The 85,564-nt window shown below is 42.4% G+C and carries 74 protein-coding genes, 1 tRNA gene and 3 pseudogenes; 48 read left to right on the forward strand and 30 right to left on the reverse strand.

Annotated elements, in window-relative coordinates; all coding sequences use genetic code 11:
* Nucleotides 1-251: pseudogene (locus ACO1R6_RS00670) on the forward strand (hypothetical protein); the annotation flags it as partial.
* Between the two features lie 253 nt (nt 252-504).
* Nucleotides 505-1,908 (forward strand): RtcB family protein, encoded by a 1,404-nt coding sequence (locus ACO1R6_RS00675; RefSeq protein ID WP_486261451.1) that lies wholly within the window; start codon nt 505-507, stop codon nt 1,906-1,908.
* A 9-nt stretch (nt 1,909-1,917) separates the two neighbouring features.
* Here the strand turns inward: ACO1R6_RS00675 and ACO1R6_RS00680 are convergent, their stop codons facing one another.
* The 7 genes from ACO1R6_RS00680 to ACO1R6_RS00710 form a co-directional block, all read right to left on the reverse strand.
* Complete coding sequence (locus tag ACO1R6_RS00680; RefSeq protein WP_486261453.1) at nt 1,918-5,748, reverse strand: PIN domain-containing protein; 3,831 nt, start codon at nt 5,746-5,748, stop codon at nt 1,918-1,920.
* Nucleotides 5,749-6,111: 363 nt separating this feature from the next.
* Nucleotides 6,112-7,398, reverse strand: coding sequence for an Nramp family divalent metal transporter (locus ACO1R6_RS00685; protein WP_486261455.1), 1,287 nt, complete (start codon nt 7,396-7,398; stop codon nt 6,112-6,114).
* Between the two features lie 18 nt (nt 7,399-7,416).
* A complete protein-coding gene (locus ACO1R6_RS00690; protein WP_486261457.1) occupies nt 7,417-8,604 on the reverse strand; it encodes an amidohydrolase family protein in 1,188 nt (395 codons plus the stop codon).
* 780 nt (nt 8,605-9,384) lie between these two features.
* On the reverse strand, nt 9,385-10,839 hold the full coding sequence (locus tag ACO1R6_RS00695) for a Gfo/Idh/MocA family protein (protein WP_486261459.1): 1,455 nt from the start codon (nt 10,837-10,839) through the stop codon (nt 9,385-9,387).
* Nucleotides 10,836-12,941 (reverse strand): alpha/beta hydrolase family protein, encoded by a 2,106-nt coding sequence (locus tag ACO1R6_RS00700; protein ID WP_486261461.1) that lies wholly within the window; start codon nt 12,939-12,941, stop codon nt 10,836-10,838. Before ACO1R6_RS00700 ends, ACO1R6_RS00695 begins: the two co-directional genes overlap by 4 nt.
* A gap of 61 nt (nt 12,942-13,002) precedes the next feature.
* Nucleotides 13,003-14,670, reverse strand: coding sequence for a RagB/SusD family nutrient uptake outer membrane protein (locus ACO1R6_RS00705; protein ID WP_486261463.1), 1,668 nt, complete (start codon nt 14,668-14,670; stop codon nt 13,003-13,005).
* Nucleotides 14,671-14,680: 10 nt separating this feature from the next.
* Nucleotides 14,681-17,743 (reverse strand): SusC/RagA family TonB-linked outer membrane protein, encoded by a 3,063-nt coding sequence (locus ACO1R6_RS00710; RefSeq protein ID WP_486261465.1) that lies wholly within the window; start codon nt 17,741-17,743, stop codon nt 14,681-14,683.
* 1,443 nt (nt 17,744-19,186) lie between these two features.
* Here ACO1R6_RS00710 and ACO1R6_RS00715 point away from each other — a divergent pair.
* From ACO1R6_RS00715 to ACO1R6_RS00750, 8 genes are all read left to right on the forward strand, one after another.
* A complete protein-coding gene (locus ACO1R6_RS00715) occupies nt 19,187-19,666 on the forward strand; it encodes a DUF6992 family protein (protein ID WP_486261467.1) in 480 nt (159 codons plus the stop codon).
* 414 nt (nt 19,667-20,080) lie between these two features.
* Nucleotides 20,081-20,929, forward strand: a complete 849-nt coding sequence (locus tag ACO1R6_RS00720; protein WP_486261469.1) for a universal stress protein — start codon at nt 20,081-20,083, stop codon at nt 20,927-20,929.
* Nucleotides 20,930-21,060: 131 nt separating this feature from the next.
* Nucleotides 21,061-23,514 carry a phosphoenolpyruvate synthase gene (ppsA, locus tag ACO1R6_RS00725; protein ID WP_486261471.1) on the forward strand — a complete coding sequence of 818 codons (2,454 nt, stop codon included), beginning with the start codon at nt 21,061-21,063 and terminating at the stop codon, nt 23,512-23,514.
* A gap of 54 nt (nt 23,515-23,568) precedes the next feature.
* Complete coding sequence (locus ACO1R6_RS00730) at nt 23,569-23,754, forward strand: universal stress protein (protein ID WP_486261473.1); 186 nt, start codon at nt 23,569-23,571, stop codon at nt 23,752-23,754.
* A gap of 348 nt (nt 23,755-24,102) precedes the next feature.
* Nucleotides 24,103-24,504: a spore germination protein GerW family protein gene (locus ACO1R6_RS00735; RefSeq protein WP_486261475.1), complete on the forward strand. Its 402-nt coding sequence runs from the start codon at nt 24,103-24,105 to the stop codon at nt 24,502-24,504.
* Nucleotides 24,505-24,575: 71 nt separating this feature from the next.
* A complete protein-coding gene (locus tag ACO1R6_RS00740; protein WP_486261477.1) occupies nt 24,576-24,911 on the forward strand; it encodes a hypothetical protein in 336 nt (111 codons plus the stop codon).
* Between the two features lie 198 nt (nt 24,912-25,109).
* Nucleotides 25,110-25,487 (forward strand): hypothetical protein, encoded by a 378-nt coding sequence (locus tag ACO1R6_RS00745; RefSeq protein WP_486261479.1) that lies wholly within the window; start codon nt 25,110-25,112, stop codon nt 25,485-25,487.
* Entirely contained in the window at nt 25,466-25,681 is a 216-nt protein-coding gene (locus tag ACO1R6_RS00750; RefSeq protein WP_486261481.1) for a hypothetical protein, read from the forward strand. Before ACO1R6_RS00745 ends, ACO1R6_RS00750 begins: the two co-directional genes overlap by 22 nt.
* 399 nt (nt 25,682-26,080) lie before the next feature.
* Here the strand turns inward: ACO1R6_RS00750 and ACO1R6_RS00755 are convergent, their stop codons facing one another.
* Nucleotides 26,081-26,608, reverse strand: coding sequence for a hypothetical protein (locus ACO1R6_RS00755; RefSeq protein WP_486261483.1), 528 nt, complete (start codon nt 26,606-26,608; stop codon nt 26,081-26,083).
* A 540-nt stretch (nt 26,609-27,148) separates the two neighbouring features.
* Here ACO1R6_RS00755 and ACO1R6_RS00760 point away from each other — a divergent pair.
* The 20 genes and pseudogenes from ACO1R6_RS00760 (at nt 27,149) to ACO1R6_RS00855 (ending at nt 46,160) form a co-directional block, all read left to right on the forward strand.
* A complete protein-coding gene (locus ACO1R6_RS00760; RefSeq protein ID WP_486261485.1) occupies nt 27,149-27,601 on the forward strand; it encodes a hypothetical protein in 453 nt (150 codons plus the stop codon).
* A gap of 7 nt (nt 27,602-27,608) precedes the next feature.
* Complete coding sequence (locus ACO1R6_RS00765; protein ID WP_486261487.1) at nt 27,609-28,448, forward strand: hypothetical protein; 840 nt, start codon at nt 27,609-27,611, stop codon at nt 28,446-28,448.
* A 12-nt stretch (nt 28,449-28,460) separates the two neighbouring features.
* A complete protein-coding gene (locus tag ACO1R6_RS00770) occupies nt 28,461-28,883 on the forward strand; it encodes a hypothetical protein (RefSeq protein WP_486261489.1) in 423 nt (140 codons plus the stop codon).
* Between the two features lie 133 nt (nt 28,884-29,016).
* Nucleotides 29,017-30,165 (forward strand): DUF6544 family protein, encoded by a 1,149-nt coding sequence (locus ACO1R6_RS00775; RefSeq protein WP_486261491.1) that lies wholly within the window; start codon nt 29,017-29,019, stop codon nt 30,163-30,165.
* A complete protein-coding gene (locus tag ACO1R6_RS00780) occupies nt 30,149-30,847 on the forward strand; it encodes a hypothetical protein (RefSeq protein ID WP_486261493.1) in 699 nt (232 codons plus the stop codon). Before ACO1R6_RS00775 ends, ACO1R6_RS00780 begins: the two co-directional genes overlap by 17 nt.
* A 24-nt stretch (nt 30,848-30,871) precedes the next feature.
* Nucleotides 30,872-31,657 (forward strand): VIT1/CCC1 transporter family protein, encoded by a 786-nt coding sequence (locus ACO1R6_RS00785; RefSeq protein ID WP_486261495.1) that lies wholly within the window; start codon nt 30,872-30,874, stop codon nt 31,655-31,657.
* 139 nt (nt 31,658-31,796) lie between these two features.
* Complete coding sequence (locus ACO1R6_RS00790; protein WP_486261497.1) at nt 31,797-33,896, forward strand: T9SS type A sorting domain-containing protein; 2,100 nt, start codon at nt 31,797-31,799, stop codon at nt 33,894-33,896.
* Between the two features lie 255 nt (nt 33,897-34,151).
* A complete protein-coding gene (locus tag ACO1R6_RS00795) occupies nt 34,152-36,326 on the forward strand; it encodes an RCC1 domain-containing protein (RefSeq protein ID WP_486261499.1) in 2,175 nt (724 codons plus the stop codon).
* A gap of 795 nt (nt 36,327-37,121) precedes the next feature.
* Nucleotides 37,122-38,081, forward strand: a complete 960-nt coding sequence (locus tag ACO1R6_RS00800; RefSeq protein WP_486261501.1) for a glycosyltransferase family 4 protein — start codon at nt 37,122-37,124, stop codon at nt 38,079-38,081.
* Nucleotides 38,082-38,319: 238 nt separating this feature from the next.
* On the forward strand, nt 38,320-38,817 hold the full coding sequence (locus ACO1R6_RS00805; RefSeq protein WP_486261503.1) for a hypothetical protein: 498 nt from the start codon (nt 38,320-38,322) through the stop codon (nt 38,815-38,817).
* Nucleotides 38,818-39,058: 241 nt separating this feature from the next.
* Nucleotides 39,059-39,721, forward strand: a complete 663-nt coding sequence (locus ACO1R6_RS00810) for a flavodoxin family protein (protein ID WP_486261505.1) — start codon at nt 39,059-39,061, stop codon at nt 39,719-39,721.
* Between the two features lie 302 nt (nt 39,722-40,023).
* A pseudogene (locus ACO1R6_RS00815) lies at nt 40,024-40,658 on the forward strand (efflux RND transporter permease subunit); the annotation flags it as partial.
* A gap of 272 nt (nt 40,659-40,930) precedes the next feature.
* Nucleotides 40,931-41,101 carry a hypothetical protein gene (locus ACO1R6_RS00820; RefSeq protein ID WP_486261507.1) on the forward strand — a complete coding sequence of 57 codons (171 nt, stop codon included), beginning with the start codon at nt 40,931-40,933 and terminating at the stop codon, nt 41,099-41,101.
* 55 nt (nt 41,102-41,156) lie between these two features.
* On the forward strand, nt 41,157-42,281 hold the full coding sequence (locus ACO1R6_RS00825; protein ID WP_486261509.1) for a VIT1/CCC1 transporter family protein: 1,125 nt from the start codon (nt 41,157-41,159) through the stop codon (nt 42,279-42,281).
* A 116-nt stretch (nt 42,282-42,397) separates the two neighbouring features.
* A complete protein-coding gene (locus tag ACO1R6_RS00830) occupies nt 42,398-42,862 on the forward strand; it encodes a heme-binding domain-containing protein (RefSeq protein WP_486261511.1) in 465 nt (154 codons plus the stop codon).
* Between the two features lie 94 nt (nt 42,863-42,956).
* Nucleotides 42,957-43,388 carry a thioredoxin family protein gene (locus tag ACO1R6_RS00835; RefSeq protein WP_486261513.1) on the forward strand — a complete coding sequence of 144 codons (432 nt, stop codon included), beginning with the start codon at nt 42,957-42,959 and terminating at the stop codon, nt 43,386-43,388.
* Nucleotides 43,385-44,344, forward strand: coding sequence for an FAD:protein FMN transferase (locus ACO1R6_RS00840; protein ID WP_486261515.1), 960 nt, complete (start codon nt 43,385-43,387; stop codon nt 44,342-44,344). Before ACO1R6_RS00835 ends, ACO1R6_RS00840 begins: the two co-directional genes overlap by 4 nt.
* On the forward strand, nt 44,341-44,565 hold the full coding sequence (locus tag ACO1R6_RS00845) for a DUF4266 domain-containing protein (protein WP_486261517.1): 225 nt from the start codon (nt 44,341-44,343) through the stop codon (nt 44,563-44,565). Before ACO1R6_RS00840 ends, ACO1R6_RS00845 begins: the two co-directional genes overlap by 4 nt.
* Before the next feature lie 16 nt (nt 44,566-44,581).
* Nucleotides 44,582-45,793 carry a DUF3570 domain-containing protein gene (locus ACO1R6_RS00850; RefSeq protein WP_486261519.1) on the forward strand — a complete coding sequence of 404 codons (1,212 nt, stop codon included), beginning with the start codon at nt 44,582-44,584 and terminating at the stop codon, nt 45,791-45,793.
* A 94-nt stretch (nt 45,794-45,887) separates the two neighbouring features.
* Nucleotides 45,888-46,160, forward strand: a complete 273-nt coding sequence (locus ACO1R6_RS00855) for a hypothetical protein (RefSeq protein ID WP_486261521.1) — start codon at nt 45,888-45,890, stop codon at nt 46,158-46,160.
* A gap of 320 nt (nt 46,161-46,480) precedes the next feature.
* On the opposite strand, the gene ACO1R6_RS00860 is transcribed toward ACO1R6_RS00855, so the two are convergent.
* The 8 genes and pseudogenes from ACO1R6_RS00860 to ACO1R6_RS00895 all read right to left on the reverse strand — a co-directional run bounded on the left by ACO1R6_RS00860 (nt 46,481) and on the right by ACO1R6_RS00895 (nt 52,128).
* Nucleotides 46,481-46,612 (reverse strand): hypothetical protein, encoded by a 132-nt coding sequence (locus tag ACO1R6_RS00860; protein WP_486261523.1) that lies wholly within the window; start codon nt 46,610-46,612, stop codon nt 46,481-46,483.
* Between the two features lie 40 nt (nt 46,613-46,652).
* Nucleotides 46,653-46,901, reverse strand: a pseudogene (locus tag ACO1R6_RS00865) (Arm DNA-binding domain-containing protein); the annotation flags it as partial.
* A 317-nt stretch (nt 46,902-47,218) separates the two neighbouring features.
* Nucleotides 47,219-47,306, reverse strand: a tRNA-Ser gene (locus tag ACO1R6_RS00870).
* Nucleotides 47,307-47,389: 83 nt separating this feature from the next.
* Entirely contained in the window at nt 47,390-48,433 is a 1,044-nt protein-coding gene (locus ACO1R6_RS00875) for an asparaginase (RefSeq protein WP_486261525.1), read from the reverse strand.
* Nucleotides 48,434-48,440: 7 nt separating this feature from the next.
* Complete coding sequence (locus ACO1R6_RS00880; RefSeq protein WP_486261527.1) at nt 48,441-49,244, reverse strand: TatD family hydrolase; 804 nt, start codon at nt 49,242-49,244, stop codon at nt 48,441-48,443.
* A gap of 25 nt (nt 49,245-49,269) precedes the next feature.
* Complete coding sequence (locus tag ACO1R6_RS00885) at nt 49,270-50,316, reverse strand: glycosyltransferase (protein WP_486261529.1); 1,047 nt, start codon at nt 50,314-50,316, stop codon at nt 49,270-49,272.
* A gap of 44 nt (nt 50,317-50,360) precedes the next feature.
* On the reverse strand, nt 50,361-50,996 hold the full coding sequence (locus ACO1R6_RS00890) for a polysaccharide deacetylase family protein (protein ID WP_486261531.1): 636 nt from the start codon (nt 50,994-50,996) through the stop codon (nt 50,361-50,363).
* Nucleotides 50,977-52,128 carry a glycosyltransferase gene (locus ACO1R6_RS00895; protein WP_486261533.1) on the reverse strand — a complete coding sequence of 384 codons (1,152 nt, stop codon included), beginning with the start codon at nt 52,126-52,128 and terminating at the stop codon, nt 50,977-50,979. The genes ACO1R6_RS00890 and ACO1R6_RS00895 overlap by 20 nt, the downstream gene beginning before the upstream one ends.
* Before the next feature lie 451 nt (nt 52,129-52,579).
* Here ACO1R6_RS00895 and ACO1R6_RS00900 point away from each other — a divergent pair, with 451 nt between their 5' ends.
* The 12 genes from ACO1R6_RS00900 to ACO1R6_RS00955 all read left to right on the forward strand — a co-directional run bounded on the left by ACO1R6_RS00900 (nt 52,580) and on the right by ACO1R6_RS00955 (nt 64,354).
* Nucleotides 52,580-53,233, forward strand: coding sequence for a hypothetical protein (locus ACO1R6_RS00900; protein WP_486261535.1), 654 nt, complete (start codon nt 52,580-52,582; stop codon nt 53,231-53,233).
* 705 nt (nt 53,234-53,938) lie between these two features.
* Nucleotides 53,939-56,029: a phosphate acetyltransferase gene (gene pta / locus ACO1R6_RS00905; protein ID WP_486261537.1), complete on the forward strand. Its 2,091-nt coding sequence runs from the start codon at nt 53,939-53,941 to the stop codon at nt 56,027-56,029.
* 193 nt (nt 56,030-56,222) lie between these two features.
* Entirely contained in the window at nt 56,223-57,425 is a 1,203-nt protein-coding gene (locus ACO1R6_RS00910; protein ID WP_486261539.1) for an acetate/propionate family kinase, read from the forward strand.
* A gap of 414 nt (nt 57,426-57,839) precedes the next feature.
* Nucleotides 57,840-58,307 (forward strand): hypothetical protein, encoded by a 468-nt coding sequence (locus ACO1R6_RS00915; protein WP_486261541.1) that lies wholly within the window; start codon nt 57,840-57,842, stop codon nt 58,305-58,307.
* A gap of 476 nt (nt 58,308-58,783) precedes the next feature.
* On the forward strand, nt 58,784-59,146 hold the full coding sequence (locus ACO1R6_RS00920) for a hypothetical protein (RefSeq protein WP_486261543.1): 363 nt from the start codon (nt 58,784-58,786) through the stop codon (nt 59,144-59,146).
* A 111-nt stretch (nt 59,147-59,257) separates the two neighbouring features.
* Nucleotides 59,258-60,016 (forward strand): toxin-antitoxin system YwqK family antitoxin, encoded by a 759-nt coding sequence (locus ACO1R6_RS00925; RefSeq protein ID WP_486261545.1) that lies wholly within the window; start codon nt 59,258-59,260, stop codon nt 60,014-60,016.
* A 69-nt stretch (nt 60,017-60,085) separates the two neighbouring features.
* Complete coding sequence (locus ACO1R6_RS00930) at nt 60,086-60,676, forward strand: hypothetical protein (RefSeq protein WP_486261547.1); 591 nt, start codon at nt 60,086-60,088, stop codon at nt 60,674-60,676.
* Between the two features lie 38 nt (nt 60,677-60,714).
* The gene (locus ACO1R6_RS00935; RefSeq protein WP_486261549.1) at nt 60,715-60,978 is read left to right on the forward strand and encodes a hypothetical protein; all 264 of its coding nucleotides are present in this window, start codon (nt 60,715-60,717) and stop codon (nt 60,976-60,978) included.
* Between the two features lie 86 nt (nt 60,979-61,064).
* Nucleotides 61,065-61,712: a hypothetical protein gene (locus ACO1R6_RS00940; RefSeq protein ID WP_486261551.1), complete on the forward strand. Its 648-nt coding sequence runs from the start codon at nt 61,065-61,067 to the stop codon at nt 61,710-61,712.
* Between the two features lie 68 nt (nt 61,713-61,780).
* Nucleotides 61,781-62,236, forward strand: coding sequence for a DUF4304 domain-containing protein (locus tag ACO1R6_RS00945; RefSeq protein WP_486261553.1), 456 nt, complete (start codon nt 61,781-61,783; stop codon nt 62,234-62,236).
* Nucleotides 62,237-63,065: 829 nt separating this feature from the next.
* Nucleotides 63,066-63,554, forward strand: a complete 489-nt coding sequence (locus tag ACO1R6_RS00950; protein ID WP_486261555.1) for a hypothetical protein — start codon at nt 63,066-63,068, stop codon at nt 63,552-63,554.
* Nucleotides 63,555-63,814: 260 nt separating this feature from the next.
* Nucleotides 63,815-64,354: a hypothetical protein gene (locus ACO1R6_RS00955; protein WP_486261557.1), complete on the forward strand. Its 540-nt coding sequence runs from the start codon at nt 63,815-63,817 to the stop codon at nt 64,352-64,354.
* A 67-nt stretch (nt 64,355-64,421) separates the two neighbouring features.
* On the opposite strand, the gene ACO1R6_RS00960 is transcribed toward ACO1R6_RS00955, so the two are convergent.
* A complete protein-coding gene (locus ACO1R6_RS00960) occupies nt 64,422-65,408 on the reverse strand; it encodes a GlxA family transcriptional regulator (protein ID WP_486261559.1) in 987 nt (328 codons plus the stop codon).
* 125 nt (nt 65,409-65,533) lie between these two features.
* Here ACO1R6_RS00960 and ACO1R6_RS00965 point away from each other — a divergent pair, with 125 nt between their 5' ends.
* Together ACO1R6_RS00965 and ACO1R6_RS00970 are read left to right on the forward strand one after the other, a co-directional pair.
* Entirely contained in the window at nt 65,534-65,962 is a 429-nt protein-coding gene (locus ACO1R6_RS00965; protein WP_486261561.1) for an SRPBCC family protein, read from the forward strand.
* An 89-nt stretch (nt 65,963-66,051) separates the two neighbouring features.
* Nucleotides 66,052-66,546 (forward strand): SRPBCC domain-containing protein, encoded by a 495-nt coding sequence (locus ACO1R6_RS00970; protein ID WP_486261564.1) that lies wholly within the window; start codon nt 66,052-66,054, stop codon nt 66,544-66,546.
* 116 nt (nt 66,547-66,662) lie between these two features.
* Here the strand turns inward: ACO1R6_RS00970 and ACO1R6_RS00975 are convergent, their stop codons facing one another.
* Together ACO1R6_RS00975 and ACO1R6_RS00980 are read right to left on the reverse strand one after the other, a co-directional pair.
* Entirely contained in the window at nt 66,663-68,828 is a 2,166-nt protein-coding gene (locus ACO1R6_RS00975; protein WP_486261566.1) for a xanthine dehydrogenase family protein molybdopterin-binding subunit, read from the reverse strand.
* A 13-nt stretch (nt 68,829-68,841) separates the two neighbouring features.
* Entirely contained in the window at nt 68,842-69,294 is a 453-nt protein-coding gene (locus ACO1R6_RS00980; RefSeq protein ID WP_486261568.1) for a (2Fe-2S)-binding protein, read from the reverse strand.
* Between the two features lie 828 nt (nt 69,295-70,122).
* Between ACO1R6_RS00980 and ACO1R6_RS00985 the strand changes: the two genes are divergently transcribed.
* On the forward strand, nt 70,123-70,650 hold the full coding sequence (locus ACO1R6_RS00985) for a DinB family protein (protein WP_486261570.1): 528 nt from the start codon (nt 70,123-70,125) through the stop codon (nt 70,648-70,650).
* 26 nt (nt 70,651-70,676) lie between these two features.
* Here the strand turns inward: ACO1R6_RS00985 and ACO1R6_RS00990 are convergent, their stop codons facing one another.
* The 6 genes from ACO1R6_RS00990 to ACO1R6_RS01015 form a co-directional block, all read right to left on the reverse strand.
* Nucleotides 70,677-72,314, reverse strand: coding sequence for an FAD-binding protein (locus tag ACO1R6_RS00990; protein WP_486261572.1), 1,638 nt, complete (start codon nt 72,312-72,314; stop codon nt 70,677-70,679).
* A gap of 11 nt (nt 72,315-72,325) precedes the next feature.
* Entirely contained in the window at nt 72,326-72,652 is a 327-nt protein-coding gene (locus ACO1R6_RS00995) for a hypothetical protein (RefSeq protein WP_486261574.1), read from the reverse strand.
* Between the two features lie 10 nt (nt 72,653-72,662).
* Complete coding sequence (locus ACO1R6_RS01000; protein WP_486261576.1) at nt 72,663-74,204, reverse strand: membrane dipeptidase; 1,542 nt, start codon at nt 74,202-74,204, stop codon at nt 72,663-72,665.
* A 2-nt stretch (nt 74,205-74,206) separates the two neighbouring features.
* Complete coding sequence (locus ACO1R6_RS01005; RefSeq protein ID WP_486261578.1) at nt 74,207-75,259, reverse strand: hypothetical protein; 1,053 nt, start codon at nt 75,257-75,259, stop codon at nt 74,207-74,209.
* Nucleotides 75,260-75,269: 10 nt separating this feature from the next.
* Nucleotides 75,270-76,649, reverse strand: a complete 1,380-nt coding sequence (locus tag ACO1R6_RS01010) for a hypothetical protein (RefSeq protein WP_486261580.1) — start codon at nt 76,647-76,649, stop codon at nt 75,270-75,272.
* A 335-nt stretch (nt 76,650-76,984) separates the two neighbouring features.
* Nucleotides 76,985-77,569, reverse strand: coding sequence for an acyl carrier protein phosphodiesterase (locus ACO1R6_RS01015; protein ID WP_486261582.1), 585 nt, complete (start codon nt 77,567-77,569; stop codon nt 76,985-76,987).
* A 137-nt stretch (nt 77,570-77,706) separates the two neighbouring features.
* On the opposite strand from ACO1R6_RS01015, the gene ACO1R6_RS01020 reads away from it, so the two are divergent.
* The 3 genes from ACO1R6_RS01020 (at nt 77,707) to ACO1R6_RS01030 (ending at nt 79,907) form a co-directional block, all read left to right on the forward strand.
* The gene (locus ACO1R6_RS01020) at nt 77,707-78,201 is read left to right on the forward strand and encodes a pyridoxamine 5'-phosphate oxidase family protein (protein WP_486261584.1); all 495 of its coding nucleotides are present in this window, start codon (nt 77,707-77,709) and stop codon (nt 78,199-78,201) included.
* 79 nt (nt 78,202-78,280) lie between these two features.
* Nucleotides 78,281-78,994: a spheroidene monooxygenase gene (locus tag ACO1R6_RS01025; RefSeq protein WP_486261586.1), complete on the forward strand. Its 714-nt coding sequence runs from the start codon at nt 78,281-78,283 to the stop codon at nt 78,992-78,994.
* Between the two features lie 322 nt (nt 78,995-79,316).
* A complete protein-coding gene (locus tag ACO1R6_RS01030) occupies nt 79,317-79,907 on the forward strand; it encodes an HD domain-containing protein (protein ID WP_486261588.1) in 591 nt (196 codons plus the stop codon).
* Here ACO1R6_RS01030 and ACO1R6_RS01035 read toward each other — a convergent pair.
* The 5 genes from ACO1R6_RS01035 to ACO1R6_RS01055 form a co-directional block, all read right to left on the reverse strand.
* Nucleotides 79,888-80,337 (reverse strand): cyclic nucleotide-binding domain-containing protein, encoded by a 450-nt coding sequence (locus ACO1R6_RS01035; protein WP_486261590.1) that lies wholly within the window; start codon nt 80,335-80,337, stop codon nt 79,888-79,890. The two genes, ACO1R6_RS01030 and ACO1R6_RS01035, sit on opposite strands and share 20 nt — an antisense overlap.
* Before the next feature lie 9 nt (nt 80,338-80,346).
* Entirely contained in the window at nt 80,347-83,094 is a 2,748-nt protein-coding gene (locus ACO1R6_RS01040) for an NTP/NDP exchange transporter (RefSeq protein WP_486261592.1), read from the reverse strand.
* Between the two features lie 213 nt (nt 83,095-83,307).
* Nucleotides 83,308-84,354 (reverse strand): adenylate/guanylate cyclase domain-containing protein, encoded by a 1,047-nt coding sequence (locus ACO1R6_RS01045; protein WP_486261598.1) that lies wholly within the window; start codon nt 84,352-84,354, stop codon nt 83,308-83,310.
* Nucleotides 84,351-84,728 (reverse strand): response regulator, encoded by a 378-nt coding sequence (locus ACO1R6_RS01050; RefSeq protein ID WP_486261594.1) that lies wholly within the window; start codon nt 84,726-84,728, stop codon nt 84,351-84,353. The genes ACO1R6_RS01045 and ACO1R6_RS01050 overlap by 4 nt, the downstream gene beginning before the upstream one ends.
* Nucleotides 84,729-84,744: 16 nt before the next feature.
* Nucleotides 84,745-85,515, reverse strand: coding sequence for a sensor histidine kinase (locus ACO1R6_RS01055; RefSeq protein ID WP_486261596.1), 771 nt, complete (start codon nt 85,513-85,515; stop codon nt 84,745-84,747).
* Between the last annotated feature and the right edge of the window lie 49 nt (nt 85,516-85,564).

Below are 85,564 nucleotides of genomic sequence, written 5' to 3' on the forward strand. Positions count from 1 at the left end.
ACCCGGTAGCCTTGGCAGTAGATGGCCAGGGGAATGTTTATGTAGCGGATTATAGCAATCACAGTATCCGAATGATAACGCCAGTTGGGGTGGTTAGTACTATCGCTGGCAATGGCAAACTTGGGTATAAAGATGGCACAGGCCAAACAGCACAATTTCATAATCCTTCGGGAATTGCCGTGGATGCCCAAGGGAATATTTACGTAGTTGATTCTTCCAACGTACGCATTCGTAAAATCATTTTGGAATAATATTTCACATTTGTTTATTCCAGGGGTAAAAAGGCAGTTTGGTGCGACTTTATTTTCCAAAATAGAAATGTAGTGGAGGTCAGGCAAGTAAAAAGCTAATGGTAAAGCATCCATAAAAATATTCAAAATTAATTTTTACCACGCAGAAAGACTGCGCACTACCGTTTTTCCTTTGCTTCAGAAAACCACCTCAACCTTTCGCTGAATTCTACGGAGTATGAATTTAAGAAAAGGTGCTTAACAGAAAAAAGCAATGGAAAAAACTACTTTAACCGGCACCGATGTATTAGCGCTGGGCTACCCCGAAGGCAAAGCCATTGGCATAGCGCTTTACCTGCTCAACACCCATTACCAAGACCGCCCTATTTCGGAGCAAACCCAACTGCTTAGTAATGTGCTGACGGCACCCGACCAATACCAGGAACACGTTATCCTGGGCCCATTGGCGCAAAAACTCCTTGAACCGAAACCCCAGCCTTACCTGCCCCTGCCCAACGAGTATTTACCATTTACGGTGTACGACGGGGCTGGCATTGAAGAAGGCGCGTTAAAGCAAATGAAAACTGCCATGCGCCTGCCGGTGGCGGTAGCCGGCGCGCTTATGCCCGATGCCCACCAGGGCTATGGCTTGCCCATTGGCGGCGTATTGGCTACTAAAAATGCGGTAATTCCTTATGGTGTGGGGGTAGATATTGGCTGCCGCATGTGTTTAACCATTTACCCGGTTCCGGCTAACTTTATCGAGCAAAACCGCGACCGTTTAAAAACTATTTTACTCGACAATACCCGCTTTGGCCGGGCCACTTTCCGCCAGCCTATGGGCCATGCCGTGATAGACCGGCCGGAGTTCCGGGATATTCCGCTGCTGCGTACCCTAAAAGACCGCGCGTATAGCCAGTTAGGTTCTTCGGGTGGTGGTAACCATTTTGTGGAATTTGGAACGTTAGATATTCAGGATGCGACGAATGAATTTAATTTAATACCTGGTTCTTACCTGGCTATACTTTCGCACTCTGGTTCGCGCGGCATGGGTGCTACCATTGCCGGCCATTACACCAAAGTGGCTATGGCCGCTTGCCCGTTACCGCCCGAAGCAAAACATTTGGCCTGGCTCGACCTGAACACGGAGGCCGGACAAGAATATTGGCTGGCCATGAACCTGGCCGGCGATTACGCCTCGGCGTGCCACCACCAGATACACCAACGCCTGGCGGCTGCCCTGGCCCTGGAGCCCCTGGCTCAAATAGAAAACCACCACAACTTTGCCTGGAAAGAGACCAGTGCCACCAACGACGAAGTAATTGTACACCGCAAAGGCGCTACTCCGGCCGGAAAAGGCGTACTGGGTATTATTCCGGGTTCGATGGCTACGCCCGGCTTTATTGTGCGGGGCAAAGGACAAGCCGCTTCGGTAAATTCCGCTTCGCATGGGGCCGGCCGCACTATGTCGCGCACCAGGGCCAAAGCCACGCTTAACTTACCGCAGGTGCAGCAATATTTGCAGGCAGCCGGCGTAGAAGTAATTGGCTCCGGCCTCGACGAAGCACCGATGGCTTACAAAGATATTCACCAGGTAATGGCCGCCCAGCAGGATTTAGTAGAAGTAGTTGGTACCTTTTACCCGAAAATTGTTAGAATGTGTGGGGATGAACAGTAATAGTCAAAATTAAAGCTTTGTTTTGTGATGAAATTTTAAATAGAAAAATCTATCTTGTCTAATCTGGAATATATCTTTCCACTTCTCCTTTTGATTATAAATTTGCTCTACAATCCAATTATTATTTTTATCTTGGTCTTTTCTATAATTCATTAGGAGAATATAATCTAAGGCATCTAATATATCTAATATCTTTCTATTTGTACAAAGAACTGTTATTGTTTGTAACGTTAAATATTCTTTATTTGGATAAGGAATTATATCTTCTAGCCATAAGCGATAAAGAAAAGCATAAGCTACAATCAATGATGAACTATCTGAACTAATACCACCAATTAGAATATTCATACAACTAGAAAAGGGCTTAATAAATTTGAAAGCGCATTGTTTAGCTGCCGCTAATAAAGTATTCTCGTCAATTGCAGTATGTAAATAATTTAACTCAGCAAGCTTAATAACTTTTTCTTGATAGTCTTGATTACAAATTATATTATTTCTTAAAAAGTATCTTAGAATTGCATGGATCCAAACACCATTTAAAGAATGTTCATGCTTTGCGATACTTCTAGTTAGTAAATCTTCACATAAAAGAATACTACCAGTTTCTTTCGCTAATAAAAAAGTATCAATATAAGGGACACCCAACATATTATCTAAACGCTCCTTCTCCTTGCTATTCATAGTGATAGCTGTTGTAGGCACCCTTATTACAGTACTTGATTTAACAAATTCAGAAAATAAATCAAGCTTGCTTTTTTCTAAAGCGTTAGTATTACTTGAAAAAAAATCTACTTCCTGTTTTAAATCATATATTAAATCATAAGTAGATGAGCTAATAATAAGCTTACCGTATTCTGATATGATTAATTTTTCTATTCCTAATTCAAATAATGTCAACAAGGATAAAATATCGGCACAAATAGACTTAGCATCTTGCAAAATATCAAATGCTTCATTCCATTCATCATTATTTCCGTAACAAACTTGAATTCCAATATTTGATAAATTCGTAAAATCATCCCACAATGTAATTGGATTCTTATTAATAAAGGAGGCTACCATACTGAATGGCGCTTCACGGTTTTTGTAATATTCTATAACATTATTATAATTATCCTGCCAATCTTTATTTTCCCTTTTATGTCTTTCTAAAAACTTAGGAAAATCATTTATACTAAAAGAATGAAAAGGACTTTCTTCACTATAGATAGTTTCGCATTTCTTTTGAGTTTCCTTAAAAGCAAATACCAGCTTTTTAGTTAAAGATTGGACAATCCATTTAGTACTCGATTTATTAAATAATACTACATCTCCTACCTTCCTATTCTTTAAAAGAGAAAACTTTTCATCTTGCAAGTTGATTTCATTCCCAACCAATTCTTCTTGAGATCTATCTTCGATGATAAAATAAACTTCTTCTTTATTTGAATTAATTAAAGTTATAACAGAATCAACCACTACAGCCTTTGGATCTTCACATTCACCCTTAGTTAAAGGCACTTGAAACATAATACTCATATAAAGAATATGCGCCTGGCTATTATTTTTTATTCTTCTATATTCATAAGTTAACCTATAAATCTTGTTCCTTAAATTTCTAGCCTTTAGTTGTGCTAAATATGTTTTAAAGTCCTCGAAAGTTAAATTCCAAATATTAATCTCTTCATTAAGGAATTTATCGACTTGCTCAAAATCTTCCAATCTCAAATTAATTCCAGTTATTCTAATTTTCATGCGTAAATCATCTGGAAAAACAAATAAATAATTCTCACTTATGACTTTCGCGTTTTCATAGTCTCCATATTCTTGATAAATAGAAATTTCTAATGGTGTTATATCTTTTTGTACACCATACTTATTTCGCAAATTTTGCAGTATCTTTAAACATTCACCTTTTTCACCAATTAAATAATACAACTTCGCTACTCTAATAGTCAGTTCGTTATTAATATTCTTATCGATAAAAGAATTAAAAACCTCGATTGAATGATTAATACATCCTAAATTTAAAAGTTCTTCAGCTAAAATATATCTATCTCGAATAGACGTTTTGCCAGGAAGAAGCTTAATAGCTTCTTGAAGTGTCTTTAAAGCTGCATCCTCTTTTCCAGAAAATATATCTACTTTTGCTTGGTAGACTAAGTTATAAATATTCTTATCTTGAAATTCTTTAAGAATCAGAGAATTTATTTTTTCTACTTGATTAGTTTCTATTAATAATTCAACTAAAAAACCTTTTGCTTTTTTCCTTACTTTTCTGTCAAAATTCTTATTAATAAAATCTTCCAATAAAAGTATACTTCTTTCTATCATACCTTCTTTACGATATATTTCTGCTAATAAACATGGTACATCAGGCACATCTGAAAAGTCCAATATTTTCTCTAATGTAATTTTAGCTTGAGGTATGTTACCATTTAAAGCCAATAAGAAACCTTTATGCTTTAATAAAACACTATTACCATCTTTAATTTTAAGAGCATCATCTATTACCTCTAAGGCTTCCTCAATGTAACCAAGCACATTAAGAATAAGGCACTTGCTTTGCAAGAGGCTTACTCGAACTGTATCAATCTCTGTGCTTTCATACTTAATAATCAAGTCGTCGCATAGCTCTAGAGCCCTTCTTAACTCTTTTTCTGTTACTTCATCAATAAAATTTAAATTTAAAACCTTAAAATTCCTTCTATATTTTTCAAGAATAGTACTAAGCAAATGTTCTTCAACCAAATCCTTCTCTTTGCTAAATTTTAATGCCTCCTCTAAATACCAAATTGACTTTTTATATTTGCCATTTTCACGTGCAACTACACCTAAGGAAGTTAAAATTTCAACATTTTGTTTTAGACTATCTGGAATAGCTTCTTCAATTTCTAAAATATTATATATTTTAGACTTAAGTTTAATAGATAAAGCATGAGCATTTATTGAGTCAGGATAAAGGCTAAAGAAAATATTTAAATATTCTTTAGCCTTATCAACATGCCCTATAGTATAATATGCATTTGATACATTAGTTAACGCGACCTCTGAGTTAGGGTTAAATGAATATGCTTCAATTAAATATTTACTTGCATTTTCAATGTCATTATGCTTAAAATAACAAACTCCTATATTAGTTAATAATCTAAATTTTATTCTTTCTGAAGAATCATTCCATATATCATTCTTTAAAATAAATAATTGGTTTAATGCTTGTTTAACTAAACCATCCTCTAAAGTTTTATTTATGCTATCTAATTGTTTCTCAAATACCGATTGAAGTTTAGATTCTACATCAGGTTTAGACAATAGAAATTGTATTTGTTGTAATTGTTGACTTAAGTCACTGCTTAAATTATTTATTCCTACAAGAGTTTCACCAAATCCTTTCTCAGTTATTAAAATAGATTCATTTTGTTTTTTTAGTAATTCGTTTTGAACTGGTGTGGCTATATCTTTAACAAGCTTATCATAAATTTCAAAAAACTCTTCTATTAATTCATGTGGTATTTCATTCCAATGTTTTATCTCTTTTACTAATCTATTTGTATGAAGATTAGCATTTAACATTCTTTCAAATACTCCCTTTTTCTTATGATAAATCTCTTCTTTAAATGACTTTATTGACTCCTCAAGGAGAATAAGTTCAATTAACTCTTTTGGCTTTTGTGTTGCCGCAAATAAAATTGTGGTATGTAAATAAGAAGAATTGTATTCGTCCTTTGGATACTCAATCTTGAATTCTTTTAGAACTTTGAAGAAGGTATAATCTTTAGATAGCTCCTTGTAACTATATTTCAAACAAATGCTAAAGAGTTTAGAAACTAAAGACTTTCCTAAAGATTCACCAATTGCCATTATAAAATTTTAGTTTAGTATTTCATTTAAATATAGTTAAAATAATAACTTAATAAAATTTTTAAGATGCCCTAGCTTGGCAACTGGATGCCCGTACCGAGCAGTATGCTGCCATAATCATCTTCACATTGCAGGATAATTTCTACTAAACCCACATTTTTAATTTATGAATAATTTTGAAGTAAAACAAAAAAGCCTTGCAACTACAGGAGCTGCAAGGCTTTTAATATTATTAATTGTAAAGATTGAAGGATTCTAACCACTCTTGTTAACCGTAAGTCTTGCTAAGTGGCTAAACGGGAAACTTTACAGCTATTTTTTTTTATGTGGACCAAGCTTATACAGGTACGCTGCCTACTGTAATCAGGTAAAATCAGCAATAGCAAAATAACTGGTTAACAAGCTAAATAAAATAACGGCTATTAAGCTCAAATTCATTTTAAGTCCTGCCACATAATTACCCATCAACTTTTTATTGTTTATCAGAATTAATATTGGGATGGCTACGGCAGGCAAAATTAAGGCCTGAAAAGCTTGCGAAAATACCATGAGCAAGGGCGGGGTTGTTTGTATAAACTGCATGCCAAACCCAAATAATATCCCGATTAAGCCCAGAATCCGGTACATCGGCGAATAAATATTTCGCTCTTGGCCGGTGTAATCACTAATAAGCCAGGGGGCTATTAATATAATGGGGAAAACGGTGGAAATGCCGGCCCCAACAATTCCCAGGATAAGAATAAATGCGGCTATCTTACCGCCTATGGGCTGGAAAAGGCTGATCATTTCTATGGTATTATTCAGGGGCAATTTCATGACGTATAAAGTACCCGCAGATACGGCCATGATAATAACACTGAGCAAAAACATCATGGCAGCTGATACGGCGGAATCTCTTTTTTCACTGCTCAGGTCTTTAATAGACCAGCCTTTTTCTGCCACCACGGTACTGCGTACAATAAATACGGCTGCCGAACAGGTGGTGCCGGCAATGGCGGCCAGCAGGTGCAAAGAACCAGGCTTATCGGGCAGGGTTGGCTTTAAACCGCTGAAAATGGCGGACAAATCTGGTTTAACCAGGAAGAAAACAATGGTAAAAGACAGCCCCATCAGAATCACCAGGAAGATGAGTACCTTTTCAAAAGTTTGGTATTGACCAAACCAAAACAAGGCATATAAACCCACCACCAACACAAACGTGATCCAAAAAGTACTAAAACCGGTGCCACCCCATAACAAGCGGGAGCCTTCTTGCAACAAATCGGCAATAATACCAAAGATGCCCATTAAGGCTAGTATCTCGCCGATAACCAGCGCCGCAATAATATAGATGGCCAGTACCTTACCAAACTTTAAATGGGTTTTAATATTATACAAGGCCGTTTTTCCGGTTACCAATGTGGTTTTACCATACGCTACCATCAGGATATAAGTAAAAATACAGGAAAGAAATAAAACCCAGGTAAAGGCCATTCCGTACTCGGCGCCCACCTTAGCCATAGTGGTTACGCTGCCGGTACCAATATTATACCCGATAAGAAACAAACCCGGGCCAATAGCGCTGAGCCCCAGCATTATCTTGCGGAGAATGCCTGTATTTTTCTTTACTTCCTTCTGCGGTTTAGGCGTTTTATCTAATACTTTTTCCATTATTCTTCTTAAATATTATTAGGTATTAGCTTTTAATTTTTTTAATCCCGGGTACCACTTCTCGGCATTTTTATAATATATTTTGTCAATTACTTCGCGGGGCAGTTTTAATCCCCTGAATTCGCCGTCTACTTTGGGTACCCGCATGGTTTCGTCGGTGGTAAAAAAACGCCAGTGCCGCAGGTAAACGGCATGGGCGTGTTTTTGCATGTCGGCTGGTTTGGTTATGCCGCTATTAACAATGTCCTGGGCTTCGTTACGCAGGTCGGTACCGTAAATCAGGCGGTCCTGGTATTTTATAATAAAGTTGCGCACTTTATCCCGCTCGGTTAATGTCTGGTATTGCAGATGCGAAATCCGCTCGGCCATATCTACGGCCATGTTCGGGAATTTATCCAGGCGTTTGGCCAGCTCATCTACACTCCATTCTAAGCTGCCCAAGTGCGCCCCAATAAAAGTTAAATCGGGATGCTTGGCCAGCATATTGTCTCTTACCTGGATATAATACTCATAAGAAGGCCGATCCGGGTGCAAATACATGTGGTGCTCTGGGTGCGCCCGGGCGTAATCGCGGTTACCTTTAACGGTCATTTTTTCTAAGGGTAGCCAGGAATTTTTATGCTCACCCAGGTGCCCCAGTAACGGAATATTTTTTTGGGCCAGGAAATTAAGAATGGGATCAAACCGCGGATTATCAATCATTACCAGGTTACCCTCTTTATCTTTTAATTCCATGCCAATGTTTTTATGCACCTTAACGGCTATTGCCCCTTTGTTAAAGGAATCTTGCAGATAGGCAATTGTTTTTTCGTGCCAATCCTCCTCGTTAAAGCCGGCCAGGGAGAAAGTGGTAGCATAAGCTATACGTCCCGGATACTTTTGAATTTTTTCGAGCGCAAATTTTTGTAATTCTTCAATAGGCCGCCCGGTGGTTGAGTATACATTTACATTCAGCAACCGGAAATTATCTACTTCGGCCTGCTTTATAAAAACTGTGTCAATGTCTTTTCGGATATGCACATGCGCATCATATTTTTCCAGGGTGCCAAAATCATCCATGGTATAATACGCTGAACCGGCATTCTTTTGGTCTGCTTTTAAATTTCCAGATTGGGAGCACTGTTGTAAAAGCAACATACCTGGCAGCAGCAGCAGGTATTTAAGTTTGTTTACCAACCCCAGTCCCGGCTTATATAATATTCTCATTTTAGTTTAAGTAATTTTTAATACGCTGAATTTATTAGCTAATCAGTTGAATACCGCGAACAACAAACCTTGACCCTGTTTAGTGTAGCAAGGTTGGCAAATAATTTAGCCCTAGCCGTATTGGCCCAGGAAAGAAAAAAGCAAAGGCTACTGGATTGGCGGTGATAACAGCACCAATGGCGGCGGATTTTTGGCTTTTTCCCTATATACTAAACAGCTTCCTTTTTAGCTTTGCTCTACACAAATTTTATATTATTCCTCTGGTGCATAATATTGGGATAATATACTGGCAGTATTGTGCTGTTTACAAGGTTTTACCAGAATATAATCACGAGAACGTTATCGTTAAACTGGTATTTGCCAGATGCCCTTAACCGGCTAGGAAGTAGTAGCATTCAAGCTTTGGTATGGCTAATTGGTAAGGGTAATGGATTAAGCAATGGCCGGGCTTGATTTGCCAAGGTTTTATTTCCAGAACTATTTTATTCGAATAATTACCCGAATTTATCTACACACGTGCTGGCGCAGGAATATTCTGGCTGGCAGGCGTTAGAAGCAAATACCAGGTTGGGTTTATGTATTTGTGTAGCCAACGCAACCAGAAGGTTTTTAATAGAATAACCGGTTGCAAAAGCCAGGGGCAGTTATAAAAACGAAAAATTACGCGTATTTGGTTGCTGCTATAAGAAAGCCCTAAAATAAATAATTGCATTTAAACCCCGGCAGGTTTTAAAAACCTGCCGGGGTTGCCCTAGTACAAAGGGTGTTTATTATTGGGTATTAGAAATTAACCTTTGTATTTCCGCCTTGCGTTAGCATAATATCCATAGGCTTATTCTTTTGCCAGGCGCCGGCCGTAAAATCCGGTACTTTAATAAAAGCTTGGTCGGCTACCGACTTCTCCGTTAAGGGGCCAATCGCACTCCAAAGGGCCGCATCATATACATCCTGATCCAAGGGTAAACCGTTGCGCAAACAATCTATCGTCCGCCAGTCCATTAAGAAATCGCCGCCGCCGTGGGCTCCAATTTTTTTGGCTATTTCGCCTAATTTTTTCACAATGGGCGGCTCATATTTTTTCTGCAAGGTTTTAAAATCCTCATCACTTATCCATTCCTGAATATCTGAGCCCCGCCAGGTAGTGGGGGTAGCGGGTTTGGCAATAGAGATTCTTTCTACCGGAAACTGGATAGCGCTCGCTTTGGTACCGCTAATCAGGTAGCCATCTGATTTTGGCCGCGGCGTGGTAACATCGTGCTGCAACATAATGGTGCGGCCTTTACTCGTGCGGATGGTGGTGGTATTAATATTGCCCCGGAAAGGTTTATCGACAAACTGTTTATAGAAATCATCCTTGGCGGCCAGTTCCTTGGCCAATTCGTTCATCATAAAATCGTTACCCGAAACCGATACCAGAAAATCGAATTTATCGCCCCGGTTAATATTCATCATTTGCGCAATGGGGCCTAAACCATGCGTGGGGTATAAATTACCATTTCGGCCAATATTCTCTTTCAGCCGCCATAAATTGTAATATTTATCTTTGGAGAAATTACCGTAGAGCAAATGATGAATATACGCGCCTTCGCCGTGGATAATTTCGCCGAAGAATCCCTGCCGGGCCAGAACTAACATAAATAACTCGAAAAAACCGTAACAGGCATTTTCCATCATCATGCAATGCTTCCGGGTACGCTCCGAGGTTTCTACCAACTGCCAGCACTCTTCCAGGGTTTTAGCGGCCGGCACTTCTACGCAAACATGCTTACCCTGATTCATGGCATACAGCGCCATGGGCGTATGTAGTTCCCAGGGTGTAGCAATGAATATCAGGTCGATGTCTTTGCGGTCGCATACCCGTTTCCAATCTTCTTTACCAGTATATAAATCTGGTTTAAACGATGTATTGGCAATCCGTTTTTGGGCGGCTGCTAATTTTTCTGGTCGCAAATCGCACAAGGCTTTTATATCCACGCCTTGTATTTGGCCCACCTGCCCTAAATGAGCCGGTCCCCGGTTACCCAGCCCGATAAATCCTATCCGCACCGTTTCTAATTTGGGAGCCGCATAGCCCGACATATTAAATTTCTGGACATGGGGTGCCTGGCTACCCGTATGGGGAGCGGCTGATGCCTGGTTTAATTTAGCTCCGCCAGTTGCCAGAAGTCCGCCCCCAGCCAGGCCCAGACCGGTTAAACCGGCCATTCTTAAAAAATCTCTGCGTTCCTTTTTCATTTCATCACAATCTGTTGGTTATCTATATGGGTATGGCCCGGTTGTTTAGCTAGCTTGCGCAGCTTATCAAACTCTGCCTGGTATTCTCTTAACTGGGTGCCGGTTATCTTTTGACCCGACATGGTTACAGGATTGATGAAGGTAATATCCTGGCCGGTAAGTGCCGCCGCCAGCGATACATCGCCCCAGGGCAAAATGCCCGGCAAGTGGACCGCCATACTAAAAAAATCAACCGACTCCCGGTTATCGAAAGCGTAACTGAGGGGTACTTCCCGCAGCGTAAGCTGGTTTGCCTTTCCTGGCGAGGTAGCGTTTAAGAACAGCGCCGCCAAGCCAGCTTCCTTGCTCCCATCAATGCTTACCTGTTGCGCTTTGTAATTTGTCTTTACAAAATCAGTAACAATCTGGAGTTCTTTTACCCATTCGCCCAGGATGGTTTTGCCCAGCCACATTTCTGCCCGCGCCTGCGTATGCAGAATCTTTGCCCGATCCTTGGTGTTCTCCCGGAAGGAGGCCGCTTCACCGGTACCGGATAAATCGACTAAAACCAGCCCTACTCCTTTTTGCTGTAGCTCGGTAAGCAAGGTGGTAGAAATTTGCTTCTTACCGGCAGGATTGCAGAGGACTACATACTGCTGAGAAGCTGCTGTTGGCGCCCGGTGTAATAGCGGAATAAGCTTGCCATCGGAGGTTTCGAGGGCCAGGCGCTCCCAGCCACCCACGCGCGAGAAAGTATGAACTTTCCGCAAGTCCGAGAGCTCCGGAATGCGCAAGATGCTGCGCAACGCCTGTTGCTTTTGTTCTACATTAAGGGTGCTGGTACTCAGAAGCGTGGCCCGCAAAGCCTGGCCCTTTCTTTTACAATAAGCTTCTATGGTTTCTACTTTGGGGTCCCGCTGCCCTTTGGCATACACCATGAGCTCTTCGTTAGAGAGGGTATTAAAAGGCTTTTCCTTAACTGGCGCTCCGTTGCCAATGCCTTTCAGGTGCAGGTTAAACCAGCCCAGCAAGGCTTCGCGGTTCTCTGGCCAATATTCGTGCGTTTTATCCAGTACCTGCTGACTAATATTGTTTTCTACCCCCAGCAGCTTAAATATTGGTTGGGCATTCTGATAGCTACGCTGCATTTCAGTGGACATAAAAGTAGGATTGTCGTTTACAATACTACAAATCTTAATGGCCCTTGGCGCGACCATGGCCAGCACACCGGCTTCTTCGGTAAAAGTAAGCCCATCGGGCAGCAACTCGCAGACACAGTTAAACCGCATTATATAAGACTCAAAAGTACCTACGCTCACTACCGGCATGGCGGCTTTTATGCGTTCGTCTAAGGCGGCCAGCCACATGGTTTGATTGCCGCCGCCACTTGCCCCGGTGGCGCCTATTTTCGTCTGGTCTACATAAGGCAAAGAGGTCAGCAAATCTACGCCCCTTATATTGTCCGAAACCTGTGCCCCCATCAGTGACTCCCCAATATTTAGCAGCGAGGCTCCCAGATTAGCGCCGTGATATTCATCGGTGCCATGAAGAGTACTACGTTCTCCAGCCCCAAAGGCATCAATATTCAGGCATACATACCCATTTAGCGCTAAGCTTTGGCCGATGGCCTGGAAGGATTCATATAATCGCCCGCCCGGCCAATGTCCGTGCATGGTAATAACCGCGGGGAACGGCCCCTTGCCTTCCGGAACATACAGGTTAGCGGTGGCGTACACATCGGGCCGGGTTTGAAAAGCTATTTTCTTTATTTGGTAACCGGGCATTTGAACCGTACCGGTTTCTTCTAAATTAAGAGGCAACTGGTGATTGATGGATACACCGGCTTTTTCCAGAATTTGCTTTTTAAGCCTTGCCCGGTGGCTTTCCCAATCGGCTTGGTTATAGGGCAATTGATGGAGTCCATACTGCAAAACAGCTGCTTGTCTTAACCTACTTTCTACCAAATCGCCATGGTTAAAGGGTAAAACCGCCGGCAAGCTATCGGTAACTAACGCGGTAGCGGGCAAAGCCGGTGGTAGCTGATTTTTTTTGGGCGTACAAACAAGCAGTAAGCCTGCGCTTATAAAAATAAATCCGACGTTAAGTATTTTAATTTTATTCATTTATTGGGTAAATAATAGAAGATTGAAAAAGGTAAGATGCCCCAAAGGACTTTAAACCTTTTTAATAACCTGGATTTTGTACCAGTTTAGGGTTTTTCGCAATTTCGTACTGTGGTATGGGCACTAAATAATTTTTTTCAAAGAAAGCACGGGGCTGAAACTCTACTACTTTATAGGTCTTTTTACCTGCGGCATCCTTGGTTATGGCCATGCGCTTGCCCGGAATGTTAAGTACCTGCGGGGCTATTTTCCAACGACGAACATCAAACCAACGGTGCTCTTCAAAGGCCAACTCAATGCGGCGTTCATTTTGGAGCCTGGCCAATAATGCGGCACCCGTTTCTGTTACTGGCGGCATATTTACACTGGGCCGGCTTCTAATTTTATTAATATATTCTCGTGCAATAGCTTCCTCTCCTAAGAAAAATTTGGCTTCGGCATAATTAAGTAATATCTCGGCGTAGCGGATAAAAGTCCAGGGGGTGCTGCCAATATTTGTGCCGCCCGGATTAATAATACTTTCATCCAGAAATTTTCTTTGGTAGTAACCTGTTTGGGTGGCATTCCAGGGCTGCGAAGAACCTTCATTTGTATCCTGCCCCTTGGGTAAAAAAGTTTCTACCTGCCGGTGTTGAAAAGGGGCTCCATCGTAAAGAATACTGGCGTAAAAGCGCGGGTCGCGGTTTACATAAGGGTTTTGCGGGTCGTAGGTAGGATCTGCCTGGGGCAATTTACCATTCAGGGTTTCGTAATCGTCTACAATATTTTGCAGCGGATGCACCTGGGCAAAGCCGCCATAGCCATTGGGGTACTGGCTTAATTCTACATACACTTCTTCAAGGTCTACCTGGCGGTTAAAAGGGCGGGTCCAGATAATTTCAGAATTATACATGGCCGACATCAGAAATAAGGTTTTATAATCTGGGTAAAGGGCATATTGGTTCAGGTCAATAACCGCTTTGGCCGCATCGGCGGCTTGTTGCCATTTGCCTTTATCGTTAGACGGATTATTCTGAGGGCTAGCAGCGTACAACAAGGCACGGGATTTAATGGCCAGAGCGGCGCCTTTGGTTATTCTTCCTTTATTTGCCGCGGGGTAATCGAGCGGTAACAAGGCAGCGGCTTCGTCTAGTTCTTTTAAAACAAAAGCCAGGCACTCCTCATACGAATTCCGGGGCACGCTAAAATCATCGTTTAAGCCAAAGGGTTTGGTAATTAAAGGAACCCCACCATAAAAACTGATTAACCGGAAATAAGAATAGGCCCGTAAAAATTTCATCTCGCCAATCATCCGGTTTTTTAGTTCGGGCTGGATGGGAGATTCTTCTATTTTGCTAAAAAACAAATTGGTTTTGGTAATTACTTTATAAAAACCACGTTGGGGGTCATTCCAATAATCCAGGGCGGCTAAAGCATCGGGCGTAATATTGCCCGCATTAATAATGTTAGCCGAGGAAAAATTACGGGCATTATTTTCATCCGTCAGGGTAGACAGAGAATTGGCCATGGAGTAATTAAAGCCGTGAGGTGTAATCCGGTAAGTATTATTTACAAACGTCTCAATCAGGTTACCATCTTTCCAGACCAGTTCTTCTGAAAAAGAATCTAAAGGAGCCTTATCCAGCACATGCTCTTTGCAGGATAAAGTTAATCCTATTAAACCGGCCAACAGTACTTTGTTAATGGCCACGCACGCGGTTTTATATAATTTGATGTTTATACCAGTCATGTTCATCACTTTAAATGGTAAGGTTAATGCCTAAATTGTAGATTTTGCTCTGGGGGTAAAAATTGCCTCGTTCGTCGCTTCCTTCGGGGTCGTAAATTTTAAGTTTATCAATGGTAAATAAATTATTGCCATTGAGGTAAATGCGCATAGCCGATAACCGGGTGCGGGTTAACAGATTTTGGGGCAGGGCGTAGCTTAGTTCCAGGGTTTTTAACCGCACAAAAGAGGCATCTCTTAACCAGAAAGTAGAACTCAGGCCGCTTACATCTGTCCGGGTATCGAGTAAAGGTAAAATAGGGTATTTAGAATCCATACTGCCGGGACGGTAGCGGTTCAGGAGCAATTCTTCCCTTGTATTAATAGCAAGTCGGGCGTTCTCGTGAAAATATTGCCACGCCCTGGCCTGGCCGGCAAAGTTGGCAAACAACGAAAAATTCTTGTAATCCATTGCGGCATTCAGACCAAAAGTTATTTCGGGCGTATTGGTGCGATCTAAACGTACCTGATCCAGAAAAGTAATCAGGCCATCTCCGTTCACATCTTCATACTTTAAATCGCCCACTTTTGTACCCTGCACCTTTGGAATGGCATCCAGTTCTGCTTGGGTTCTGATTATTCCCAGGGCTTTGTAATAATTCTGCGCGCCAACCACGTGCCCCTCTACTTTTTGCCAAACCGGTACGTTAGATGCTTCACTTATATAGTTTACCTTACTTTTTACATAAGCAAAATTTCCACCTATCCGGTAAGTAAATTGGTTTATCGTTTTGTTATGCGACAGCTCTAGTTCAATACCTTTATTTTGCACCACCCCAATATTTTCGTTTGGTAATTTAAGCCCGGTGTAAGAGGGTACGGCTAAATCGCGGGTAGCTAAAATATTAGATCTTTCCTGCCGGAACACATCAACGGTAAAGCCCAAAGCGCCGTCTAAAAACAACCCGTCTAAGGCAATATTGGATGTTTTGAGGACTTCCCAGGTAATATTGGGATTAGGATTAACGCCGGTTACCAGCCCCAGCGATTGGGTGGGAGATTGCCCGAAATTATAGCCCTGGTTGCCCAGAATGTAGTTTTGCAGAAATTGGAAGGCCGCCACCCGGTCGTTACCTATTTTGCCATACGAACCCCGTAGCTTTAGATCTTCCAGAAAATTAAATTTGTCTTTGATAAAGCTTTCTTCGGAGAGCCGCCAGGCCACCGAAACCCCGGGGAAGAACCCATACTGCTTGCCTTTCGGGAAAATAGAAGATCCATCGTAGCGCAGGTTAACATCAATGAGGTATTTTTCTTTGAAGTTATAACCAAACCGTCCAAAGAAATTATTCCGGCCCCGCTCCGAGGCTAAGCCAGATGCTTCCTGTCCGGCCAAACTACCGGCAAATAACTGATCAATAGCCGGCGAAATAAAGTTTCTTCTAAAAGCCGAAAAGTTATTGTTATACGCTTCTTCTTGCTCGGTAGCCACAAACGCATTTACATGGTGCTGGTTAAATTGCCGCTGGTATTTAAGGCGCAGGTTAATTAAAGAACTTTTGGCCCGGCTAAACGATTCGCGGAGCTGCGGGTTTAATATACCGCCCCCGCCAACCGGAATATAGGTATTGGCTGTGCTGTTATAATCATAAACCGTCCAGGGTTTCTGAAAATTTTTGTTAAAAGTGCCATTATTGGTGTAGGCAAAATACCCATCTACGCCCAAGCCTTCTACACCCGGAATACTAAAATCAAATGAAGTTTTTAGCTGAAACCGCTGCACCTGGTCGTTGATGTAGCCGGTGGCATCAGTTACCATTACCGCCGGGTTATCGCCTCTTTCAATCCCGGCCGAGGGCAAACCGTTGGGCCAATACACCGGCACCCAGGGTACCACCAGCATCCGGCTAAAGGTAGTAGTGGTGCTGGCGTTGGGGTACATGCCATCGTCAATACCGGCGTTCACATCAAAAGACACGGTTAAATTTTTGTGTACCTGGGCATCTACATTAGACCGCAGGGTATAAGCTTTAAAATTGGTTATGCCTTTTTTAAAGATGCCTTCCTGATTAGAATAAGAACCCGAAACAGAATATTTTACGTTTTCGCTGCCCCCGCGCAGGGCAAGGTTGTGCTGGCTCTGAAAAGTGTTTTTTTGCAGAATTTCATCATACCAGTTCACGCTGGGGTAGTTAATGGGGTCGCTGCCATCGGCAAATTTCTGCAATTCCTCTTCTGTCCACCTGGGTGGTTGTAAATCTTTCACTAATAATTCATTTACAAATTCGCCAAAAACGGCTGAACTGGCCATTTTGGGTACCCGGGTAGGCCGGCTAACGCCTTGGTTAAAAGTATAGCTGATACTGGGCTTGCCGGTGGCGCCTCTTTTGGTTGTAATCAGGATTACCCCATTGGCCGCCTGGGCTCCGTAAATAGCCGCCGAAGCATCTTTCAGAACCGAGATAGACTCAATATCATTGGGATTAATCCGCTCCCAGCCGCTAACCCCTTGTATGCCATCTACTACCACCAGGGGGCTATTATCGCCAGTGGTGCTTCTGCCCCTAATTAAAATAGCCGAATTGTCTCTGCCGGGCTCGCCCGAACGATTTGATGCAATAACACCCGGAAGTTGCCCCGCTAAGGCATTACTTAAATTTAGTGCGGGGCTGCGCTTCAGTTGTTTATTAGAAATGCTGGCCACAGAACCCGTTAACGTTGCTTTCTTTTGCGTACCGTAACCCACTACTACCACTTCTTCCAGGGCTTTCGCATCGGCCGCGAGGGTTACATTTAGTGTAGTTTGGTTGTTAACCGCAACTTCTTTCGTCTGGAAACCAATAAAAGAAAAAACCAAGTTGCCGGAACTACTTGGCAGCGACAAGGTGTAACTACCGTCTGCGCCAGTAGCCGTTCCGTTTGTAGTTCCTTTTACCAGAACAGTAACACCCGGCAAAGCCTCGCCGTTTTCGCTGGTTACCTTTCCTTTCAGGGTAATATTTTGAGCTATAACCTGCGATGAACACAGAAAAAGGAGCATAAGAATTAATATTCCTAGCCGGGTTTCGGGAACCCATTGGTTTTTGGTAATTTTCATGTGTTAAGATTTTGTGGTTAACTTTATTTTTACATTGCTAATTCAGATTTTATTAGGTTTAATCGGAAGGGATCTCTCATGATTTTAAGTAGTTTTAAAATCATTTCCTTTGTTTTGCAACCTAAAATACCTAATAAATCAAGTGCCTAAGCAAAATAGAGGTAATAAAATAGCGAGAACGTTATCGAAATAGAGATGCTCAAAAATCTTGTTTTGAGGGAATAACGCTAAGAAAATAGCAATTTTAAAGTCATACTGCTGTAATAGCCGGTACCGTTGCGAGATGGATACAATATTCAAGCGAAATATTGAAAAATTTATAAATAGCCTTTTTTCGGATAGGAGCTAATATTATAAATGAAAATGGTGGAAATATTTCTTTCCTGCTTAAAAAAATGCTTTTCAACTTTAGCCGAAGCTTTTAACACTATCACATTTTAGACAGACATCTGGTTTTTAGCACCGTAGATTCTAAAAACTCTTCCGGCTACAATGGCGCTATAAATATTTTTATGCGGAAGCTTTCAAAGTATATTAGATATAATAGGTAATATTCATAATGAATCGATTTCGTATATCTACTTCGAATAGCGTTTGGTGCCATTGGTAATGTTAACACCTCCAATTCTATTACCTCTGCCCATTCTCTGGTGAAAACACCATAGCCGTCAGGCTCAGGATAAAATATTACTTCTTCTGTTTCAAGTTTAAGCGCAGCGGTAACTTGGCCTTAAAATAATTACCTGTTTTCAATTGGCAGAAAGTTAAAAACTGGTCAGTATTCGGCAAAGCACAAAGCAATATCAAGTGTCGGTATCTTACAAGATTGGAGCCGCTGGTATTTGCGCAGGAAAAATTAAAGAATATAGCTTTAGAGACCATGGTTTCAGTGGCTGAAAATCATTTAAAAATAGAATTCATAAAAAAGTATGTTCCAAGCAGTCCGGCAGTTACTTACTCGCATAAAATTGAATGTTGGGCGGTAGCGGAAACATTGCGTACTAAAGGTCCACTTGCGGCCTTTAATATGCTATCCAAACATTACAAAAGGGAAAAGTAAGCCTGATTCATTATTCTGACCGCGGTTTACAGTACTGCTGCAAGGATTATGAATAAAGGCCAGTTACCAAATATTTTATTTCGTAATTTAACTGTAAAACCTGTAAAGTATTTTCAGCAACCTACCTGCTGAAAATAATGAAAGTAGCCTACATTCTATTTTTAACTTTTATTATTTAAAGTCTGCCTTTTTCTTTTCGCTGTTATCCAACAAATTCTCCTTAATTCTTTTTAATGAACTAAATGGAAATGGTTCCCTTCTGTACTCCTAGCCTCAATCCCCTCCTATTACAGGCCTGTCCCTTATTATTGTCCTTTATCTTACTTGGCATAATATACTCCAACCACGCCCAGATAGAAACTTCTTTGGATTTTGATAAGCGTATGAAACAACTGAAAACTAGTCATGCCTCCGTGCTGGCCATCTGGGCAGGACTGAACGTTGTAGCCGCGGGTATATTGATGTTCACCGTTACCGTGGACCTGCTCTCTTATTTCTATGCCATGAACAGTAGTTGGGGATTGGTGAATTTGGGAGTAGCCTGGTTCCTCTATGCCCACCACAATGAAGTGTTTAACCAGCCCCAAACACTCCTGCAGCAGATGGACCACCAAAGGCACGTTGAAAAAATGATTCTGTTCAGCATTGGGTTGGATATGACTTTCATTGCCAGTGGCTTTGCATTACAGCAACATGGGCACAACCCGGATATCGCCTATTCCGCTTTATGGAAGGGGTTCGGCGCATCCATTATCCTGCAAGGTGCTTTTTTACTGGTGCAGGACACAATCTTTTACCGTCTTCATCTGAAAAATCGCAAAAAGGTGTATCACTTGTGGCAGCAGCGAACAGCAGGGCAGTAGGTGGTTATACATGTACAAGCCAAGGTTAGATTCATGCTCCTTTTTGCCCTTTTCTCCTGTATTAGATGTTTAACAAAACTGGTCTAGGATTGATTTTTTGTTTTTGGCCATTAAGCAAGTAAATTCCTGAAAAACACTTTGGTAAACGTTTCTAATAGCCTTTCCCCAGAATACGGTTTAAAATAAAAGAGAAAGACTTAAAAATAAAATATTGCATTCTTCTAAAGAATTCGATTGAAAAAAGAGCCTTTAGATTACGGATAAAAACAACCATAAACCAAGTCTAACGAACCATCTATTTATTTAACTTATTGACTAACATCATTCTATCTTATGATTTTTATCATTACCAAAGTTGAATAACTTTTGAAAATTTGTTTCAATTCAATCTCGCCACTTTAATTTACAACCGCCATGAAAACAATTTTATGTCCCACCGATTTTTCTGCCGGTGCCGAAAATGCCGTTTTATACGCCAACGAAATGGCCCAACAAATGGAGGCCCGTTTAATTCTCTTTCATTCTATTTTTGCCCCAGCCGCAGAAGTTGTTTCCTACGGCCCCAGTTCTTACATCCGTCCAAGTAAAGACTTAGCTTACGAAGATGCCCAACAGCGGAAACTGGAAGCATTAAAAAAAACCTTAGAAAATACCGACTGGGATCTGCCAATGCAGTACGAGACCAAACTGCGTTATGGCTTAACCAAAGACACCATTCCGCAGGTAATACAGGAAGAAAACGCCGATCTAGTAATAATAGGCAACGAAGGAGCCGAAAGTCTGAAAGAAATTTTTGTGGGTTCGGTAGCGGCCGAGGTCATTAAAAATGCAACTTGTCCGGTCCTGATTATTCCACCTAAAGCTACTTTTAAGCCGCTACGTAAAATTGTATTTGCCACCGATTTAAAAGGTGAACCTTTTTTGGATGTGCATGCGGTCATAAAGTTGGCCAGCCTATTCGAAGCTGAGATTTTGTTTCTCCATATTATACCCGAAGCCGGCACCAATAAAGGGGAATTAGCTCAGGCAGAGTTGGATCGGCTGCACAAACAATTTCCGTATCAGCATGCTACCTTTTATATCGAACCCAATGCTCATATAGAAGAAGGCATTAGCCAGTTTTGCCGCCGTCACCATGCCGATATGCTGGTGATGGGCTATCATCCGCGCACTTTCTGGCAACATTTGTTTACCCAGGATTATACCCAGGAAATGGCATACCACACTTATTTACCGCTTTTAGTAATTCATTACCGGCAATAAACTTCTGCTTTATAAATTCAAACTTACATTATAAGATTTCTTCCCGGACGAAATTTCACGCTATAGGTCGATTGTGATACAAGTCAGACCTCCTCTCCTTTATCTGCTATCCTTCTCTTAAACCTCTTGTTATGAAAACATATATCCTTCCCTTCTCTCAAATTAATTTACAGCACCTGCCACAGGTAGGCGGGAAAAACGCCTCTTTAGGCGAAATGTACCAGACCTTAACCGGAAGCCAAATACAGGTGCCAAATGGCTTTGCCACCACCGCAGAAGCTTTTCAGCTTTTTCTGGCCGAAAACAATATTTTAAATGCCATTAAAGAACAACTAGCCCAACTTGACAACCAAAACTTTAGCAACCTGCACCAGGTAGGCAGCCAAATCCGAAAGATAATCCAGGCAAGCCGTTTGCCCGAAGCATTGGTGCTGGCTGTTAAGGAAGCTTACCGGAACCTTTGTTCGCAATACGAGGCACCTATTCAGGTAGCTGTCCGGAGCAGTGCCACCGCCGAAGACTTGCCTAACGCCAGCTTTGCCGGTCAGCACGAATCTTATTTAAATGTTGCGGGTGAAGAAGCAGTGTTAAAGGCAGTTTTAAAGTGCTATGCCTCACTTTTTACCGACCGGGCCATTAAATACCGGCAGGACCATGGCTTCGACCATCTGAAAGTATATTTATCAGTGGGGGTCCAAAAAATGGTACGTTCTGATTTGGCCAGCTCGGGGGTTTGCTTTACCCTTGATCCGGAATCGGGTTTTACCAACGTGGTATTAATTACCGGTAGCTGGGGCTTAGGCGAAAATGTGGTGCAGGGAGCAGTTAACCCGGATGAATTTTACGTGTTCAAGCCTACGTTGCAGCAAGGCAAACAAGCCATTATCAACAAAAAAATGGGCACTAAAGCCCAAACTATGGTTTATGCTGCGGAAAATAATCCCGAGCAATCTATTATTAATATTCCCACTCCCGCAAACAAACAAGAACAATTTGTCTTAACTGATACCGAAATAACTCAGCTGGCCCAATGGGCCATGCAAATAGAAGAACACTATGGCCGGCCCATGGATATTGAGTGGGCCAAAGATGGCGAAACCGGCCAAATATTTATTGTACAAGCCCGGCCCGAAACGGTGCACAGCCAGGAAGAGAAATCCTACAAAATGCACAGCTACCGCTTAAAAGAAACGGGTGAATTGCTGGCGAGCGGCAAAGGCATTGGCGAACGCATTGTGAGTGGAGTTGCCCGAATATTAAATTCACCGGCGGAAGCCGCCTTACTGCAACCCGGCGAAATATTGGTTACGGATATTACCAATCCGGACTGGGACCCTATCCTGAAAAAAGTATCGGCCATACTTACAAATAAAGGCGGGCGTACCAGCCATGCCGCCATCGTTGCCCGGGAGTTAGGCGCCCTGGCGGTGGTGGGTACCGGCAATGCTACCCAGGTAATTCAAAACGGGCAAGAATTAACCATTTCTTGCGCCGATGGCCAGAACGGACTGGTATACGCCGGTAAATTAGACTGGGAAGTGCAGGAACTCGATTTTACCGATTTGCGCCAACCCAAAACCCAGGTTATGTTTATCCTGGGCGATCCAGAAAAAGCGTTTCAGCTAGCTGCTTACCCTAACGATGGCGTTGGCCTCATGCGCCTGGAATTTATTATTAACAACAGCATTCAGATTCACCCCATGGCTTTAGTAAATTACCACGAGTTACAAGACGAAGCGGTAAAAGCCCAGATTGATAAACTGACTTATCACCACCAAAACAAAGAAGATTATTTTGTAGAAAAGCTGGCCCAGGCAGTAGCCACCATTGGTGCAGCTTTTTACCCCAAAGACGTAATTGTGCGGATGAGTGATTTTAAAACCAACGAGTATGCTAATTTGATTGGAGGAAAAGCTTTTGAACCAGAAGAAGAAAACCCTATGCTGGGCTTCCGGGGGGCATCGCGGTACTACAACCCACGCTACCGCGAAGGATTTGGTTTGGAATGTAAAGCCATGAAAATCGTACGCGACGACATGGGGTTAACCAATATTAAGCTGATGATACCATTTTGCCGCACCGTTGCTGAAGGCAAACAAGTGTTAGGCATAATGGAAAATTATGGCCTTAAGCGAGGAGAAAACGGACTGGAAGTTTATGTAATGGCTGAAATCCCCAGCAACGTAATTCTGGCCAAAGAGTTTGCCCAGGTTTTCGATGGCTTTTCCATTGGCTCTAACGACTTAACTCAGTTAACCTTGGGCATCGACCGCGACTCATCTATCGTGAGTGATTTATTTAATGAGCAGGACGAGGCAGCCAAAACCATGATGCGAATGGTTATCATGTCGGCCAAAAGAACTAATACCAAAATAGGATTGTGCGGACAAGCCCCCAGCGATTTTCCGGAATTTGCGCGCTTTCTGGTAGAACAAGGCATTAACAGCATCTCCTTTAACCCGGACGCTCTCTTGAAAGGGCTTAAGAATATCCTGGCAGCGGAAGCAGCAGTAGAAGTGCAGAATAAAACCCGGACCGAAGAAAGGATGAAGCAAATCCAACTGGCTAGTGAATTTATTAGTTAATCGCAGAGCCCTCGGGCTTCCTAATTATTTTGTATCCTTTCATTTGAAACTGCCATGAATACGGTTCTCGTACCCACCGATTTTTCGCAGCATGCCACCAATGCCCTCCACTACGCCGCCGGCTTAGTCAACCAATCAGGTGGCGAAATAATAATGGTGCATTTCATTAACCTGCCCGTCTCGCCCCTTGATGGCACCTTGTTAGTTACCCCAATTTACCTATTGGCAGAGGAATACTAACAGGAATTAAACCAGCAAGCAGAAGCCTTGGCGAAACAAATGGACCCGTAGAACCCTCACTTAAAAGCCGGTTAACTCAGGAACCATCCCTGATAACCGGCTTTTATAGGATTAATATCTTGTTTAAATAAGAGAATATTATTATTGCATTGTTTGTTCTTTAGATACTTCCGAACTAGTCCCATTTTCTGTTGTTAATATTTTTATTAGCTTTTACAAAGCCAAATTCTAATAAGAATAGCTGAGTTCTTTACTAATAACCCTCAGCCGGAAGTTAAGACTCTTAGACCGAATTTGACCAAACCTTATTACTTAGATTTAAAATAGAAATTCTAAACTTTTAATACCATGGACACATCCCAATTAAAGCAAATTTTTTCCTCTTTGGCGGAAACTTTCACGCAAAATTCTACTGTCAGGAAAGTCTACGGAGAACCCATTGAAAGTCAGGGTAAGACTATTATTCCAGTAGCTCAGGTGTCTTTTGGCTTTGGCGGTGGGTTTGGTAGCGGATCTAAAAGAAAAGATAAAACTCCGGATTCTCCTAACCCCGAAATGAATGGCGATGGGGGTGGTTTTGGCGGTGGCTTATCGGCCAAACCCTTGGGAATAATTGAGGTTACCCCTCATGCTACCCGGTTTATCCGGTTTAATACATCGCGTTATCTTCTTATTGGCGCAGCCTGCGGTTTGGTAGTGGGTGTACTCAGCAGACGTTCCCGCCGAAAGCATCAATATCCGCCTTTATAAAGCATGCTTCTTTTACTTCGCCTTTTTATTTACCCGGTTTAAACCTTAGTTAATTTATAAACAAGGATTGCATGAGAGCCATTCAGCAGCAGTTACTAAACCCGCGCCACACCGAAGTAAACCGGATTTTTGTAAAGGCTTTACCCGAAGTGGCCTGGGAAACCGTTCGGCACTTCTATATGGCTTCTATTCCTTGGGTGCACTTATTATTTGATATTAGAACCTTGCCCGAACGGTTGCGGGGGCAGCCACCCGAGGCAGACCGCCGATTGGGCGTAGACCAGATAGCGGACAGCGGTAAAGGGTTTATGATTGTCCAGGAAATTCCGGGCCGGGAGGTGGTAGTGGCGTCGGTTGGTCTAATTCTGGCATTTAAATATTCCTTTTGCCCAAGTTGCGCCGGCTGACTTCAAATCCTTCAGTACTACGGCAGTACTCCGGGTTATGGCAAGCTGGCCTGGGCCATTTCGGTTGAGCCCTATTTAGCGGGCAGTACCATTTACCTGGAACTCCGTACCACTTCTACTGATGAGGATAGCTGGCATAAACTAAACAATTATTACCAAATCATTGGCATCGGCTCGCGCCTGATTCGGGAAGCCGCCATGCACCATTTAGTAGCTACACTTGGTAAGCTGCCGCTGCCCGATGATGAAAGGATTTTGCCGGGTGATGAATTTTTGCCACATGCCCGCTATGGCCTTACCCACCACCTGAATGTAGAAGCGCCCCCGCCGCTAATTTGGCCTTACCTCATGCAAATGGGCTGCGACCGGGCCGGTTGGTACAGCATCGACTGGCTCGACCACAAGGGGGTGCCCAGCATTGACCACCGGGTGCCCGGCTGGGAAAAAAGGAACTTGGGCGAAAAAATTTCGGCTACTCCGGCCCAGGATAGTTTTTTTGAGGTGCTGGCGCTGGAAGAAAATAAATTATTTGTGCTTGGGGGTAAACCCGACGAATGGGCGGACCTTTTAAAATGACCTGGGCTTTTATCCTGGAGCCTATTGGTACCGATGCGACTCATCTTATTACCAGAACACGGGCGGAAGCATCGCCTAAATGGGCGGAATGGCTGATGGCCAACGTATTTTATCCTCCCATCCACGGCATCATGTCGGGTGCCCAGCTACAGCACATCCGGCAACTGGCCGAGCGGGATGCCCGGATGCGGTGATAGCTGGCATAATCTGGGAAGCAAGCCTAAAATATTTTTCTAAAGAGCAATACGCTAGCCGCTATTTCTTTACATAATTGTAATAATAGAGGTAGCCTACCCCATAGAGCATCAGCACCAAGTCAATAACAATAGTTTTTATATACGTCTAACAATTATAATTTTGTAAGACAACCTATTAAAAACTAACTTATTTTAAACCATGAACTTAAATCCTGCATTGGGCAGTGTTCTTCTTAACAGCTTTGAATTAAAATTTCAATAGCAACATGCTCTCAACCAGTGGCTGCCCGGGCTTTTCCAAAACTTTGGCTTACATTTCGGAGGCAAATTTCATGGGTGTAAACTTTAAAAAGCCCACCTGCTTAGTAAGGCAAGGAGGCTTCTACCATAACCTTTTTAATGCATTACCGGGTGGCGCCTTTGGTTTAGCGGTTTATGGCGCTTATGTTGTAAGTTCCGGCGCCATAAATAATCCGGGTTACCTCTGTTTAGAATAACCAGGGCCAAGGCCATGATTAAAGTAGCCGGAAAGGCTGACCCCACGCCAAAAGGAATGATGGCACACAAAAAAATGATTCCGCCAATTAAACCAATGGTATACAACTTACCCCGCAGCAGCATTGCTACTGCAATTAACCCCTGGCCGGTTGCGATAAAGCCGATTACCAGTTGAATATGTTCACTGAACCATCCAGTAATAAATTTCTTATAAAGATCACTCAGAGTTAAATCGGCATAATCCAGGTAAACCTGGGGTGTTGCCAGTACCGTTTTCCAGTTAAACCAACAAGCCCATGCAAAAAGCAGCAGAAACCCGAAACGGCCAACCCGGGGCCACTTCCAGGCTAATACGACCATCAATATGGCTACTGCATTGGAAATAAGGTAGGCAATCAGGTGAGTTTGGTTTTCTAACCCTTTCATAATAACAAGCGCAGTTTTTTGGTTAATCTATATTTTAGGAGATAGTTACACCGGCAAAATCCGCTTTTGTTTCCTGTACTTTTATTGCTGCTCTTTTATCAGGTTTTCCGGAGTTACCGCGGAGGTGGGTTTTGTCGGACCGTTGAAAGTAAAAAATGGCAAAAAGGCCTTTGTCGTTAATCTTTTATAACTAAAATTAACATTACTTTTCTTTTAAGGCCATGATTAGCATTAGCTGGCCGGATGATTTTGGTCAATAAAACCAGTTTCTTATAAATATATAAAAGCTTTAAGTAATAACTATTTATCAATTCATTCTTTCACTACTCATCCTTCCACTATAAAAGCCTCTCCTCTGTTTCTCATTTGCAATATGTATAAAAGAAGAAGAGGCTATAAAAGCAGGCGGAGCTTATAACTGACCCCGTGGAGCTGACCGTAATCACCTTGCTTGCTGATAATTATCCTTTTATTCGGTTAAGGTAAATACTAGCTTTAACCTAATAGCATTAATTATTAACCTTTTAAATCAGCAAAAAAATGACACGGCCAGCAGAACTTTACATTCTTTACTTTCTCCTCCTGATGCTGAGTTTAAATGCCCTGGTTGGCGGAGGTGCCTTAATCCTGGAACCCCATGGCTCGTTAATGGGGCTTAATCCGGATTGGCTGCAAAACACCCCTTTTAAAAGCTACCTGGTGCCGGGCTTGCTGCTGTTTATCCTAAATGGCTTACTGCCCCTTTTTGCTCTTACCAGTTTGCTGCTGAAACCCAATTGGCACTGGGCCAATGTGTTTAATATTTTTACAAATAAATACTGGGCCTGGACTTATTCTCTTTTTACCGGCATTATCCTGATTACCTGGATAATTGTGCAGGAAATGCTTACCCATTATTTCTGGTTACAAACAGAATTTATCATTATGGGAATTCTGATAATCCTGTTCACGCTTCTGCCCCGCGTACAAAAGTATTATTCCCAGCATCATTAATTAGGCTATGCACGCGCTCCAAATTAGCCGTCAACTCACCCTTATCAGTACAGGGCTGGCTGGCTTGGCAGCGGCCGGGGGGCTGGTTTGGCCAGCCTTGTACCGGGATAAGGCGTTATTTAAATTGGCCTGGCTCGGCAACGATATCGTAACCCTAGCAGTTGTTGTTCCGCTTTTGCTATTAGCATTACTCTTCGCCCGCACCGGTTCCCAACGGGCTTACCTGGTATGGATGGGGCTGCTGGGCTACTTATTTTATAACTATGCCTTTTACCTGTTCGGGGCCGCCTTTAATGCCTTCTTTCTGCTTTATGTAGCCCTATTTTCTTTATCGGGTTATGCCTTAATATTGGGGCTTTCGGCGTTGGATGTGCGTGGCCTGGGTAAGCAGTTCCGGCCCGAAACACCCCGCAAATGGCTCAGTGGGTATTTACTTTTTATCTCGCTGCCTTTAGGTATTTTTGAGATAATGCAATGCCTGGGTTTTGTTTTTACCGGAAACTTACCACAGGCGCCCAGCTTGATTTTTGCCCTGGATTTAGCCATTGTGGTTCCCAATACGGCTTTAGCGGCTATTTTGCTCTGGAAAAAACACCCCTGGGGCTACGTGCTGGGCATCATTATGCTGGTTAAAGCCTTTACCTACGGATTGGTTTTAACGGTGTCAACCACTTTAATTGCCTTATCAGACCTGCATACCGGTTGGGACCCGCTGATGTTTTTTTATGTGTTTGTAATGGTGGGCGGTTTTATCGGGAGCCTGGTACTGCTTAAAAATTTAAAATCTGGCTTTCACCAATCCACTATCCCCTTACAAACACAAGTTGCTAGCTTACATCAACCTTAATTTTTGGGAATAATGATACCTATCCGCTACTTTATACTTTGGCTCTTTCTGCCGCTTTTAGGGGTGCTAAACGGAACCTTCAGGATAATTTTTCTTACCAGATATTTGCCCGATTTGGCAACTCACCAGGTTTCTACCCTAACCGGCATTATTTTATTTGGTGGCTATATCTGGTACGTAAACCTGCGGTGGCCATTTAATTCGGACAAGCAGGCAATTTTGGTTGGTTGCTCCTGGCTTGTACTTACCATATTATTTGAATTTGGTTTTGGGCATTATGTTTTTGGTCAGCCCTGGCCGGCCCTCCTGCACGACTACAATATTTTAGCGGGACGGGTTTGGCTGTTGGTTCTATTCTGGATAACCATGGCGCCCTTGATTTTTTATAAAATAAAACAAAAAAACGCGCCCAGCCATCCACCTCTTATTACCTAGATACGCCTTTCAAAGGAGGCAAATAATCTTAAACGCTATATTTTAAAACGCCTCAGCTTCATCATGTCCTAAGCCGTTGTTTACCCTAATCCGATCCGTCATGTTCCGATTTGCCTTTCTACTTATAATGATTTTGCACGCACTAATCCACCTGCTGGGTTTTGTAAGTGCTTTCCGGTTGGCTTCTATGCCGCAACTTACGGGCAAAACTATATTTCCGCTGCCCACTGAGGCCATCCGGCTTATGGGTTTAGCTTGGCTGATAGCAGGTGGTTTGTTTTTGGCATCCGCTCTTCTGTTCTGGCTTAAAAAAGATTGGTGGTGGATGTTAGCTGCGGCTGGGCTGGTGCTTTCGCAAGCTTTAATTATTCTGTACTGGCCCGAAGCAAAATTTGGAACCTTAGCCAATCTGATTATTGGTATGGGAATAATACTAGCATACGGTTCCTGGAACTTTAACACCACCATTACCCAAGAACTTAAAAAGTTTAATAACCAGGTCAGTCCGGAAAGAAAAGTAATTACCCAGGAAATGCTATCGGATTTGCCCCCGGTGGTGCAAAAGTGGCTGAATCGCTCCCGAGTTATAGGCAAGGAAAATATTCAATCGGTACACCTGCTGCAACGCGGCGAAATGCGGACTACCCCCGAAGGCAAATGGATGCCCGTAACAGCCGATGAATATTTTACCATTGCTAAACCCGGCTTTATTTGGGTAGCCGATGTAAAAGCAGCTCCCATGCTGCACCTGGCCGGGAGAGATAAATACGAAAATGGCCGCGGGCATATGCTGATTAAACTACTTTCGCTTTACCCGGTAGCTGATGCCAAAGGAAAAGAAACCGACCAGGGCACGCTGTTGCGCTATTTGGGCGAGATGGTTTGGTTTCCGACGGCAGCCCTCCGGAACTACATTCACTGGGAGCAATTAAGCGAAACTGCCGCTAGAGCTACTATGAGCTATGGTGGCGTTACGGCAGCAGGCATTTTCAGATTTAACCCCGCCGGCGATGTTATTAGTTTTGAAGCCAAACGCTATTACGAACGGCAAGAAGGCCCTACCCTAGAAAACTGGTTGGTAACCGTTGGCCCGAATAGTTACCGGGAATTCAGTGGCATCCGGGTGCCCACTAAATCTGAGGTAACCTGGAAACTTAAAACCGGTGATTTTACCTGGTTTAAACTGGAAGTAACCGATGTAACTTTTAACCAGGCTATAAACCAATCCGGAACGTTACAGCCCACCTTAGCCAAAACTAATTCTTATGAAATCGCCCGGTAGATACGCCCGCAAATGGATGATGCACTGTGCTTTGGGCGAATTGCTGGGTATTGGTGCTGCCGGCGTTATTGCGTTCGCCGTAAATCATACGCTCGGCGAACCTGTTACGCTGCCGCAAAAGCTAATTGTTTTGGGTTGCATGCTGGTCGCCGGAGCTGTGGAAGGCAGTTTATTGGGTTATCTGCAATGGCGGGTTCTGCAAGAGCGAATTCCCCGGTTACCAGTTAGTGAGTGGGTGGGCTGGACCGTGGCTGTGGCAATGCTGGGCTGGTTTTTAGGGATGTTACCTTCCCTTTTCTTCCTGGAGGCTACTGCTAATAATTCTCCTCAGGCTCCTGCTGCGGCGCTGGAAAATCCTTTGGTTTTATCTTCCCTTACGGTGGGGATGGGCTTGTTGGTGGGTGCCTTGTTTGGTTTGTTCCAATGGTTTTCTTTAAGAAAATATGTACCGGCGGCGGGTAAATGGATTCTAGCCAATGCTTTGGGTTGGGGTTTGGGACTAGGCTGGATTTACCTAGCTGCCTCGTGGCCTGACGAAAACACCTCGCTAACCTTAATCATTATTTCAGGCGTTTTGGGCGGGATTTTGGCTGGCCTTTCGGTTGGCTTTATTACGGGCATTTACCTGCAAAAATTAACCCAACCCAAGAGCCAGGTAGTTTATTATTTAAAGGTAAACTGATTTTGCGATTACTAATGTGCACCCATGATGAACACCCAAAAACCGTCCTCTCCTTTTGCCGGAAGTTCGATTCGGGATATAACAGCGAAGCTGAATAAGGTAAGTACGCCCCTGAATAACCGGAATAAAAATAACTACCTGAAAGATTTTGTGTATGGGGCGGTAGACGGAGCGGTAACTACTTTTGCCGTGGTGTCGGGGGTAGCTGGAGCCGATTTGTCGCCCCGGATTGTAATTATACTAGGCATGGCCAATTTGCTGGCCGATGGGTTCAGTATGGCCGTGAGCAATTACCTGGGAGCTAAAACCCAAAACCAATTTCTTCAAAAGACACGAACCGAGGAATTAACCCAAATTCAACAAAACCCGGAAGCGGAAAGAGCAGAAATCAGGCAAATCTATGCGCAAAAAGGCTTTGCCGGGGAGAACCTGGACCAGGCCGTTGCCATTATCACGGCCGATAAAACCCAGTGGACCAACACCATGCTACAGGAAGAATTTGGCCTGACCCCCACCGAAACCGTTGCCTGGAAAGCTGCTCTGGCTACCTTTATTGCCTTTCTGGTAGTTGGTTTTATTCCCGTATTTCCGTTTTTGTGGAATTACCTTTCCCAGCACCAATTAGCTAACCCCTTCTTCTGGAGCAGTATCAGTACTGGTTTGGCATTCCTGGCCGTGGGCGCCATTAAAAGCAAGTTTGTGAATAAGCCCTGGTATTCTTCGGGCCTGGAAACACTTTTACTCGGAGGGGCCGCTGCTGCCCTGGCTTACTTGGTGGGAGATTTATTAAAAGGGCTTAATTTATTGTAATATTTTAATATTAATTATAACTTTACTTAAACCATATACTGCTGTAAAAACTTACAATAAAGCCCATAATATTTTAATTTAAAGTATTACACACATGCTTACCTGTAATTGTATGTCTGAACCATAAACTAAAAAAATCATGAAGAAAGCTATACCTTATTTTCTCTCATTTCTGTTGCTAAACTTATATGCACATACCACATTAGCGCAAGGCTTCTGTAACCAAATTGCGAAAGACGACTTTGTAGGACCAGTTAGTTGGAATACAGGTTTAAGTTTTACATTGGCTAAGTTGCAGGCCAACGATACCGAAAAACTAGAACTGGCAGACTTTCCCAGTAGATTCCTGTATTATGGCGATATCCGGATAGGGATAGTTGGTTATTCTGAGACCGATAAAATGTTCGGTATATCTCTTATTCAAGGATATATTGGGCCGGTATCTTTTACGTATACTTTAAAAAAAGAACCGGAAACCCGCCTGGGGGCACCCTTCCTCATTAACGGAGAGGAGCACTTCTATGAAGTTATTCAGGTAAATGCTCAGCTTTCCTGGCAGGATGCCATGGCACAGGTAGGAGCCCGTTCTTATAATGGCCAGAAAGGCTACCTGGCTACTATTACCTCCGCTGAAGAGAATGAAATTATCCGCCAAAAATTAGAAACTTCTGCTTTAGGGCCCAGCGCCTGGTTAGGAGCTAGCGATGCGGCGGAAGAAGGAACCTGGCGCTGGGTTACTGGCCCGGAAGCCGACCGGCCCTTAAGCTACAGTAATTGGGCGCCCGGAGAACCCAATAATGCCGGTGAAGAGGAATATCTGACCATGAATCTGGCTGGACAGTGGCAGGATTTACATAAGGAGGAAAATGCGGCTACTGGTAACGCAGTTAATCTGTATATAGTAGAATACGGCAGTTCAGATAATTGTTCTAATTATTTAACCGCCACCGTCAGCGCTGCTGCAATAAGGCCAGTACCTATTCTCATTTGTCCTTTAGCTTTAACCACCAAGGTTACCCAGGCCGAGCCTTGGTACGGCATGTGGGGACCTGTAAACGGTGCCGGTTCCATTGATTTAACCGTAACCGGCGGCAACGGCTCTTATACCTACCAATGGAATAATGGCGCTACTACCCAGGATTTAGGCTTGGTTTCTCCGGGTAATTACACGGTAACGGTTACCGATGGCAGCAGTGGCTGCAGGGCCAGCACCACGGTTTACGTTGGCGTCAAGAACGATTTCCTGCGCGTGCTTTCCTCCCACAAAGATGTTTCTCGTAGCGGTACGTGGGGTGGCAGTAATGGGTCCATTGACGTGACAGTGGTGGGCGGCGTTCCGCCTTATACCTACGCGTGGGTAAGGGGGCAAACTACCGAAGATTTAACCGGATTGAACCCTGGGGTCCATCGGGTTACGGTTAGGGATGCTGTCGGCCAGCAAGCTACTACAAGCGTGTATGTTTCGGATGGTTCTTACCCGTTCTCCTTGTTTATTGACCATCAGAATGTATCGGCGGATGGGAAAAAGGATGGCGCCGTGGATTTAACCGTCTACGATGGGGTAGCCCCCTATACGTACCGCTGGAATACCGGGGCTACTACCGAGGATTTACATTATGCAGCCCCGGGCAGGTATGAGGTAACAGTAACCGATGCGAATGGTGCTACCGCTACCGCCAGTGTACTGGTAGAAGTGGGCCGCAGCCCGGTCATCATGCTTACGCCCCAAAATGTATCGGCAGCCGGGAAAGAGGATGGTTCGGTGGCTATATCCGTATATGGCGGGCTCCGGCCATTCACCTACCGTTGGAATACCGGGGCGGAAACGGAAGGTTTGCATAATGTTGGCCCGGGTTGGTATGAGGTAAGGATAACCGATGCCAATGGCGTCATGTCCGCGGCGATGGTACTGATAGAAGTTGGCCCTAACCCGAGTATAATGGCCCGTCAACCCGAGGCTGCTGATTTACTCGCCCCTTCAACCGGCTTTGCAGCTTATCCCAACCCAGCCTCTAACCGGGCAACGGTAAACTTTAGTTTGGCAAAGGCTGGCCAGTACACTTTGGATTTGTACGACATCCGGGGGGCTAAAGTAAAAACCCTGGCGGCCGGGCAGGCTCAGGCCAATAAAGCGGTAATGGTAGAAGTGAACGCGGCGGATTATGCGGAAGGGATTTACCTGCTGAAGCTCCTAACGGACAAAGGCGTTTCTTCTCAGCGACTGTTGATTGGGCGCTAAACCCAGGAGGTAAGCTTGTTACTTGGAGCTAAGCTGGTCAATTTTCTTGTCATTCCCTTACTCTACCATCCCAGGCAGAGGGATTTATATCCTCTCAGTATTCTAAAAATTAAAAAAACTAAAATTATGGAAACAGCACCTTTACTACTTCCTTCCATATTATTAAATAGTACTTTTCGCCTTTCCAAAAAGTACTTATCTGCCACAAGGCTCCTAGCAGTTTTAACTATTCTTTGCCTGATATCACCCTTAACGATGTATTCGCAATTATTGAGTAATGGCAGTAGTACCAGTTTAAATTCTTTTGCCATTACAGCTGCCGGTGACCTTTATGGTTGGGGAGCAGGAGGCTTTGTTGGTGATGGCACCCCAGCCATCAGGCGGGTTCCTGTCTATATTTCCGGGTATGGCGCTTTAGCTCACAAAATTATTGTGAGTGTTTCTTCTGGACATAGCCAAACCCTTGCCTTAGATGCGGATGGTAAAGTATATGCCTGGGGCGGGCGGTTAGGGAACGGTACAACCAACACCAGTAGAGTACCGGTACAAGTAAATAGCTTATCCAATATAATAGCCATTGCTGCCGGAGACTACTCACATTCGCTTGCTCTTAAGTCTGACGGTACCGTTTATGCTTGGGGATTTAATGAAGAAAGTCAGATAGGGAATGATATTCCTAATAATAGCCTTGTGCCGGTGCCGGTTACCGGTCTTTCGGGTATTACGGCTATCGCGGCTGGTGGCCGCCATTCTCTGGCTCTTAAAAGTGACGGAACCGTTTATGCCTGGGGAAATGGCAGCTTTGGTCAGTTAGGAAACGGAAATTATAATAATAGTCTGGAGCCAGTTCAAGTAAAAAACCTTTCTGGTATAACCGCAATTGCCGCGGGGTTCAATTATTCAATGGCTCTTAAATCAGATGGTACGGTATATACCTGGGGTTTTGGGGGATTTGGCAATTTGGGCAATGGCATATTTTACAATACATCACCCCCATATGGTTTGGCCGAGCCGGTGCAGGTTAATAAGCTTTCGGATATAAAAGCTATTGCGGCTGGTGGCTTTCATTCCTTAGCTTTAAAATCAGATGGTACCGTTTATAGTTGGGGATGGGGAAAATACGGACAATTAGGAAATGGTAATTTATATTTTGCTTCACCGGAAGGAATTGCCGAACCAGTGGCAATAAATGATTCTTATTTTAACAACATTACGGCTATTTCGGCCGGGTTTGAACATTCTATGGCTCTTTCTGCCAATGGCACCGTCTTTACTTGGGGAAATAATTTTAATGGTCAATTGGGATTGGGGTTGCAAGAATTTAATCCCAGGGCATGGCCCGAGCCAGTATTAAATTTAATTCCCGCAGGTGGAGCTTGCGATATGGCACTTACTACTAAAATAACTCAGGCCGAACCCTGGTACGGCATGTGGGGAGCTTTTAACGGTGCCGGTGCCATTGATTTAACCGTAATTGGCGGGACCCCGCCCTATACCTATAAATGGAATTCCGGAACTACTACCCAAGACTTACCAGTTGCTTCTCCGGGCAGTTACAGTGTAACCGTAACTGATGCTTGGGATTGTACCGCCACTTCTAATATATACGTAGGGGTAAAAAATGATTTCTTACGCGTAGTTACCTCGCACCAAAACGTTACCCGGGAAGGTTACAGCGATGGTGCCATAGATTTAACGGTGGTTGGGGGAGTGACGCCGGCTACTTTCCGCTGGAGCAACGGGGCTACTACCGAAGATTTAACGGGAATACCTGCCGGCATTTATAGCGTAGTAGTAACCGATGCTTTTGGCCGCCAAGCAACTACTACTGTTATAATATCTTCCCCCAATACACCGCTTTCACTTTCCGCTACTCATCAGAATGTATCTGCTCCCGGGGCACGCGATGGTTCAATAGACTTAACCGTAGTGGGTGGCGCTGCCCCATATAGCTTTGTTTGGGTTACTGGTGACTATTTTGGAAGCTTACCTTTTGCTTATGGACCCAAAACCGAAGATTTGCCTTTTGCCCAAGAAGGAATTTACACCATAATGGTGACTGACGCTGCGGGAGCACAGGCAATGCTTAAAATCAAAATTGAAGTAGGCAGGCCACCTGTTCTGCTGGTCCGTACACCCAATGCCATAGAGGATGCTTTGGCACCAACACTTAACAAATTAACGGTTTACCCCAACCCGGCCACAGATAAAGCAACCGTAAACTTTAGTTTAAAAGCTGCTGGTAAATACACCTTAGAACTCTATGATATTAGAGGGGCTAAAGTAAAAACATTGGCTGTCGGGCAGGCCCAGTTAAATAAAGAAATTGCGCTGCAGGTAAACATAGCTGGTTATGCCAAAGGCGTTTACCTGCTTAAGCTTCAAACCGAACAAGGTATCTCCTCCCAACGATTGTTAATTCAACGATAAACCATAACTATCCAGCTTATTAAAATAGTAATCTTATCAGCCCTGACCAAAACGTCAGGGCTTTTTCATTAATGCTGTTAAAGATTGCCTTATTATTTATTAGTTTTCATTTAACTAAAATTTATCGGCATTATAAGTTATAACATAAAACATCCTTTCTTATATGCCTTTATTTACTGTGGATTAAATATTTTTAAATCAATCTACATAGCAATTTGGTTTACTCAAATCACGCGTACCTTCCGGAAGTTAATAGCTAATAAAGCTATTAACTTCCGGAAGGTTTATGCTTTAAAGTAATTACCCTAGAAAATTGATGCCTTAATCTTTACCCGTTATTTAAAAATGGTTAAATAGGTATAACAGAATAAATCAAGATTAAGGATTGAACTTTAATAGCTGGTGTCAAATCCCCCCTATCCTATCTCAAAATTAATAACCAACCTCTAATAAAGTTGGTTATCAATTTAACATGATGTAAATCAGTTTTATAGCTGATAATATTCATTTAATTACTGGTTAGGGATGTTTAAGTTTGATATGAAAATTTAGGCCAAATCATACAATAGGTTGTCGAAGCAATACCAATTATTATAAGACTACGACACCACAGGGCCTCCGGCAATCCACGATTTCTCCAGAAAAGGCAATGCCCCCCGGCAGCACCCGTAAAGAAGTAATCACAAAAAAAATATAAAAATCAGCCCAAATTTTTACCGGATTTTTTGCTCGCATAACACTTAAAAAAATTGCATTCAGCATTTTAAAATTAAACAAAATAAAAATGAGGCAACAATGAGAATTATGCTCTTAGGCTGGAATAAGCCTTTTTCAAATCAGGAAAGTACAGGAATAACCAGTATTAATACAGCAGAAGCATTGGATAAATGGGTAAAAGTATCTTTAATTATACCTTTATCCGATATACCTTCAACAACAAAAAATTTAAAAATAACCGGTTTAAATAATATTAGTCTGGAGGCTATGCCGGTTAGTAATCCCAAAAGTGAAATTTTTCCATTTACCAATCAGCATCATGCCCCGGCGGTTATTCCTTGGTATGGCCCCCCCGTTTATACAGGTCAGGAGAATGCCCAAAAAAGGCCAAAATTTTCCGGAGAAGATGTTTCTACTGGTTCGGTTTGGGAGGCAAACAGCCCAGATAGCCACCAACTGCTTATAAAACCAAATTTGTTTCAGCCGGAGGAGTTTCATCAATTAAGCATGCCATCCCAAATTATACAGTATGCCCGGTATACCAGCCGTTTTGCTTCTCCTAATAACTTTAATTTAATATATGCTCATGATTTACCTACTTACCTGGCAGGTACGGAGCTTAAGTTGCGGACCGGTAAAAAATTAGTGGTACAGGTCTCCGACTTAACCTCTATGCGTACCAGCTTTAAAAACGGTGGGTGGTTAAATGAAATAGAAAAATATGGGCTTGAAAAATCTGATGTAGTTATTGCTGAAAACAACATTATTGCTAATGAATTAATAGAAATATATGGTTTAAACCAGAATAAAATAGTTATGCTTCAACCAGGAACAGCAAAAACAACTACGACAAAAAATGGTAGTTTGCCAGTTTCTGCTCCGGCAAATAGTAAGGAGGAGGCTATAAAACTTGAAAAACAAGAATTGCTAAATCAAGTAACTGCAGCGGTTCTGGAAATATTGTTATCGTTAAGTTATTTTGACTACCATGAGGAAGTTAAAGCAGAAAATCGGTTGGCAGAAACTTTTTTTGGTTAGTAGCTTAAGTTGATACAATCTTCCTCTAAAGCAATCCCTACCATTAGAATCAAAACTGCTCTGGCTTCAACGATACTACAGCGCCACTAAGACCTTCTAAATATACCTGAAACCACGAATTTTTAAAATGTTTAGAAAAGTCTTTAATTAAAAAACAGCTCATTTTGAGTAACCAGGTTTATACCTACTCTTCCCGAAGAAACACAATTCATTTGAACCTTCTAAATATAGAATCATCATGAAAAAGCGTAAAATTATTTGGTTAGTAGTGGCTGCTATTCTTTGGTGCTGGGCAGCCCTGGTAGCAGGTGAAATTTTACCAAAAATACCATTCCTTTTTGATGTCTCAACCGGTAGTACTTTGGTGGGCTTTTCTGCTCAGTTTGAATTATTTTTACTCGGAGCATTAGCCCTGTTTCTTTTCTTGTTTAATCCTTCTCGGAAGGTTTGGCTGATGGCATTATTCCTGGGGATACTGCTTCTCCTCAAAGGTATCTTGCTGGCTCCTTTGCTTCTTAGTTCCTTGGAGTGGGAATACCCGCCTTTATCTTATCTGCCGGCCATATATGCCTTTACCGAACTAATCAAATTTGCTTTATTGCTACTAACCAGTTTCTGGCTCTACGCCGAAATCATTACCATAAGCCGGGTGGAAGAAAGATATCAACTTTTTATTTCTACCCGCAAAGCTGTAAAAAATCACTTATCTCCGGAGCAAAGGTTAAATAATAAATAACCTTCTCTCTTGCTAGCCAATTCATCAGGAAATTTTCAGAAATAATAAAGCGAAAGAAGCTCTTGGAAGAAATTACCGCTTGAATCTAGTGCTTCGCCAAATTAAAAATTACAAATTAAGAATTAAAAAATGCCCGTTTTTTACCATCCTGCTTACAAAATAATTCTAAAAGTTTAATTGGAATAGCACTAGTACTACTAGCCCATGCTTGATATCAAGTACTTAATTAAGCTTAACAAACATGAAAACCTTAATCGTTTATTATTCTTTTTCCGGGAATAACCGGTTGCTGGCCCAGCACCTACAAAAAAGGCTAGATGCCGACCTCCGAGAAATAATAGAACCTAGCCCCCGGACTGGCTTTGGCATGCTACTGGATGTACTTTTCAGAAGAACGCCCAGGATTGTAGCGCCGGCTATCGACTGGGAGCTATATAACCAGGTATTCCTGATATCCCCTGTCTGGGCTGGCCGGATAGCCACCCCCCTTAAAGCCTTTCTCCGGCTAGCTAAGCAGCACCTCCAGCATTATTCATTTATTTCGTTGTGTGGTTCTGGTAATAATAAGAGGCTAAACCAAGAACTAGCCAGAATAGTTGGGCATAAACCGGAACTGATATTGGAGTTAATGGTAAATGATTTATTGCCACCAGAAAAGAAAAACAAAATAAAATATACATCGGGTTATAAAGTACAACCTGCCGATTTAAAATATTTTGACGCTGCCCTGAACAAACATTTAACTGCTTCGCAGCAATCATTGCGGCATGAACTTAATAATGGTGAGACCGCTGATTGCCATATTGCTCCTTTTGGTATATACCTGCACCGGCACCGCTTTTCGGCAGTTGCAACAGGCGCCGGTACTGGTGGAGCACTACCGGGAGCACTAAATACTGGATAAGGAAATTAATTTCTTTCAACTCCTGGTCCGGTATTATCTTAACGGCAATGACAAAGATGCTGATTATACCCGCAATCAGCAGTTACCTTTAAAAGGTACTGGTTTTGTAGTTTCACCTACGACCGGTTTTTTTATGCTGGCATTCTTCCCGGTCTTAAACTTTACCCCTCAGGCTATTATTCCGGATTATTTCCAGGCCCTAAACGGGCTTCCGGACCTTCCAATTTCTTTCCACAATCTGGCAACCGCCTAAAAGCTGCTGATGTTTCTTTCTCTGTTTTTCCTTGGGCATACCCTGGACCCGGCAACAGGTAGCGGAACGCCTGCAAACCGTGCAATCGCAAATTCCGGCGGGGGTAGCCCCCCGAACTGGGACCCGTAACCACCGGCTTAGGCGAGATTTACCCTTATATGGTGCGGCCCAGAGCAGGCTACGAGAAACAATACAATGCCATGGAATTGCGCACCATCCAGTATTGGATTGTGCGGCGGCAATTACTGGGGGTACCGGGCGTAGCCGATTTAAGTAGTTTCGGCGGTTACCTGAAACAGTACCAGATTGCTGTAGATCCGGCCCGTCTAAAATCTTATGGTTTAACCATTGCGGATGTATTCACGGCTCTGTAAAATAATAACCAGAATACCGGCGGTTCCTACATTGATAAAGGCCCCACCGTATTATTTATCCGCAGCGAAGGCCTGCTGGGCAGCCTCGACGATATCCGTCCGGGGTATCGCCCTGAAAAAAACGGCCAATAATACGCCACTCTACCTGCGCGATGTGGCGGAGGTGGATTTTGGCCACGCCACCCGCTTTGGCGCCATGACCTACAACGACCAGGGTGAATTAGCCGGGGTGGTGGTAATGATGTTGAAAGGAGCCAACAACAACCAGGTAATAAAAGAGGTAAAAGCCCGCATCGCACAAATCAATCGGGCAAAAAATATTGGCTTACCGGGCTAACCAGCCAGAGAAAAAAGTACCCGGCCGAAATTGTTTACATTGGCAAAGATGTTGCCGAGGACCGGGCCGTGGAAGTACACTGCCATTTAGAAAAAGCAGATGCCGCCCTAATACCTGGCATGTTTATGAACACCGAGATTGAAGTGCAGCGCCATGGGACTTATGCTTTACCCGAAGCGGCCATTGTGCAGTTTGGCGGCAAGCAATATATATTTGCCACTCAGGATAGCGGCATATTTTAAACGGTGGAAGCCCAGACCGGCAACTCCGAACACGGCTATACCGCCTTGCAGCCGGGTACCGTGCTGCCGCACCCGGAAAACCAGACATTTGTAATTAAAGGCGCTTACGCCTTTCATGAAATAAAAAAACAAAGCCGAAGAAGAATAGAAGCCGAGAACGTTATTACAACTTAAATACTGCCTGATTTAAACAAAGTCCCTTATTTTACAGGACTGTTAATAGGTAATTATGAAACCCAGAGAAGATAAAAAATATACGGACAGCCTGCAGACCGAGGTAGATGCGGCTTACTTGTACGGGCGGCTGGCGGCGGCAGAAGAAGTCCCTGCCATTGCAGACCTTTTCCGAACCTTATCCGGCATAGAACATGAGCATGCATCTAAAATGGTTAAGAAGTTAGAGCAAGAAGGCACCCATATTATATTACCACCTCCCTCCTGGCGGGCGAAATTACTTAACCAGATTGGCAGGCTATTCGGGTACGGCTATGTTATCGGGGTTCTGATGGATACGGAAAAAAGTATAATGGCAGCGCAGCTGGCGCAAAAGGAGAAGAACCACTTGCCGGTATCAGGCGATGAAGCCAACCATGTTAAAATCCTGCAAACCCTGTTAAATAACCAAAGTAAGGTTACCGGCGAAAATATTGCCCGCCTCGAAGGTAAACATAAAACTATTGGGGGCAATGCACTGCGGGCCGCTGTGCTGGGTGCCAACGACGGGCTGGTTTCTAACATGAGCCTGGTGATGGGCGTAGCCGGCGCCACCAGTGGCGGCAGCGGGGTATTACTGGCGGGCCTGGCTGGTTTGCTGGCGGGCGCCCTATCCATGGCATTGGGAGAATGGATTTCGGTAAAGAGTTCCCAGGAATTATATGAGCGGCAGATGGAGTTGGAAATGCTGGAGATAGAAAGTAATCCGGAAGGAGAAATGCAGGAACTGGCCCTTATTTATATAGCCAAAGGCATACCCGAAGAACAGGCATTCCGGATGGCTAAAGAATCCATAACCAACACCAGCCACGCCCACGAAATATTAGTTAAAGAAGAATTAGGCATCAACGCTGCCGATTTGCAAAGCTCTGCCTGGGAAGCTGCCATTACTTCTTTTCTGCTGTTTGCCATTGGCGCTATCATTCCGGTTATTCCTTTTTTCTATACCACCGGCTTGCCGGCCGTTATTCAGAGCGTGCTATTCAGTACCGTAGGGCTATTTATTATTGGTGCGGCTATAACTTTATTTACCGGAAAAAGCATCTGGCACTCCGGTTTCCGGCAGATCTTTTTTGGTTTAGGAGCCGCAGCTATAACCTATATTATCGGGAAGATTGTTGGTGTTTCGCTGGCCGGATGATAATCAATAATGCTAAAAATATTTACTTTATTGTTTGTAATAAAAATATGCCAATGAACCGATTTTTAAAAGCTTTAACTAAAAAAATCTAAGTCAAAATCATAAAAAAACCATACATGTTAAAGAAAATAATTCTTGGATTATTACTCGTATTCGTAATTATTCAATTCTTTCAACCAGAGAAAAATATCTCAATTCAAGTTCAGCCCCAGGCCATAAAAAAATGGTATGTTATTCCGGAAAATGTGGAATTGACTTTTCAAAAAGCTTGTTATGACTGTCACAGTAATAACACCCGATATCCATGGTACGCCGAAGTACAACCGGTAGCCTGGTTTTTGGCGAATCATATAAACGAAGGTAAAGAGGAATTAAATTTTGATGAATTTTTAACCTATCCTCCTAAGAAGCAAAACCATAAACTGGAAGAAGTAATCGAATCCCAGGAAGAGGGTAGTATGCCGCTTTCGTCGTATACCCTCATTCATCGGGATGCGGTTCTGACTCGGACTCAAAAAGAAGAAATCATATCTTGGGCAAACTTGACTAGGAAGCAGATTCAAATAAAGATAAATCAATAATAACTTTCCATACAAAACGTTTTTTTATAAGTATCTTACATTATTCTAGTTTTCATTAAATACCTAGACGTTATATAATTAAATTATATTTATTATGCACTTAATTATCCTTTTTATCAGCTTCTTATTCTCGGGAGTACCTATTGCTTGGCGTACTGATTTAAATCAAGCAGAGGTCGAAGCAAAAAAAGACCATAAGCAGATTCTGCTTAATTTTTCGGGTTCGGATTGGTGCGGACCTTGCATTAAACTGGAAAAAGAGATATTTGAAAACCAGGCATTCCAGACCTATGCCGACCAGCACCTGGTATTGGTGAACGCTGATTTTCCGCGGCTGAAAAAAAACCAATTAGACCCGAAGCAAAAAGCGCTGAACGAAAAATTAGCCGAAGAATACAACAAAGCCGGCGCTTTTCCGCTTACCTTGCTCCTGAATGCTGATGGGAAAGTTATAATGAAGTGGGAAGGCATTCCAGCTAAAACTGCTTCGAATTTTATATCATTATTGCAAACTGCCAGTAAGTGAAAACCGGAGCAGTCCTTTACCAAACGGCATCCGGCTTATACCGCCGGGTACAAAAGCTAATGGGCAACCGTTTTGAACTTACCGTTTTGGCCAAAGACGAAGAAGAGGCAAATGTAAGCCTCGACATGGCCGTAGCCGAAATCCAGCGGATAGAAAAACTACTCACCACTTTTGCCGATACCAGCGAAACAAATAAGATAAATGCCTTGGCGGGCATCTCTCCTTTTACGCCCTCACCCGAAGTATATGAGCTGATTGCCCGGTCTTTGCGTATTTCGGAGCTTACCCAGGGTGCTTTCGACATCACCTACGGGGGCGTAGACAAGAGCCTCTGGAACTTTGACACCAGCCTGAAAAAATTACCATCGGCCGAAGTAGCACGCGCTTCGGTGCGGCTGGTGAATTACAAAAACGTGGTGCTGAACCCCAAAGAAAAAAGTGTTTTGCTGAAATACCCCGGCATGCGCATTGGTTTTGGCGGCATTGGCAAAGGTTATGCCGCCGAGCGGGCTAAGTTGGTATTGCAGCAGATGGGCATAAAAAGCGGTATTGTAAACGCCGCCGGCGACTTAACGGCCTGGGGCACTCAGCCCAACGGCCAGCCCTGGACCATTGGCATCGCCGATCCGAATGCAGCCCACCAGCCTTTCTCCCAGTTTAACATTACTGATATGGCAGTGGCCACGTCCGGCAACTACGAAAAATATGTTATGATTGACGGAAAAAGTTACAGCCATACCATCAATCCCAGAACTGGTTTACCCGTAACCGGCATTAAAAGTGTAACCATTCTTTGCCCCAATGCCGAACTGGCCGACGCTATGGCTACGCCCATGATGGTGATGGGAGTTAAAGTAGGCCTGGCCCTTATTAACCAGATGAAGAATATTGCCTGTATTTTAGTAGATGACCACAACCGAATATTTTATTCCGACAACGTAAGACTTACCCCATGATTTCTCTTAAACGCTTGCTCTTATTGCTCCTTCCTTTGGCCGCCGGTAGCCTGTTTTCCTGTCAATCGGTAAAGGAGTATAACAAAATGTACCTGAACGATGCCGAGATGGGCCTGTCGGCCCGAAAGGTAGAGAAAACCGAAATGAACTACATGCTGTACCGCGAGGGTGCTTCGGGGGCGAACGGCGGCAAGACCGGCGGAGGCTGCGGCTGCAACTAATTAATGTATTAAGACCATGCAAAAAATTTGCCTGAGCGCCTCTTTTTTCTTTCTCTCCATCCTTAGTTCCTTTGCCCAAACGGCTCCACCCGATTCTGATTCTTTTAAAAGCCGGAAACTGAAGGTAGAGGAAGTAAACTTTGTTTCTAGTTATTACAGCCAGGATGGCGACAACTCGGCTGTTACGGGTGGTATCGGTACCGAAAAGTTAACGGACCTTTCTTCGGTTTTTGATATTTCCCTTACCCGAACCGATTATCGGAACCGTTTACACACGCTGCGGCTGGAAGCCGGCATCGACCATTACACTTCGGCTTCCTCCGATCGGATAGACCCCACTACTATTTCCTCCGCCTCGGCCTCTGATAACCGTTTTTATCCGGGTGTTACCTGGACCCGCCTGGATGAGGAAAAGCGTTATGCTGTGGGAGCAAGTTTATCTATGTCCAGGGAGTACGACTACTTCTCCAAAGGCGCCAGTTTAAATTTTAGCCGGTTTTCCAAGGATCATAATCGGGAATTTGGCTTAACGCTGGGCGCGTATTTAGATACATGGAAAATTATTTACCCCATTGAATTGCGCACCTTGCCAACCGATGCCGGCCTCATTCCTAACCCGGAAGCTTCCGGCTCCAAACCCCGCAACTCCTACAATGCCTCTTTTGTGCTAACGCAGGTTATTAACAAACGGATGCAACTTTCCCTGCTTTTGGACCTGGCTTACCAATCGGGGCAACTGGCAACGCCTTACCAGCGGGTATATTTCCAGGATAAGTCGGTGCACGTAGAGCATTTGCCAGCGCAACGCTTAAAAATTCCGGCCGGTATACGGTTTAACTATTTTGCTACCGACCGCGTGGTTCTCCGTTCCTTCTACCGCTTTTATACCGATGACTGGGGCATTACCGCCCATACGGCCGAATTAGAAGTTCCTTATAAATTAACGCCCTTTTTATCGCTGAGCCCCTTTTACCGGTTTTATACTCAAACAGCGGCCGATTATTTTGCCGGGTACCAAGAACACGGGCCACAACAGGCATTTTATACCAGCGATTACGACCTGTCTCAATTCAACAGCCATTTGGCCGGACTCAACCTGCGACTAAATTCTGCCTCAGGCTTACTAGGTATAAACAAACTGAATACCGTAGAAATCCGGTACGGCCACTATAGCCGCAACAATGGTTTAATTTCTAATTCAATTACATTGGGAGTAACTTTGAAATAGAACTTCTGTTTAGCCGTAAGGTTTTTATCTGTTTAGCAAGTTCCGAACGGCAACTTTAAAATAAAAACAGTTTCACCAGAACTATGGCTTTGATTTGGAGGCAGCACTGGCCAAACATCCCATCAAAGAATTAAAGGAAGAGCCGGGAAAAAGCCGCTTAATGGAATCTTTGCGGAAAGGTAACGGCCAAGCCGTCACCTTAATCCAGGAAGACAAAGAACAAAAGCATTATATTGAGGCCAATCTACGGTTTAAAACCATCAATATTTATGATAGCAACTTGCAGCGACTGAATCATAACCTGTTAAAAGCAAAAAGGCAAATAACCGAGCCTTCGGAAAAGCAGGAAGCCCAAAAACCAAAATAAAGCAAGGCAGGAACCAGTGGTTGAATCCCCTATGTAGGCTCAGAAAAGAGGGAAAAAGAATGGTGCGGCCTTACACAGAGGGAGAATTCATCATAACTTCAGCAGAAGTCTTATCCCCATTTTTACCAAAATTGCCCGTGATACGCGCATTTGCCTCTCTTTTGTTCATTTTAAACCCCAGGAAAGACTCCCGATTAAGCCAGCCATTCCGCACATAATGCAAAATCACTTTTTTTAAAGTTACTCAGATATTTCATGGTAGTATTGTGGCTGCAATAGCGCACTCTCTTCAGCCAGAAAGCATATTCGGAAATAAAATTTTAATCAAGTTGCTGAATTGACAAATTAGCTACCCCATATTTCCATTGTAAGAACGAACTGGTACGGGCCAGCGAGCTTCGATAACGCTCTAAGATACCGGGCGCAAATTTCCGGTCAACCAGCGCCTCCATTTGCTTATTATGCTGCTGAAAGACGGCCAACACTATCCTTTTATTTTCTTCCTTTCCGGTAAGTTCCTGCTTGATAGTCCTCTGCCGTTATTAGCTTATCCGCTTCCAGTAAGGTTCTCCGAGCTTCATGCGCTTTGGTGCGTAAAGTTTCCAGGTACTGATTGAGCGACTTGGCATCCTCCTTCGAGCCGTTAGCCCTGCTGGCTTCTGCACTCCAGCGGGCAGGCTCCCACAATATTTTGGCAAATATTTCTCGGGCAGCACCATCTACGGTAAGGCGCAGGTAAACGTACTTTTGACCGGTGGTTTAATTTTCAGGTTGTTTTAGAAAGAAAAACAACCCGAAGCTCTTTTCCATAATAATTCCTCCATTTTAAAATAAATTTCGGAATACAGCTCCTTTGAAACAAGACATTTACGTCATTAACACATTACATATCAATAACTTATTGTTATTTTCTAGCGCATTTTTTTACCTAAAAAGACGCCACGAATGACGCTGGTAAATTATGGGTTTAAATGCATGATTTGGCGGAGCAGGGAAAATAAAAAAGCCTTTAAATCTTTGATTTAAAGGCTTATACTGCTTATATATAATATAATCAGCAGAGAGGATGGGATTCGAACCCACGATACCCTTTTGAGGTATACACACTTTCCAGGCGTGCTCCTTCAACCACTCGGACACCTCTCTGTTTGTGGGTGCAAATTAATAGATTAAATCGGCAGCAAACAAATTTATTCTTTTATTAAAAGGGCCTAAAGACTATAAAAGGACTATAAAGGCTGCAAAGAAATTTCGCCACGCAAATTGCTTTCGAGCAACCGCCGGCTTTGTTCGGGTGGCAAACCCAAGCCCAATACATACATGAGTTTCGTTACCGCGGCTTCGCTGGTAATATCTACGCCCCCAATTACGCCCAAATCGCGGAGGTATTTACTCGTTTGGTACATACCTTGTTCTACCCGGCCCCCATCGCACTGGCTTACATTTAAAATAAACGTACCGCGGTCTATGGCTTCCCGAATGGCATTTAAAAACCAGGGTGCCGTAGGCGCATTGCCTGATCCGTAGCTTTCCAGCACCACTCCTTTTAAGCCTTTGGTCGCTAATAAATTCCGGATTACCCGCTCGGCCAAGCCGGGAAACAACCGCAACCGGACAATATTTTTCTCGAGTTTTTGGTGTGCCTTAAAAGTACCCGTCGGGAAAGGCAGCAACATCATGGAGTGGTACTCAATTTCTACACCGGCGTGGGCCAAGGGCGGATAGTTAGTACTTTTAAACGCATTAAAATGCCGGCTTTCTACTTTTTTAGACCGGTTACCGCGTAAAAGTAAATCGCCGAACAAAATACAAACTTCCGGTACAATGCACTTGCCTTTGCGCGTAGAAACGGCCACTTCCAAAGCAGTAATTAAATTCTCGCGGGCATCGGTGCGCATTTTACCAATAGGTACCTGGGCTCCCGTAAACACCACCGGTTTTTGCAGGTTTTCGAGCAAATAACTTAAGGCCGAGGCGCTGTAGGCCATGGTATCGGTGCCGTGTAATATTACAAAGCCATCGTATTCTTCGTAATTGGCCTGTATAATGCCGGCAATCTTAATCCAGTCTTCGTCGGTAATGTTGGACGAATCAATAGGGTTTTCAAAACTAATCAGCGACAAAGAAATATTTAGTTGCCGCAGTTCGGGCATGCGTTGCGAAATTTCTTCGAAATTAAAAGGTACCAGGTGGCGGCCACTGCGGTCATAAACCATCCCAATGGTGCCCCCCGTATATATTAAAAGCACCGAACCTTCCGGTTCGAGCGTCATAGCCGTATTAAGGTGTATTTTCCTTATATCCATGCTGCAAATTAAAGAGTTTTTGTGTATTGGTGGTGCATTTTTCCACCACATCTGCTAAAGGAATATTCTTTAGGTCAGCGATTTTTTGCGCAATCAAAGGCAGGTAAGCCGGCTCGTTGCGCTTGCCCCGGTGCGGTACCGGGGCCAAATATGGGCAATCCGTTTCGAGCAACAGCCAATCTAAATCTATTTGGGGCAATACTTTATCTAAGCCGCCATTTTTAAAAGTAGCCACCCCACCTATACCCAAATAAAAACCTAACTTTATTACTTTTTCAGCTTCTTCGGGGGTGCCGGAAAAACAATGAAAAACGCCTTGTAAAGAACCGTCCTGGTTTTTTTGAATAATGTCGTAAACTTCGTTAAAAGCCTCGCGGGTATGTAAAACAATGGGAATATTGTAAGCTTTTGCCCATTCTACCTGCACCTGCAATGCCTCTTGCTGCTGGGCTATAAAAGTTTTATCCCAGTACAAATCAATGCCGGTTTCGCCGATGGCTATAAATTTACGGTTGTTTAACCAATGCTCTACCCGGTATAATTCGCGCTGAAAATCTTTTAGTACCGAACACGGGTGCAAACCCATCATGGGTTGGCAAACGCCCGGATTATCAACTTCGGTCTGGAGCATAACATCTACCGAGGTATGATCGATGTTGGGCATCAGAATGGCAGCTACGCCGGCCTCAGTTGCTTTCCGGATAGCTTCCTGCCGGTCTGGTTTAAATTGTTCGGCGTAAATATGGGCATGCGAATCGATATAGGTTAACCGCGACATAATGGAATTTAACGAGGTGTAAACTTTAATATTTTCTTTCTTTCCACTTAAATTTAAAGGGAAGCAGAAAAAACAAAATGGTAACTAAAGACAAAAATAACGCATAAAACTCAAAGAGAATAACGCTAAACAAGCTGTACTGTAAACGTAGCCGGTGCAAGCACTGCTTAATAAACCAGGTTTGCAGAATTAATTTGGCTAAATAAATTCCTAAAACCACCTGGGCGGGTACGTAGGCAAAAAAGGGCAGGCAAAAAGCGTAGAAAGAAGCGTAAATAACTAACAGCGCGCCCATGTACCAGGGTAAAAACCAGAGTCCCTGCATCCAGCGTTTGCGCTGGTGCAACAAAGCCGGCCAATTGGGAGCCGCCGTAGATAAAGCTAAAACCCCTGCATCAAAAATATTCAAAAAGCCGAAACCATTTTTTACGACCCGTTTAAAGAGTTGTACATCCTCGGTTACCGAAAAAGGCATGTTTTCGTAACCGCCCGTAGATTCGTAGGCGGCGCGGGTAATAAGCATGTTGTTGCCCATCGTGCTTACTGGCCAGTTTAAATCCGAAACAACTTGCATGAGCCCAATGGCATTTACCCAATCCAGCGCCTGCAATTGCTCAAAAATGCTTTTTCCGGCAATGGTGGTAACGCCCGTAACAATACCGGTTTTTTTAGTTTTAAGGCCCGCCAGCATATTTTGGATCCAGTTTGCCGGCACGGCAATATCAGCATCGGTAATAAAATAATAATCAGAAGTAGCCAAACGGGTAAGATGGGCCAGTACATTGCCTTTGCCGCGCGCCTGCCCTAATTTTTCTTTAATCCGGATGCAACGGTAAAAAGCTTTGTCCCGGATATAGTTCTGAATAACCGCGTAGGTATTATCTGTAGAGCCATCGTCGCCGATTAATATTTCAATTTTGTGCGCCGGGTAGTTCTGACGGGCAATGGCTTCGAGGCACCGGATAATGGTATGTTCTTCGTTACGGACCGCAATTAATATCGAGACAAAAGGTTGGGTAGTGGCGGGCGACAGCGGTTTGGGCCGGTTAATGGCTTGTAAAATAAGCAGCATTAAAAATATGCCAAAAAAAAGGCAAAAATAAACAACCGATACTATCATAAAGCCTCAAACCGGTAACCCAGTGCCTGAAAATGCGCCAGATAACGCGGTAAAACAAATTCCAGATTACGACGCGCCTTCAGGCTATCGTGAAAAACAACAATAGAACCCGCGCGGGTGTTTTTAATGGCTTTGGCTAAACAAATTTCCGGCGCCAGGGCGGCATCAAAATCGTAAGTAAGTACCTCCCACATAATGAGCTGGTAATCGGGTTTTATTAATTTATACTGCTGCCGGGTAAAACTGCCGTAAGGTGCCCGGAATAATTTTTTAAATTGATTTCCAGTAATTTGTTCTAAAGCTTTATCGCAGGCGTTAATATTGGCTAAATATTCCGGCGCCGGCGTGGTGCGGCCACGCAGATGGTTTTGCGTATGGTTGGCCAGTACGTGCCCGGCAGCGGCAACTTTGGTAGCCACCGCCGGATGTTTTTGGAGGTTATCGCCTACACAAAAAAAAGTAGCTTTAGCCTGGTATTGTTGCAACTCGTTTAAAACAAATTCGGTAACCTCGGGTATGGGGCCATCGTCGAAGGTAAGGTAAATAACTTGGTGCTGCCGGGGGCCACGCCAAGTTAACCCGGGCAACAAACTTTGCACCAACCCAGGCGTTTTAAACAGACGTACCGGCATTGGCATTGGTTTTTATTACTTCCTGAAGCACCGCCATTAACTGTTGCGCATTTTGAGCCCAGCTGAAACGCTGCCCGTTTAAGTTGCCTCGCTTAATTTGCTCCTGCCGAACTTCCGGGTAATGGTACAGTTTTTCCAGGGCCAGAAATATTTCTTCTGCTGAATTTTCCTGAATAAGCCAGGCACTTTCTGCTGCTAATTCAGTACCTGCTCCGGTAGCTAAGGTAATTAACGGACTGTGGCAACTTTGGGCCTCCAGTAAAGGCAAACCATAATCAGCAGCGCCCGGCAAGTAAAAAGTAGCTACGGCAGCCCCGTATAGGTCGGCTAACGTTTGCGCATTTATTTTACCCGGAAAGAGTAAATCGGCGGGGTAATGTACCTGGCTGCGTAAATATTTGCGGCGCTTTTTTACCTGGTGCAGTTTGGTTATAAAAACAAGTTTTAAATCGTTGCCGGTCCGCTGCTTAAATAAATCAAAAGCTTCTAACAGCAAATGCAGGCCGGGGCTTGGTTCGGTAAAGCCCGTTACTAAAAAATAGCTTTCATTACTCGTAAACTTTTCCCGGATATAAACTTGTTGCATAGGTTTAATCGGCTTAAACACCGCATTAACCGCCGGAAATATTATCGAAATTTTATCTTCTTTTATTTTGAATTGCGTCATTGCCCGGTCGTGGTCTGCGCGGGATGTAACCAGCACCTTTTCAGAGAAATGCGCCGATTTAGGCACAAACCGTTCACGGTATTTTTGCAGAAAAGATTTTGGAAAATCAGGGATTGCATTTTGGGCTGTAAGCGGAGTAAAAGTTACCCGCGGCACTTTGGTTTTAAAATTGGTTAAGCCATCCGGCGATAAAAACACTTCTGGGTTTATTTTACGCAAGGCTTTGGTAAGGCTTAACTGAAACCACCAATGCAACAAAATAGGATAACTGCCGCTGGGTTTTAGAATAACCGCTGTAACATTACTCCGGGAAGTAAATTTGGCCGGCAAAGGCTTATCCGCGAAATAATAGAATTGGTGTTGTGGAAATTTCAGGGGCAAATATTCTAATAAACCTTCCGTAAACCGGCTGACCGGGTTGGTTGATTCAGACAACAAACAGCGGGCATTAACGGCTATTTTCACGCAATATTCAGGGTTAATAAGCTTTCCAAAGGTAAGGGTAATTTTAACCTTGGCCTAATTCTGGGGTTTAAACGTAAAAAGTTGGCTAAAGCTGCTATTCTAGCGGTTTTTTTCTGAATAATTTGCGCGTGCGTACTTAACCAGCTGGCTCACATCCACCGGTAAAAACAAATTCAGCAACTGCTTAATAATTATTTTTAGCCGGTTCACCCGATCGGAGTACCTGTTTTAAATAATTCAGCGGTCGAGTTTTGAGTTGATTTTAGCTTAATATTTATATTTTTTACCGGATTAATACTTAATTTTTGGCTTTAACTTAAAGTTTTATCTTTTCTGGCTTATCATTTGCTAACTCATCTTTAAAATAATCAACTCTAAATGGGTTTTTGAATACCTACTTTAAAGTTGTTTTCTGACCTGATTACCACCAAACTAACCTAATAAAAAAACTATGAAAATTTTAAAAACTGCATTCATGCTGGCGGCAATTGCTGCTTTTAAATTACCGACGGCGGCCCAAATGGTAACCGATTCTGAACCTATTTTTTTACCAGTTGAAGGTTATATTGTTACCTCAGCGCAAGATACTTTAAGGGGTAAAGTTGCCGTTACGCGCGTAGCCAATTACATTACCCAAATTAATTACCACGACCCCAAGGGTACAAAAACCAAGTACACGCCCGACCAAATCTTAGCTTTTACCCAAAAACGCCCCGCCTTGCTCCGCGATTATTACGACCTGACTACCATTGATAAAAATTACGTGCATTACGAAAGCAAAGAACACCCTCATAAAGCGGGTAAAAAGGTGTTTATGGAACGGCTGCTTAACGGCCAAAAAATTAAATTATTTAATAACCCCACGGGTAGCGAAAGTTCTACCACCATGGCCAGTATTAAATTAAAAGAAGCCGAAGCAAGTTACGTAGTATTTAAAACCGGCAGCAAGCCCTTTGTACTAAAAAGGAAAAACTACGAAGAAGAGTTTGCTTCTTTGTTCGGCGATTGCCCGGCATTTACAGATTACGCCAAAGACAAACCCGATCTAAAAAAGTTTAAACAGGTGGGCACCGTTGTCGAAAATTATAACCGCGCCTGTAAGTAATTTAACCTAAACTAAAATTTATTCTTGAACTTGTTTCGTGTTTTCCTAAATGGGCTAACTGTTGGCATGGGTGGTGTTAACATCGCCCATGCCAACAGTTAGCTTTTACCGGACGGGCTACTTGTCGGTGAAAACACTATAGCTGGCGGGGTAATATGCTAGAGATAGCGTAAGTTTAATGAATCATAACTTGTGCCAATTAATAAAGGCCAGTTTTAAACTGTCCGGAAGTTGCAAACTTCCTTTTATAAGCTCCTACCAATTACAAGCTAGTTTGAGCAAGCGTGAATTATTCTAAAATATTCCTTAGACTAACGGCTATGGTGAAAACACGCGGCCAGGTCAAACGTTAAGATCATTGATAAAGTACGAAACAGCTTCCTTAAAAACCCGGCTACAACTGTTAAGGTGGCCGGTTTTTTTATTTAATCTCTGTTTAAACAGCTGTTTTATGTGTAAGCCGCTAAATTTTAGAGGTTTGCAAATTATGCGCTACAGCATTGTCCCCTTTTATTTTAACTACAGCAAAATTAATTCTTGGTTAATTAACGCCTAAACTTGTATTTAGATCAGGGTTAAAACCGGCCAAATTAAACCCAGAACGTTCTTCGGCAGTTTAATAGGGTTAAATCATGCCGCCAGATGAGGCTTATCATGTTGTGGCGGCATGGTGCGGTTTACTTTCGCGCCCAAATCTGATTAACTATGACCAAAACCATTTTTATTGCTACCGCCGAACCTTACAGTGGTAAATCTGTTGTTGCCTTGGGTTTGGTAAATATGCTCTTAACCAAAGCCCAGAAAGTTGGCTATTTCAAACCAATTATCAATAATAATCTGCACGAGAAGCGGGATGTACACATAGATACCATTCTTTCTTATTTTAATTTACCCATTCACTACGAAGATACGTTTGCTTTTACCCGCCAGGAGGTAATGCAACTCATTGAAGCCGGCGACCAAAGCACCATTATTGATAAGGTAATTACCAAGTTCAAAGCCCTTGAAGAAAATTACGATTTTACGGTAGTAGAAGGCAGCGATTTTCTGGGCCAGGGCATTGCTTTTGAGTTTGATGCCAATGTAACCATTGCTAAAAATCTGGGCGTGCCGGTTATTATTGTGGTGTCCGGCGAAGGCAAAAATACTGCCCAACTCATTAACGAAGCTTTAACAGTGCTGCGCAATTTTGATGCCCGGGAAGTACAGGTACTGGCCGTGGTAGCAAATAAAGTAAAAGTTAATTTGGCCGATGATGTGCGGGAACTGCTAAGGGCCCAACTGGACCCCGATATAATACTGGCCGTAATACCCGAAGACCCAAACTTGCTGAACCCCACCATGAAAGAAATCTACGAAAACATTGGCGGGAAATTATTATTTGGCGAGCACGAATTAAACAATCAGGTCGATAATTTTGTGACCGGGGCCATGCAGGTGCCCAACTTCTTAAACCACATTAAAGACAATTTACTCATAGTTACTCCCGGCGACCGCGGCGATATTATTATTTGTGCCTTGCAAGCCAATCTATCAGTGAATTACCCCAAAGTAGCCGGCATTGTACTTACCGCCGGCGCCGAACCCGAAGAACCCATTTTGCGGTTAATCCAAGGTTTGCAAACGGTTGTGCCTATTATTGCGGTTAGTACGGGCACTTTCCATACCACCACCCAAATTGGAGCAATTAAATCCCGTATTTCGGCCGATAACCCACAAAAAATACAGTTGGCTATCTCAACTTTCGAAAAATACATGGATTTGCAAGCCCTCGACGAGAAAATAATTACGTTTCAGCCCGAAGGCATTACGCCGCACATGTTTCAGTACCAATTGGTAAAATGGGCCCGCAGCCAACGCAAACACATTGTATTGCCCGAAGGTAACGACGACCGAATTTTAACGGCAGCCGCCCGGCTGATAAATCAGGACATTGTAGATTTAACCATATTGGGTGATCCGGGCCAGGTTACCGCAGCGGTAAAACGCCTGGGCCTGCAACTGGATATGAGCCGGTTAAAAATAATTGACCCGGTAAATTCTGAATATTACGAAGATTACGTTCAGACTTTGTTCGAACTCCGGAAAAATAAAAATGTAGAGTTGGACATGGCCTATGATTTAATGACGGATGTATCGTACTTCGGGACCATGATGGTGTACAAAGGCCACGCCGACGGCATGGTTTCGGGTGCCGTACATACTACCATGCACACCATTCGGCCGGCTTTGCAGTTTGTTAAAACCAAACCCGGCGTTTCTATTGTGTCATCGGTATTTTTTATGTGCCTCCCGGATAGGGTTTCGGTATTTGGCGATTGCGCGGTTAACCCCAACCCTACTGCCGAACAACTGGCCGAAATTGCCATTTCTTCGGCCGAAAGCAGCCGGCGTTTTGGCATTGAGCCGCGGGTAGCCATGTTGTCGTATTCTTCGGGCACTTCCGGCGAGGGCGCCGAAGTGGAAAAAGTGCGCCTTGCCACGCAAATTGTAAAACAGAAACGCCCCGATTTAATGGTAGAAGGCCCCATTCAGTACGATGCTGCCGTCGACCCAATAGTAGGTAAGCAAAAAATGCCTAATTCAGCGGTGGCCGGCCAGGCCAGCGTACTTATATTTCCGGACCTGAATACCGGTAACAACACTTACAAAGCCGTACAACGCGAAACTGGTGCCCTGGCCATTGGCCCCATGCTGCAAGGCCTGAACAAACCGGTAAATGATTTAAGCCGGGGTTGTACCGTGGATGATATATTTAATACTGTTATAATTACGGCTATTCAGAGTCAGGAATAGTTTTAAGGTGCTAATGTGTTAATTTGAAAATATAATGATTCTAAATCAGAATAAATAATCCGGCATTATCAATCGTAAAAATCAGAACAATTAAAGTATCCTGATTTACATTGCGGCACTTCTTTAAATCAGCAATCAGCATATTATCAAATTAGCATATCCGCACATCAACTAAATTAGCACATTAACAAACATGCACATATTTGTTGTTAACTCCGGGAGTAGTTCTATAAAATACCAATTATTCCGGATGCCCTCCCCCCAGCCCATTTGCAGCGGTTTAGTTGAGCGCATCGGCTTAGACAATGCCCAGATTACCCACAAAATTTATAGCGCTGCCGGCGAAGAGAAAGTAATCCGGCGCTCCGCCGATTTACCCGACCACGAAGCCGGTTTGCAGGAAGTTGTTTTATTACTAACCGATGCCGCTTGGGGCGTTATTAAAAATCCGGCCGAAATAGAAGTAGTGGGGCACCGGGTGGTACACGGCGGCGAACGTTTTGCGGCTACTACCATTATTACCCCGGAGGTTAAAGCTGACATTAAAAAATTATTTCCTTTGGCCCCATTGCACAACCCGGCTAATTATTTAGGCATTGAAGTAGCCGAAAAATTATTTACCCTGGCCAAACAGGTAGTTGTTTTCGATACGGCTTTTCACCAGACCATGCCGGAAAAAGCTTTCCGGTACGCTTTACCCGAAAATTTTTATTCCGAACTGGGCATACGGGTATACGGCTTTCATGGCACCAGCCATAAGTACGTGGCGCAACAAGCCAGGCAATATTTAGAGAACCCCGCCGCCAAAATAATTACCGTGCACCTGGGCAATGGTTGTAGCATGGCTGCTGTAGATGGCGGCAAATCAATAGATACGAGCATGGGCTTTGGCCCGCTTTCGGGTTTGGTAATGGGTACCCGCTCCGGCGACATCGATCCGTCGGTGGTTTTTCATTTAATAAACCAGTTGGGCTACAACCCGGAACAAGTAAATAATTTACTAAATAAAAGAAGCGGTATGCTGGGCCTTACCGGCCACAGCGATATGCGTGACATCAGCAAGGCCATAGCTGCCGGCGATAAAGCAGCCAACCTGGCCTACGATTTATACGCTTACCGCATTAAAAAATATATTGGCGCGTACACCGCCGTGCTTAACGGCTTAGATGCTCTGGTTTTTACGGCCGGCGTCGGCGAAAACGATACGCAAATCCGGGAGCGGGTCTGCAGCCAACTGGAATACCTGGGTTTGTACTTTGATCCCGAAAAAAATAAATCTCTCGCAAAAGAAATCCGGGAAATAAATGCGGCGCAGGCCCGGGTAAAAATATTGGTTATTCCTACAAATGAAGAGTTAGAAATTGCCCAACAATGCTACGATTTACTGCAAGGTTAAACAGTATACATATTTCTCTTAATTTACTGAACCACACATTTAAACCGTTTTGTATTACCTGCACTTTACCCCTCTTTACGGGATTATTCGGCAACTGATAAGCTGTTTTTTTTTAACCCAGAACAACCAATTTAATACTTTCTATAGTTGTTAGTCAATAGCAAATTTTATATATTGTAACTGCAATAGCATCAATATTTAATATCTTAAATATTCCTTTAAACCTCTGAGTTGGAAATAGTAAAAAGTATCACTGAAATTCTGTAACCGTAATTGGCTAAGCAAATATGGAAAACATCAAAATGTCATAAGTCAATAATTATCAATAACTTGTACAACTATAGTTGCTTACCTTCAAAGGCGATATAAACGTAATTATTACGTATACATAATAGTTGGCAGGCATATTAAAAGATGAAATACTTACTCTTACTTTGCTTACTTTTATTTACCAGCACCTTTGCTTTCTCCTGTTCTTGCGGGGGTGTTGGAATAAAAGAAAACTTTAAACAATCAGATGTAGTCTTCAAAGGCAGGCTAAAGGAGAAGAAAGAGATTACATCAAGAGAAAAAACCACTTTTAATACCGAAATAGATTATAAAAGGTATGAGTTTAAGTTTGAGGTATTAAAAAAATATAAAGGATTACTTAAAAAGGAACCTGTTACTATAATAACAACAGCGGGTGGTGCAGATTGCGGGAATGATTTTAAAAAAGGAAGAACTTATTTAATTTATTCCTATAAATCTGATACGAAACTTTTATCACCACTATTAAAAGAGGAAAAAACGGACGAGTACTTAACTACAAATGTGTGTACCAGGACGAAGGAAACCAACCTTTTAACCTTTATGGAATCCTTTATTTTAACTGTTTTATAGAAAATACGACTGCCAACCACACCTATACGGCAGCTATGCAGCCGCATAGCCAAGAACGTTAGTGGCAATACTAGAAAAGAATAAGGAAGTTATTATTTTACTTGTATTTTTTTATGATTGTAGAACTAAGAATAAATTTAGTTTGATGTTGTAATGGATTTTGGAATTACTATAATAAGTGTCCTCTGTATAGCTGTAGGGGTTATAGGAATGAAAATTCAAAGGTTCTATAAATATGACCGGGATAATTCTCTTTTTTACAGTGGACTTAGAGTATTTATAAGTGCTTTAATTTTATTTCTTATTGGAGCTTACTGCTTAATATCAGAAATCGCAGATCTTTTGTAATGTGCTTATTCTTCTTAGAAAAAAATGCCTTTTATGCACATAAAGAAGCATGTGCCACTAACCACACCTATACGGCAGCTCCGCCGCATAGCCCAGTCCGTTGGTAGCTATTGTAGATATTTAAAACTATGCAATTAGAAGACTTGCTTGAAGGATATGTACTGAATGATGGTGAAATTACTGCATTGAAGGTAAACCTAGATTATATAAATACCAGCAATTCGACTGCTACCGTGGGTTTGATTGTAAGAAAGCCAGCAGAAAAGAAAAAGTTTATAAAGTGCAAAGTAGAATTAAAATTTGGCCAAGTGGTGGAGGTAGGTTTGAATGAGGACTTTGGTACTGCTTACTATTCTGACATAGTTTTGGTAAAATTGGAAAATGGCTTTTATTATTTATCCTTAGACCCATTTGGAAATTCCGGGCAACCCTTGGAAGATGATAATTTAGTCATAATAGCCCAAACGTTAGCCATAGAAGAAAAAGAATAACATCTGCCAACAACAATTAAAGCACATTAAAACGTGCCCTAGCAGCGGCCCGTTACCTCTCATTAAATGAAATATAGAATACCAATTTATATAATCATTATATTCTCTTACATGTCTTGCACCATTAAAAAAGAAAGAGAATTAAGAGAAGAGATAATAGGTGATACCTTGTTTGTTTATGACGCAACCAATACCCTAAGAATGAAAGCACTCCTTGTTAATGGCAAGAAAAATGGAGAAGTAGATAGTTATGATAGTTTAGGGAGATTGCAAACTAGAGCTGTCTACAAAAACGACACGATTTCAGGTTATGTAGACGAGTATTACCCGAGTGGAATTGTTAAATCTAAGTCTTATTATGTGAATGGAAAAAAATTTGGTGATTTTCTAGAGTTTTATGACGGTTTTCAAGATTCAACAGCAGTCTTGAGGAATGGCAAATGGTGGATAGTACCATATTCTACTAAACTCAAAAAATTTGAATTTTATGATTTAAGAGGTAAGGTTATGTATTATAGAAAATATGGTATTGATGGTAACCTATTAGAAAAAAAGGGACGAATATTTCAAGCAACTTTTAATAAAGTTATTAAAGCCAAAAAAGGAGAAACCTTTTCTCAAGGCTGGATTACTCCAGACCCATCTTATCATAAAGAATTAGGGTTAAGGCAATATTATGTAATCAAAAATTTAACTGTTGAAACTATAAAACTAGATACTGTATATTCTGATCCTGATTCTACTTTTATTAGTTGGACCTCCAAAATTCTAAAACCAGGTAAATATCGTATTCAAGCCATAGCCTATCTGCTAGAGAAGGGTAAAATGGAAACAGATACTTCGAATTTTATAGTTAAAATCTTAGAATGAAAACGAGAGGTAACACAAACGAAAGCCCATTAAAACGTGCCCTAGCAGCGGCCCGTTAGGGGCAATTAGATGAAAGACCTAAAACCAAATAGTACAGAGTTAGAATTCTTAACATTAGCATACAATCGTTTTTATGATTTGTATGATGAAGTTATGGAAGATGATTATTGGAAAAAGGATGAGTGGGAAAGGTTTTCGAAAATCAAACAAGCATTTGCAATTTATACAGAGTTGCTAAACTACGAACCAATTAAACAAGTGATTGAGCAATTAAAAACTGCTAGACCACCAATGGAATCTGAAATTGGAAGTGAGCTATTCAAATTTGTAAGGAATGTTGTATCTCACTTTCCATTTTTTAATTCCTGGGATGCAGTTTGGATTAATAAACCTATCATTAATTGGTATCGAGAAGGATTAACAATTGATAGATTCTTAAAAAAATACGAAGGACATCAAGAAGTCAAGTACCGGTTTTGGGAAGAAAAAAAGAAAAGAATGACCTACTTGACAATAAGTTTTCCTGAAGCTTATAATGATGAATCTAAAATATTTCTTAACGAAATGATTTCAGAAAAAGAAGGAGTGAAATTTTGTTTCATTCTTATGAGAAAGATAATGGATACCCAGGTAGAGGAAGTAAAAGAAATCCAAGAATGAAAAACTTGTGGTGCTGGCGGTGTAAAATGGAAATCCCAATGTTGGATGAAGAAGAATATGCTACAGCATACAAACTATATGGAGAAGCATTTGAAAGGAGAAAATCTGGTATGACCAGAGAAGAGAGTTTCAAACCAATGCTGGATTTTTATAAAGAAGTGACAGGATTTGAAGAGACTGAACCAAATGCTATCATGCATCATACAATTGAGCAATATGGACCACCATGTGAGAATTGTGGCAAACCATATAGAACCACTAAGGCTTTATTTTGTGCTGCTTGCGGGAATAAGAAAAAGTAATAAAAATAAAAGCGCCTAACACTACCTAAAAAGCATTAAAACGCTTTTTAGCCGCGGCCCGTTATAGGGCATTAAATAAAATAAAAATGAAGATCCTTTCAATACTCTTACTTTCCTTATTGTCATTTATTCTCCAATTTGAAACTGGAGAATATATTCACGAAAGAATGGGATTTAAGTATTCCCTCACATTAAATCAAGATTCATCATTTACTTATTTAAGACCCGCTATGGTCAATGGAACCATAAAAGAAACTGGAAAATGGAGGATAAACCAGAACAACTTGTTTTTATTTGACTCAGTCGGATTTATTAAAACAAAAAGCAAAGTAGATGGACAAACAATAGACGGGCAAAAATTTGTAGTCATCACTTTAGTTGATGAAAATGGAAAACCTCTTACTGATTTTGAAGTCGCAGTAAATGAAGCTAAGGTCTATAAGAAAACCGACCAACAAGGTATGGTGAAATTTGAGTTTTCAGAATTAAAGAAAAGAAGAAAAAATCAACCTAAGAATACTGTAGAAGTTATTGAGTTCAAAACAAAGGGAATTGAAACCACTGTAGCTGTGCAAAATATATTCAATAATAAAATCACAATTGTTGAAGACTTTAACCCAAGAAATGGTTTTAAGCCAAGAGAAAGAAGAATTGAGATAAAGGACGGCAATCTTATATTTAGGAACCCATCTGGAATGAATGAGAAACAAGAATTCCTCTTTATAAAGAAATAAAAATAACCTCCTATAACCCTAGCTAAAAACCATTAAAACGTTTTTTAGCCCAGCCGTTAGACGAAATTATGGACAATAAACAATTTAAAAGTATTTTCAATAAGGTGGCTAAGGCTAATGGGTTCAAATATATTTATTCCGCTTGGTTTAAAGAATCAGGGGATTGCATTTTAGTTCTAAGCCTTCAAAAATCTAATTACAGTAATCTATATTACCTGAATATCAAAACATATATTAAAGACATATGGGGTAAAGATTATTCTGTTTCAAAAGAACTTGTTAAAGGTATTGGCAATATATTCAGAAGAGAACCTAAAGATTTTGAAAATTTATTTAACCTGGAAAGTGAGTTATCAGAATTAGAAAGAGAAAAAGAAATAGATAATTTGTTTAATTGCTTTTTAGGAAATTATTCCAATATAATGCTGGACAAGCAATTAATAATAGCCGAATTTCAAAAGGGCTCAAAAGAATTTCACCTTCTACCTCCTGTAAAGGAAGAAATTATGAATAGTATAGAATAACATTCGTCTAACCACACCTAAAGCACACTAAAGCGTGCCTTAGCCAAGTACATTGTATGTAACTGTAATCATGAAAATATTCCGATACATAATTTTCATTTTAATTTTCAGTCCATTAAGCGGATGCTTTGTTTATCAAAACATTTCCTCATGGGAGGAATGGGATGAATTATCAAAGCAGAATCTTATAAGAAGCAACACAGCTTCTGAAATTGAGTTTCAACTTGACAAGAAACAGAAGTTCATCAGACTCCCATTTCTTTTTATAAATTACAGCAAAAGGGGAAATATTTATACACCCCTACTTAATGTAAGAACGCCAATTGATAAAGGAAAGGCTATTACATACTTTCATTTCAATATTCTTAATTCTAATGATAATGTAATATTTTCTAATACTGTAAATGATACACTAAGATTTTCCGCTTTAAACTTTAGTGGGTATAATGATTATATGGCAATTTCTACTCATATGGGACGAAAATATAGAATAGAAGAATTGGAAAATCAGGAGGATATCGTAAGGGTAAATTATATAGTACATATACTGAATCAGAACGGGACAATTGATTCTATCAAGTTTCAAAATAGAATACTTAAATTCAATCGAACAAAACGGTTTGGCTCCTTTTTTTAAATCAGCTCCATACAACACGAGCTTTACGGTAGCTCTGCCACCGCAAAGCATAATCCGTTAGGGGAAAGCTTTATCTTGATATTTTGGAATTAGTTTTAGAAAGTTATTGATGCAAGGCAACCTTTTTATTAAATGAAGCATCATGATAATATACACTATATTAATAACTAACAAAATGTAATAAGTAAAGCTATGAAAAACTTAATTGTATCCCTCTCTCTTCTAATTACCTTTTGCTTCATTAGCAGCTTTAAAATAATCACCGAAAATACCTTTTCAATTGGTTCTAAAGAGTGGCCTCTTACATCTTCTATCATTGCAAATGAATCCTATGGCGTAAAGTCTAAATTTGAATTGGATCTCTTGAGTGATAGTAAAGATTTAGACAAAGCAAAAACTTTTATATGGCTTTCTATTTCCAGTTCTGGCACTACACACCTCACCGATGGAGTTTATCAGTATTCTTTATCGGATCTTAACAAAAGGCTGCCTTTCCAATTTAATGGATCATGCAAAATTAATGGCCTTAACATTGATATAGTAGGCGGGGCATTTTCGGTTGAAAAAAAGGAAGAAAATTTAAACATCCATTTTATTTTAAAATTAGCAAATGGAGATGTTGCAAAAGGGGTTTATTCAGGAAAAGCTTACTTTACTGATCGAAGCAAAAATTACAATTAAATATCCTTACAATTAAAGCTGAGGTTTTTAATTTGAGGCTATATTATTAAGCTATAAAGTATTTTCTAAAGTTTCCTACTTTAAAAGTAGATAAAATATAGCCTTTGGACTTCATATTAGCTTTAACCAGGAAAGGTAAAACTATCTTTTTTTTAAGCCTATTATCCTATAAAAAGCCTGCCCCTAATAATGTGCATAGCCATACTTCGGCCGACGGCCTCGCACGCCTCATGCACAAGACCGTTGGGTAGTATAATAAAATGAATAGAATAGTAAATAAATATTATTTAAAGGACTGGGAGGAACCGCTTAAAGGACTTTTTTTAGCTGAAGACCGGGAATGGATTCTTATTAAGTATATCCCAGTAGATTATGTTCTTGATGGCTATTCTATTATCAAGAAATCTACCGTATCTAAAATAGAAAGGTCAATTGAAGAGGAAAAAATTGAATTGGTAATGGAGTTAAGAGGAGTTTCAACCAACTTACCTGAAAATTTTAAGTTTGGAACAACAGTGGAACTCCTAAATTTTATAGAAGGGGCTTATGGACTGTTTGAATTTAAAGATTCTGAAGAAGGTGCTCTTTTTATTGGTAAAAAAAATAAAATTGTTGAGAATGATTATTTAATTATAGACTACATCGACGCTAATGGTAAGGTGGAGGAAAATTATGATTATGAGTTTAAAATAGAAGATATTAGGATTATAAATTTTGACTCTGATTATTTTAATGCAATAAAATTGCTCTGGAAGGATAATTTAAAAGAAAATAAAATCACCCTACCCAACAACGGCTAAAAAGCATTAGAGCACTTTTTAGCCACGGCCCATTGGCGGAAATTAATTATAACCCAAGCAACTAAAATTAACTTCCCATATTGTATTTTGCTTTGTAGTCAATCGGTGTTGTCCCAGTTATACGGGTAAAAACTTCTCGAAATGCTTTGGTGTCGTTATAGCCGACATCATACATTACTTCATTGACGGATTTTCGAGAATTTTCAAATTCCTTTTTAGCTACTTCAACTTTTACTCTTTGTAAATAATCAAACGGTCTAAGACCTGTTGCTTTGATAAATCTTCTGTCAAAGTTTCGTCTACTCAAACCAAATTTCACAGATAAATCTTCAATGGAAATTTTTTCCTGATAATTATTTTCCATAAAAGTTTGTGCGTCAAGAATAACATTGTCATTATGAGTTTTATGACCTTTAAAAATTAAAAATTCTGATTGCAGATTTCTATCCAAATCTATCTGAAAGTATTTGGCACAATAAATGGCTGCTTTTCGGTCATAGAATTTTTCGACCAGGTACATGAGTAAATGTAGAAAAGAATAAGCACCACCATTGGTGTAGATTCCGTTTTCGTCTGTTATTAATTTATCAGTTTGTAAATCTACATTCGGAAATAAGGTTTTAAACTCTTCCGCCAATGCCCAATGGGTGGAACAAGTCTTTCCGGAAAGTAAACCTGTTGAGGCCAGCATAAAGCTTCCGGCGCACATACTTGCTACTTCTGCACCTTGTTTGTATTGTTCCTTTATCCAATCAATCAGCCTTTGGTTATTTTCTGTAGCTGTTTCATAGCTGCGAATTAAAGTAGCAGGAATAATGATTAGGTCGTTTTTCCTGCATTCTTTTATTGTAAGGTTAGAATTAATAGACAAGAATCCACTCTTAAGTAACTTTTCATCCGTAGCGCTTACCAAATTCACTTCAAATACGGGTTTCCTGTCCGTCTTTCCAAAAAAGGTGTTAGCAGCCATAAACACCTGATAACTTCCAACAATACAAGCAATTGTATTCATACTTGTTTGGTCGTCTGGAATCAAAATACTTAATCGTTTCATTGCCCTGGTTTTTTATGAAGATAAGCTAAACCGTTGTCTAAATCAACCCTTTAAAATGTCTAAATAGCACCAGATAAAGATGTAAAATAGAAAATATCTTTGTAACGCAACAAAGAAATAAGGAAATGAATAATTACACATTTGGGTTCGTAACGCATAAACCGTCAAAGGAAATATTTGAATTATTGCTCGATATTAATCAATGGTGGTTGGGAATTTATGAAGAAACCATTACGGGCAACAGCCAAAAACTTAATGATGAATTTTCATTTTCTGCTGGCGGTGGGGCGCATTATACAAACCAAAAATTAATTAAACTTGTACCGTACACAAAAATTGTCTGGCAGGTTACGGAAAGTAATCTTTCATTCTTGCACAATACAAAGGAATGGGAAAACACAAAACTCGCCTTTGATATTTTGGAAAAGGAAGGAGAAACACGAGTACGTTTTACTCACATTGGTTTAGAACCACAAATTGAATGTTATAATAGTTGCTCGACCGCTTGGACGAAATATCTTCAGAACCTTGAAGAAAAGTTAAAAAGTATATAAAAATATCATCGCCAATCATTTTAATTTTCACGTTGCTCTTCTGCATTACAATTTATAAAACCAGAGTTCAAAATTTAAAAACAGCAACAATGGATCACGAAAATTATACATCAACTATTACAGTAAAAGAAAATGCCACAACTTCTTTTAATGCTATCAAAAACTTTAGAGCTTGGTGGTCAGAAGAAATTGAGGGAAATACCGATAAACTTGGTAAAACATTTTTCTATCATTACAAAGACGTTCAATTGTGCAAGCTAAAGTTGATAGAAGAAGTCCCAGACAATAAATTGGTTTATCTAGTTATCGATAACGAATTTAGTTTCACACAAGATAAAACCGAATGGATAAACACCAAGCTTATATTTGATATTGCTAAAGAAGACGAGCAAACTAAAATAAAATTCACACACGAAGGTTTAACTCCACAATATGAATGTTATGAAGTGTGTAATGATGCTTGGACAAGTTATATACAAGGTAGTTTAAAAAATCTGATCGAAAGCGGGACTGGAAAACCGAACGGTAAAAAAGGCGGCTTAAATGCTGAACTCATTAAAAAATGGCGACTCCCCAACAAATAACAACTACCACCAACAATAGTAGCGGTTGCACAACTCACTAATTTAATGTTAGTTCTTAATCTTTTGTCCGCCTTTTTGTTGTAAGTCGAATATTTTAACAGCTAATGTCAGGAAAGCTATTTCAGGTGATCGGTTAAACCATTGGGCAACAAGGGCAAAGTATACAATTTTACCCCGGTAGCATCGGCAATGGCATTCCGGATAGCGGGTGCAATGCCCACAATGGGGGCCTCCCCGGCGCCAGCCGATGGTAAATCTTTGCGGTTTACCTGTATTATCTCAATTTTAGGTAAATCTTTAAACCGGGGCACGCGGTATTGTGCAAATTTAGAATTTAATATTTTACCGTTTTCAAACTGAATAGCTTCGAACAAAGCGCCGCCCAAACCCTGCACAATTGAACCTAATATCTGGTTTTCTAAATGTTCCGGATTTACAATGGCCCCGCATTCAAAAGCCGTACTCGTCCGGATAACTCTTACTTCGCCGGTTTGCCGGTTTACGGCCACTTCGGCAAAAGTAGCCACAAAGCCGCCCTTTTCGGTACCACCACCCATACCAAAACCATGGTCGGGAGCTGGTTTGGTTTTGCCCCATCCAAAGTTTTCGGCGGCGGCTTCAAACACGGCGCGCAGACGCGGCTCCCGTAAATTCTTTAACCGGAAAGCCAAGGGATCTTGTCCCAGCATTAGGGCCAGGTCATTAATATGCGATTCTAAGGCAAAAATATTGGCTGTAGATGCCAGGCCCCGGTAAGAACCTTGTTTTAACGGCGAATTTACCGGATGATAAGCAATATCCTGGTTGGGTACTTCGTACGGCGGGCGAATGCCGGCTGCCCCCGAATTGTAATTGTGAAAAGACCAGGCGGTTAAAGTACCATCGTTTTTAATGCCACTGTTTACTTCTATTACCCCGGCGGGCCGGAAATAAGCCCAGGTAAATTCTTCTTCGCGGGTCCAGGTGAGTTTAACCGGCTTTTGCGCCACTTTGGCCAACCGGGCGGCTTGCAGGGCGGCTTCGCCGGAATGCTTACCGCCGTAAGCCGAGCCGGTGTCGGGCATAATTACCCGCACTTTTTCGGTGGGTAAATTAAATTCACTCGCTAAATCGCTTTGCACCCCAAAAGGCCGTTGGGTTCCGGTCCAAACGGTTAGTTTTCCGTTTTCCCATTGGGCCAGGGCTGCCCGTGGTTCCATGGGAGCATGTGCAATATAATCTACATGGTAAGTTGCTTTTAACGTTTTATCGGCGGTGCCCAGGCCTTGCGCAATATTGCCTTTGGCAGTAGTGCTGTTACGCCCGCCTCCCTGGTTATTAGCTGCATTTTCTTTCAGGTAAGTAAATATTTCGTTTCTTGAGGGCTGGGGCGTGGTTTTCCATTGGGCTTTAATGGCCGCAATAGCAGTTTCGGCCGTTTTAATATTGGTAGCGGCAACCCCAATAAAGTTTTCCTGGTGCACCACCGTTACATCCGGTATGGCTTTGGCGGCGGTTAAATCAACCGAAGTTAAAACGGCTCCGTATGCTGGTGGCCGTAATATTTTGCCGTAAAGCATACCGGGCACCTTTAAATCAGAAACAAATTTGTGTTGGCCGGTTAATATTTCACGGTTGTTTACCTTAGGTACCGAAGTGCCGGCCACTTCCCATTTTGCTGCCGCTGTGGTTGGAACCGTATCTGAAATGGTTTGTAAAAGCTGTTTACCTTTGGTTAGCTGCCCGTAGGTAATTGTTTTTTTATTCGCCGGATTTGTAATGTTGCCGTTGGCTATCTTTAAGCCGGCTTTACTTGTTTTAAATTCCTGAGCAGCTAAATCCAGGAGCACTTCGCGGGCCTGGGCCGCCGCTTTCCGAAGCTGACTACCCATGGCCGGTGTTGAGCGACTGCCAAACGTACCGGCATCGTAAGGCACCAAATCGGTATCGCCCATAATAATTTTTATAGAACTAACCGGTACCTTTAATTCTTCGGCTACAATCTGGGCCAGCGACGTCCGGATATTTTGCCCTACTTCTACCTTACCGGTAAAAACCGTAACGTCTCCCTTCTCATCCAGGTGAATCCAGGCACCTATTTGGTTAGTGGGCACTTTAGCCAGCGCGGCCGCTTCTTTAAATGAATCGGCCAGAGTGGTGCCCGGTACCATTACCGCTACCGCCAAGCCACCGCCGAGTAAGCGAAAAAAATAACGCCGCGAAATGAAATTTGCCGGAGTAGTAGCACGCTCCTCTTCACTTTCCGAAATAAAAGCCAATGATTTTGTTTCTTTGTCGTTCATGTGTTGGCGAAGATTAAACGTTGGCGGCGGCTTCCTGAATAGCTTTAATAATGCGGGGATAAGTACCACACCGGCAAATATTTCCGTTCATAAAGTCTATTATCTGGGTTTCGGTAGGCTGCGGATTTTTTCGGAGCAAAGCCACCGACGACATCAGCATACCGGATGCACAATAACCACACTGGAAAACATCTACCTTCAGGTAAGCTTGCTGCACGGGGTGTAAGCGGCCTTCTTTTTCCAGGCCTTCTATGGTGGTAATAGGCTTGCCGGCTACAGCACTGAGAGGGGTGCGGCAGGAGCGCACGGCGGTATCATCGAGTAAAACAGTACAAGCCCCGCATTGCCCTTCGCCGCAACCGTATTTGGTGCCGGTTAAATCAAACTCATCGCGAAGCACACGCAACAAACTGGTGTCGGGGGTGGCACTGGTTGCGCGGGTAGTACCGTTTACTTTAAGCTCCATATCTTGCCGGTTTAATATCAGATAGAAATAAACTTAAGCAAAATATCTTAAAAAGGCAAACTGCTTAAGCTAAACCATCTGGTACGCTAACAGAAGACCATGAGCTTTAAAAAGAAATGATTTACAACTTGAATTCTGATAGATTAATCAAGCGTATAATTCAGCTTAAAGAAACTAAGCAAATAAAATTTACCGCAAAAACATACTTTAACTAAACACCTATTAGCTACTAATAATGAATATTTTAAATTTTAGCGATTATAAGATCGGTATTTGATATTGGTGTTTTTACCTATAAACCGGGATTTGGCATTTTGATTATTAAATATTAACCGCGAAATAAATATTAAGCCAAAATTAACAACTACGAGCAGGAATAATTCTAAGTACAGATTCATCTGAATAAATTTCCGGCAAAATTAGAAAAAAATCATTTTAGCCATAATATTTTAGATGAATAAAAGATTTTAGCCGACGAACTTAAATAATAATTAATCAGGTGTTTGATCAAAATGGAAATCAATCTTAAGTTGAATATATACAAATTGAATTAAATCATTCTTTTTCAACTAAGAAGCTGTTTTGCATTTTATAAAATGGTAGCCTCCCTTGCTCTTACTGCGCAGGCACCAGAGAGTAGTTTGGCAGAAGCGTTAGTAATTGGCGGTGATAACGCCACCAATGGCGCTAACACCACCAATGGCTCCAATCCTTGTTCGAAACAGAATTACAAAATAGCTTTTATAACTTTTGGAAAAATTAGATAATATTGGTACTTCGTTTAAGTTTGCTAGTAAAATACAAGTCAATTTAAAAACAGGTAATCACATGCGTACTGAAAATAATAAACCGGAAGTTTGGCTACGGGGGCCATTGCCGGAAGTACCGCCCTTGCTGCAGCCAGTAGCCCACGCACTATTACAGGCCCGTGAAGAAGTAAACGATTTATTGAGAACATTTCCGGAGGAATTGCTCTGGGAAAAACCGGGCGGCGTGGCTTCTATTGGGTTTCACTTACAACACTTAACCGGTGTGCTTAACCGGTTATTAACCTACGCCCGGCAAGAATCCCTGACGCCCGAACAACTCGCCTATTTAGCCCAAGAAGGCAAACCGCAGGACCAGCATATAACCGTTGAAAGTCTGGTTCAGGCATTCGAGGAACAGGTGGATGCGGCCTTGACGCAACTAATTAATACTCCCGAAAATCAACTGGTTCAAATAAGAACGGTAGGCCGGGCTCAGGTACCCTCTACTTTAATCGGGCTGTTGGTACACGCCGCCGAACATACTACCCGCCACTTGGGCCAGCTATTGGTTACCGCCCGGGTTCTTATGAGTATGTCCAGCAAGTAAGACTAGCCATGATTAATCTTAGGAAATTAAACTACTAAGGGTTCCTTAAATTTATCCAAGCCGCATTTTTCCAGAAAATCATTGTTAAAAACCTGCTGTACTTCTTCGGATAATAGTTGGTTGCGGTGCCTTAACCATTTCTGTAACACCGCTTCGCCGTAAATTTTCTTTACCCGCTCTTTGTTTAAAATATTGTTTATTTTGCCCCAATGTACCGAAAAAGGAATATTCAGGGCTTCTACTTGTTTTACAAAAGCTTCGGTAAACTGGTGGTTTATTTCGGTATCGGCCCCGTCTAACTCCAGCACACAGGAGTTTTGGAACCGGGCAAAGCCCAGGGTGGCCTGGGTGCCTTTTACAAACCGAAAAGCCATCACGCCCACAAAAGGCGTTTTTTTATTTAGTGCCAGAAAAATATTAATTACTTCCGGAATATTTTGCCGGTCGAAGGCAAAACCCGCACTAAATAATTTGCCCCGGAAAATTGTGTTCCGGAAAGTTTCGCCGATGGTGCCAATAGCAGTTTCGGGCCGGTTGTATGCCACTTTAAACAAAGAATTTACGGTTTTAGGAATTAACAGTAAATCGAGTTTATGGCCCGGCACCTTTTCTACTACATCCAAAGCCGACTGCATTAAGCCGAGTAAGTCATCGCCGTAAGTAAATTTACCTTTAGCCGAAGGATCGTGCGGAATGTAATCGGGCCGGTAAGGCATTTTATACATTACCCGAAAGTATACATCATCGGCTTGCCCGGTTTTATCAAAGGCGTGCGGGTTAATGGCCAGTTCAAAATGGTAAAGTTTATCGGCCGGGTGGCGCAACTTAGCCGCCAATTCGTTAAAATCGCCGGATCGGATGGCTTTCTGGAGGGCTGCGTTATACGGCAATTTGATTAATTGCTGCTCCAGCAAAAATTTGGGTTCTACTTCTACCAAAACACTATGAATAACGCCAAAGCTGCCAAAACTTACCAAAACAGAATTAAACAGGTCGTCGTCCGGAATAAATTCGGCTTGTAAAGCGGTCCGGAATTTGGCCGAGGTGACCGGTTTGCTCGCCCGCTCCAGCCACACGTGCCGGTTTGGGCCCACCACCACGTGCATACCCACAATGCAGTCGCAAACCGAACCGTAGCGAAATGCCGCGCCATGCGTGCCGGTACTAAAAGCCCCCACAATGGTTTGCCCGTTGCTGCCACCCGACACCCGCAACGACTTGGCCGGATTTCTTTCTTTTTCGAGCAGCTCGTTTATTTTTATTATTTCGTTGCCGCACTGGGCAAAAAGCAAATTACCGGCTTCTCCGCCGTTACTTAAGTAAGCCGGGTTTAAATAGCTTTCCCCCAATTCGGCTTTTAAGGTTAATTTTTTAGTGTTAATTATACCATCGGTACATACGGCTACTTTGCTTAAAGACCAACCGCTACCCATGGCCCTTAATTTAATTCTTTTTTGCACCGCATAATTTATCAGCCACTGAATATTGCGGGTGGTTTGGTTGTACTTGTCCCAGAAACCAGGAAATTGCTGTTTAAAAACCGGATCCGAAACACTCAGGTCAAAAGATACATCGGGTTTAAGCTTTTGCGTAAAGTTGGCGTGCGCATTGGTCCACTGCCATTTAGGTATTACCAACGGTTTTATGCCTATCGGGAAATTCATCGTGATAACTTTTAAGGTTGATTAAGCTTTTCTTCGGCTACCTGGCTGGGGCAGCAATCCCAGGTAATTTTTTGTGGCACCACCAGGCCCAGGGTAGCCGCCGACAATAAAATATAACCCAGATTGGTCTGGCTCGATATTTTACACACGGCATTCGACTCACATTCGGCCGGAATATCTTTGGGCTGCAACAGGCCCCACACAAAACTAACGGTGGTTTTTTGGTGGGGCATAATATTATCGGTACTGTAATTTCCTACCAGGCGGGTGGTCATGCAGGCCGAGGCCGGCAACAGCAGCAAAATACCGATGCGGGTAAACCAAAATACTTTGGGCATAAGAGTTTATTTAAAAGTGGGTTTGCAGAAAAGTAACAACGTTTTTGTAACTGATTTTCTCAATTATATCACTTACCTCGGCAGGTGCCCGGAAGGCATCGAATTTAGATTCGTTTAAGCAACGCTGCAGTTGTTTTTTAAAAGCCGGTAATTGGTCGGAGGTAACAAATTTATCGGTGGGGTTTATCTGGCCGTCAAAATCGGAGCCAATGCCAATGCGGTCCCAAATTTCGTGTTTATCGGGGGCACCGGTGTTGTACACCGTTTTTACAATATGCTCAATCTGGTCGGCCAGGAGTTCGGCCCAGTCTTTTTCGTTCCACAAAACTTTGCCTTTTCTTTTTTTCTTGCCGCTCAGAATGGGTTCGTAAAAGATGAGCCCCAGCAACCCTTTGGTCTGGTGAATTTTTATGATTTCGTCGTCGTACAAATTAATGCTCCAGGGATTAAACGTGCTGCTATCTTCCCATTCACTATCTAAATCGGCCGGGTTAAATTCTTGGTCGTCGAGGCTAGGCTTACCGTTTACGGCAGCGTGGCTCATTATAACTGGAATAATATCGGTGGGATGGGTGGCGTGGTAGGCATCCAACAAATCATAATATTCTTTCCGGCTGCGGGTACTCATGTGCTTAATATCAATAAAGATGCGCTTACCGGGGTTGGGCCGGCTCTGAGATTCGGCATCAATGCCCAATAACCGCTGAATTACTTTGCTACCCAATGGACTTAATCCGGCATTAAGGCCCGGTTGGTATTTAGGCGGAGTTTTGGCAGCGGCAAAAGGTTCGGCGTAATCCAGAATTTTCCGGAAAAGGCCGGTCAATGGCTGGGCATGGCCGCACAAATCGTTGTAAAACGCGTGGGTCATGGTAACCCAAACGGGTGCGTGCGACCAAGCCGGTACGCCTGGGCTTTCAATCCCTTTTAGGGCATCTACCCTTTGCAAAATTATTTCTTCGCTAACATTAAACGGGTTAGGCGTTTCGTTAAAATTGATATGGCCGGTACCTAAGGCATGCGCCGACTCGATGGTAAAAACCAGGGCAATAATGCGTTCTTTGGTGTTGGTTTTATTTGCGTTCAGTACCCCATCAATCTCGGCAAAATTGCGGGCTACTTTGTAGCGGCATTGGGTCTTTTTACCAGTAGACGCCAGCTTAATATTTTTAGAAATATTTTGTCCGCCCAAATACAAGCGCACTTCTTTTTGGAGTAAATCGTAATGATCGTACTTATCGGATTGGTAATGCTTTATTTTATCTTGCGGCAGCGTACTTAAAAAAGATGAAAACTGAGCTAAAGTATTTTTAGAAACCGGCCCCTGAAAAAACAATATTTTTTGTTCGGGCGGGGTTAAGGCTACGCAGGCTACCTGCACATCGCCTTGCACCATGTTCTTTAAATCGGCGGTCGTAAACCGTACCAAACCCAGTAAGTTGCCAATTTTGCTGGGCTTACCAATGGGCTCCCACAAATCTACCACGTCGTTCTGAATATATTTGAGCAACGTGTGGCAATGTATATCGGCAAAAATATCTGCTTGTGCCATAGTTAATAAAATTTAAGATGATACCGGACGCCAATGGTAATATCTAAAGACCGGAAATTAACCGCGTGGGCAATTAAGCTGGTGCTGCCCGAAATTTGCTCCGGAATACGTACCGTTTGCCGGGGCCGGTAGCCGCCTTTTAATTGCAAAGACAAGTTGCGGCGCGAATAATAATCGATGGTTAAGCGGTAATGGGGGGTAAATCGGCTTTGCCGTTTAATGTAATCAAGGGTACCCAACTGACCTTCTACCAGTAAGTTGTGGTAACTCAGCCCTGCCCCTGCCGCAAATTCCAGCCGGGTTTTGTTCATGGGTGTTATTGGATTAAACACGTAATTGGCCAGTAAACTGTACGTTTCGCCGCGGGCCGCTTCGTAATTATCCGTAGGATTGTGGTGATCTTCGCCGCCGGTAATTTGCTGGTTTACAAAATTATTGAAAGATATCCCCACGCCTACTTTGCGGGTTAGGTTATAGTCGGCGGTTATGTTCCAGGTATACGGGGTGCTGGAGTTTTCGCCGTTGGGGTAATGCAGGTAACCAAACCAGTGCGGTATATGGCCCGGAATACCCGAAATAGCGTACGCATTCTTAATGCTCTGGTAAGTCATAACACTGGCCCAGCCGCCACCCAGGGCAACATGCAATTTTGCGGGTTCTAAAGTAGCTACATCGCGCCGGGCGCCTACCACCGCTCCCATTATGGCTAGAGGCGTAGCTACAATAAACATATCTACCACGGCGTGGATAGGCCGCGACACAACTTTGCCGTTCGATAATATCCAGTCTTTACCGGTAAGCCCCAGAATAACACCGCCCGTACCGCCAATGGCAAAACCATACGCCGCACCGCGCCAAGGCGTATTCATCAATTTTTTACCTTCGTCCGGTTTGGCTGGTACTCGTAATAAGGTATTGGTGGTATTATTGTTAGAAACGTTGGCCGAAACAATAGCGGATGAATCGGGTGGCCATTGCGCAAAAGCCCTTAAGCCCGGTTGCAGGCCTAAGAACAAAAACCAGCCAAGCCGCAGGAAAAGTATCTGTTTTTTCATAAGCCAAATTTTAGTACAACCAGTTTAAACCAAATTGTAATTGTCCCAAAGGTTCTAAAGCTACATTGCCCGAAACCCAACCTTCGGTTTTCATATCGCCTTCCAGGAACCACTCTACCCGGTTAAATAACCGCGAGGCTACTCCTAAGCGCACCAAACCGCCGGTATTCCCCCCCACACTTCTAAACATCTGGTCTTTGGGCTGAATCCATAAACCCATGGCGCCGGTCAGAAAAATATTTTTGTAAGGTAAGCGGTGAATTTCCAGGTCTATGCCCGGAAAATGCTTTTCGCGGTTGCGGTAATCGTGGTAAGTAAAAAACAAGTTTACCTGGTTCTGTTTCAGGTACAAGTTGTAATCGATTACCCGCCCAAAAGATACCAGGTTATGTACCAGGCTAAAGTTCCAGTAAAAGGGTTGACTGTTAAACGGGTTCATGCCCCGGAACCGGGCAAAACCAAAGTTGTGCGGCGACACCAGGTTAAGCCACACCAATCGGGATTGCTTTTCTAAATAGTCCTTCTCTTCGGTAGTAAGATCTTCGTTCCCGATGTACCGATCTACGCCGGTACCGTAAGGATGCGCCCCGCCGTTGGTACCACGCAAGTTATATGGTTCTTCGGGCCGGAAAAGGTCATATACCCAGGGCGTAAACTCTACCCCCGAAATATCCCGCACATTAGGCGCTAATTCTACTTTATTGCGTTTATCGATGTCGCGGTCGTAATTTTTTTGCCGGAACTCGTTCACGTATTGGATGGTGACCAGGGCATTTAAAAGATTAGGTACAATATCGCGGTAGCCGGGGGTGCCGTAATAAAATGCATCTTTTTTAATTTGCTCCACTACTTCTAATTGTGCTTCGTGGCCAATGCCGCGGTTCCGGATAAATTCGGCCGGGTAATCGCGCTTAAAATTTATCAGGTCCTCGTCCGTTACATTTTTAGTAGCAATTCGCTTTTTAAAGAACCGGAATTCATTGGCCTGGTTGTAACTCGTAATGCCGTGGTAACGCAATACGGCCCTGTGCGCTTCCTGGTGTTGCCAGGCCGTACCGGTAGGTAAATAAGTATAAACTACATTAAAACCCAGGATAGAACCAGTGGTTAAAACCTTACCCCAAAACGGGTGCACCGGCTCCAGGGCTCTACCTAACGTAGTATTAACTACCTCGTGTATGGCCACGGTGTTGTAGATAGATTGGTTTAAACTGGGCCAATAATATCCGTCTTTAAAATTTAAAGGATAATCTAACAGGTATAAATTTATGGGCCGAGCGCGCTCAGAATCCGACGCAGCAGCATTATTGGCCTCTTGTGCCCAGACAATGCGACAGGTTAGCGCATAAATCAGCAAAAATAATCCGGTAAAGCTTTTTGTATTTTTCATGCCGAAAAGGTTACAGCATCTGGAGCCATTATTAGAATAAACTGCCCGAAAAACTGCGTACACAGCAGTTAACCCATTTAAAATAAGCTAATTATAGTCAGTCTGAATAAGGAGCGTGAAGGCCGAAAAAACGGTCCGGGGAGCAAAAAAGAAGACGGCAGGGTTAATATAGTTTACTATTTATAACTATGACAATACGCCATTTAATATATCTAAGATAAGGGGTAAATATGGTTAAAACAATACTTAGAACTAAGTATTTTTACTTGACCGGTAGGCATTGTATATTAAGTTGTTACCTGATTTTACTAGAATTACGGCGTTAAGCACAAAATTTACTTAGTAGCCAACTGCTTCCCGACATAAGCTTGCAGTTCGGGGAAGAAAGCCTGAAACTCGGTTTTATAATAATTGTAATTTAACTCCAGCTCATCGGCGGCTGTTTCCATGTTTGAGGTAAAAGCAGTGCGGCGGCTTAAGCCGGTCAAAGATTGCCGGATACCGGTTATCTGGGCATAATTTAAAAGCCAGTTTTGTTTAACCATGTAGGGCAAAAAATATTGCACCCGTTCCGGCAGAATGGAGTTATATTTTTGCACGGTGGCATATACATGCTGCGCATAATCGGGCAGGTTGTAAGCAGCGTAAGCCGGGAAATTAGCAGCCAGAAAATGATCGTAATAAATATCTACTACCACGCCGGCGTATTTACGGTACTGCGGCCGTAAACGGGCTTTTGAATCTTGTACTACCGGGTGCGTATCGGTAAAGGTATCAATCTGCCGATGCAGAATAATACCTTTTACTACGGCCTCCGGAAAATGGTTTAACTGACTACCACGTACCGAGTCGGCAATAAAATTACCTACCAAAAGCGCGTCATTATTACCCGATAAAAAAGAATGAGCTAAATAATTCAAAACGTTTATTTAAAAATTACCCCAAAAAGCTAAACATATACGTTCATTAGGGGTTAGTAATTAGGCTTACAATTTAGGTACCGGATAACTTTTGACTTTTAGCCGCGTACCTTTTTACGAGTTCAGATTATAAAACTATGGAAAATAAAGCAAATGAGAATCTGCAGAAGCTGGCAGAAAAGATTAAAAGTATAAAAACCGCCATGTTGGTTACGGCCGAAGAAGACGGAACGTTGCGCAGCCGCCCCATGCAATCTTTACAGATAGAAGGCAACACCATTTGGTTTTTAACGGGTTATAAATCGAGTAAAAGTTACGAGATTAAAAACGAAAGCCACGTTAATTTAAGCTATGCCGATGAAAGTAATAAATTATACGTATCGGTATCAGGTACTGCTTCGGTGGTGCGCGACCGCCACAAAATAAATGAACTGTGGAGCGAGCCGTTTAAAGCCTGGTTCCCCGAAGGCAAAGAAGATCCGGATGTGGCGTTACTGCGGGTAGATGTAACCCAAGCCGAATACTGGGATACTCCCTCTAGTCCGGTGGTTCATTTAATTGGCTACGCGAAAGCTACTCTTACCGGCGAGCAATACCATCCCGGCGAAAACGAAAAAATAAACGTTGAATAAACCAGTTAAGAAAAGGAGAATAAGTTTCTCCTTTTTTTATGGGTTCTTTTTCTTAAGTTCACCGGCAAATCTACATTTCTTGTACGCACAAAACATTACTACCCTTACTTTGTTCGGCCTTAAAAAGGGTCATTGGCGCTGGGGATTAGCCCAAATGGGTACCATGCCACCGCGTTTGAAAGACGTACCCCGGCTAAGTTTTTTTAAATTGCTGGGTAGCGGCAAAGGCCGGGTTTTTAGTTTAACCCCCGATTTTTATTTGTACGGTTTAATGGCCGTTTGGGACTCCGAAGCGGCAGCAGATAATTTTTTAAATAATTCTAATATTATTCAACAATACCAGGAACACTGCCACGAGCTTTGGACCATCAAATTAATTCCCATTAAAGCGCACGGCCAATGGGATGGCGTAAATCCGTTTACACCTACGCCAACCGAAGTTAAAAACACCGGTAAAATTGCCGTACTTACCCGTGCTTCTATAAATTTACGCGCCTTACCGGCTTTCTGGAAACACGGCGTAAAAACCAGCCAAGACCTGGAAAATGCGCCCGGCTTACTGGCGGCCGTGGGTTTAGGCGAGTTACCTTTTGTAAGACAAGCTACGTTTAGCATCTGGGAAAACGAGACTTTTATGCGTCAGTACGCCTACCAAACAGCTCACCACCAACAGGTAATAAAAAAAACCAGGCAAGACCATTGGTATTCCGAAGAGTTATTTGCCCGTTTTCATATTATCTCGGCGAATGGTACCTGGAAAGGCCGTAATCCTTTAGCCGCTTTCTCGCTTTAATAGTCAATTCGCTCTTCTTGGGTTTTAATGCCAAATGGTAATCCGGTAGGTTAACCTATAATATTTCTTTAAAATATTATTTAGATTGATAGGCATTTTAAAGCGCGTTCTACTATTTTTCGATAAATTATTAGGCCAAATAGTACCCATCCTTCCGGCTATTATATATATTACAACTTCAATTAATAGGCTAAATAATATTAGTAACAGCACAAAATACCATTCCCTTATTTATCAATATAAATAATGAAGTAATATTTTTTAAGATCTGATTACAAATAAATTATAAACTAATTACTTACTAAACATTCCAGAATTTCTAATGGAGCAGGTACCTTTTGCCAGGCTGAAAGAGGCGGTAATACTAAAGCTGAAAAATGGCTTATCGTCGCAACTAAGCTACCATAATATTGCCCATACCTTAGATGTTCTGGAACAAAGCGAAATTATTGCCCATTTAGAAGGCATTACCGATCCCGAAGATCTTTATTTACTAAAGGTAGGTGCATTGTACCACGATGTCGGTTTTTTAGAAACTTACCAGGGCCACGAAGAAAAAAGCTGCCAGATTGCGATTGCCGAACTTCCGGCTTATGGATTATTTCCAGCTCAAATAGAAACAATTTGCGGTTTAATTAGGGCCACCCAATTGCCCCAAGCTCCTAAAAACTTACTGGAACAAATTATTTGCGATGCCGACCTGGATTACTTAGGCCGCTCGGATTTTTACCAGATTGGCCAGGGTTTATACCGGGAATTTTTATGGCAGAGCATTGTAAAAGATGAAACGCAGTGGAACCAGGTACAGGTAAAATTTCTGGAAAACCACCAATATTTTACGGCATCTTCGCGCTTGCGCCGCCAAAAACAAAAAGAAGACCGGCTCTTTGAAATTAAGGCAAAGATCGGGTAGCCGCTTTAAGTTGCACCATTTCGGTATCCATCAGGCGTAAGCGCCGGCCCAGCGTTTTTAATATGCCTTTGAGCACCTCGGCGTTGTTCAGCAATATTTCGTAAAACGGCTCTTGCCCCAGCTTAAGCAAAATGGTTTCTTCCTGGGCCGTGGCACTGGCCGAGCGCGGTTCGGCATCCAGGATAGATAATTCGCCTAAAATTTCGTTTTCAGCTAATAGGGCCAGCGTATGCGTTTCGTCGTGAATCCGGATTTTGCCTTTGTAAATAAAGTACATACAATCGCCGGAATCGCCTTTTAAAAATAAATTTTCTTCCGCCTCCAGGTGCAGTTCTTCTAAAACACCCGCCAATTCTATTAATTCTGTTTCGGGGGTGCGGTAAAATATTTCCGATGAACGCAGCGTCAGCACTTTTTCAATCAGCAACATCAGGTATTCTTAAGATATTTGGGATAACACATACGTTTTGGTTTGGCTAAAAAGCTCGCCGGCGCCATTGGTCTCCTGGGTCAGCATTTCTTTTAACGCCACGGGATTTTTAAGTTCCGGAATCAAATAACAAGCTACCGATTGGGTCCAGGCATTTAAACCAGCTTGCTTATCGGTTAAAATATTTCTTAAAACCTGGCTTGGCTCCTGTTTAAAACTAGTAGGCAAGCTGGCTTTACCGCTACGAATATCCTGCAAAAATTCCAAAATTGCATCAACGGCCGTAAAATAGCGCTTGGGCACCGATAACTCCAGCATTTCTATAGCATTAAACATGCGGTCGGGTTGGTTGCCGTTTAAAAGTTCCAGCACCCGCTCCAGGTGCGCCCGGTGGTGCAGCAAGGCAAAACTTTTAAGTATTGTTTGTAAATCCTGTTCCAGTTCACGGTACAAAGCTTCACTTAATAACTGCAGTTGATTAAAAGGAGCGGTAGCCCAGTATAACTGCATTTTAATTTTATCCTGCTCCAGTTTAGCCTGGATAAAGGCTTTGATATTCGCCTGCCCGGTTAAATTTATTTCGGCCTTTTTAAGGAACAAAGCTTGTATAATTTGGTCCTGCAAATTCTTTTCCGTGGCAAATACCCCGAGCAGATAAGCCGTAGAATGCGGACCTTTTACTTTACCAGCAGTTTTATGCAAAGCCGTCGTAAACGAAGCCGGTAAGTTTTGGCTCGGTAAATATTCTGGAGCAAATACTTCGTCGCCAAAATTTAAAATACCCTGCTGAAAGGAAGTTACATAATGATGCCGGGCAGTTGCGGCAATCATTTCGGGCAAGAGGTTAAACTTTTTGGCTGTACCGGTTACTTCCAGAGCTTTTTTAACAACCAGCGGTGCTTTAGAATTTAACAAATTAGCCAGTTCCTCGGCTCCGGCGGCCTCCGGAACAACAGCCATTACGTCAAGGGCAACTAGGTTTTCTTTTTCAACGGCGCTTAAAGCCAAATATTTAACTTCTTGCCGGAATATTTGCCCTACTTCGGGTTCGGGGCGCGTAGCCAAGCCTAACAAAGCAACTTTTTTGCCTTCTAAATCCAGGTGCTGCCAAGCTTGGTCGGTGGTAGAAACTCGCTCTTTCAGGCAATAAAAAACTTTAATTAATTCGGATTTTAGTTCTGCATCCGGATTTTGGGTTAAATGTTTTTGTACCAACGGAAAAGCCTCTTTTATCCGGTGCTTTATAATACGGCCTAACACATATATTTTAACCTGGTTAAATGGATTCGCCAGGTTTTGCAACAACAAATTAGGTAATTTTTTGTAGCCCGATCGCTCGAGTAATTCCAAAGCAATTATTACTTCCTGGGGTTTAGGGCTTTGGGTTTTAGCCAATAATAAATCCCTGACCGGTTGTTCGTTTAAAAACAATTGCGTGCCGGTAAAATAACCTTTCTTTAACGAATGGATTAAGGTAGATAAATATTCTTTTTTAATCAGGAAAACCGTAATGGCCCACCCCACCAAAAGTAGCAGCAAGGATTTACAAACAAATTCTATAGAAATTTCGCCGAGGTTGTTACGGAAAACATACACAAAACCACTTACCGCCAATAAGGCAAAAGGCATGGTGTAGCCTTTGGTAATTAAATGGCCTTTTAGGCGCGCATGCGGATCGAGCGGCTGAAAAAGAATAAAAAATGCCGGGTCCTGCACCGCCGATTTAAGCACTTCGGAAAGTAATACCATGATACCAAAAACCAGCAGCGTAGCTTTAAAATCTCCAGCCGAAAAAAGAATAAAGCCACAGATTAGTGCCAATATAATAGGCATAATCAGCAATGAATTAGCCAAGCCTAAGCGGCTAATAACCCGGCTACTAAAGAGCAATTTAAAAATAATAGCGGCTACCCGGCCCAAAGCAAAAAACAAACCTAAAAAGGCTGCCAGCTCATGACTGGTTTTGTACCGCGACTTAATTTCGGTAACAAACGTGAAATCAATCAGAGAAAAAATAATAAACCCAATTAAAGACCAAACCGCAATAATAAATATAAGCCGGTTATGAAAAATACTACTAAATAAAGAATGACTTTTATGGGAACTGTGCTGGGCTGTTGGGTGCTGGTTAGCGTTATGGGAATGATCGTGGCTTTGTATAATGGCCGGGTGGTTAAAACGATGCAAAAAATAATAGGCTACTATAAAAGCGCCCACCGAAATTAATAGCATGTTATGTACGCCTATTACCGGCACCAGAACCGCTACCGCCGCATAACCCAATATTTTGGCCGGAATATCGCCGGAACCTACTACCGTAAATATACGCTTACTTTCCCGCACGTTAAAAATAATGGCTGCCATGCCCCAAAAAGCATAACCTACCAGCATATACACCACCATGTTCCAGGCCGATAAAAAAAATGGCAACCAGCTAACCGGGTAAATGGTTGCTTCGAGCCAGGTTAAGGCCAACGACACCATGGAAAATAGAATGATGAGGCTTAAGAGTTTCTTGGCCGAGTATTTCTCTTCTAACCGGGCATACCCAAAGTTGGCTACTAAAAGCAGGCCGGCTGTAAGCACCGAAACGTTGGGCAGTTGCCGGATATCGTAAGTGGCTATAAACAAGGTAAGGGCGCTGGTAAACAAAAATGAGGTGGCCACGCCTAAAAAAAATTGCACTAAAAAAAGCTGCTTCACTATCCCCGCTTCGGCAGGTTTAATATTTAACAGGCTACTAATTCGTGATTGCATAAATGTAAAGTTGCCAACGCATAAACTAAATCGGTCTGGCCAAAGGCGCCTAAATAAGGCCGAAAAAAAGATTTATATATTTTCCGGCCTTGTTTAGAATTCTGAAATAAAATTTATAGATAAAACTTACTTTATTTAAATCATGTTTAGCTGATAAACAACGCCTTATACCTTAAAAACTAAAGTAATAATTTATTTTATGGAAGATTATTTCTAAGCTAATACCTCGTAGATAACTACAGCATTGGCTTTATTTTTAAGGGTAACTTCGCCTATTTTGCGGCAGCTAAAAGATTCTTTTGCTTTTTCGTAAACCTCTTGGGTTATAATTATTTGCCCCGGTTGAGCCGTGGCTTGCAGGCGCTGCGCCATGTTTACGCCATCACCGATTACCGTATAATCTAAGCGGCGCAACGAAGCCGAACCAATATTTCCCGAAATGACTTCGGCCGAATTGATGCCAATAGACACCTGCGGCCGGAAAGTATGTTCTTCCAGTTGCACTTCGGGTTCCTGGGCCAATAGTTCTTTAACCGCTAATGCGGCATCTATGGCCCGGTCTAAATGGTAATTGCCCCGGAAAACCGCCATGATGGCATCGCCCATAAATTTATCGACGTGGCCGTTTTGCGCAATTACTTCTTTCACCATTAAATCAAAATATTTATTGATGAGGTTTACCACAGTATTGGCCGGCACTTTTTCGGTGATAGAAGTAAAGCCGCAAATATCAATAAACATAATGGTAGCCTCAATGGTCTCGTTGGCGAGTAAGCTGTGTTCAAACTCCTGGTGGGTCATGAAGTTCAAAACATTTTCATCCACGTACATTTTCAGGATGTTGTTTTCTTTTATGGCCCGCAGGGTTTCGCGGATTTGCGTTACGTGCTGCACCGTTTTATCCATAGTAACTTCCAGGTCATCAAAATTTACCGGTTTACACACAAAATCAAAAGCACCCCGGTTCATGGCCATCCGGATGTTATCCATATCGCCGTAAGCCGATACCATAACGGCTTTTACCACCGGGTTGGCTTCGGGTAGTTTGGTTAATAAAGTGAGCCCATCCATTTCGGGCATATTAATATCACTTAAAATAATATCTAAATCCGGATTTTCTTTAAGCTTTTGCAGGGCTTCCAGGCCATTGTGGGCAAAAACAAAATCGTAGGTATTTTCCCTGATTTTGCGCCGGAACTTTTGCTTAATCAATATTTCTAAATCCGTTTCGTCGTCTACCACCAATATTTTGGCCATTATACCGCAAAAGTTTTAAGTTTTTCTTTTAATATATTAAAATCGAGCGGTTTGGTTAGAAAATCATCGGCCCCAAACTGCATGGCTTGCCTATAATTTTCTTCGTCGCCGTAGGCCGTTATCATCATAATGGTGGGTGGCGCAGCCGTATACTTACCGCGAATGCGGCGCAACAACTGTAAACCACTCATGCCGGGCATATTTATATCCGACAATATTAAAATTACTTCGGACGGATGTTCTTCAAAATAAGTGTAAGCTTCTTCGCCGGACTGGCAAAAGCTAAAATCTACCTCACCATTTTTTATTTCGCGCCGGAACCGCTGCAAAAACAACGGTTGTACATCGGCTTCATCGTCTACCACCAGTACTTTCATGGGTAAATATTTAGGCTTAAATTAGAACTTCTTTTTGATTAATAACCGGAATCCGGATAATAAATTCGGCATATTCGCCTTCGGCACTTTCTATGGCCAAAGTACCGCCGTGGCCTTTGGTAATAATATCGTGGCTCAGCGACAAGCCTAAGCCGGTACCCTGCCCGGTTGGTTTAGTGGTAAAAAACGGTTGTAGTATTTTGTGCCGAATATTTTCCGGAATACCCACACCGTTGTCTTTTACCCGAAACTCTACTTCACCGGCATTTTTTTGGCTTGTAATGGTAACCTGCGGTTTAAAATCTTCGCCGGATAGCTGCTTTTTTTTGTGCACCGAGTAAAAAGCATTGTTAAACAAATTTAAAAAGACCCGGCCAATATCTTGCGGTACTACTTCAATTTTAGCTAGATCAGGCGCAAAACAAGTTTGAATTTGGGCATTAAAGGTTTTGTCTTTAGCGCGCAAGCCATGGTAACTTAACCGCAAATATTCATCGGCCAGCGCATTCAGGTCAGTAAGTTCTTTCTGACCGGTGTTGGCCCGCGAGTGGTGCAGCATGCCTTTTACAATAGAATCGGCTCGTCGGCCGTGGTGGTTAATTTTTTGCAGGTTTTGGGTTAGGTCGGTTATAATTTCGGTGGCGTATTCTATTTCGTCTGCGGGTAATTTCTGCAAAGGACCGGCCTTTAATTCGTCGAGCAATTCGGTACTTAATTCTGAGAAATTATTTACAAAATTTAAAGGGTTTTGTATTTCATGGGCAATACCGGCGGTTAATTCGCCCAAAGAAGCATGAGGCCACTCTCGGCGATGGTTGGGATCTTCGGGTCAAGCA

The organism is Adhaeribacter sp., from assembly GCF_057359045.1.

What these genes read in the sequence shown, in the direction of transcription:
- ACO1R6_RS00765 (WP_486261487.1), top strand. Translation starts at nt 27,609, where the DNA reads ATGCACGCGCTCCAAATTAGCCGTCAACTCACCCTTATCAGTACAGGG.
- ACO1R6_RS01005 (WP_486261578.1), bottom strand. Translation starts at nt 75,259, where the DNA reads ATGAAAAAACAGATACTTTTCCTGCGGCTTGGCTGGTTTTTGTTCTTA.
- ACO1R6_RS00710 (WP_486261465.1), bottom strand. Translation starts at nt 17,743, where the DNA reads ATGAAAATTACCAAAAACCAATGGGTTCCCGAAACCCGGCTAGGAATA.
- ACO1R6_RS00940 (WP_486261551.1), top strand. Translation starts at nt 61,065, where the DNA reads ATGAAGATCCTTTCAATACTCTTACTTTCCTTATTGTCATTTATTCTC.
- ACO1R6_RS00930 (WP_486261547.1), top strand. Translation starts at nt 60,086, where the DNA reads ATGAAAGACCTAAAACCAAATAGTACAGAGTTAGAATTCTTAACATTA.
- ACO1R6_RS00935 (WP_486261549.1), top strand. Translation starts at nt 60,715, where the DNA reads ATGTTGGATGAAGAAGAATATGCTACAGCATACAAACTATATGGAGAA.
- ACO1R6_RS00965 (WP_486261561.1), top strand. Translation starts at nt 65,534, where the DNA reads ATGAATAATTACACATTTGGGTTCGTAACGCATAAACCGTCAAAGGAA.
- ACO1R6_RS00980 (WP_486261568.1), bottom strand. Translation starts at nt 69,294, where the DNA reads ATGGAGCTTAAAGTAAACGGTACTACCCGCGCAACCAGTGCCACCCCC.
- ACO1R6_RS00690 (WP_486261457.1), bottom strand. Translation starts at nt 8,604, where the DNA reads ATGAGAATATTATATAAGCCGGGACTGGGGTTGGTAAACAAACTTAAA.
- ACO1R6_RS00780 (WP_486261493.1), top strand. Translation starts at nt 30,149, where the DNA reads ATGAAATCGCCCGGTAGATACGCCCGCAAATGGATGATGCACTGTGCT.
- ACO1R6_RS00950 (WP_486261555.1), top strand. Translation starts at nt 63,066, where the DNA reads ATGAAAAACTTAATTGTATCCCTCTCTCTTCTAATTACCTTTTGCTTC.
- ACO1R6_RS00910 (WP_486261539.1), top strand. Translation starts at nt 56,223, where the DNA reads ATGCACATATTTGTTGTTAACTCCGGGAGTAGTTCTATAAAATACCAA.
- ACO1R6_RS00800 (WP_486261501.1), top strand. Translation starts at nt 37,122, where the DNA reads ATGAGAATTATGCTCTTAGGCTGGAATAAGCCTTTTTCAAATCAGGAA.
- ACO1R6_RS00680 (WP_486261453.1), bottom strand. Translation starts at nt 5,748, where the DNA reads ATGGCAATTGGTGAATCTTTAGGAAAGTCTTTAGTTTCTAAACTCTTT.
- ACO1R6_RS00920 (WP_486261543.1), top strand. Translation starts at nt 58,784, where the DNA reads ATGCAATTAGAAGACTTGCTTGAAGGATATGTACTGAATGATGGTGAA.
- ACO1R6_RS00795 (WP_486261499.1), top strand. Translation starts at nt 34,152, where the DNA reads ATGTATTCGCAATTATTGAGTAATGGCAGTAGTACCAGTTTAAATTCT.
- ACO1R6_RS00810 (WP_486261505.1), top strand. Translation starts at nt 39,059, where the DNA reads ATGAAAACCTTAATCGTTTATTATTCTTTTTCCGGGAATAACCGGTTG.
- ACO1R6_RS01030 (WP_486261588.1), top strand. Translation starts at nt 79,317, where the DNA reads ATGGAGCAGGTACCTTTTGCCAGGCTGAAAGAGGCGGTAATACTAAAG.
- ACO1R6_RS00825 (WP_486261509.1), top strand. Translation starts at nt 41,157, where the DNA reads ATGAAACCCAGAGAAGATAAAAAATATACGGACAGCCTGCAGACCGAG.
- ACO1R6_RS00970 (WP_486261564.1), top strand. Translation starts at nt 66,052, where the DNA reads ATGGATCACGAAAATTATACATCAACTATTACAGTAAAAGAAAATGCC.
- ACO1R6_RS01050 (WP_486261594.1), bottom strand. Translation starts at nt 84,728, where the DNA reads ATGAAAGTACTGGTGGTAGACGATGAAGCCGATGTACAACCGTTGTTT.
- ACO1R6_RS00880 (WP_486261527.1), bottom strand. Translation starts at nt 49,244, where the DNA reads ATGTCGCGGTTAACCTATATCGATTCGCATGCCCATATTTACGCCGAA.
- ACO1R6_RS00845 (WP_486261517.1), top strand. Translation starts at nt 44,341, where the DNA reads ATGATTTCTCTTAAACGCTTGCTCTTATTGCTCCTTCCTTTGGCCGCC.
- pta (WP_486261537.1), top strand. Translation starts at nt 53,939, where the DNA reads ATGACCAAAACCATTTTTATTGCTACCGCCGAACCTTACAGTGGTAAA.
- ACO1R6_RS00755 (WP_486261483.1), bottom strand. Translation starts at nt 26,608, where the DNA reads ATGAAAGGGTTAGAAAACCAAACTCACCTGATTGCCTACCTTATTTCC.
- ACO1R6_RS00790 (WP_486261497.1), top strand. Translation starts at nt 31,797, where the DNA reads ATGAAGAAAGCTATACCTTATTTTCTCTCATTTCTGTTGCTAAACTTA.
- ACO1R6_RS00915 (WP_486261541.1), top strand. Translation starts at nt 57,840, where the DNA reads ATGAAATACTTACTCTTACTTTGCTTACTTTTATTTACCAGCACCTTT.
- ACO1R6_RS00875 (WP_486261525.1), bottom strand. Translation starts at nt 48,433, where the DNA reads ATGACGCTCGAACCGGAAGGTTCGGTGCTTTTAATATATACGGGGGGC.
- ACO1R6_RS00960 (WP_486261559.1), bottom strand. Translation starts at nt 65,408, where the DNA reads ATGAAACGATTAAGTATTTTGATTCCAGACGACCAAACAAGTATGAAT.
- ACO1R6_RS00730 (WP_486261473.1), top strand. Translation starts at nt 23,569, where the DNA reads ATGAATACGGTTCTCGTACCCACCGATTTTTCGCAGCATGCCACCAAT.
- ACO1R6_RS00890 (WP_486261531.1), bottom strand. Translation starts at nt 50,996, where the DNA reads ATGCCGGTACGTCTGTTTAAAACGCCTGGGTTGGTGCAAAGTTTGTTG.
- ACO1R6_RS00945 (WP_486261553.1), top strand. Translation starts at nt 61,781, where the DNA reads ATGGACAATAAACAATTTAAAAGTATTTTCAATAAGGTGGCTAAGGCT.
- ACO1R6_RS01040 (WP_486261592.1), bottom strand. Translation starts at nt 83,094, where the DNA reads ATGCAATCACGAATTAGTAGCCTGTTAAATATTAAACCTGCCGAAGCG.
- ACO1R6_RS00770 (WP_486261489.1), top strand. Translation starts at nt 28,461, where the DNA reads ATGATACCTATCCGCTACTTTATACTTTGGCTCTTTCTGCCGCTTTTA.
- ACO1R6_RS00995 (WP_486261574.1), bottom strand. Translation starts at nt 72,652, where the DNA reads ATGCCCAAAGTATTTTGGTTTACCCGCATCGGTATTTTGCTGCTGTTG.
- ACO1R6_RS00955 (WP_486261557.1), top strand. Translation starts at nt 63,815, where the DNA reads ATGAATAGAATAGTAAATAAATATTATTTAAAGGACTGGGAGGAACCG.
- ACO1R6_RS00885 (WP_486261529.1), bottom strand. Translation starts at nt 50,316, where the DNA reads ATGCTGCTTATTTTACAAGCCATTAACCGGCCCAAACCGCTGTCGCCC.
- ACO1R6_RS00990 (WP_486261572.1), bottom strand. Translation starts at nt 72,314, where the DNA reads ATGAATTTCCCGATAGGCATAAAACCGTTGGTAATACCTAAATGGCAG.
- ACO1R6_RS00715 (WP_486261467.1), top strand. Translation starts at nt 19,187, where the DNA reads ATGAAACAACTGAAAACTAGTCATGCCTCCGTGCTGGCCATCTGGGCA.
- ACO1R6_RS00925 (WP_486261545.1), top strand. Translation starts at nt 59,258, where the DNA reads ATGTCTTGCACCATTAAAAAAGAAAGAGAATTAAGAGAAGAGATAATA.
- ACO1R6_RS00985 (WP_486261570.1), top strand. Translation starts at nt 70,123, where the DNA reads ATGCGTACTGAAAATAATAAACCGGAAGTTTGGCTACGGGGGCCATTG.
- ACO1R6_RS00760 (WP_486261485.1), top strand. Translation starts at nt 27,149, where the DNA reads ATGACACGGCCAGCAGAACTTTACATTCTTTACTTTCTCCTCCTGATG.
- ACO1R6_RS00805 (WP_486261503.1), top strand. Translation starts at nt 38,320, where the DNA reads ATGAAAAAGCGTAAAATTATTTGGTTAGTAGTGGCTGCTATTCTTTGG.
- ACO1R6_RS00850 (WP_486261519.1), top strand. Translation starts at nt 44,582, where the DNA reads ATGCAAAAAATTTGCCTGAGCGCCTCTTTTTTCTTTCTCTCCATCCTT.
- ACO1R6_RS00975 (WP_486261566.1), bottom strand. Translation starts at nt 68,828, where the DNA reads ATGAACGACAAAGAAACAAAATCATTGGCTTTTATTTCGGAAAGTGAA.
- ACO1R6_RS00705 (WP_486261463.1), bottom strand. Translation starts at nt 14,670, where the DNA reads ATGACTGGTATAAACATCAAATTATATAAAACCGCGTGCGTGGCCATT.
- ACO1R6_RS00735 (WP_486261475.1), top strand. Translation starts at nt 24,103, where the DNA reads ATGGACACATCCCAATTAAAGCAAATTTTTTCCTCTTTGGCGGAAACT.
- ACO1R6_RS00830 (WP_486261511.1), top strand. Translation starts at nt 42,398, where the DNA reads ATGTTAAAGAAAATAATTCTTGGATTATTACTCGTATTCGTAATTATT.
- ACO1R6_RS00740 (WP_486261477.1), top strand. Translation starts at nt 24,576, where the DNA reads ATGAGAGCCATTCAGCAGCAGTTACTAAACCCGCGCCACACCGAAGTA.
- ACO1R6_RS00720 (WP_486261469.1), top strand. Translation starts at nt 20,081, where the DNA reads ATGAAAACAATTTTATGTCCCACCGATTTTTCTGCCGGTGCCGAAAAT.
- ACO1R6_RS00745 (WP_486261479.1), top strand. Translation starts at nt 25,110, where the DNA reads ATGCACCATTTAGTAGCTACACTTGGTAAGCTGCCGCTGCCCGATGAT.
- ACO1R6_RS01020 (WP_486261584.1), top strand. Translation starts at nt 77,707, where the DNA reads ATGGAAAATAAAGCAAATGAGAATCTGCAGAAGCTGGCAGAAAAGATT.
- ACO1R6_RS01010 (WP_486261580.1), bottom strand. Translation starts at nt 76,649, where the DNA reads ATGAAAAATACAAAAAGCTTTACCGGATTATTTTTGCTGATTTATGCG.
- ACO1R6_RS00860 (WP_486261523.1), bottom strand. Translation starts at nt 46,612, where the DNA reads ATGGAGGCGCTGGTTGACCGGAAATTTGCGCCCGGTATCTTAGAGCGT.
- ACO1R6_RS00675 (WP_486261451.1), top strand. Translation starts at nt 505, where the DNA reads ATGGAAAAAACTACTTTAACCGGCACCGATGTATTAGCGCTGGGCTAC.
- ACO1R6_RS00835 (WP_486261513.1), top strand. Translation starts at nt 42,957, where the DNA reads ATGCACTTAATTATCCTTTTTATCAGCTTCTTATTCTCGGGAGTACCT.
- ACO1R6_RS00685 (WP_486261455.1), bottom strand. Translation starts at nt 7,398, where the DNA reads ATGGAAAAAGTATTAGATAAAACGCCTAAACCGCAGAAGGAAGTAAAG.
- ACO1R6_RS00695 (WP_486261459.1), bottom strand. Translation starts at nt 10,839, where the DNA reads ATGAAAAAGGAACGCAGAGATTTTTTAAGAATGGCCGGTTTAACCGGT.
- ACO1R6_RS01000 (WP_486261576.1), bottom strand. Translation starts at nt 74,204, where the DNA reads ATGGCACAAGCAGATATTTTTGCCGATATACATTGCCACACGTTGCTC.
- ppsA (WP_486261471.1), top strand. Translation starts at nt 21,061, where the DNA reads ATGAAAACATATATCCTTCCCTTCTCTCAAATTAATTTACAGCACCTG.
- ACO1R6_RS01035 (WP_486261590.1), bottom strand. Translation starts at nt 80,337, where the DNA reads ATGTTGCTGATTGAAAAAGTGCTGACGCTGCGTTCATCGGAAATATTT.
- ACO1R6_RS00785 (WP_486261495.1), top strand. Translation starts at nt 30,872, where the DNA reads ATGATGAACACCCAAAAACCGTCCTCTCCTTTTGCCGGAAGTTCGATT.
- ACO1R6_RS00700 (WP_486261461.1), bottom strand. Translation starts at nt 12,941, where the DNA reads ATGAATAAAATTAAAATACTTAACGTCGGATTTATTTTTATAAGCGCA.
- ACO1R6_RS00900 (WP_486261535.1), top strand. Translation starts at nt 52,580, where the DNA reads ATGAAAATTTTAAAAACTGCATTCATGCTGGCGGCAATTGCTGCTTTT.
- ACO1R6_RS00750 (WP_486261481.1), top strand. Translation starts at nt 25,466, where the DNA reads ATGGGCGGACCTTTTAAAATGACCTGGGCTTTTATCCTGGAGCCTATT.